The 115,343-nt window shown below is 36.0% G+C and carries 86 protein-coding genes, 1 pseudogene and 3 riboswitches (1 of these 90 running past the window's edge); of the genes and pseudogenes, 81 read left to right on the plus strand and 6 right to left on the minus strand.

What is annotated here, in order from left to right; all coding sequences use genetic code 11:
• Positions 1-108: riboswitch (cyclic di-GMP riboswitch) on the plus strand.
• Positions 109-219: 111 nt separating this feature from the next.
• The 6 genes from OCV48_RS08830 (at position 220) to OCV48_RS08855 (ending at position 10,114) form a co-directional block, all read left to right on the plus strand.
• Positions 220-999, plus strand: a complete 780-nt coding sequence (locus OCV48_RS08830) for a hypothetical protein (RefSeq protein ID WP_147591695.1) — start codon at positions 220-222, stop codon at positions 997-999.
• The gene (locus OCV48_RS08835) at positions 986-1,570 is read left to right on the plus strand and encodes an Mbeg1-like protein (RefSeq protein WP_147591696.1); all 585 of its coding nucleotides are present in this window, start codon (positions 986-988) and stop codon (positions 1,568-1,570) included. Before OCV48_RS08830 ends, OCV48_RS08835 begins: the two co-directional genes overlap by 14 nt.
• A gap of 50 nt (positions 1,571-1,620) precedes the next feature.
• Positions 1,621-1,737: riboswitch (cyclic di-GMP riboswitch) on the plus strand.
• Positions 1,738-1,849: 112 nt separating this feature from the next.
• A complete protein-coding gene (locus tag OCV48_RS08840; protein ID WP_147591697.1) occupies positions 1,850-2,626 on the plus strand; it encodes a hypothetical protein in 777 nt (258 codons plus the stop codon).
• Entirely contained in the window at positions 2,613-6,887 is a 4,275-nt protein-coding gene (locus tag OCV48_RS08845) for a calcium-binding protein (protein ID WP_147591698.1), read from the plus strand. The genes OCV48_RS08840 and OCV48_RS08845 overlap by 14 nt, the downstream gene beginning before the upstream one ends.
• An 18-nt stretch (positions 6,888-6,905) precedes the next feature.
• The gene (locus OCV48_RS08850) at positions 6,906-9,023 is read left to right on the plus strand and encodes a type I secretion system permease/ATPase (RefSeq protein ID WP_262559492.1); all 2,118 of its coding nucleotides are present in this window, start codon (positions 6,906-6,908) and stop codon (positions 9,021-9,023) included.
• A complete protein-coding gene (locus OCV48_RS08855; RefSeq protein WP_147591699.1) occupies positions 9,023-10,114 on the plus strand; it encodes an HlyD family efflux transporter periplasmic adaptor subunit in 1,092 nt (363 codons plus the stop codon). The genes OCV48_RS08850 and OCV48_RS08855 overlap by 1 nt, the downstream gene beginning before the upstream one ends.
• 77 nt (positions 10,115-10,191) lie before the next feature.
• On the opposite strand, the gene OCV48_RS08860 is transcribed toward OCV48_RS08855, so the two are convergent.
• A complete protein-coding gene (locus OCV48_RS08860; RefSeq protein WP_147591700.1) occupies positions 10,192-11,163 on the minus strand; it encodes a beta-ketoacyl-ACP synthase III in 972 nt (323 codons plus the stop codon).
• A 270-nt stretch (positions 11,164-11,433) separates the two neighbouring features.
• Positions 11,434-12,846 carry an alpha-amylase family glycosyl hydrolase gene (locus OCV48_RS08865; protein ID WP_147591701.1) on the minus strand — a complete coding sequence of 471 codons (1,413 nt, stop codon included), beginning with the start codon at positions 12,844-12,846 and terminating at the stop codon, positions 11,434-11,436.
• Between the two features lie 451 nt (positions 12,847-13,297).
• Here OCV48_RS08865 and OCV48_RS08870 point away from each other — a divergent pair, with 451 nt between their 5' ends.
• The 19 genes from OCV48_RS08870 to OCV48_RS13970 all read left to right on the plus strand — a co-directional run bounded on the left by OCV48_RS08870 (position 13,298) and on the right by OCV48_RS13970 (position 37,896).
• Complete coding sequence (locus OCV48_RS08870) at positions 13,298-14,371, plus strand: ABC transporter ATP-binding protein (protein ID WP_021982070.1); 1,074 nt, start codon at positions 13,298-13,300, stop codon at positions 14,369-14,371.
• Between the two features lie 46 nt (positions 14,372-14,417).
• Positions 14,418-15,212: an ABC transporter permease gene (locus OCV48_RS08875; RefSeq protein ID WP_262559590.1), complete on the plus strand. Its 795-nt coding sequence runs from the start codon at positions 14,418-14,420 to the stop codon at positions 15,210-15,212.
• Positions 15,212-17,077 carry an extracellular solute-binding protein gene (locus tag OCV48_RS08880; protein WP_021982072.1) on the plus strand — a complete coding sequence of 622 codons (1,866 nt, stop codon included), beginning with the start codon at positions 15,212-15,214 and terminating at the stop codon, positions 17,075-17,077. Before OCV48_RS08875 ends, OCV48_RS08880 begins: the two co-directional genes overlap by 1 nt.
• Positions 17,077-18,369 carry a bifunctional folylpolyglutamate synthase/dihydrofolate synthase gene (locus OCV48_RS08885; RefSeq protein ID WP_147591704.1) on the plus strand — a complete coding sequence of 431 codons (1,293 nt, stop codon included), beginning with the start codon at positions 17,077-17,079 and terminating at the stop codon, positions 18,367-18,369. The genes OCV48_RS08880 and OCV48_RS08885 overlap by 1 nt, the downstream gene beginning before the upstream one ends.
• Positions 18,370-18,377: 8 nt before the next feature.
• Positions 18,378-18,932: a GTP cyclohydrolase I FolE gene (gene folE, locus OCV48_RS08890; RefSeq protein WP_021982074.1), complete on the plus strand. Its 555-nt coding sequence runs from the start codon at positions 18,378-18,380 to the stop codon at positions 18,930-18,932.
• Between the two features lie 167 nt (positions 18,933-19,099).
• Positions 19,100-19,915 carry a dihydropteroate synthase gene (folP, locus tag OCV48_RS08895; protein ID WP_021982075.1) on the plus strand — a complete coding sequence of 272 codons (816 nt, stop codon included), beginning with the start codon at positions 19,100-19,102 and terminating at the stop codon, positions 19,913-19,915.
• Positions 19,916-20,095: 180 nt separating this feature from the next.
• Complete coding sequence (gene folK / locus OCV48_RS08900; RefSeq protein WP_021982076.1) at positions 20,096-20,896, plus strand: 2-amino-4-hydroxy-6-hydroxymethyldihydropteridine diphosphokinase; 801 nt, start codon at positions 20,096-20,098, stop codon at positions 20,894-20,896.
• A 235-nt stretch (positions 20,897-21,131) separates the two neighbouring features.
• Complete coding sequence (locus OCV48_RS08905; protein ID WP_262559498.1) at positions 21,132-22,253, plus strand: bifunctional chorismate mutase/prephenate dehydratase; 1,122 nt, start codon at positions 21,132-21,134, stop codon at positions 22,251-22,253.
• A 17-nt stretch (positions 22,254-22,270) separates the two neighbouring features.
• Positions 22,271-23,599, plus strand: coding sequence for an ATP-binding protein (locus OCV48_RS08910; protein ID WP_021982078.1), 1,329 nt, complete (start codon positions 22,271-22,273; stop codon positions 23,597-23,599).
• A gap of 196 nt (positions 23,600-23,795) precedes the next feature.
• Positions 23,796-25,319 (plus strand): Ppx/GppA phosphatase family protein, encoded by a 1,524-nt coding sequence (locus OCV48_RS08915; protein WP_021982079.1) that lies wholly within the window; start codon positions 23,796-23,798, stop codon positions 25,317-25,319.
• Between the two features lie 3 nt (positions 25,320-25,322).
• Positions 25,323-27,431 (plus strand): RNA degradosome polyphosphate kinase, encoded by a 2,109-nt coding sequence (locus OCV48_RS08920; RefSeq protein ID WP_147591705.1) that lies wholly within the window; start codon positions 25,323-25,325, stop codon positions 27,429-27,431.
• A gap of 283 nt (positions 27,432-27,714) precedes the next feature.
• The gene (locus tag OCV48_RS08925; protein WP_147591706.1) at positions 27,715-27,969 is read left to right on the plus strand and encodes a DUF4160 domain-containing protein; all 255 of its coding nucleotides are present in this window, start codon (positions 27,715-27,717) and stop codon (positions 27,967-27,969) included.
• A 29-nt stretch (positions 27,970-27,998) separates the two neighbouring features.
• On the plus strand, positions 27,999-28,469 hold the full coding sequence (locus OCV48_RS14070; RefSeq protein WP_147591708.1) for a helix-turn-helix domain-containing protein: 471 nt from the start codon (positions 27,999-28,001) through the stop codon (positions 28,467-28,469).
• Between the two features lie 372 nt (positions 28,470-28,841).
• Complete coding sequence (locus OCV48_RS08940; RefSeq protein WP_147591819.1) at positions 28,842-31,094, plus strand: RelA/SpoT family protein; 2,253 nt, start codon at positions 28,842-28,844, stop codon at positions 31,092-31,094.
• A gap of 153 nt (positions 31,095-31,247) precedes the next feature.
• On the plus strand, positions 31,248-31,874 hold the full coding sequence (locus OCV48_RS08945; protein ID WP_021982083.1) for an MBL fold metallo-hydrolase: 627 nt from the start codon (positions 31,248-31,250) through the stop codon (positions 31,872-31,874).
• The gene (hemZ, locus tag OCV48_RS08950; protein WP_317246817.1) at positions 31,861-33,990 is read left to right on the plus strand and encodes a coproporphyrinogen dehydrogenase HemZ; all 2,130 of its coding nucleotides are present in this window, start codon (positions 31,861-31,863) and stop codon (positions 33,988-33,990) included. The genes OCV48_RS08945 and hemZ overlap by 14 nt, the downstream gene beginning before the upstream one ends.
• A complete protein-coding gene (hisS, locus tag OCV48_RS08960; RefSeq protein WP_147591712.1) occupies positions 33,987-35,246 on the plus strand; it encodes a histidine--tRNA ligase in 1,260 nt (419 codons plus the stop codon). The genes hemZ and hisS overlap by 4 nt, the downstream gene beginning before the upstream one ends.
• Before the next feature lies 1 nt (position 35,247).
• Positions 35,248-37,056, plus strand: coding sequence for an aspartate--tRNA ligase (gene aspS, locus OCV48_RS08965; protein ID WP_147591714.1), 1,809 nt, complete (start codon positions 35,248-35,250; stop codon positions 37,054-37,056).
• A 3-nt stretch (positions 37,057-37,059) separates the two neighbouring features.
• Complete coding sequence (locus tag OCV48_RS13970; protein ID WP_147591716.1) at positions 37,060-37,896, plus strand: DUF1294 domain-containing protein; 837 nt, start codon at positions 37,060-37,062, stop codon at positions 37,894-37,896.
• Here OCV48_RS13970 and OCV48_RS08975 read toward each other — a convergent pair.
• Positions 37,879-38,322, minus strand: coding sequence for a putative ABC transporter permease (locus OCV48_RS08975; protein ID WP_021982088.1), 444 nt, complete (start codon positions 38,320-38,322; stop codon positions 37,879-37,881). The two genes, OCV48_RS13970 and OCV48_RS08975, sit on opposite strands and share 18 nt — an antisense overlap.
• Positions 38,323-39,106: 784 nt before the next feature.
• On the opposite strand from OCV48_RS08975, the gene tgt reads away from it, so the two are divergent.
• The 28 genes and pseudogenes from tgt to OCV48_RS09120 all read left to right on the plus strand — a co-directional run bounded on the left by tgt (position 39,107) and on the right by OCV48_RS09120 (position 77,152).
• Entirely contained in the window at positions 39,107-40,255 is a 1,149-nt protein-coding gene (tgt, locus tag OCV48_RS08980) for a tRNA guanosine(34) transglycosylase Tgt (protein WP_021981729.1), read from the plus strand.
• An 87-nt stretch (positions 40,256-40,342) separates the two neighbouring features.
• Positions 40,343-40,615 (plus strand): preprotein translocase subunit YajC, encoded by a 273-nt coding sequence (gene yajC / locus OCV48_RS08985; RefSeq protein ID WP_449495041.1) that lies wholly within the window; start codon positions 40,343-40,345, stop codon positions 40,613-40,615.
• Between the two features lie 139 nt (positions 40,616-40,754).
• Positions 40,755-40,891: riboswitch (FMN riboswitch) on the plus strand.
• A 235-nt stretch (positions 40,892-41,126) separates the two neighbouring features.
• Positions 41,127-42,203 carry a bifunctional diaminohydroxyphosphoribosylaminopyrimidine deaminase/5-amino-6-(5-phosphoribosylamino)uracil reductase RibD gene (ribD, locus tag OCV48_RS08990; protein ID WP_262559505.1) on the plus strand — a complete coding sequence of 359 codons (1,077 nt, stop codon included), beginning with the start codon at positions 41,127-41,129 and terminating at the stop codon, positions 42,201-42,203.
• A gap of 163 nt (positions 42,204-42,366) precedes the next feature.
• Positions 42,367-43,035 (plus strand): riboflavin synthase, encoded by a 669-nt coding sequence (gene ribE / locus OCV48_RS08995; protein ID WP_147591717.1) that lies wholly within the window; start codon positions 42,367-42,369, stop codon positions 43,033-43,035.
• Between the two features lie 77 nt (positions 43,036-43,112).
• Positions 43,113-44,312 carry a bifunctional 3,4-dihydroxy-2-butanone-4-phosphate synthase/GTP cyclohydrolase II gene (locus OCV48_RS09000; protein WP_021981725.1) on the plus strand — a complete coding sequence of 400 codons (1,200 nt, stop codon included), beginning with the start codon at positions 43,113-43,115 and terminating at the stop codon, positions 44,310-44,312.
• Positions 44,313-44,348: 36 nt separating this feature from the next.
• Entirely contained in the window at positions 44,349-44,816 is a 468-nt protein-coding gene (gene ribH, locus OCV48_RS09005; RefSeq protein WP_021981724.1) for a 6,7-dimethyl-8-ribityllumazine synthase, read from the plus strand.
• A gap of 547 nt (positions 44,817-45,363) precedes the next feature.
• The gene (locus OCV48_RS14075) at positions 45,364-45,828 is read left to right on the plus strand and encodes an SEL1-like repeat protein (protein ID WP_394803262.1); all 465 of its coding nucleotides are present in this window, start codon (positions 45,364-45,366) and stop codon (positions 45,826-45,828) included.
• Positions 45,783-46,061: pseudogene (locus tag OCV48_RS09015) on the plus strand (type IV secretory system conjugative DNA transfer family protein); the annotation flags it as partial. The gene OCV48_RS14075 and the pseudogene OCV48_RS09015, both read left to right, overlap by 46 nt.
• Before the next feature lie 351 nt (positions 46,062-46,412).
• The gene (locus tag OCV48_RS09025; RefSeq protein ID WP_262559510.1) at positions 46,413-46,961 is read left to right on the plus strand and encodes an RNA polymerase sigma factor; all 549 of its coding nucleotides are present in this window, start codon (positions 46,413-46,415) and stop codon (positions 46,959-46,961) included.
• Positions 46,948-47,310, plus strand: a complete 363-nt coding sequence (locus OCV48_RS09030; RefSeq protein ID WP_147591718.1) for an MFS transporter — start codon at positions 46,948-46,950, stop codon at positions 47,308-47,310. The genes OCV48_RS09025 and OCV48_RS09030 overlap by 14 nt, the downstream gene beginning before the upstream one ends.
• On the plus strand, positions 47,297-47,923 hold the full coding sequence (locus tag OCV48_RS09035; protein WP_262559512.1) for a histidine kinase: 627 nt from the start codon (positions 47,297-47,299) through the stop codon (positions 47,921-47,923). Before OCV48_RS09030 ends, OCV48_RS09035 begins: the two co-directional genes overlap by 14 nt.
• Positions 47,920-48,549 carry a PrsW family intramembrane metalloprotease gene (locus tag OCV48_RS09040; RefSeq protein ID WP_262559514.1) on the plus strand — a complete coding sequence of 210 codons (630 nt, stop codon included), beginning with the start codon at positions 47,920-47,922 and terminating at the stop codon, positions 48,547-48,549. Before OCV48_RS09035 ends, OCV48_RS09040 begins: the two co-directional genes overlap by 4 nt.
• Positions 48,550-48,708: 159 nt before the next feature.
• Positions 48,709-49,062: a glycosyltransferase gene (locus tag OCV48_RS09045; protein WP_147591722.1), complete on the plus strand. Its 354-nt coding sequence runs from the start codon at positions 48,709-48,711 to the stop codon at positions 49,060-49,062.
• Positions 49,059-58,598, plus strand: coding sequence for an Ig-like domain-containing protein (locus OCV48_RS09050; protein WP_262559517.1), 9,540 nt, complete (start codon positions 49,059-49,061; stop codon positions 58,596-58,598). The genes OCV48_RS09045 and OCV48_RS09050 overlap by 4 nt, the downstream gene beginning before the upstream one ends.
• Before the next feature lie 636 nt (positions 58,599-59,234).
• The gene (leuB, locus tag OCV48_RS09055; protein WP_147591723.1) at positions 59,235-60,320 is read left to right on the plus strand and encodes a 3-isopropylmalate dehydrogenase; all 1,086 of its coding nucleotides are present in this window, start codon (positions 59,235-59,237) and stop codon (positions 60,318-60,320) included.
• A 170-nt stretch (positions 60,321-60,490) separates the two neighbouring features.
• Positions 60,491-62,161, plus strand: a complete 1,671-nt coding sequence (gene ilvD, locus OCV48_RS09060; RefSeq protein WP_147591725.1) for a dihydroxy-acid dehydratase — start codon at positions 60,491-60,493, stop codon at positions 62,159-62,161.
• Positions 62,162-62,237: 76 nt separating this feature from the next.
• Positions 62,238-63,929, plus strand: coding sequence for a biosynthetic-type acetolactate synthase large subunit (gene ilvB, locus OCV48_RS09065; protein ID WP_021982916.1), 1,692 nt, complete (start codon positions 62,238-62,240; stop codon positions 63,927-63,929).
• Positions 63,930-64,006: 77 nt separating this feature from the next.
• Positions 64,007-65,089, plus strand: a complete 1,083-nt coding sequence (serC, locus tag OCV48_RS09070) for a 3-phosphoserine/phosphohydroxythreonine transaminase (RefSeq protein ID WP_021982915.1) — start codon at positions 64,007-64,009, stop codon at positions 65,087-65,089.
• A gap of 27 nt (positions 65,090-65,116) precedes the next feature.
• Positions 65,117-66,280 (plus strand): phosphoglycerate dehydrogenase, encoded by a 1,164-nt coding sequence (locus OCV48_RS09075; RefSeq protein WP_021982914.1) that lies wholly within the window; start codon positions 65,117-65,119, stop codon positions 66,278-66,280.
• A gap of 103 nt (positions 66,281-66,383) precedes the next feature.
• Positions 66,384-67,619, plus strand: a complete 1,236-nt coding sequence (locus OCV48_RS09080) for a DUF1015 domain-containing protein (RefSeq protein ID WP_147591727.1) — start codon at positions 66,384-66,386, stop codon at positions 67,617-67,619.
• Positions 67,609-68,112, plus strand: a complete 504-nt coding sequence (locus tag OCV48_RS09085) for a Fur family transcriptional regulator (RefSeq protein WP_147591729.1) — start codon at positions 67,609-67,611, stop codon at positions 68,110-68,112. The genes OCV48_RS09080 and OCV48_RS09085 overlap by 11 nt, the downstream gene beginning before the upstream one ends.
• A 276-nt stretch (positions 68,113-68,388) precedes the next feature.
• Complete coding sequence (locus OCV48_RS09090; protein WP_262559521.1) at positions 68,389-69,414, plus strand: metal ABC transporter substrate-binding protein; 1,026 nt, start codon at positions 68,389-68,391, stop codon at positions 69,412-69,414.
• 215 nt (positions 69,415-69,629) lie between these two features.
• A complete protein-coding gene (locus tag OCV48_RS09095) occupies positions 69,630-70,337 on the plus strand; it encodes a metal ABC transporter ATP-binding protein (protein ID WP_021982910.1) in 708 nt (235 codons plus the stop codon).
• The gene (locus OCV48_RS09100; RefSeq protein ID WP_021982909.1) at positions 70,330-71,151 is read left to right on the plus strand and encodes a metal ABC transporter permease; all 822 of its coding nucleotides are present in this window, start codon (positions 70,330-70,332) and stop codon (positions 71,149-71,151) included. Before OCV48_RS09095 ends, OCV48_RS09100 begins: the two co-directional genes overlap by 8 nt.
• A 301-nt stretch (positions 71,152-71,452) precedes the next feature.
• The gene (locus OCV48_RS09105) at positions 71,453-73,009 is read left to right on the plus strand and encodes a transglutaminase-like domain-containing protein (RefSeq protein WP_262559524.1); all 1,557 of its coding nucleotides are present in this window, start codon (positions 71,453-71,455) and stop codon (positions 73,007-73,009) included.
• Between the two features lie 102 nt (positions 73,010-73,111).
• Positions 73,112-74,668: an ABC-F family ATP-binding cassette domain-containing protein gene (locus OCV48_RS09110; protein WP_147591731.1), complete on the plus strand. Its 1,557-nt coding sequence runs from the start codon at positions 73,112-73,114 to the stop codon at positions 74,666-74,668.
• A gap of 24 nt (positions 74,669-74,692) precedes the next feature.
• The gene (locus OCV48_RS09115) at positions 74,693-75,607 is read left to right on the plus strand and encodes a radical SAM protein (protein ID WP_262559526.1); all 915 of its coding nucleotides are present in this window, start codon (positions 74,693-74,695) and stop codon (positions 75,605-75,607) included.
• A gap of 168 nt (positions 75,608-75,775) precedes the next feature.
• Positions 75,776-77,152, plus strand: coding sequence for an aminopeptidase (locus OCV48_RS09120; RefSeq protein WP_021982905.1), 1,377 nt, complete (start codon positions 75,776-75,778; stop codon positions 77,150-77,152).
• Positions 77,153-77,547: 395 nt separating this feature from the next.
• On the opposite strand, the gene OCV48_RS09125 is transcribed toward OCV48_RS09120, so the two are convergent.
• Positions 77,548-78,084, minus strand: coding sequence for a hypothetical protein (locus tag OCV48_RS09125; protein WP_147591732.1), 537 nt, complete (start codon positions 78,082-78,084; stop codon positions 77,548-77,550).
• Positions 78,085-78,343: 259 nt separating this feature from the next.
• On the opposite strand from OCV48_RS09125, the gene lepA reads away from it, so the two are divergent.
• From lepA to OCV48_RS09175, 10 genes are all read left to right on the plus strand, one after another.
• On the plus strand, positions 78,344-80,155 hold the full coding sequence (gene lepA / locus OCV48_RS09130) for a translation elongation factor 4 (RefSeq protein ID WP_147591826.1): 1,812 nt from the start codon (positions 78,344-78,346) through the stop codon (positions 80,153-80,155).
• 67 nt (positions 80,156-80,222) lie between these two features.
• On the plus strand, positions 80,223-81,494 hold the full coding sequence (hemW, locus tag OCV48_RS09135) for a radical SAM family heme chaperone HemW (RefSeq protein WP_147591734.1): 1,272 nt from the start codon (positions 80,223-80,225) through the stop codon (positions 81,492-81,494).
• A 117-nt stretch (positions 81,495-81,611) separates the two neighbouring features.
• Positions 81,612-82,130, plus strand: coding sequence for a DUF6106 family protein (locus OCV48_RS09140; protein WP_147591736.1), 519 nt, complete (start codon positions 81,612-81,614; stop codon positions 82,128-82,130).
• 149 nt (positions 82,131-82,279) lie between these two features.
• Complete coding sequence (locus OCV48_RS09145) at positions 82,280-82,606, plus strand: PadR family transcriptional regulator (protein WP_021982900.1); 327 nt, start codon at positions 82,280-82,282, stop codon at positions 82,604-82,606.
• A 147-nt stretch (positions 82,607-82,753) separates the two neighbouring features.
• Positions 82,754-83,857: a DUF1129 domain-containing protein gene (locus OCV48_RS09150; RefSeq protein ID WP_147591738.1), complete on the plus strand. Its 1,104-nt coding sequence runs from the start codon at positions 82,754-82,756 to the stop codon at positions 83,855-83,857.
• Between the two features lie 210 nt (positions 83,858-84,067).
• A complete protein-coding gene (gene ppdK, locus OCV48_RS09155) occupies positions 84,068-86,704 on the plus strand; it encodes a pyruvate, phosphate dikinase (RefSeq protein ID WP_147591740.1) in 2,637 nt (878 codons plus the stop codon).
• A 207-nt stretch (positions 86,705-86,911) separates the two neighbouring features.
• Positions 86,912-88,282 carry a hypothetical protein gene (locus OCV48_RS09160; RefSeq protein ID WP_147591742.1) on the plus strand — a complete coding sequence of 457 codons (1,371 nt, stop codon included), beginning with the start codon at positions 86,912-86,914 and terminating at the stop codon, positions 88,280-88,282.
• Between the two features lie 543 nt (positions 88,283-88,825).
• Positions 88,826-89,869, plus strand: coding sequence for a methionine ABC transporter ATP-binding protein (locus OCV48_RS09165; protein ID WP_147591744.1), 1,044 nt, complete (start codon positions 88,826-88,828; stop codon positions 89,867-89,869).
• A gap of 1 nt (position 89,870) precedes the next feature.
• Positions 89,871-90,530 carry a methionine ABC transporter permease gene (locus OCV48_RS09170; protein ID WP_021982425.1) on the plus strand — a complete coding sequence of 220 codons (660 nt, stop codon included), beginning with the start codon at positions 89,871-89,873 and terminating at the stop codon, positions 90,528-90,530.
• A 150-nt stretch (positions 90,531-90,680) separates the two neighbouring features.
• Positions 90,681-91,505 (plus strand): MetQ/NlpA family ABC transporter substrate-binding protein, encoded by an 825-nt coding sequence (locus OCV48_RS09175; protein WP_147591745.1) that lies wholly within the window; start codon positions 90,681-90,683, stop codon positions 91,503-91,505.
• Positions 91,506-91,695: 190 nt separating this feature from the next.
• Here OCV48_RS09175 and OCV48_RS09180 read toward each other — a convergent pair whose 3' ends face one another.
• Entirely contained in the window at positions 91,696-92,580 is an 885-nt protein-coding gene (locus tag OCV48_RS09180; RefSeq protein WP_147591746.1) for an alpha/beta hydrolase, read from the minus strand.
• Positions 92,581-92,907: 327 nt separating this feature from the next.
• On the opposite strand from OCV48_RS09180, the gene OCV48_RS09185 reads away from it, so the two are divergent.
• The 8 genes from OCV48_RS09185 to OCV48_RS09220 all read left to right on the plus strand — a co-directional run bounded on the left by OCV48_RS09185 (position 92,908) and on the right by OCV48_RS09220 (position 102,901).
• Positions 92,908-93,141: a hypothetical protein gene (locus OCV48_RS09185; protein ID WP_147591748.1), complete on the plus strand. Its 234-nt coding sequence runs from the start codon at positions 92,908-92,910 to the stop codon at positions 93,139-93,141.
• On the plus strand, positions 93,138-93,338 hold the full coding sequence (locus OCV48_RS09190) for a hypothetical protein (protein ID WP_147591749.1): 201 nt from the start codon (positions 93,138-93,140) through the stop codon (positions 93,336-93,338). Before OCV48_RS09185 ends, OCV48_RS09190 begins: the two co-directional genes overlap by 4 nt.
• Before the next feature lie 417 nt (positions 93,339-93,755).
• A complete protein-coding gene (locus OCV48_RS09195) occupies positions 93,756-95,075 on the plus strand; it encodes a hypothetical protein (RefSeq protein WP_147591751.1) in 1,320 nt (439 codons plus the stop codon).
• Positions 95,075-97,147 (plus strand): M4 family metallopeptidase, encoded by a 2,073-nt coding sequence (locus tag OCV48_RS09200; RefSeq protein WP_147591753.1) that lies wholly within the window; start codon positions 95,075-95,077, stop codon positions 97,145-97,147. The genes OCV48_RS09195 and OCV48_RS09200 overlap by 1 nt, the downstream gene beginning before the upstream one ends.
• 13 nt (positions 97,148-97,160) lie before the next feature.
• Complete coding sequence (locus OCV48_RS09205) at positions 97,161-98,741, plus strand: hypothetical protein (RefSeq protein WP_147591755.1); 1,581 nt, start codon at positions 97,161-97,163, stop codon at positions 98,739-98,741.
• Positions 98,742-98,758: 17 nt separating this feature from the next.
• Positions 98,759-99,805 carry a hypothetical protein gene (locus OCV48_RS09210; RefSeq protein WP_147591756.1) on the plus strand — a complete coding sequence of 349 codons (1,047 nt, stop codon included), beginning with the start codon at positions 98,759-98,761 and terminating at the stop codon, positions 99,803-99,805.
• Positions 99,806-100,150: 345 nt separating this feature from the next.
• Positions 100,151-101,512, plus strand: a complete 1,362-nt coding sequence (locus OCV48_RS09215; protein ID WP_147591758.1) for a DUF438 domain-containing protein — start codon at positions 100,151-100,153, stop codon at positions 101,510-101,512.
• A gap of 276 nt (positions 101,513-101,788) precedes the next feature.
• Positions 101,789-102,901, plus strand: coding sequence for an HNH endonuclease domain-containing protein (locus tag OCV48_RS09220; RefSeq protein ID WP_262559534.1), 1,113 nt, complete (start codon positions 101,789-101,791; stop codon positions 102,899-102,901).
• 248 nt (positions 102,902-103,149) lie between these two features.
• Here OCV48_RS09220 and OCV48_RS09225 read toward each other — a convergent pair whose 3' ends face one another.
• Positions 103,150-103,335 carry a YjfB family protein gene (locus tag OCV48_RS09225; RefSeq protein ID WP_021982414.1) on the minus strand — a complete coding sequence of 62 codons (186 nt, stop codon included), beginning with the start codon at positions 103,333-103,335 and terminating at the stop codon, positions 103,150-103,152.
• A 267-nt stretch (positions 103,336-103,602) separates the two neighbouring features.
• Here OCV48_RS09225 and OCV48_RS09230 point away from each other — a divergent pair, with 267 nt between their 5' ends.
• The 10 genes from OCV48_RS09230 to OCV48_RS09275 all read left to right on the plus strand — a co-directional run.
• On the plus strand, positions 103,603-103,767 hold the full coding sequence (locus OCV48_RS09230; RefSeq protein ID WP_262559537.1) for a hypothetical protein: 165 nt from the start codon (positions 103,603-103,605) through the stop codon (positions 103,765-103,767).
• Between the two features lie 36 nt (positions 103,768-103,803).
• Entirely contained in the window at positions 103,804-104,532 is a 729-nt protein-coding gene (locus OCV48_RS09235; RefSeq protein ID WP_147591760.1) for an ATP-grasp domain-containing protein, read from the plus strand.
• 273 nt (positions 104,533-104,805) lie between these two features.
• The gene (locus tag OCV48_RS09240; RefSeq protein ID WP_147591761.1) at positions 104,806-106,296 is read left to right on the plus strand and encodes an RNA-binding domain-containing protein; all 1,491 of its coding nucleotides are present in this window, start codon (positions 104,806-104,808) and stop codon (positions 106,294-106,296) included.
• A gap of 297 nt (positions 106,297-106,593) precedes the next feature.
• A complete protein-coding gene (locus OCV48_RS09245; protein WP_147591763.1) occupies positions 106,594-106,974 on the plus strand; it encodes a hypothetical protein in 381 nt (126 codons plus the stop codon).
• Entirely contained in the window at positions 106,967-108,364 is a 1,398-nt protein-coding gene (locus OCV48_RS09250) for a Wadjet anti-phage system protein JetA family protein (RefSeq protein WP_147591764.1), read from the plus strand. The genes OCV48_RS09245 and OCV48_RS09250 overlap by 8 nt, the downstream gene beginning before the upstream one ends.
• A 10-nt stretch (positions 108,365-108,374) precedes the next feature.
• Positions 108,375-109,034, plus strand: coding sequence for a DUF4194 domain-containing protein (locus OCV48_RS09255; protein WP_147591766.1), 660 nt, complete (start codon positions 108,375-108,377; stop codon positions 109,032-109,034).
• Positions 109,021-112,275, plus strand: a complete 3,255-nt coding sequence (locus OCV48_RS09260) for an ATP-binding protein (RefSeq protein WP_147591768.1) — start codon at positions 109,021-109,023, stop codon at positions 112,273-112,275. The genes OCV48_RS09255 and OCV48_RS09260 overlap by 14 nt, the downstream gene beginning before the upstream one ends.
• Position 112,276: 1 nt before the next feature.
• The gene (locus OCV48_RS09265; protein WP_147591769.1) at positions 112,277-113,521 is read left to right on the plus strand and encodes a Wadjet anti-phage system protein JetD domain-containing protein; all 1,245 of its coding nucleotides are present in this window, start codon (positions 112,277-112,279) and stop codon (positions 113,519-113,521) included.
• A complete protein-coding gene (locus OCV48_RS09270) occupies positions 113,518-113,934 on the plus strand; it encodes a metallophosphoesterase (RefSeq protein WP_262559542.1) in 417 nt (138 codons plus the stop codon). Before OCV48_RS09265 ends, OCV48_RS09270 begins: the two co-directional genes overlap by 4 nt.
• Before the next feature lie 57 nt (positions 113,935-113,991).
• Positions 113,992-115,343 carry the 5' portion of an ADP-ribosylglycohydrolase family protein gene (locus OCV48_RS09275; protein WP_262559544.1) on the plus strand. 31 nt of this gene lie beyond the right edge of the window, so 1,352 of the gene's 1,383 nt are visible here — the first part of the coding sequence; the start codon lies at positions 113,992-113,994; its stop codon lies beyond the right edge, outside the window.

Below are 115,343 nucleotides of genomic sequence, written 5' to 3' on the forward strand. Positions count from 1 at the left end.
AGGGCAAACATACAGAAATGTATGGACGCAAAGCCAGGAGTCTACGGGTAGTTATTGAGGAAAGAAAGTTGTTAGTATAATAATACCTAAGATAGTTCGGTTGCATAACGTATTCGTTATGCTTTTTTTATTTTAAAATAAAAAGCATAAAAGGTGTAAAGGAGGGCAGAAGATATTAATACAAAAGAAAAGGAAAATAAATATTATAGGAGGAAATGAATGAAAAAGATAAAAAAATGTATGATAGCAATAGTCGTATTTGCAATGGTAATTATAAGTTCTACAAGTTGTGAAAGTAAGCCGATTATGGATGAGGATAAATGTGCAGAAGTGGCATTGGAATATATGAAAAATAAATATCAGAAAGATTTTGAGGTAACATATAGCCAAGAAAAGAAAAGAATTATAGGAAGAGCTGGATATGCAGAAGTAGATGTTAGAGTTAAAGGAAAAGAAAAAGAATATCGAATTATGATGTGTCCAGATGGTTATGATGATTCAGATAAAGATGGATATTATGATTCTTACATAGTAATATCGGATGATTATATGTGTGATATTGTTAATAATAAAATTAAAGTTGAATTGGACAGTAATGTTAAGAATGTAATAGTTAATAAATTTATTAGTGATATATATATAACAGAACGAAACATATCAAAAATAGAAGGATTTTGGGGTTTTTCAAGCGATTTCAGTTTTAATGAGAAAAATAATACTTTGGATGGTTTATTAAAAAATGAAAATGTATATATAACATATAGAATTGAAATTCCTGAAAATGAATTTAGTATGGATTATGAAAAGAATATTACAGAAATATTAAAGCCTAAAATATCAGAAGATATAATATCGATTTCTTTAGTATCATATCCGGAAGAAACTTATTTAAAAAGAGAAAAAATATATAAAGAAAAAGGATATGAAGAAATTGGCGGATTGATTGGAACAGATGAAATCGATTTTTTTATAGAGGAGGAAACAAATGAGTCTAAGTAATGAACAATTATTATATTTATCAGCATTAGCATACTATAATGTTGATACTGTAGATGTGAGTAATAAAAATGTTAAAAATATTATAAATGGTGTAAGGAAAGGTGAAAAAACAACTTGTTTTGATGGAGCAGCAGGATATAGCGATAAAGAACTTGGAATGGATAAAATTATAGCATTTATAGAAAATGATAGTGAATTAATGAAATTACAAATGGTATATCCTAGTGGTATTGATAATACTACATCATCAGTATGTTTTGTAAATACAGAAACGTCAGAAGTTTATGTTGTATATTGCGACAATTATATAGATAGTCCTTATGAGTATAAAGATGAAAATGGAAACATTAATAGTAATTCTACATGGATTAGTAATATGAAAGGGGCAGTTGAGTGTGATACAGTAGAGCAAAAACTTGCAGTAGAGTTTTATAATAATGCTATAAGTGCTGCCAGAAATGTATTAAATAATGTGGATGGAGATATAGATATAACTGTATGTGGACACTCGACAGGTGGAAATCAGGCACAGTATGTGACAATTGCGTATGAAAAGAAGTATTGGAAATGAAAAAAATGTTGAAAAAAGTAAGTTAATAAATTATACTGTAAATGTAAAAGAGAGATAAAGGGCAAACATACAGAAATGTATGGACGCAAAGCCAGGAGTCTACGGGTAGTTATTGAGGAAAGTAAGTTGTTAGTATAATAAATACCTAAGATAGTTCGGTTGCATAACGTATTCGTTATGCTTTTTTTAATTTTAAAATAAAAAGCATAAAAGAAGTAAAGGAGGGCAGAAGATATTAATACAAAAGAAAAGGAAAATAAATATTATAGGAGGAAATGAATGAAAAAGATAAAAAAAAGTATGTTAATAGTGGCGATATTTTCAGTAGTAATTATAAGTGCTACAGGGTGTGATAAAAAAACAGTAATGAATGCAGACAAGTGTGCAGAAGTGGCTCTTGAATATATGGAGAATAAATACCAAAAAGACTTTGAAGTAGTAGATAGTAGGCAAATGAGAAAATATATTGGTTCAGATAATTATGCAAGAGTTATAGTTAAAATTAAAGGTGAAGAAGAAGAGTATTGGATTATATTATATCCAGACGGAGATAAAGATATAGATAATGATGGATATTATGATTCTTACAAAGTAATATCAGATGACTATATGAGTGAATTGGTAAAACAAAATATTTTGAAAAGAGAATTTGATACTTTATCTAATGAAATGGGAGTTAATAGATATATTAGTGATATATCTGTATATGAAATATGTCAAATAAAAGGTTTTTGCGGTTTTGCAAGTAGCTTTTATATTGAAAGTGAAAATAATACTTTAGATGGATTATTAAAAAATGCAAATGTATGTATATCATATAGAATTGAAGTTCCTGAAAATGAATTTAATCAGGATTATGAAAAGTATTTTAAGAAAATATTAAAGTCTAAAATGTCAGATGATAGCATATCTATTTCAATAGTATCCTATCCAGAAGAAACATATTTAGAAAGAGAAAAAATATATAAAGAAAAAGGATATGAAGAAATTGGAGGATTGATTGGAACAGATGAAATAGATTTTTTTATAGAGGAGGAAACAAATGAGTCTAAGTAATGAACAGTTATTATATTTATCAGCATTAACATATTACAATATTGATACTGTAGATGTGAGTAATAAAAACGTTAAAAGTATTATAAATGATATAAAGAAAGTTGAAAAAACAACATGTTTTGATGGGATAGCAGGATATACAGATAAAGAACTTGGAATGGATAAAATTATATCATTTATAGAAAATGATAGTGAGTTAATGAATTTACAACTGATATATCCTGACAAAAAAGATACTACTACATCATCAGTTTGCTTTATTAATAAGGACACATCAGAAGTATACGTAGTTTTTTGTGGAAATTATATTGATAGTCCCTATATAGTAAGAGATGATGATGGGAAACAGATAAATATAAGTGAATGGACAGAAAATGTTAAAGGTTCATGTGTATCAGATACGGAGTCGCCAAAAAGAGAATTAAAATTTTATGAAGATGCTATTAATGCGGCAAGAAAAGAATTGAATAATATTGATGGAGATATAGATATAACTGTATGTGGACATTCAACAGGTGGAAATCAGGCACAGTATGTGACGATTGCGTATGAGAAGAATCAGGGTAAAAATTATTTACAGAATAATGATATTGATAGATGTGTTTCGTTTGATGGACAAGGTTTTTCAAACGAATTTATAAATAAATATAAGGAAGATATTGAAAAAAAATCAGATAAAATAATATGTTATGAACCAACAGTAAGTTTTGTGGGATCCTTATTAAAGAGTCTTCCAGGTATAAAAAAGAAATATATAAACATTGGAAGTCCGAATTCATTTGGAGTTGGCTATCATATGCCAGCAGAATTGTTAGATGAAAATGGTAATTTTAAGGAGGAGGGAGATTCAAGTTTTGTTAGCCGTTTAATAAAATCAATATCATCAAAATCTGTATTTATTGCAAATAATATATTTAATATAAATATGGAAAATGCAAGTGATGGAATTGGGAAGTTTATTGATGAAATGATGGCAGAGGGGAATGATGCAGAGGTCTCATGGAACAAATTAATAAACAATGAAGATGTTAAAGAATATTTGTATGTAGCTAGTGGAGTATTTTATTATGATACATTTTTAAATAACTTAGAATTAAGACAAAATAATGAATTTAATGAACTCGTTAATAAGTATAATGAAGGGATATCAGAAATCAAGGAGTTAATAACGAATGGAAAATATTTGCAAGCGTTGTATGAAATTTGTAATATAGTAGATGGTTCAATTATAATTGAATGCGTATCCAAAGGTATATTTGATAAAGTAAATACAGTATTGGATTTTGGTAAGTCATTTAGTAAAATGGTCATAGACGGATTGTGTAAGTGGACAGAAAATAATAAGTATATTACATTAGATAAGAAATTCAAATGGAAATCTATTAAGCATTTGTTTGGGTGGTTAGATAAAAGTTATAGACAAGCTTCAGCATCAGTACGTTATATATCAGATCCATTAGTAATTGACCTTGATGGAGATGGCTTTGAATTAACTGATGTAGAAAATGGAGTATATTTTGATAATGATAACTACGGGCTTTCAGAGAAGACGCAGTGGGTATCGTCAGACGATGGATTATTAGCAATCGATTTAAATGGTGACGGAATTATAAATGATGGATCAGAATTGTTTGGAAGTTCAACTGTAATGCCGGATGGTTCAATTGCAAGATTAGGTTTTGAAGCATTAGCTCAATACGATGAAAATGGTGATGGGATAATAGATGAAAAAGACAGTGCATATTACAGATTACTTGTATGGCAGGATAATAATAGAAATGGAATATCAGAAGCGAATGAATTAAAGACATTAAAAGAATTAGGAATAGAATCAATTTCACTTAAGACGGAGGAAATTGATGGTGTAAATACTGCATATATTAAGTATTTTGATGGACGAAAAAGGAAGATAGGTGAGTTTTCGTTTGATTCAGAATCATATAATACAATAGAAAAAGAATCAGAGCGTATATCAGAAGATATCGAGAAGATGCCAGATGTAAATGCAATAGGAAATGTAGCATCATTGCATACATTAATGCAGAAAGACACAACAGGCAGATTAGCAGAATATGTAAACTTGTTCGCTAAATCAGATAATGATAATGAAAAAAGTGAGATAATAACTAAAATATTATACTTTATAACTGGAGCAGATAATATATCTGGTGGAAGTCGTGGTGGAAATATTGATGCTAAGAAACTCAGAGTAATAGAGATGTTCATGGGACGTAATTTCATTGGAACAGAAGGAAGTAATCCTGTAAATACAGCAGCAGATATATTGAATGGCTTGTATAACAATATACATGAACTGTATTATAATCTTTTGAATGCAGAGACAAAACTTAAGGATTATATGGAAATGGTATTTATCGAGAATGATGATTATATAAATACAGAAATATTTGATACTTATATGAGTATTTGCATTTCAGAAGGAATAGATGTAAAAGGCATTATAAAAGATATAGGCAGATATATTGCAGTTATGAATGATAATCAGATTAACTTGGTTAATTATATTCAAAAATATATAGAATATCCTGAAATTATAACAGAATTAAAGAATGTAATACCATCAAATCTGATAGTTGGTTCAAATGAATCTGATACTATAAATATAAGTAATAATAGCAATGTTACAGTTATAGCGGGAGTTGGAGATGACATAATAAATGCCAACGATGGAAACGACTTAGTGTATGCAGGCTCAGGAAACGATACCATTTATGGAGGAGATGGAGACGATACCATTTATGGAGGAGCCGGAGATGATATCCTGAATGGAGAAGGCGGAAATGATAAACTCTATGGAGGAGTCGGAAACGACACCCTAAACGGAGGCTATGGAGATGATACATACTACTTTGAACTTGGAGATGGAGAAGATACAATCTATGAAGACGGAGAGTATGTCAATGTAGACAGAATAGTTTTCGGAAAGGGAATAAGTCCTGAAAATATATCTTTGGAAAGAATAGGAAATGACCTTGTAATAAAATATAGCGAAGTAGATAAATTCACAGTAAAGAACGCCTATGGCTACAAGAAATACTGTGGCTACGGTTATTACTTTGTTGAAAAAATAGAATTCAGTGACGGAACAGTATGGAACAAAGATAAACTCATAGAACTTATAAGTATAAAGACAGGAACAGCTGGAAATGATGTTCTTACAGGATATGAAGGAACAGATGTATATAACAGAAATGAGACATTCTATGCGGGAGCCGGAGACGACATAATAAATGCCAACGATGGAAACGACTTAGTGTATGCAGGCTCAGGAAACGATACGGTAAATGGAGGAGATGGAGACGATACCATTTATGGAGGAGCCGGAGATGATATCCTGAATGGAGAAGGCGGAAATGATAAACTCTATGGAGGAGTCGGAAACGACACCCTAAACGGAGGATATGGAGATGATACATACTACTTTGAACTTGGAGATGGAGAAGATACAATCTATGATGACGGAGAGTATGTAAATGGAGACAGAATAGTTTTCGGAAAAGGAATAAATCCATCTGACGTAACGATAGAAAGAGTTGGAAACGATATAATAATCCGTTACAGTGCCGCAGACCGAATAACAATAAAGAATGCCTATGGCTACAAGAGATACTGTGGCTACGGTTATTACTTTGTTGAAAACATAGAATTCAGTGACGGAACAGTATGGAACAAAGATAAACTCATAGAACTTATAAGTATCAAGAATGGAACAGCTGGAAATGATGTTCTTACAGGATATGAAGGAACAGATGTATATAACATAAATGAAACATTCTACGGCGGAGTCGGAAATGATACAATCTACGGTGGAGATGGTAATGATACCTATATCTTTGGCAGAGGTGATGGAATAGACACCATTGTTGATAATTCAGGTAGTAATATATTGTCATTTGAAGAAAATATATCCATAGAAGACCTTATGATGACAAAAAACGGAAATAATCTTGAAGTAAGTATCAGTGATACTACAGATAAAATTATTCTTAATGATTATTTTATAAATTCTTCATATCAGAACTTTAATGCAGAATTTGCAGATGGAAGTTCATTAAGTCAGAACGATTTTAGTTCAATAATAAATGGAACATATGTATATGAATCAGCGCTTAAACAGTCAGAACTACTTGTACAGAGCATGGCATCAACATCAGATGATGGAAATGTTTCAGAGATGGTTAATATAACAACACAGGATAACAATATGACAGATACACAGCTGTTTGTAAGCAATCAATAGAATAATGGGGGTACAAAAGTGGAAAATATAATAAACAGTGGAATGGCTTCATTTCTGACAATGACACATTTGCTCAATGTAAATGTGTCTAAGGAACAGTTGAATCATATTCTCTCCTTAAATGTAGGGGATATGACTGAAATAGAAATGATGACAGCCGCAAGATTGTTAAAGATAAAGGGAAAAATTAAGGAACTGAAATATGAACAGTTAGAAGAATTGAATGTTCCTGTAATATGTAAAGCTAAAGATGATACATATTTTATTGTTGGAAAAACAGATAATAATAAGGTGATGATTCTAAAAGCAAATAAGCCACCAAAATTAATATCTGTAGAAGAGTTCAGAGATATTTTTTCGGGAACAGTTATTCTGCTTAGTAATAAAAGCATTATTGATAAAGAGGCTGTGTTTGGTTTCAAGTGGTTTATTCCGACAATATTAAAATATAAGAAAGAATTTATAGAAGTATTGGTGGCAGTTTTTGTTATTCAGATATTAGGAATTCTGACACCGCTTGTAACACAGGTCATAGTTGATAAAGTTCTGGTACATAGGACTTTGTCAACGCTTTATGTGCTGGTGATAGGTTTATTCTTAGGGTATGTATTTGAAATGATAATAGGTCTGGCAAAAAGTTATGTATTTACACATACAACTAACAGAATTGATGTAATGTTAAGTGACAAATTATTTAAACATCTTTTTGCATTACCACTTAGATATTTTGAATCAAGACGTACGGGTGAAACGGTAGCAAGAGTAAGAGAATTAGATAGTATAAGGTCCTTTCTGACAGGAACACCTCTATCATCGTTGATAGATTTATTCTTCATTATAATTTATATAATAATTCTTTTCTTTTATAGTGTGCCATTAACATTTGTAGTAATTGCATCTATGCCGGTTTTTGCAATATTATCAATTATTGTAACTCCATTATTCAAACAGAGACTTGATGAGAAATTTAACGCAGGCGCAGAAACACAATCATATCTTGTGGAATGTATCACAGGCGTTCAGACAATTAAGTCATTTGCCTTAGAACCTAAAGTTGAAAAGAAATGGGGAAGTCTTCAGGCTGATTATGTTAAAGCAGGATATAAGACTTCAATGGTTGCAGGTACAGCTAATACACTTGGACAGTTTATACAGAAAACATTTGATTTATTAATTCTTTTTATGGGAGCTAAGTATGTAATGGCTGGTAGATTTACGGTAGGTGAATTAGTTGCTTTCAGAATGTTATCAGGCAGAGTAAGTGGTCCTGTATTACGATTTGTCCAATTGTGGCAGGAGTATCAGCAGGCATCAATGTCTGTTAAGAGAATAGGTGATATTTTTAATACATCAACAGAACCAAGAGTTGATATAAATAAGTTGTCGCTTCCATCAATTAAAGGCAGAATTACTTTCGAGAAAGTGAAGTTCAGATATAGAATTGATGCACCGGAAGTAATTAAAAATATAAGTTTTGATATTGAACCGGGACAGATTATAGGAGTAGTGGGAAGGAGCGGTTCAGGTAAAAGTACCATTTCGAAACTTATACAAAGATTATATATTCCGGAAAGTGGAAAGATAATGGTAGATGGCGTTGATATATCTTTAGTCGACCCGGCATGGCTTAGAAGACAAATAGGTGTGGTTCTGCAGGAAAATTTTATGTTTAATGGAAGTATTGCAGAAAATATATCGATACATTGTCCTGGGGTATCTATGGAAAAGATTATTGCTGCTGCGAAAATAGCAGGTGCAAATGATTTTATTATGCATATGCAAAATGGCTATGATACTATGATTGGCGAAAAGGGTGTTGGCTTATCAGGAGGACAGAAACAGCGGATTGCAATTGCAAGAGCTATAATTAGTAATCCTAGAATACTTATATTTGATGAAGCGACTTCGGCACTTGATTATGAATCAGAAAGTATTATTCAGAATAATTTACAGGAAATATGTAAGGGCAGAACTGTATTAATAATTGCACATAGATTGTCAACACTTAAAGATGCTAATAAGATTATGGTAATAGATAATGGCGAACTTGTTGAATTCGATACTAAAGAGAAGTTAATGAGTAACCAGGGACTTTATTATTATCTGTATAATATGCAGAAAGAGGGAAGAGTTTAATGAGAAAAGAAATGCTTAATTATGTGAAGAAATATAGTAGAAAAAGAGATAGAAACCTTAAGTATGATTTTATGCCTGAGCTTCTTGAAATAATTGAGAAACCGGCACATATAGGTGGAAAGGTTATTATCTGGAGCATATTTACATTGCTTGTAGTAACCATTATATGGGCTTCAGTATCTAAAATCGATGTCGTATCTACGACAGGAGGAACAGTTAATCCAAAAGGAAGTGTTATCAATGTTCAGGCTAAGCAGGACGGCGTGGTAAATGAGGTTCTGGTAAGTAATGGTCAGTATGTGCATAAAGGTGATATTTTGGTTAAAATAGATTCCTCATACGATAATATAGATGTTGAAAATCTGTCTGCACAAAAGAAATTGCTAGAAGAAGAAAATAAAATATATCAGATGATATTAGATAATCAGGATATAAGTTCAATTGATATAAATCAATACGATGAAAGTATGAAGAATACAATTAATTATATAGTTACACAGGAAAAGTATATAGCAAAAACGAATGAAGGTTCAATTGTTGATAACAAAGAACAACATAATCTGTCTGTACTTTCTAAAATAGCTGACAATGATGAGAAGATTTCTGAGATTGATAACAGTATTAAAAAGGCAGAGAATATTCTGGATAATAAAATACTTCATTCAGAAACTGATGGATATGTAACGAATATGCAGGAGGGACTTACAGGAAATGTCGTTGGAACAGGAAATGTTCTGATGAATATTATACCTGATAATACACCTATGGAGTTAACCTGTTATGTGAAAAACAGTGATATTGCAGACTTGAAGATTGGTAAAGCGGCAGTTATTAAATTAGAGGCATATCCATATTCGGAATATGGTACATTAACAGGAAAGATAACTTACATATCGGCAGGCGCAGTATCAACAGATGAAGTTAAGAATGTATATGTTGTAAAGCTTAGCATAGAAAATAATAATGATAAGATTAAATTACTCCCGGGAATGACTGCAACCGTAGAATTTGATTTAGGAAAAAGAAGTATTATGAAATACTTTCTTGATCCTATAACCGGAGCTTTAAAAAATACAGCCAGGGAAAAGTAATAAGAATAATCTTATTATAATGTTATAATAATACGATTTAGCGACAGGCGTAAATTACATATTCAAGGACAATCTTATTATAATGTCATAAGAATACCAGCCCATGTAAGTCCACCACCAAAACCAGCTAAAGCAATAAGGTCGCCAGGTTTTACGGTTCCGTTATGTAATACCTCATCTAAGAGGATTGCCACACTTGCAGCTGAAGTATTGCCATATTTATCAAGATTAACAGGGAAAATATCATCGCTAAGATGTAATCTTTTAGCGGCAAACTGAATAATACGTTTATTTGCCTGATGTAGTAATATTTTGTTAAAATCTTTTATTTCTATTCCGGATTTTGTTGATAATGATTCAATAATTTCCGGGATTTTTCTTGTGGCAAATTTGAATACTTCCTGACCATTCATATGGACATAAGGAGAGGTATAATTATTTTGAATAAAAGGGTTAATTAGTGGAGCATTTCCACAGGTTAATACATCGCCTTTACTTCCGTCTGAACCATGTTCTAAACATAGTATGCCACGTTTATCTGAATGGGAAACACCTAATATGGCAGCACCGGCCCCATCACCGAATAATACACAGGTACCTCTGTCAGTCCAGTCAATTATTTTAGAAAGTGTTTCAGCACCTATTATAAGAGCATGCTTAATTAATCCAGAGCAAATGAAAGCATGGGCCGTCTGTAATCCATACATAAATCCGGTGCAGGCAGCATTTATATCATAACACATAGCATTTATGGCACCGGTTGCAGCCTGGACTTTGCATGCTGTACTTGGCATTTTTCCATCAGGAGTTAATGTGGCTACAATAATTAAATCTATATCCTCCGGTGAGATATGGGAGTCTTTAATAGCTTTTATAGCGGCTTTAATTGATAATGTGGCAGTTGTATCACTATTTGAAATTCTTCGTTCTGAGATGCCGGTTCTGTCAGTAATCCATTCATCACTTGTATCGACAATGGTGCTAAAATATTTATTTGTTACAATATTTGCAGGAACAGCAGAACCTGTTCCTAATATATATGATGTCATAAGCTTTCTCCGTTCATAAAATATACGTTATTTAATTATACACCGAAAATAAGGATATCTTGCATAAAAATAAAATAAAAAGTACGATAAGCAGTAGGATAAACAGTAAGATAAGCAGTAAGATAAACAGGCTGAAGTAATTAATACATTTACAAATAACAGGGGCAGAATAATTATAAGACAATAAACAGGATTATAATAAATCAGGCTCGTTACCCGGTCTATATATGATGTTGTTTCATATATAAAATGGATAAAGAGCCTATATTTTTATTCTGAAAGAATAATATAATATTCAAAAGGTTTTAGAGTGTTGAGGTCTTTAGTATTAAGAGTAGTTTTCTCATCATTGATAATTCCTGTTGAATCACCATTTAATAAGATGTTGCCTTTAGAAATCTTCTTATCATATTTAACTGTCTGTTCTTTATTAGAAAGATTAACAACAACTGTAATCTTCTTACCATTTTTAACACGTTCGTAAGATAATATGCTCTTGTTATCGTTCGTAATCATTCTGACTTTACCGCCGGCTAATCCTGTATAAAGAGGTTCATTCTCAGTCTTTATTGTACAGAAATCAGTAAGGAGTTTCTCGTATTTATAATCGCCAAAATCAATATTATCCTTTTCGAAGAACTCAAGGGAAATATCTGAATCTTCTTCATTACCTGAATATATAAGAGGAAGTCCCTCAGCAGTAAATACTACAGTATATAAAGCACCAAGAGATTCTTCGCCGAAACGGTCAGCAAGTGTTCCGTCATAAGTATTTTTATCGTGGTTATCGATGAAATTCATCTTAAAAGCTCCGTAAGGGAGGTCCTTTTTGATGTAGCTTTCTAATTTGTCAGCAGTATTTGGAACTGATGATGCTAACTTGAGTGCATCATATAATTCGAAATTATAGTTACTGTCAAATGCTTTGTTAAGAAGTGAATCACTGTTTGTACCATCTTCTGCAACCATATAGATAGGTTTAACCTTATCTAATTCAGTACGTGCCTGTTCCCAGAAGTCAAGTGGTACACCCTGTGCATAATCGCATCTGAAACCATCAACACCGATATCATCTATCCAGAATTTCATGGCATCAATCATAGCAGTTCTCATATCATTATTTGTATAATCTAATTGTGCTACGTCATTCCAGTCTGTATTAAGAGGTGAAATGATATTACCATTTTCATCTTTAGCATAATATTCAGAGTGTTCAGTAATCCAGGTATGGTCCCAGCCTGTATGATTAGCAACCCAGTCTAAGATAACGTGGAAGCCCATTTCGTGAGCTTTATTTACTAATTCCTTGAATTCATCAAGAGTACCGAATTCATTGTTTACTTCTTTATAATCTCTTATAGAATAATAAGAACCGAGAGTACCTTTTTTATTAAGCTCGGAAATAGGATAGATAGGCATAAACCAGAGTGTATTGACACCCATATTTTTAAGTCTTTCTAAATGACTTGAAAATGCGGCAAATGTACCCTCATTTGTATATTGACGTACATTAACTTCATAGATTATGGCTGTATCTATCCAGTCAGCCTGCGTACGCTCGCCTATTACCACTTCATCTTCTTTAAAAGTTTCTTTCTTAGAAGAATTACCACAGCCTGCTAAGGACAGAACCATAGAAGTGGCTAATGATAATGCAATAAATGATTTAAAAATCTTTCTCATATCTTGTATTGTCTCCAGTCTGCAGGCTATAGATATTTTGTTAAATTAAGTTGTTATAAAAGACAATTTTGTGTTGCCTGCCACACAATTGTCAGGTAACTTTAAGTATACCGAACAGTTGAGAAATGGGCAAGTTATATTCTTGAAAATATGTATATTTTATTTGCAATTATACTCTTGGAAAAATATATATTTTATTTGTGAAAATATATGTTTTTTTATTTGTGTTTTAATCGGAGTTTAATGATAAAATATTATTGACAGTACCAGTTAATAATATTACAATTCAATTTGGCTGACTTAACGAGATTAATAGTCTTATGGATATTTTCAGGTATGTGAATCCGTTATGTAAAAACGCAAGATGGAAAATGAATTTTGAAAATAAATTTTACATCAGTTTATTAATAGAATTTGCTGTGGCATAGATAAACCAGAAAGGAATTTTGAGATGACAAAAAGACTTATAGATTTAGTTGATATTTCAAAATCATACGGTGACAATTTAATTCTTGATGAATTAAATCTGTATATAAGAGAGAATGAATTTCTAACATTATTAGGACCAAGTGGTTGCGGTAAGACTACGACCCTTAGAATCATAGGTGGGTTTGAACAGCCAGATAATGGAAAAGTTGTTTTTGATGGGAAAGATATTACAAAGCTTCCGCCCAATAAGAGACAGTTAAATACAGTATTTCAGAAATATGCCTTATTTACACATATGACAATAGCTGAAAATATAGCATTTGGATTAAAGATAAAGAAGAAAAGCAAACAATATATTGATGACAAGATTAAATATGCTTTAAAGCTTGTTAACCTTGATGGATATGAAAACAGAATGGCAGATTCATTAAGTGGTGGACAACAACAGCGAATTGCAATAGCCAGAGCCATTGTTAACGAGCCTAAGGTTTTGTTACTTGATGAACCATTAGGAGCATTGGATTTGAAACTCCGTCAGGAGATGCAGTATGAACTTATCAGATTAAAGAATGAACTTGGAATTACATTTATATATGTAACACATGACCAGGAAGAAGCACTTACTATGTCTGATACAATCGTGGTTATGAATCAGGGATATATACAGCAGATTGGTACACCGGAAGATATATATAATGAGCCTGAGAACGCATTTGTGGCGGATTTCATTGGTGACAGCAATATTATCTCTGCTACTATGATAGAAGATAAAGTTGTAGAGATACTTGGAACAAAGTTCAAATGTGTGGATACAGGTTTTGGTAATAATAAACCTGTGGATGCAGTTATAAGACCTGAGGACGTGGAATTAGTTGAAAAAGGAAAAGGAATAATAGATGGCAGGGTCACACATCTCATATTTAAGGGAGTTCATTACGAGATGGAGGTTATGGCTAATGGTTATGAATGGTTAGTGCATAGTACAACATTTGAGCCGGTTGGAACGGAAGTAGGTATAACTGTTGATCCATTCAATATTCAGATAATGCATAAGCCTGAATCAGAAGATGAGGAGGCAGTACCAATTGAAGAATAAAGAAAAAAAGGATAGGGCACTTAGCGCCTCATTCAAGAATACATTAATGGCGGGACCTTATATTGTATGGATAATTGCTTTCATAGTAATTCCGTTAGTCTTTGTATTCTATTATGGATTTACTGATGCAAATGGACATTTTACTTTCGATAATGTTGCCGTAATTGCACAGAAAGAATATTATAATGCATTGATTTTATCTATAATCCTTGCAGTTATAAGTACATTGGTATGTCTGTTACTTGCGTATCCGTTAGCACTTATTCTTAGAAATATGCATATGAAGAAGAATAGTTTTATTGTATTTGTATTCATTATGCCGATGTGGATGAATTTTCTGTTGAGAACTTATGCATGGCAGGCAATATTAGATATAAATGGTGTACTTGATCATCTGTTGAATACACTGCATTTACCATATTTTAATATAATTAATACTCCGGCAGCAATAGTATTAGGTATGGTATATGACTTTTTGCCATTTATGGTCTTACCTATATATAATGTATTAGTTAAAATCGATGACAATACGATAAATGCGGCAAGAGATTTAGGAGCAGATTACTTCCAGACACTTAGAAAAGTAATTCTGCCACTCAGCTTTCCGGGAATTGCAAGTGGAATAATTATGGTATTTGTTCCTGCACTTACTACTTTCGTTGTATCAGACATTTTAGGTGGAGGTAAACTATTACTTATCGGTAATCTTGTGGAAAATAAGGTTAAAGCAGATAACATTAATTTAGGTGCGGGACTTTCACTTATACTTATGATATTCATTGTTTTAAATATGTTATTTACGGCAAAATACGATAAGGGTGAAGGAGGAAATGTATTATAATGAAAAATGCAGCAAAGAAAATATACTTAGCACTTATAATTCTGTTTCTATATCTTCCGATTATTGTACTTATTGTGGCATCATTTAATGATTCTAAGATACTTGGAACATGGAAAGGTTTTACTTTTAAATGGTATAAACAGTTTTTTGCAAATGACTCAATAATGAATGCATTAAAGACAACACTTGTATTAGCAGTAATATCAGCATTTATAGCAACGGTGATAGGAGTAGTTGCCTGTCTTGCCATAAACAGAATGAAGAAAGTGCCAAGAGCAATACTTACAAGTATAACAAATATTCCAATGTTAAATGCAGAAATAGTAACAGGTCTTGCATTTATGTTATTATTTATCGGAATTGGTGTATCGCTTAGTTTTTCGACAGTTCTTATAGCGCATATAACGTTTTGTATTCCATATGCAGTATTAAGTATTATGCCTAAGGTTAAGCAGATGGATAACAGTATGTATGAAGCGGCCCTTGACTTAGGAGCATCTAAGACATTAGCATTTTTCAAGGTTACATTACCAGATATAATGCCGGGTGTTTTGTCAGGTTTCTTTATGTCATTTACAATGTCATTAGATGACTTTATAATTACACATTTCACAAGAGGTTCAGGCTTTGATACATTGTCTACAAAGATTTATACCGAAGTAAGAAAAGGTATAAAACCAGAGATGTATGCATTGTCAACGTTATTATTTGTTACAGTATTTGTGTTACTTCTATTGATTAATAAGACACCGGCTAAGAAGAAAGTCGTAACGAAGAGAGCAGAAATTATAAATAAATGTATGCAATATGCGACAATCGTGGTAATTATAGCATTAGTTGCAGTAAGTACAGTATATTCTGTAAAGAATATATTTGCCAAGAACACATACAAAGAAGAAATATATGTATACAACTGGGGCGAATATTTAGATCCAGAAGTAATTGATATGTTTGAAAAAGAGACAGGCATCAAGGTTAATTATGAAGAGTTTGAAACAAATGAAGAGATGTATACAATAATTGCCAAAGGTGCAAGAACATATGATGTTGTATGTCCGTCTGATTATATGATTCAGAAAATGATTGAAAATAATCTGCTTGCAGAAATAGATTATTCAAATGTTCCTAATATTTCTAATATGGGTAAACAGTATATGGAAAGTGCTGAGGGCTTTGATCCGGGTAATAAATACAGTGTTCCATATTGCTGGGGAACAGTTGGAATTATGTATAATACTAAGATGGTAGATGAGAAAGTAGACAGCTGGTCAATATTATTTAATGATAAATATAAGAACAACATTCTTATGCAGAATAGTGTAAGAGATGCATATTGTGTAGCACTTTCAAGTCTCGGCTACAGTATTAATACTTTAGATGAAAATGAGATTAAGGAAGCCACTGATTTATTAATCAAACAAAAGCCTCTTGTACAGGCGTATGTTATAGATCAGGTCAGAGACAAGATGATTAAGAATGCAGCCGCAATCGGAGTTATCTATTCAGGCGAGGCTATCTATATGCAGAGAGAAAATCCAGATTTGGAATATGTTGTTCCAAAAGAGGGCTCTAATGTATGGATAGATGGCTGGGTTATTCCTAAGAACTGTACCAATAAATCAGGAGCAGAAGCATGGATTAATTTCTTGTGCAGACCAGATATTGCACTTATGAATTTTGATTATATAACATATTCAACACCAAATGATGCTGCGAGAAATCTTATAGAAGATGAAGAAATCAGAAATAGTGAGATTGCATTTCCAGATGAATCAATCTTAGAAAGATGCAAGGTATATAATTATCTTGGCACAGACGGTGACAAGTTATATGATAAATACTGGACTAAGGTAGGTGCGGAATAATGAACTATGAAGAATCAAGAAAATATATACAGGACGCTTCCTCAAGGGGAAGTGTCTTAGGTCTTGACAATATTGTTAACCTGATGAATAAGTTGGGTAATGTGCAGGACCGTTTAAAGGTTGTGCATATTGCCGGGACTAATGGCAAGGGTTCAACTTCTGCATATATTACTCAGATATTAATTGAAGCAGGCTATACAGTGGGAAGATACACATCGCCTGCTGTTTTTGATTATATGGAAATGTTTACCATAAATAATATTAATATTTCTGAAGATGAATATGCAGTAAATATGACAATAATAAAGAAAGCAATTGATGAAATGGAAGCAGAACATATGACACTTCCCACACCATTTGAAATCGAGACAGCATTAGCTTATCTGTATTTCTACAGAAATAAATGTGATATAGCAATAATCGAAACTGGAATGGGCGGACGACTGGATGCTACTAATATAGTAAAATCTCCACTTGTAAGTGTTCTTACTTCAATAAGTAAAGACCATTCAAGATTCCTTGGCGAAACACTTGAAGAGATAACATTTAATAAAGCGGGAATAATTAAGAAAAATTGTCCGGTGGTAAGTGCGATTCAGTGTGATGAGGTGGCTAAGGTTATTAAAGAAGAGGCAATTAAGAATAATTCTAAGCTTATTGTATGTAATGAGCTTCAGAATGTAAGATTTAATAATGATAAAACATATGGAAGATATGTTGGAATTAGTAATGAGTTTAATGTAGAGACATCAATGCTTGGTACGTTTCAGATACATAATATCCCTACCGCAATTGAGACTATATTAGCATTAAAATCAGAGGGTTTCTTTATCTATAAAGAGAATATTGAAAATGGAATTAAAAATGCATCTATTAGTGGAAGATGTGAAAGAATAAATGATACACCTGCGATATATATTGATGGCGGACATAATCCGGGAGCAGCATTTAATCTTAAGAATACTCTGGAAATGTATTTTACAAATAAGAAATTAGTATATATAATAGGAGTATTAGCTGATAAAGACTACGATACAGTTCTGTCTGTTACGGGAGGGCTTGCAAATCATATAATAACTGTGACACCACCTGATAATGCAAGGTCATTAGACGGCAGAGAATTATTAAAGACAGCATTAAAGTATAATACTTCGGCAGAATATGCAGATGATTTAGAAAAGGCAGTTAACCGTGGCATTGAATGTGCCGGTGATGACGGAGTATTATTTGTATTTGGTTCATTATCGTATTTAGGCAGAATTAAGGAAATAGTAAGAAGTAAGAAAGGATAAGACTTCCAATGATAGATAAGACAAAGATAGAAGAGGGTGTAAGATTATTGCTTGAGGGAATGGGAGAAGATGTGAACAGAGAGGGATTGCTAGATACACCTAAGAGAGTTGCTAAGATGTACGAAGAGATTTATGGTGGTTTAGAAGAAGATGCAGCCACACATTTATCAAGAACATTTACAAGTACATCAGTTGATATGGTAATAGAGAAAGATATTACATTTTATTCAACCTGTGAGCACCATTTGTTACCATTTTATGGAGTGGTGCATATTGCATATATTCCAGATGGCAAGGTTGTCGGACTCAGTAAATTAGCAAGAACTGTTGAGGTATTTGCAAGACGTCCACAGATTCAGGAACAGATGACAGCCCAGATAGCAGAGGCCATTATGAATTATTTATCACCAAAAGGTGTAATGGTTAAAGTAGAAGCAGAGCATATGTGTATGTCGATGCGAGGTGTCAAAAAGCCGGGAAGTAAGACTGTTACATTGTATGCTTTAGGTGAATTTAAGGATAATAAAGAGGCGAGGCAGGAATTTCTAGATAGTGTTAAGTAGACACCTGCGGAAATGGAGATAGTGCGAAAGAATTGCACTGATGTGCCAATTCTTTCGCACAGCTAAATGTGTTGCAGGCATCACATTTAGCATTTATCGCAGAGCCAAATCTGACATTTGGCTCGCGATTCCTCCGGCACTTTGTGTCTGCGGAAATGGAGAAGATTATGAGAATTGGAAATAAGAATTTTGATGTTGAACATAAGACCTATATAATGGGCATATTGAATTGTACGCCTGATTCGTTTTCGGATGGTGGAAAATATAATGATATAGACAGAGCTATTAAACACGTAGAAGAAATGATACGTGATGGTGCAGATATAATTGATGTCGGTGGTGAATCTACAAGACCGGGTTATACAATTATACCTGATGAAGAAGAAATTGAAAGAGTAGTTCCGGTTATAGAGAAGATAAAGGCTAATTTTGATATTCCTGTTTCAATTGATACATATAAGAGCAAGGTAGCAGATGCAGCAGTAATAGCAGGTGCAGATCTGGTAAATGACATCTGGGGCTGTAAGTATGATAAGAAGATTGCAGATGTTATAGCAAAGAGAGATGTTGCGTGTTGTCTTATGCATAACAGAGATTTAGAGAAGAATCCTTATGGAAATGATGTAATGTATGATGTGTTAACTGATTTACAGGAAAGTATAGATATTGCACTTAAAGCAGGAGTTGCGAAGAACAAGATTATTACTGATCCGGGAATAGGCTTTGGTAAAACATTGCAGGATAATCTTAATGTTATGAATAATGTGGACTGGCTTAAGGAATTAGGATACCCAATATTATTAGGAACTTCTAAGAAGTCGATGATTGGACTTACTTTAGATGTACCAAAAGATGAGCGGCTAGAGGGAACACTTGTTACAACAGTTATGGGCGTTATGAAAGGTTGCGCATTTATAAGAGTTCATGATGTATTAGAGAATAAGAGAGCAGTTGTTATGACAGAAGCAATATTGTCGGCATAACAAGTTGCCACTTTGCAAACAAGTTGCCGGAAAAAGTGCGAAGATAATGCCGATGCACCAATTCTTTCACACAGCTAAATGTGTCGCAGGCGTCACATTTAGCCATATCGCAGAGCAAAATCTGAAATTTTGCTCGCGATTCCTCCGACGTAAACGTCTGCGGAAAAGGAGAAATAAGATATGGATAAAATTGTAATTAAAGATTTAGAAGTATTTGGAAAACATGGTGTATATAAAGAGGAAAATGTTTTAGGACAGAAATTCTTAGTAAGTGCCGAGATTTCATTAAGTACAAGAAAAGCAGGAATTACTGATGCATTAGAATTATCAGTTGATTATGGTAAGGTATGCCAGTTTATTAATGAATTTATGCAGAAAAATACATTTAAACTGATAGAGGCCGCAGCAGAACATCTTGTATTAGGAATATTTGCACATTTTGAATTAATACAGAGTGTTAAAGTTACAATTAAGAAACCATGGGCTCCTATAGGACTTCCACTTGATTATGTGGCAGTAGAAATTGAGAGAAGCTGGCACAGGGCATATGTGGCATTAGGCTCTAATATGGGAGATAAACTTAAATATTTAGAAGATGCTGTAAAAGCCATTGAAAATGATGTTAATTGTAAATTACTTAAGATTTCAGATATTATAGTGACGGAACCATATGGCCCGGTAGAACAGGACGATTTCTTAAATGGCTGTATGATGATTGACACACTTTATACACCGCAGGAATTATTAAGATTTCTACAGAAGTTAGAGAGTGAAGCAAATCGTGTACGAGAAGTACATTGGGGACCTAGAACATTAGATTTAGATATTCTTCTATATGATGATTTGGTTACCTCAGATGATGAACTTACAATTCCACATCCTGAGATGCATAAGAGAGCATTTGTTCTTGAACCATTGAAACAGATTGCACCAAATGCAATTCATCCACTCTTACACCAGAGAATACGCGATATGATATAGTGGTGCAAACAAAAAAACAAGCACCGCTGAAAGCGGTATTTGTTTTTTGGACACCACTATCGAACGAACCTCCTGCGATAGCAGGAGATAAAGCGCGAAGCGCGGGTTCGTGAGATAACTAAAGGTGAAAAAACAAGTAGCAGAAAGCACATTTGTTTTTTTGGCACCACTAAGCTAATAAAAAGGAAAGGATATCACACAGGATTGTGATTAAGGTACAGACGTGAATCTAGATTTGAATGAGATAAGACAGCAGATTGATGAGATAGATTCATCAATTGTAGATATGTTTGAAAAACGTATGGAGTTATGTAAAAACGTAGCTTTATATAAAATAGAAAATGGAAAAAAAGTTTTAGATAAACAAAGAGAAAATGAGAAGATAGCAAAAGTAGTTGAATTGGCTGATAATGATTTTAATAAGCATGGTGTAGAAGAATTATTTACACAGATTATGGCTATAAGCAGAAAATTACAGTATCAGTTATTGAATCAGAATGGAAAAAGTGATGATATCGGCTTTAAAAAAGTTGATAAATTAGACATTCAGAATGCAACAGTAGTATATCAGGGTGTTCCTGGTGCATATAGCTATCAGGCTATGATTAATTATTTTGGAAAAGATGTTAATAACTTTAATGTTAAAACATTTAAAGAAGCAATGGAAAGCATAAGGGACGGTAAAGCTGATTATGCAGTACTTCCTATAGAGAATTCCACAGCAGGAAGTGTAAGCGATGTATATGATTTGCTGGTAGAATTTGATAATTATATAGTTGATTATACAGATGTTATAGTAAGACACGCATTGCTTGGAACTCAAGATGCTACAATTGATGATATTAAGACTGTATATTCACATCCACAGGGATTAATGCAGTGTCATAAGTTCTTAGAAGAACATAAAGAATGGCAGCAGATAGCACAGGCGAATACAGCAGGAAGTGCTAAAAAAGTTGTAGAAGAGAATATTAAGTCACAGGCAGCAATTGCCAGTACAGTTGCAGCAGAGATTTACGGATTAAAGGTACTTGAAGAAAATATCAGTTATAATGATAAGAATACCACAAGATTTATCATTGTAAGCAAGAACAAAATATATACTGAAGATGCTACTAAAGTGTGCGTATGTTTTGAACTCCCACATTCATGTGGTACATTATACAATATGCTTTCACACTTTATATATAATGGTCTGAATCTTACAGGTATAGAATCACGACCTATTGAGGGCAAGAAATGGGAATACAGATTCTTCGTTGAATTTGATGGTAAATTTGATGAAGCGGGAACATTAAACGCATTAAGAGGATTGACTGAAGAAGCTAATTCAGTGAAAATATTAGGAAACTATTAAAACAGAGGTGATATTGCATGAATATGAATTTAAGAATTAATGCAGGAAAGTTGATGATTTACAAGAATTTTAAACATCAGGAGTTATTTGATAACTTTGAATGGCTGATTAATAATGCTGATGATGAGTATTACAATGATGAGGACAAGATAGCCTTATTATATGAGTGTGTGAATGAATTGTTAGAACTGGCTAACTCTTACGGCTTTGAGGGAAATCTGTATCATAATTTTCTGGGCTTTTTACTGGCAAATAATGAGAATGCATTTTCTACATCATGTGAGATAATTGGTGCACCAGAGGGCAGTATTAATGGTATTGCGATACATGATTTTGAGATTTTCAAGCAGTTAATGGATTATGATATGACTGAAATAGATAAGGCTCTTAACGTAGATGCAATTTCGATGATTAGTGATTATAAAAATGGTGGAAGAACAAGTAAGGTATTCAATAAACGTGTAAGAGACAGAATATGTGAACTTACAAGAGAATTAGAGAAGGCAGCAGATGTAGCAGAGTATTATAAATATGTAACAGATTTCTATAAGTCATATGGTGTTGGTAAATTTGGCCTTAATAAGGCATTCAGAATTGTTGGAAATGAAGCAGGAGAAGCACAGATTGTACCGATAACAAGTATTGAACATATTTACCTTGATGACCTGGTAGGATATGAGCTTCAGAAGAAAAAACTTACTGACAATACGGAAGCATTTATTGAGGGCAGAAAGGCTAATAATGCATTATTATTCGGTGATAGTGGAACAGGTAAGTCTTCAAGTATAAAGGCAATACTTAATGAATATTATGATAGAGGACTTAGAATGATAGAAGTGTATAAACATCAGTTCGGGGCATTATCTGAGGTTATAGAAACTATCAAGGACAGAAATTATAAATTCATAATATATATGGATGATTTATCGTTTGAGGATTTTGAAATTGAATATAAATATTTAAAAGCTATTATTGAGGGTGGCTTAGGAAAGAAACCAGATAATGTGCTTATCTATGCAACATCTAACAGACGACATCTGGTTAAAGAGAGTTTTGAGGATAATGAGGGAATGTCAAGTGGATTACATACATCAGATACAGTTCAGGAGAAGCTTTCACTTGTCGCAAGATTCGGAGTATCTATTTACTACTCTGCACCAAGTAAGAAAGAATTTCAGAACATTGTTACAACGCTTGCAGAGAAATATAATATTCATATGGACGAAGAAAAACTTAAATTAGAAGCAAATAAATGGGAATTAAGTCATGGTGGTTTATCAGGAAGAACAGCACAGCAATTTATAAATTATTTACTGGGATTTAACATAGACGAAACTAAAAATTAAGAATATGTATCTATAATTAACTTGTTGCGGAGTAGTTTGTGAGTGTCAAGTCAGGACAAATTACTTTTTGCATCTGACATTATGTCATAGGACTATTTGTTTCTGGACGTGAGCAGATAGTCATTAAGACATAAGTAAGCTTAATATAAGAGCTTGCAATATTTCCTTGAGACAATCGTTCAGAAATGAGGTATTTATGTATAAATTGATAGCAGCTATTGATGTTGGTTCATATGAACTAGAAATGAAGATATATGAGTTATCACCTAAGAAAGGTATAACCATGATTAATCATGTAAGACATATAATTGAAATCGGTAAAGATACCTATATAAATGGTAAGGTCGATTTCAAACATATCGATGAGGTATGCGAAATCCTTTATAATTTTACAAAGATTATGAAAGAATATCAGGTAGATGATTACATAGCATATACTACAAGTTCAATCAGAGAAGCAGATAATCAGGATATTATCTTAGACCGTATAAAAGTAAAGACAGGAATAGAGGTTAAGATTTTAAGTAACTCAGAACAGAGATTTTTAGGATATAAGGCACTTTCAGTACAATCTGAATTCTTCTCGTTTATACAGGAGGGAACAGCGATTGTGGATGTGGGCGCAGGCAGCATACAGATATCATTATTTGATAAAGATTCGCTAGTTACAACCCAGAATATTAAGCTTGGTTCACTTAGAATAAGAGAGTTATTATACAGACTCAGTAATGACAGACAGCATTTTAACAGACTTATAGAAGAGTTAATTAACAATGATATACAGACATTTAAAAAGTTGTTTCTTAAGGACAGAAGTATTAAGAATATTATTGCTGTTGGAGATTATATCGGATATTTTGCAAAGGAAAATGGTAAGCAGCTTAAATTTATGAACAGGGAAGAATTTAAGAACAGATTTGAACTGATGATGAATAAAAATGTTGAGGAAATCTCTAAGGAAATCGGAATTACTGATGAACAGGCATCAATTTTAATGCCTTGTATTCAGGTATACAGTAAGTTAATTAAAGAGACAGATACGAATAACATATGGTTTGCGGGAGTGGACTTATGTGACGGTATTGTTGCAGAATATGCAATTAATACAAAGATGATTAAGATAGAGCATGATTTTGAAAAGGATATAATCAATGCAGCAAAAATCATATCAAAGAGATATAGGGCAAATCAGAATCACATAGCAATTCTTGAGAAAAATGTTGTGACTATATTTGATGCGATGAAGAAGTACCATGGCCTTGGTAAAAGAGAGAGAATATTGTTGCAATTATGTGCGATTCTTCATGATTGTGGTAAATATATCAGTATGAGCCAGCCGGGAGAGGCCTCATATAACATTATAATGTCATCAGAGATTATTGGATTGTCTCATAAGGAACGTCAGATAATTGCAAATGTTGTTAAACATAATACAGAGGATTTCTTTGATGATAATGATGAACAATATGAGGGTGATAAATCAGATTATCTTACAGTAATCAAGTTAGTAGCTATTCTAAGGGTGGCAAATGCAATGGATAGGAGCCATAAGCAGAAATTCAAAGATTCTAAGGCAGTAGTTAAGGATAATACACTCGTGATTACTACATATGCACATGATGATATAACACTTGAAAAGGGCTTATTTAAGAGAAAAGCAGACTTTTTCGAAGAAGTGTATGGCATAAAACCTGTATTAAAGCAGAAAAAGGAGGCGTAGACTATGGCAGTTCAGAATGAATATACGAAACCTGAATATTATAAGAACAGAGAATTAAGCTGGTTACAGTTTAACGAAAGAATTCTCTTAGAAGCAAAAGATAAAACCAACAGATTATTTGAAAGACTTAAATTCTTAAGTATAACAGCATCTAATTTAGATGAGTTCTTTATGGTAAGAGTAGCTTCTCTAAAAGATATGGTAGATGCAAAGTTTACAAAACCTGACCTTGCAGGAATGAAGCCAAAGGAACAGCTAGTAGAAATATTAAAAGAAACTCATGAATTTATGGGAAGACAGTATTCTGCATTTAACCGTTCATTACTGCCGCTCCTTGATAAAGAGGGACTTACAATATTAACAGCACATGAACAGATGAATGAGGTACAGTGTAAATTCGTAGATGATTATTTTGACGAAACGATTTATCCAATTCTTACACCAATGGCAGTAGATTCCGCCAGACCATTTCCTCTTATAAGAAATAAATCATTGAATATTTGTGTTCTGTTAAAGGGTAAAGATGAAGAGAATTATGCAACGGTACAAGTGCCTGCAGTAGTAAGCAGAATTGTGGAACTTCCATCAGATAATGGCAGAACAGTAATTCTGTTAGAGCAGATTATTGAGAGAAATATTGATAAATTATTCAGTAATCATAAGGTAATCTGTGCATATCCATACAGAATTACAAGAAATGCAGATTTATCAATTGATGAAGACGATGCAGCAGATTTATTAGAGGAGATTCAGAAGCAATTAAAGAAACGTCAGAGAGGCGAAGCAATAAGACTTGAGATTGAGGACAAATGCGATAAGAATATCATTAAGTTCTTAAAGAGAGAATTAAATGTCGGTGATGAAAGTATATATAAGATTTCAGGACCGATTGATTTAACTTTTTTAATGAAGCTATATGGTATGGAAGGTTTTGAGTACCTTAAAGATGAGAAATATATTCCTGTACAGTCAGCGATGATTAATGATGACGAGGATATATTTACACAGATAAGCAGAAATGATATCTTATTACATCATCCATATGAATCATTTGATCCGGTAGTAGATTTCGTAAGACAGGCAGCAAATGATGAAAATGTTCTTGCAATTAAACAGACTCTTTACAGAGTAAGTGGCAATTCGCCAATTATAGCATCTTTAGCTAAGGCAGCAGACAATGGTAAACAGGTAACTGTATTAGTAGAGTTAAAAGCCAGATTTGATGAAGAGAATAATATTCAGTGGGCTAAGAAATTAGAAAAATCAGGCTGTCATGTTATATATGGACTTATGGGACTTAAAACCCACAGTAAGATTACCCTAGTAGTAAGAAAGGAAGATGAGGGTATTAAAAGATATGTTCATCTTGGTACAGGTAACTATAATGATGCAACTGCTAAATTGTATACAGATATGGGATTACTTACCTGTAATGAGGCAATTGGTGAAGATGCAACAGCAGTATTCAATATGATTTCTGGTTATAGTGAACCTAAACAGTGGAATAAATTAAGTCTTGCACCATATTGGTTAAGAGATAGATTTTTATATCTGATAAGAAGAGAAGCAATGTATGCAAAAGAAGGCAGAAAGGCATTTATTACAGCTAAGATGAATTCGCTATGTGATAAGGAGATAATTGCTGCTCTATATGAGGCATCAAGTGCAGGTGTTGAGATTAATTTGATTGTTCGAGGTATATGTTGTCTAAAGACAGGGATTCCTGGTATAAGTGAGAATATTCATGTGCGTTCGATTGTCGGAACGTTCCTTGAACACAGCCGTATATTCTATTTTGGCAATGGAGGAAATGAAGAGGTATATATGGCAAGTGCAGACTGGATGCCACGTAATCTTGATAAACGTGTGGAAATATTATTCCCTGTTGAAGATGAAAGATTAAAGACTGAAGTAATTAATATATTAAATATCCAGCTTGCAGATACTCTTAAGGCACATATACTTGTTGGCGACCAATACGAGAAGGTTGACAAAAGAGGTAAGGAACTGTTATCATCTCAGATGTATTTCTGTGAACTTGCGAAAGACAGAAAGAAGAAAAAGAACGAAAGCAAGGAGAGACTTTTTGTGAGTAGGGAGATGAAGGAGTAAACTTTTGAGTAGAACGAAAAAAGCAAAGCATAAAAAAAGGAATAAATATTGAAAAATATTGAAGGTATCATACCAATGGTGTGGTAACTTTTGTGTTGTGAAAAAAAATAAGGTAACAAATACAAAATGTTAAAAATAATATATAAAATGATAATTTAATTCAATGGTTATGGTAGGATAGTAGTTATAATGTGAAAATGATGTAGTTTAAATAAAGAAATATTTTATTTGACAATATAGGATATATCCTATAAAATATAAAAGAGACAAAGGAGGAGTTAATATGCCGGTTATATCAAGATTTCATGGGATTACAATAAAAATGTATTTACGTCAGAAAGAACATAATCCACCGCATATTCATGCCATATATGAAGACTGTGTTGGAATGTTTTCATTAATTGATGGAGAAATGTTTGAAGGTGATATTCCGAGTAAGGGACAACAAATGGTAAAGGAATTTATTAAGCATTACAGAAGTAAATTGCTTGAAATGTGGGAAACACAAGATTTTGAAAAATTGCCACCTGTTGAATAATAAATAGTAAATGGAAAGGATTGATAAGTATGACTAACAGGATTGTATCTGTAAAAACAATGGAAAATATGAATTTAGTAGTATACTTCCAAAATGGTGTAGAAAAAAAGTACAATATAAGAAGGTTATACAATAGTTTTCCTCAATTAAGAGAATTAGAATTAGATAAAAGTTTATTTGAAAAAGTTATTGTTGATGTTGGAGGGTATGGAATATCGTGGAATGATGAATTAGATATAGATGCAGAAGAAATCTGGGAAAATGGCATTGAAACAGGTTCACATAAAGTTAGTATATTATCAAAATTAGGATATGATGTGGCAAGGGCAAGAGAGCTAAAACATATGACACAAAAGGAACTTTCAAAAATAACGGGGATATATCAGTCAGATATTAGTAAAATTGAAAGAGGTATTGCAAATCCATCTGTGGCTACATTAAAGAGAATTGCTGATGGAATGAATATGGAGTTAAAAATCGAATTTATAAATATTAAATGATGATTTAGGTGGTAATAATATTTGTAATGAGATTAGAATAAAACACTAATTGTGCTATATGAACAAGATAAAGCCAACAATTAGTGTTTTTTTCGTGCATGCCTTAATAGTAAAAATATTGCATTTTGAGGTAAAACTTATTATAATATTCTGATATATAGACTTTTGTACTTGTAACAGTATATAGCGAGAATCAAATATTGTAGTCTGATATAAAAAATCTAACAGAACTGAGGCGATACCATGAAGCAGGAAAATATTAGCACTGAACTCAAAGACACAGTAACATTAGAAGATAAAGTAGACGGTAAAACAGGAAAAAGTGACGATAGTAATACAGCTAATAATACAGAAGGTAATACTCAGGGCAGAATGGTCGACGGACATCTTGTTAAAGAGACGTCAGAGTTTGATGACCCTGATGAAATGTTTAACAGTCTTATAAGCGGAATTCATAAATATCATCCATCTACAGATACTACAATGGTTGAGAAGGCTTATAAGATTGCATATAATGCCCATAAGGGACAGAAACGTAAATCAGGAGAGCCTTACATTATTCACCCTGTTGCGGTTGCAATAATTTTAGCAGAATTAGAGTTAGATAAGGAAACTATTGTTGCCGGTCTGTTACATGATGTTGTTGAAGATACTGTTATGACAACAGAAGATATTACAAAAGAGTTCGGAGAAGAAGTTGCACTTTTAGTAGATGGTGTTACGAAATTAACCCAGTTATCATATGAGCATGATAAGGTAGAGCTTCAGGCAGAGAATTTAAGAAAGATGTTTCTTGCTATGGCAAAGGATATAAGAGTAATTCTTATCAAACTTGCCGACAGACTTCATAATATGCGAACAATGCAGTATCAGTCACCTGAGAAACAGATTGAGAAATCGCGAGAGACAATGGAGATATATGCTCCAATTGCACAGCGACTTGGTATTTCTAAGATTAAGATAGAGTTAGATGATTTATCACTTAAATATTTAGAACCTGATATTTATAAAGATTTATCAGAAAAAATTGCAATAAAACAATCAACAAGAGAGAAATTCATAGAAGAAATCGTATCAGAAGTCGGTGAACAGATTTCAAAAGCAGGAATAGAAGCTAAGATAGACGGACGTGTAAAGCATTTATTCAGCATTTACAGGAAAATGGTTAACCAGAATAAAACACTTGACCAGATATATGATTTATTTGCAGTAAGAATTATCGTGGATACGGTAAAGGACTGTTATGCGGCACTTGGTATAATTCATGAGATGTATAAACCGATTCCGGGAAGATTTAAAGATTATATTGCTATGCCTAAACAGAATATGTATCAGTCACTTCATACTACACTTATTGGTCCATCGGGTCTGCCTTTTGAGATACAGATTAGAACATTTGAAATGCACAGAACTGCTGAATATGGTATCGCAGCACATTGGAAATACAAGGAAAATGCAGAGGGTAAGAACCCACAGGAGACTGAAGAGGAGAAACTTAGCTGGTTAAGACAGATTCTTGAATGGCAGAGAGATATGTCAGATAACAGAGAATTTATGAGTCTGCTTAAGAATGATTTAGACTTATTCTCTGAAAATGTATTCTGCTTCACACCATCAGGTGATGTTATGAACCTGCCACGTGGTTCAACACCTATTGATTTCGCATACGCAATCCATAGCGCAGTAGGTAATAAGATGGTTGGTGCAAGAGTAAATGGTAAGATGGTTCCGATAGATTACCAGATACAGAATGGTGACAGAATAGAGATTATTACTTCACAGAATTCAAAAGGACCTAGCAGGGACTGGTTAAATGTTGTTAAGAGCACACAGGCTAAAAATAAGATTAATCAGTGGTTCCGTTCAGAACTTAAAGAGGATAATATAGCAAAAGGCAAGGAAATGCTTGAAAAATACTGCAAGTCCAAATCGATTGTTCTAAGTGATTTATCTAAAGCTGAATTTACTGATAAAGTAATGCGTAAATATGGTTTCAGAGATTGGGACTCAGTACTTGCAGCATTAGGTCATGGAGGCCTTAAGGAAGGACAGGTAATTAATAAACTTGTAGAGGAATATGAGAAGAAGCATAAGAAAGAAGTTACGGATGAAGAGATTCTTGAGGCAGTTTCAGAAGCCAAGGAAAAACCTGTTGTATCTAAATCTAAAGGTGGAATAACAGTTAAAGGCATTCATGATGTTGCAGTAAGATTTTCAAAATGCTGCAGTCCTGTTCCGGGTGATGAAATCGTTGGTTTCATTACGAGAGGAAGAGGTGTATCAATTCATAGAACAGATTGTGTAAATATTCTTAATATGCCTGAGATAGAAAGAAGCAGACTTATAGAAGCAGAATGGCAGAAGTCTGATGATTCATCGGCTGAGAAAGATAAATATATGGCAGAAATTAAGATATATGCTAATAACAGAACCGGTATACTTGCAGATTTATCAAAGATTACAACCGAGCGAAACATTGATGTTACAAGTATGAATGTAAGAACAAATAAACAGGGACTTGCAACGATTTCTATGGCATTTGAGATAGGAAGCGTGGAAGAACTTAAGAAACTTGTTGATAATATGAGAAAAGTTGAAAGCATTATAGATATTGAGAGAAATTAAATAGGAGTTCAACGTGAAAAATCAAATTGATATGACGATTTTTCACACAGCTAAATGTATCGCAGGCGCCACATTTAGCTCTTATCGCAGAGCCAAATCTGACATTTGGCTCGTGATTCCTCCGACGTGAACGTCTGCGGAATGGAGTTTAGTATGAAAAATTTAGAAATTACGAAGATAATAGTCGGACCAGTAAGGACAAACTGTTATCTTGTAAGAAGAGTTGACAGTGATAAAGTTATAATAATTGATCCAGGTGATGAGGCTCAAGTAATTGAAAGAAGGATTCTTACTAAGACATTAAAGCCGATTGCGATACTTCTCACACATGGACATTTCGACCATATAGGTGCAGTAGATACATTAAGAACACGTTTTGGTATTAAGTCGTATATGCTTGAACAGGAGAAAGATGTAATTAGCGGCGAAGCAAATCTTGGCAGGGCATTTGGAATACCAACAACAGGACATGCAGATATACTTGTTAATGAAGGAGATGAAATAACACTTGATGAGATAACATTTAAGGTTATTCATACACCCGGACATACAATAGGAAGCTGCTGCTACTTAGTTGAAGCTGAAAAGGTATTATTTAGTGGTGATACACTATTCTATCATTCACATGGAAGAACTGATTTTCCAACAGGAAGTGAATCGGCAATTATACGTTCAATTACAGAAAAATTATTAGTATTAGACAGTAATATAGTAGTATATCCGGGACATGAAATGGATACTACAATAGGTCAGGAAAAGGCATTATATGATTTTTATTAAATATATAGACAAATTTGATTTCGAATACGATATACAGGGAATAGTAAGGTCATTTTATCCGGGCGAGGAAATGTGTACGGATAAGTCAGAACGATTAAATGATGCAAGACTTATATTAGAATGTGATTTTAATTCTGAAAGTTTGGAAATTAAACTGTTAGAGAAATTAAATGATACACAATTTAAGCCGGTAACAATTGAAAAGTTCAAGGCAGCAACAGACTTAAATGGTAAGTATGACCGTAAAGAGACTAAGAATATTCTTAAGAGAAAACTTTATGATATATTGCATAATTATTCGGGGAAAGAATTATTATGGGGAACATTATCAGGTATTCGTCCTACAAAAATAACTTCGGAATTATTAGAAAATGGAATGTCCGATGAAGAGGCAGTTCATTTTATGAAAGAGAATTATTATCTGTCAGATATTAAGGCAAAAGAAAGTGTGAAAATCTCAAGAAATGAACTAAATATTCTTGATGAGATGGATTATAAGAACGGATATAGTCTATATGTTGGCATACCATTTTGCCCTAGTACATGCTTATATTGTTCATTTACGTCTAATCCGCTTTCAAGATTCAGGAATAAAATTGACAGTTATTTAGATGCAGTCTGCAAGGAAATAGAGTTTTGTAAAAATGCATTTGCACATAAGAAGATTTCTACTATATATGTTGGTGGAGGGACACCTACGACATTAGAACCTTATCAGTTAGAAAAATTATTAGGAAAGATAGAAGAATGTTTCGATGTCCGCAAATTATATGAATTTACGGTTGAAGCGGGCAGACCTGACAGTATTACAAGAGAGAAGCTTGCAGTAATTAAGAAGCATGGAGTTACCAGAATATCTATTAATCCCCAGACCATGAAAGATGAGACACTTAAGATAATAGGAAGACATCATACTGTAGAGCAGTTCATTAATGCCTATAAAATGGCAAGAGAAGAGGGATTTGACAACATTAATATGGATTTTATATTAGGACTTCCTGATGAAAATGCAGACGATATAAGATATAATATGAAAATGGTTGAGGAGCTTAAACCTGACAGCCTTACGATTCACTCGCTTGCACTTAAGAGGGCAGCAAGACTAAATATTTTCAAGGACAAATATAAGGATTATGCATTTGAAAATAGTGAAGAAATTATGGAAATCACTAAAGAAACAGCCAAGAGACTTGATTTAGAACCATATTATCTGTATAGACAGAAGAATATGACAGGTAACCTTGAAAATGTTGGATATGCAAGAAAGTCAAGAGAGGGTATATATAATATCCTGATTATGGAAGAGAAACAGACAATCCTTGCAGTAGGTGCAGGTGCTTCTACGAAAATGGTATTTCCTGACGGAAAGCGTATTGAGAGAATTGAAAATGTCAAAGATGTTGATTTATATATAGAGAAAATTGATGAAATGATTGAAAGAAAGAACAGATTTATTCAGGAAAATGAATGTTTCAAAAATGCTTCTGTTGAAGAAGATGATGATATCAATAAAGAAGATGATAATGATATCCAAAATGCTGCTGATGAAATTATAGACTTTAATATAAATTCTATACCAGAAGCATTGATGCATGGAATATGTGTAAGCAATCTTGCCTATGATATTGGCAAAGAATTAGGGTTAGATGATAAATATTGTAATATGCTTGCGATGGCAGGTATGGTACACGATATAGGAAAAGTTAAGGTATACGCATATTTATATGGTGGAGATGATACCTTGAATGTAGAAAAATTAAAATATATAAGGATGCATTCTAAATTAGGATATGATATACTGTCTGAAAAAGGTTTTTCTAATGATGTATTAGATGCGGTATTATATCACCATGAGAATTATGATGGCAGCGGCTATCCGGAGAATTTAGCAGGTGAAAATATTCCGTTGTCAGCAAGGATACTAAGAGTCAGTGATGTATTTGCGGCATTAATATCTAACAGAACATACAGAAAAGCATTTGATTTCAATACGGCAATTGAACTTATGATTGATGAAGTCAAGAATTTTGACATGAAGATATTTCTTGCATTTATGCGAGTAATTCATAATGTTGATATAAATAAAATCACGAGAAAGGAAGATAGAGAAGAATGATTACACAGGCACCAAGAGGTACACAGGATTGGTACGGAGAGAGTATGCATGAGCGTACCGTAATTGAAAAAATATGTAGAGATGTAGCTAAAAGATATAATATTAAAGAGATAATTACACCTGTATTTGAACATACAGTATTATTCCAGAGAGGCGTTGGAGAGACAACTGACGTAGTACAGAAAGAAATGTATACATTTGTTGATAAAGGCGACAGAAGCATAACTCTTAAACCAGAAGGGACAGCAGGTGCAATAAGAGCATATCTTGAACATAATATGTATGCTGAACCTGCACCAACTAAGTTATTCTATGTAACACCTGCATTCAGATATGAGAAGCCACAGAGTGGACGTCTTAGACAGCATCACCAGTTTGGTGTAGAAATAGTAGGCTCGAAGAGTCCTATGGTAGAAGTTGAACTTATATCACTCGTATCGACAATTATAAGAGAATTAGGATTGAAAGATGCAAAATTACACATTAACAGTATCGGTTGTGCTAATTGCAGAAAGACATATAATGAAGCATTACTTGCATATTTAAAACAGCATGAGGATTGCCTGTGTGAAACATGTAGAGAGAGAATGGTCAAGAATCCTTTAAGAGTAATTGACTGTAAAGTAGAAACATGTAAGAAGATTGTTGCCGATGCACCAAGAACAATTGATTATCTTGATGATGAATGTAAGGCACATTTTGAAGAATTACAGTCTATACTTACAGCACTTAATATTCCATATGAAATCGATACAGGAATAGTAAGAGGACTTGATTATTATACTAAGACAGTATTTGAGTTCGTTAATTCAGAAGGCTTTACATTATGTGGCGGCGGAAGATATGACGGACTTGTTCATGAAATAGATGAGAAACAGGATATACCATCGGCAGGCTTTGGCATGGGTATCGAGAGAATCAGATATTTTCTTGATAAAGAGGGTGTTACGCTTGAACCTGAAGAACCAGTTGCATTATATGTAGGTATTCTTGGTAAAGAAGCTAAGGCTAAGGCATATAGTATTGTTAATAATCTTAGAAACAGTGGAATTGTTGTAGAAACAGATTATATGGACAGAAGTGTTAAAGCACAGATGAAATATGCTAATAAGATAGGTGCTAAATACACAGTCATTATCGGCGAAAATGAGATAAATGAAAACAGTGCTAATGTTAAATGTATGGAAGATGGAGAACAGACAAATATTTCGCTTGACGAAATTGCAAATTTCATAAAAAGAAAGGAAGAAAAATAAAATGGCTGAGTCAATGAAAGGACTTAAAAGAAGTCACAGATGTACAGAATTATCTGAAAAAAATATAGGCGAAACAGTTACAGTAATGGGCTGGGCTGCTAAGAGAAGAAATCTAGGAAGTCTTATATTCGTAGATTTAAGAGACCGTTCAGGTATTTTGCAAATTGTATTTGATGAAAATGATGTTAAGGCTGAGGGCTTTGCTAAGGCAGAGACAATAAGAAGCGAATATGTAATAGCAGTAGAGGGAAGAGTTGAGAAACGTGGTGGTGCAGTTAATGAGAATCTTGCAACAGGTAAGATTGAAATAAGAGCAACATCATTAAGAATACTCTCAGAATCACTTACACCACCATTTCCAATTGAAGATGGTCTGACTGTTAAAGATGAATTAAGATTAAAATACAGATATCTTGATTTAAGAAGACCTCATATACAGAAAAATCTTATCTTAAGAAGTAAGGTTACAACATTAGTACGTTCATTTATGGCAGAAGAAGGCTTCTTAGAGATAGAGACACCTATACTTACTAAGAGTACACCTGAGGGAGCAAGAGATTATCTTGTGCCTAGCCGTATTCACCCTGGTAATTTCTATGCATTACCACAGTCACCACAGTTATTTAAACAGTTATTAATGTGCTCAGGCTATGACAGATATTTACAGATTGCTAAATGTTTCAGAGATGAAGATTTAAGAGCGGACAGACAGCCTGAATTCACACAGATAGATATGGAATTATCATTTGTAGATATTGATGATGTTATAGATGTAAATGAAAGACTTTTAGCAAAATTATGGAAAGAAATCTTAGGTGTAGAGATTAAGATACCATTTAAGAGAATGACATGGCAGGAAGCAATGGACAGATTCGGTTCAGACAAGCCTGATACGAGATTTGGTTTTGAACTTAAAGATATCTCAGATGTTGTTAAAGACTGTGGATTTTCAGTATTTACAAGTGCATTGGAAAATGGCGGTTCTGTTCGTGGTATCAATGCTAATGGTCAGGGATCAATGCCAAGAAAGAAGATAGATGCATTAGTTGAATTTGCAAAAGGTTATGGTGCAAAAGGTCTTGCTTATCTTGCAATCAATGAAGATGGAACATATAAGTCATCATTTGCTAAATTTATGACAGAGGAAGAATTAGCCGCCATCGTTGATAGAATGGAGGGTAAACCTGGAGATTTACTCTTATTTGCAGCAGATAAGAATAAGATAGTTTATGCCGTACTTGGTGCATTAAGATGTGAAATTGCTGATAAATTAGGTTTGCTTGATAAAGACACATATAACTTCTTATGGATTACAGAATTCCCATTATTTGAGTATTCTGATGAAGAAGAAAGATATGTTGCAATGCATCACCCATTCACAATGCCAATGGAAGAGGACATTGATTTAGTAGAAACAGATCCGGGTAAAGCAAGAGCTAAAGCATATGATATCGTACTTAATGGTACAGAGCTGGGTGGTGGTAGTGTAAGAATACATCAGGATGATATTCAGGAAATGATGTTCAGAGCATTAGGGTTCACTACAGAAGAAGCATATGAGAAATTCGGTTTCCTCTTAAATGCATTCAAATATGGTGTTCCACCACACGCAGGTCTTGCATTTGGTCTTGACAGACTTATAATGCATATGGCTAAGGAAGATAATATTCGTGACGTAATCGCATTTCCAAAGGTTAAAGATGCATCTTGTCTCTTAACTGATGCACCTAATGTAGTTGACCAGAAGCAGTTAGACGAATTATATATTGCAAGCACATATAAGGAAGATAAAGATAAAGAAGCTGAATAAGAAATGAAGAAATTTATATTAATATATCTGATAGTGATTAATATCATTGCATTTGCAATGATGGGAATTGACAAAAGTAAAGCTATTAAGAGAAGATGGCGTATTCCGGAAAAATCGTTATTTCTTTCAGCTATATTAGGTGGAAGCATCGGAGCAATTGCAGGAATGCAGTTATTCAGACATAAGACAAAGCACACTAAATTCGTCATAGGTATGCCTGCGATATTAATATTACAGATTGTGATAATTGTGGCTGTATCTACGACAGGTTGTGGAAAGAGCAGCAATAATAATGGCAGTTCTGTGGATAAAACAGTATATGAGATTAGTGGTGATGGCTCATTTATGCCGACAGGTTTCAGTCTGGCTGGTGAAAGTTTTGAATTACCATGTACACTTGATGATTTTGCGAAGATTAATTATGTGGTAAATGCGGACTTAGGTGTATTTGATATATCAGATTTACAACCCGAAGAGGACGAGAGAATGATTCAGCTTATTGAGAATTATGATACTATAAATGTCTATCTTAAGAATGACAGTGATACGGTTAAAAGTATACAGGAATGTCAGGTATATGGACTAAGAATTGCAGATAATGTGTCAGACAATACGAAAACAGATGATAAATCAGGGAATTCCGGCTACAGAGATTTTAAACTTTCTAACGGAATAGGATTAGGCATACCATTTGAGGCAGTAATAGAGTTCTATAAAGACAGGGAATGTGAAGTTGACAATGGAGAATTTCCAGAGTTATCTTATACTGAAAATGGAATGACTATTACTTATGATGGATTAGACGGCGTAGTTAAGGGAATTTCAATCATTCCGTCTTAGATGCCAGCCTAACAATAATAATTTTTCATATAACAGACCTACAGTAAACCATGCAGGGGCATAATCCAGACGGATTATGCCTTTTATATTATATTTGGCTTTGCTATAATCCCAAGGACAAATATTATGCTTTTTAAGATTTAATCCACTTACATATTCAACTACAAAGATTAATCCTGTATATATACAGCCACGAAAAAAGAAATTAAGATTCTTAATTAATTTACTGATAGGTTTAATTAAAAAAGCCATACCATAAATTGGAAACATAATAAGTGACGTATTACAAGATAATTTTTTATCGTTATTTAGAAAGTTAATCATACCTGTCCATACTACCTCTAAACACCAGCCGGTAATTCCGCATTTAATAAAATCACTTTCATTTTCATATACTTTATTTAGAATTTTGGTATTATTCTTCATACTAATCTCCATTCCGCAGACGTACTTGCCGGAGAAATCCGCTCATATATTTTTAAGAACAAAATATTTACTATGGTAAAAGTATGGATTATTTTAGAAAGTTTATACCTTATATTTGTATACATTTGATATTTAAAACTCAAACTTAGCACATATATAATAGAATCAAATCATCTGTATTAAGCGAATTTGCATATATAAATATCGAAACTTTTGTAAGAATTGCTAATTTGTAGATATCTTTTTCGGCTCTTTTGATTATTTGAGTTCATTCAATGCCATACACTTAAACCGATTTGTCCGTCTATGCCACACACTTGATTTATGACGTATCGTGTGCAAGTTATATGCCGTCAGATGCAAATGGTCGGTGCAGTAAATCACCGTTCAAGCGAAGCGCGTTTGATTAGCTGCACCGTAATAGACTTTGCAGATGACGGCATTTACTTGCACTAGATAAAGGAATTATGAAAGCGTGTGTCATAGACGGACATCTCGGCTTAAGTGTATGTCTGTTGAATGTACACAAAATTTGAGCCGAAAAAAGATATCTTACAAATTTACACAATTCTTACAAGGTATTTCGATATTTATATCTGTCAAATTTACTTTAACAGATGGATAATGCTACATATATATGTGCTAAGTTTGAGTTTGAAATCTAAAAAACCTATAAAATCTAAAGTGGCAACTTGCAATAGATTAAGAAATAAGATATACTATCAACTGTGTGTTCAGAAAATGAACAAAGTATAATGTGCTATGAAAATAGAACGGAGAAATTATGAGTAAGAATTACAAATTAATAAATATGGATGGAAAGGCTAAACGTGGAGAGTTTACTACCGTTCATGGCGTGATACAGACACCTGTATTTATGAATGTAGGAACAGCGGCAGCTATTAAAGGCGCTGTATCTACAATGGATTTACAACAGATAAAGACTCAGGTAGAATTGTCTAATACATATCATCTTCATGTGAGACCGGGAGATGATGTGGTTAAGAAGATGGGTGGCCTGCATAAATTTATGGTATGGGATAAACCTATTCTTACTGATTCGGGTGGTTTTCAGGTATTCTCACTTGCAGGTTTAAGAAAGATTAAGGAAGAGGGTGTATATTTTAACTCTCATGTAGATGGCCGTAAGATTTTTATGGGACCTGAACAGAGTATGCAGATACAGTCTAATTTAGCTTCTACAATTGCTATGGCATTTGATGAATGTGCACCAAGTACCGCTGATGAGAAATATATAAGAAATTCAGTAGAGAGAACTACAAGATGGCTTAAGCGTTGCAAAGAAGAGATGAAAAGACTTAACAGCCTTGATGATACCATTAATAAACATCAAATGCTATTCGGAATAAATCAGGGTGGTGTCTTTGAAAATATTCGAAAAGAACATGCAGATATTATTTCAGAACTTGATTTGGACGGATATGCAGTAGGTGGTCTCGCAGTAGGTGAAACGCATGAAGAGATGTATAGAATATTAGATGAAGTAGTACCACATCTTCCTACAGATAAGCCAACATATCTGATGGGTGTGGGCACTCCGGCTAATATATTAGAGGCAGTTGACAGAGGTATTGACTTCTTTGATTGTGTATACCCAAGCAGAAACGGAAGACATGGACATGTATATACTAACAGAGGTAAGATTAATCTGTTTAATGCTAAATATGAATTAGACTCAAAACCTATTGAAGAGGGCTGCGATTGTCCGGCCTGCAGAACTTATAGCAGAGCATATATAAGACATTTACTTAAAGCTAAGGAAATGCTTGGAATGAGATTATGCGTACTTCATAATCTGTATTTCTATAATACAATGATGGAAGAGATAAGAGATGCTATCGAGAATAACCGATATAAAGAATATAAGAAGCAGAAATTAGAGGGCTTTTTAGAAAATGATAATAACAAATAGAAATTATTTTAGGAGGAATTATTTATGAACACAGCATTAGCAATGTTAGCAGCAGAGAAAACAGCTTCGGCAGGACAGGGAATCGTTATGATTCTTGGATATGTAATCGTATTTGGTGCATTTATCTATTTCTTAATGATAAGACCACAGAAGAAACAGCAGGCACAGATGAATACATTATTATCATCATTAGAGATTGGTGACAGTGTATTAACAACAAGTGGTTTCTATGGTGTTGTAATAGATATTAATGATGATGTGGTTATCGTAGAATTCGGTAATAACAAGAACTGCAGAATACCAATGCAGAAAGCTGCAATCGTTGATGTAGAAAAAGCAGCAGATGGTATTGAAAAATAAAAACAAATGTATTATAATCCTAGATGGTTGATAAATGACTTATTGCAGTTGTTATTTATAGCAGGCATTTAGAAACTACAGAAAATATAATAGATTTATATTTATGTAGAAATATTTATATTAAAATTTATATGAGATATGAAGTCTTCAGGGCATGGTGAGATTCCATACCGGCGGTAAAGCCCGCGAGCTGATACATTTACGTAGAAGCATGATTCGGTGAGACAATTGTTAATTCCGAAGCCGACAGTAAAGTCTGGATGAGAGAAGAACTTAATATATGCAGGTAATGTGATACTAAGTACCCCTGATGACTAGGCAGTTTATAGCTATTAGTTGTCAGGGGTTTTGCTTTGTGCACACATTTTTCTATAAGGAAATGTCATGTAAAGTGATGTAATGACGTACAGTCATATAAAAGTAGTGCAGAAAAAGTGGCACAGAAAAGGCAGTGTATAATATCGCAATCGATATTTACAGATATGTATTTAAACGGATAAGGAGGATTGCAATGGACGAGAAATATATGAGAAGAGCGATAGAGCTTGCTAAGTCTGCAATGGGACATACTTCACCTAATCCGATGGTAGGCTGTGTGGTTGTTAAAGATGGAAGAATAATCAGCGAGGCTTGTCATGAAAGATATGGAGAATTTCATGCTGAAAGAAATGCATTGTTAAGATGCAAGGAAGATACTAAAGGTGCTGAATTATATGTTACATTAGAGCCATGCTGCCATTATGGTAAGACACCACCATGCACAGAGATAATTATTGAAAAAGGAATCAGTAAAGTATATGTGGGCAGTATGGACAGCAATCCGTTAGTATCAGGTCATGGTGTGGAAATACTAAGACAACATGGAATTGAAGTCGAATGTGGTATCTTAGAAGATGAATGTATTAAGATGAATGAAATATTTTTCCATTACATCAGTACAAAGACACCATTTGTAGCAGCTAAATATGCAATGACATTAGATGGTAAGATTGCAGCATACACAGGTAATTCTAAATGGGTTACATCTGAGCAGTCAAGACTTCATGTTCAACAGCTTAGAAAAAAATATTCAGGAATTATGGTTGGGATAAATACGGTTTTAGCCGATAATCCAATGCTGAATTGCAGAATAGAGGAGGGAGTTAATCCTGTAAGGATAATTCTTGATTCGAATTTAAGAATACCTGAAGATTGTAATATCGTTAATACCGCTAATGATATCAAAACAATTATAGCATACTGTAAATGTGAAGAAGCTAAGCTCGAAAGATTAAGTGAAAAAGGCATCACATTTATTAAGACTAAGGGTGAAAGAGTTGATTTGAAAGAATTAATGATTAAACTTGGTGAAATGAAGATAGACAGTGTGCTTATTGAGGGCGGTGCAAGTGTAAATGCTGCCGCATTCGAAAGTGGTATTGTAAATAAAGTGTATGCATATATTGCACCAAAGATTATTATGGGAGAAAATGCAAAATCTCCGATTGGTGGCAAGGGAATTGCACTTATGAAAGATGCAATTAATCTAGAAGATATAACGGTAACAAATATAGAAAACGATATTCTTATAGAGGGATATGTAAGATAGAATATCTTCGGAAAGGATAGTGCGAAAAATCGAATTGATATGTCGATTTTTCACACAGTTAATTAGTATCACAGGTGATACTAATTAGCGTTTATCGCAGAGCCAAATCTGAAATTTGGCCCGCGTTTCCTGCGATATAGAATATCTTCGGAAAGGAGAAGAGATGTTTACAGGTCTTGTAGAAGAAATCGGTACTGTTAACCGTATCAATATGGGAAATAATTCAGGAACTATTGATATAAAGACAGGAAAAATTCTTAATAATACAAAAATCGGTGACAGTATTGCTGTTAACGGAGTGTGTCTTACGGTAACAAAGTTAAAAGGAGACACATTTGAAGCAGATGTTATGGCTGAAACCTTCAGGAGAAGTTCACTTGGTAAACTTAAGGCGAAATCACACGTTAATCTTGAAAGAGCCATGGCTGCTGATGGAAGATTTGGGGGACATATTGTATCAGGACATATTGATGGGACAGGAACCGTATCAGAGATAAAGCCTGAAGAAAATGCAATATGGTATACCATATCGGCTGATAAGAAGATTTTAAGATATATAGTCGAAAAAGGTTCAATTGCCATTGACGGAATAAGCCTTACTGTGGCATATGTTGATGATAAATGCTTCAAAGTATCTATAATTCCACATACGAAAAGTGAAACAATTCTTCAATATAAATCAGCTGGAGATATAGTTAATCTCGAATGTGATATCATTGGTAAATATGTTGAAAGGCTTATGACATTTAAAGAAGATAGTGAAAGCGGCAATCAAGACAGCAGTAAAGGTAGTAATGTAACATTAGAACTGCTTGCAAGATGCGGCTTTTAGGCATATTAATTTATAGAAAGGAATAACCACTGTTAGTATAGATATAAAATACTAATCAGATTATTAAGGTGAAAATAATGAAAGAAATAGGAACAATACCTCAGGCGTTAGAAGATTTAAAGAATGGTAAAGTTATATTAGTTATCGATGATCCTGACAGAGAAAATGAGGGAGATTTGATATGTGCAGCAGAATTTGCAACACAGGAAAATGTTAATTTTATGGCATCTGATGCAAAAGGACTTATCTGTATGCCAATGAGCAAAGAATGGTGCCAGAAACTCGATTTACAGCAGATGGTAAGTGTAAATACTGACAATCATTCTACTGCCTTTACGGTTTCAATAGACCATGTAGATACAACAACAGGTATTTCAGCATATGAACGTTCATATACAGCAATGAAAACAGTAGAAGATGGTGCTAAGCCTGAAGATTTCAGACGTCCTGGTCATATGTTTCCACTTGAAGCAAGAGAGGGTGGCGTATTAAAAAGAGCAGGACATACAGAGGCTACTGTAGATCTTGTGACATTAGCAGGGCTTAAACCGGTTGGTTTATGCTGTGAAATAATGCGTGAAGACGGAACAATGATGAGAACAACAGAATTGTTACAATTTGCTGATGAACATAATCTCACAGTTATTACAATTGCAGATTTGATTAAATACAGATTAGAAATGGGTGGACTTGTTAAGAAAGAGGCAAAAGCAAAACTACCAACTAAATATGGTGAATTTGTTATACATGGATATGAAGAAGTATTGACAGGACATCACCACGTTGCACTTACAATGGGTGATATATCAAACGGAGAGCCTGTATTATGCCGCGTTCATTCAGAGTGTCTTACAGGTGATGTATTCGGTTCAGCAAGATGTGATTGTGGCGAACAGTTAGAAGAAGCTATGAAAATGATTGCTAAAGAGGGAAGAGGAATTTTAGTCTATTTAAGACAGGAGGGAAGAGGAATCGGTCTTATTAATAAGTTAAAAGCCTATGAACTTCAGGAAAAGGGATATGATACTGTTGAAGCAAATGTTAAATTAGGCTTTGCACCTGATTTGAGAGATTATGGAATCGGAGCAGAGATACTATATGATTTGGGTGCAAAACATCTTAGATTACTTACCAATAACCCAACTAAGATATCAGGTTTGTCAGGATATGGAATTACAATTGATGAACGTGTTCCAATTGAAATTAAAGCCGGTAAATATGATTTATTCTATCTGAAAACAAAACAAGAGAAAATGCATCATATGACAAACTATTAATAAAATTATATTAGATTAGAAAGAAGGAAAAAGATTATGAAGATTTTAGAAGGAAATGTAGTAGGCACAGGCGCAAGAATAGGAATGGTTGCAGCAAGATTTAATGAATTTATTGTATCAAAACTTGTATCAGGTGCAGAAGATGCTCTTGTTCGTCATGGTGTAGATAGTGATAGTATTACACTTGCATGGGTTCCAGGAGCATATGAGATTCCTGTTATAGCTAAGAAAATGGCAGAAAGCGGAAGATATGATGCTATTATCTGTTTAGGAGCAGTTATCAAAGGTTCTACAAGTCATTATGATTTAGTATGTAACGAAGTCAGCAAAGGAATTGCCGCAGTCAGCTTAGAAACAGGTGTACCTGTATTATTTGGAGTTATTACAACAGATAATATTGAGCAGGCAATTGAGAGAGCAGGAACAAAGGCAGGTAACAAGGGTTATGATGTTGCCTGCTCTGCAATAGAAATGATTAACCTTATTAAAGGTGGATTAAAATAAGAGAAACAAAATATACTAAATAACAGAATGGATATGATAAATGGTCCAATCTGGAATAAAATTATACAATATGCACTTTTAATAGCGGCAACTTCCTAATCCTTAGTGAAACAGAGTTATAGTAAATAACATTTATTGACTTTGATGATGTTATAAATATTGATTCTGAAAACGTCACATTTGTAAATGGTAAATAAAAATTTTAATTGTGTGAAACCAGTAGACAAAAAATCTACTGGTTTCATCATGTTCAAAATTATCTAAGATAATGGATTTTTTTAAATTATAGGATTTTCTGCTCCATAGAAGTCCATTGAAATTGAGTATTTGCATCATACCATCGATTGCTTATCATTAACTCTGTATCGTTATCGAGGCGGACTTTCTGGAAGTTGTAACCCTTATTCATAAAATACTGACCCAGTTTCATCCTCATGATATGTTCCGCATTTGCCGTATGGAATGCGTTGTCTGACTTTGACGGTGTACTTCGGCAGTAGTACAAAAATGGATATTCAGCATTTTGTAGGAAGTCAGTTACTTTCTGGTGGAAAGGCTGATATTTGTAACCAGTAACAGCACAAGTATCCGCAGCTTTAAGATAGCCGCGGATAACGGCAACGATTACGCCGAATGCCGTCTCGGTAAAATCTATCTTTACGGCAAAGATGTTCCGAGAGATAGCGATAAGGCGATGTACTATCTTCATCTTGCCGCCGATCATGACAATCAATATGCCGCACAGCTCATCCACAGCATTAAGGTAAACGGCAATTGGACGGCGGCACTTGCCTCTCTTCGCCTGCTCGGACACATGGCTCGTATCATCCAAAACCACTTGGAGGACGAGCGCAAAAGCAGAGGAAACAGCATCGACCGCAAGCTGCGCCGGCAGACAGACTTGGTCGCACTCCTGCAAAGTCAGGGCGAACACTTAAAACGCTCCGGCAAGGAATATGAGTGGTGTTCTGTGCGCCAGAGAAGCGGCACATCGTGTCGGTATTCAATGTAATTCAAGAGCTACTCGCTCCGTCCAAAAAGAAAGGCAAGAATCAGTTTCAGCAGCTGATGGAGTTACTGCCGAACGAGCATAAGGCAAAATGGTTTGCGGGTGCGGCACTGAACACCACCGAACAGAGTATGGCAAGTGTTATGAGTACGGCACTGTCAAGGCTCAACGCTTTCCACGACACCGAGTTAGAGCAACTCCTGTGCTTCGACACTGAAATCGATGCTGAAACCTTCGTGCTAAGTCGTCCGTGTCGACTTGCTTTTATTCGGATATTCGTATATAATGTATTGCATTGAGTATTATCCATGCGGAGGTGCGGTATGAACGGGATCAAGGGCTATATCTCCATTCGGGGGGGTGCCCTACCGTTGTGGCGTGTCGGAGCGGCGGGTCAATCAGTATTGCGTCGAGGGGCGGATCTCTGGCGAGTCCCAGTTCGGGCGTTCATGGGCGATTCCGGAAAATGCGGAAAAGCCGTCCGACCTGTGCTTTTAGGAACAGCACCGCGATCCCGGCAGGACAAGCACCTGACGGATCCCTTCAGCATTGGAATTGGAAGCATCCGCAAAAAGGAGGTGAGTGCGATGGCCTGCGATGAAACCCTATACCGCCAATATCTTAGCGGCGACGACGCTGGGCTGGAAGCCCTGATGAAAAAATACGGCGCCCCCCTGACCCTGTATATCGACGGCTATCTGCACGACGTTCACGAGTCAGAAGAGCTGATGCTGGACGTTTTCGCCTATCTGTTCACGAAAAAGCCCCGAATCCGGGAAGGCGGCCTCAAGGCGTATCTGTATAAGGCGGCGCGGCACATGGCGTTGCGCCATAAGAGCAGGAGGAAGCCCCTGTTCAGCCTCGATGCACTGACCGACGAGCCGGAGGGACGGCTGCTGGTGGAGGAGGTTATACGGACGGAGGAGCGAAACCGCACCCTGCACTTCTGCATGAGCGAAATGAACCCGGACTATCGGGAAGTCCTCTATCTCACCTATTTTGAGGATATGAGCTACGCACAGGTGGCGGAGGTCACGGGAAAAACGGTAAAACAGATCACCAACATGGTGTATCGCGGAAAGAAAAGCCTGCGAAGGCTACTGGAACGGGAGGGAATCACAAATGCGGAGTCATGAAGAGCGCGTCGCGGAGACAAAGCGGCGCATTGAAAAAATTGAGCGGGAAAAACGGCTGCGGCGCAATACGGTCACCATGGCTTCTACCGTGGTGGCGTGCCTTGCGCTACTCATCGGCGCGTCCTTCGCCATGCCCGGCATTGCCGCAAGCATCCAGGCAGGCGACTATGCGGGCTTTGGAACGGCGGCCAGTATGTACGGCGTTGGCGCGGCTTTGGGATACATTGTTATCGGGTTGCTGGCCTTTCTTCTCGGTGTGTGCGTGACCGTTCTGTGCTTCCGGCTGCGGCAGATGAGCCGTGAGGACGGGCAGGACAAGGAAAGCGAGGATGCACATGGAGCTGATTGAGAACCTGTTGCAACTGCTGGTCACGTTCGTCGGCGCGCTGCTTTCCGGCATATCCTACCGGACAAGCCGCAGGCAGGCGTTTTTTCTGCTACTGTGCTTTTATGGCTGCTTTGCCCTCGGTGCGCTCTACTGGACGCTGTACCTGCTGCTGTTCGATACCACGCCGCAGGTCTTTTATGTGTCGGAGTTCGGCTGGGTAGCCAGCGTAATTTTTCTGCACATTTTACAGGCCACGCTCTCCGACACGGAGGAACGCGCCTTCCGCTGCCGCAGGGCATGGCTTGCACCTATGTTCGGCGTGCCGCTGCTGGCGTTCTACTGTGTTTTCGGGGACATTCTCTCCAACCTTATCTGGTGCGGCATGATGATATGGCTCTCCTTCTGCGCCATTCGAGGGCTTGCCTATGCGAAAACGCAGATGGGCGCGTCGCGGAATATGCGGTGGTTTCACATCGGCGTGCTGTGCTTTGTGTTCGCTGAGTATCTGCTTTGGACGGCGGGCTGCTTCTGGCCAGATACCTCACCGGCGAGCCCAACCTTCTGGTGCGATATGCTGCTGACGCTTGCGATTCTGGGGTTGCTGCCCGCCACGAGAAAGGCGGTGGAAGCATGACCTATATCGAAAATATCTTCCTCTGCATGGTATCTCCCCTGTTGGTGGCCGCATTGTGCATGGGCAGGCGGCAGCTCCGCTTCTTCCTGTTTAGCATTGCCGGGATGGGTGTGTGTCTGCTTTCAGCCTATATCAACACCTTCCTTGCGGCGGTGTGTCAGGCGGACGCCCTTGCCGCCACGGCGGAGATCGCACCGGTGGTGGAGGAAATGATGAAGCTGCTGCCGCTGGTGTTCTATCTTCTGGTGTTCGAGCCGGAGGGGGATAAAATCAAAAGTGCAGCAATAACAGTATCCCTCGCCTTTGCCACCTTTGAAAATGTGTGCTATCTCATCCAGAACGGCGCTGACCGATTCTCCTTCATCTTCTTCCGTGGCTTTGGCACGGGAGCCATGCACGTCCTCTGCGGTCTGATTGTGGGCGGAGGGCTTGCCTACACATGGCGGCGGACGTGGCTGAAGGTCGCGGGCACCTGCGGACTGTTGGGCGCGGCCATTACCCTCCACGCCATCTATAATCTGCTGATCGCTTACGGCGGCACGACGCAGTACATCGCCTACGCCCTGCCGGTGCTGCTGGTGGTGGCGGGAAGGCTATCCGTTTTCCGATTATCACGGAAGCAATAACTGAATATCCATTCCTTGAGAGTTGCTTTTTGGCGACTCTCAATTTTTTTTGAAAAATTTTGCGTTTTGGGTGAGAGTTTTTTCGATTTTTTGTACCTATATAAGTGAAGGGGTTTTTAAGCCGTATTTCAAAGAATCCAGAGAGGAGGTTCAAACGATATGTACGATACTGCAAGACGGGTCGCACTCGTCAAGCAGCGGGTGCGGGAAAACACCCGCCGAAGGCAGCGGTGCGATGCAATAAGCCTCTCCGCAGCGTGTATGCTGTTGTGCGCAGCACTGACGCAGGCGGTGGACGCATTTGCAGTGCAGGGACAGACCGCCGCATGGGGCAGCTTCGGCACGATGCTGCTGCGGGAGGACGCAGGCGGCTATGTGCTGGTGGGCGTCGTCTCCTTTGCTGCGGCGACAGCGATCACTGCACTGTGCTTTCGGCTCAGAAATAGAGAAAACCATAGAAAAGGCGGAGCGGATAAGTCCGCCCGACACGAAAAGGAGGAGAAAAACCAATGAAAAAACGAATACTCAGTATCCTGTTACTGTGCTGCATGTTGCTGAACATGCTGCCAACAGCGGCGTTTGCATCGGTGAGCGATTCGCTGGACAACACACCTGAGGAAAATCAGGCGATTTTGGAGCAGCTCTCCGCCTTGACCGGCGGTAGCAACGACCAAGTGCTTTCCATGCTGAACGCTTTGGGGCTACTGGATGAAGCCGGCAATTTAAAGGTGGATCAAACCATCACGCTGGACGGCCAGGTGTTGACACTGGCGGCTGTCATGGAGCTGCTGGAAAATCCCGCCACGGATCTCACTCGTATAGCCGACGTGGATGGGACTCCGGTGGCACTGGGCGATTTGAAGACCATGATCCAAATCGAACAGGAGCTGCAGTGGATCAAGGACACCTATTTCTCCGGCAGGGAGTTTACCGGGGAAGCTCTGGAGAATCTCAATAGCCTGATGGAGCAGCTGGAGCTGCAGGGCATCAGTTTGCGGTATTCCGCCTCTGCCACAGCGCCTGAGGGCGTTGAGACGGTGGATATGAGCGGCATGATGAGACAAACGCTGGGGAGAGAAGCATACAACAACAAATGGGACTCCGGGACTTTTGCTGTATACAGCGGAAAACCGGTCGGCTTTTCCTACCGCATTAAAAAAGGCCAGCTCAGCAAGTATATCACCGATGTGAAGGTCTCGATATACGGGACGAGTGGGGTCAAGCAAAGCGACGGGTCCTACAAGCTGACCTATCAGTATGACAGCCCGAATTCCATTTTAAGTGGGTGTAAAATCACTGTCGAGGTTACAACCGAAGGAAGTAACCCAGGCTGGCTCAAGGATTCTTATTCCTATGGCGACCTGCTGGGGATGATCGAATTTTACGATGCGGAAAATCTGGTGTTCTATGACGGCGCCGGTTATGCCGACCACTGCCAGCTCAAGCTAATAAAGACGGTTGACGCCCCCGCAATAAAAACATCAATGACCGCGCCGAACTATGAAAAAACACTCAAAAATACAGACACATTATATGCGGATATGTATATTCCTTTGCTGGCAGATGGATACAATGCCGGCGACGGTGCCAACAATCAGGACTTCGTTGCGCTAAGCGATACCATCGGAATTCTGGAGGGTGCCCGCAATTCGGTGCTTCCCGGCGGCTCCTCCCCATTTTATCAGCCATACCAAATCGACGCCAGCATCAGGTTTGAGTGGAATGGCAAAGCAGATGCCTATACCGGCAATGCGCCGTATGGCTGGTATAAAAACCGACCCTATGCCCCGTTCTATCTGACGGAGTACAAGCTCAATGGAACATCTCTGGAGCTCAGCAGCGAAAGAATGAGTGCGCTGAACTGTACGATTCAAAAGGACAGTACGGTCAGCATCTCCCTGCAGTCTACCACGCAAAACAGAGGGGATCAGCGGTACTATCTGCCCTTCGAGCTGTATCTGAGGAATGTAAATGGCGACCAACAAAATACCTCCGCCACCACCAAGACCAGCAACGCCACCACCAGGCTGTTGGACACGGACGCTCCCACCATTCAAAGCGTCACGGCCCCGGCAGGAATCTATGCCAGAGGACAGCATGTGCCCATCACAGTTACCTTTAACGAGTTCGTGGATCTTAGGAACGCCCGCGTGACCATCAATGGCAAAGAGTATACCGCCGCTGAGCTTTCCATGAACGACTACGGTGTCACGGCAATGCTCTGGTACCCGGTGCAGGATATGGATGCCACCACGGTCACCGTCAATGGTATGACAGGTGTGAAAGATGTTTTCGGCCATCCGCTGGATACCACACAATATCCAAGCGAGCCGATTACTGGCGTTACGCTGAAGAGCGTCTTGATGCGCAATGCTCCAACTGCACTGACCGCCGTCTACGACAACGGCAAGGCATCGTTCACGATGAACGCCAACATGGAGCAGGCCTACAAGACCGTATACAGCAATTATCACACCCGGGAAGGAACAGAGCCGAAGGAAGCTCCTTTCCGCCTCGAGCTGAGGTACGACTCCGCGACTGAACCAATCCATCTGCAGGTCTATCTGGACACAGAGAAGGAAGCCTTCACCATTAGCGACTATGCAATCGCACTCGCGGTTTACACCCGCACCTATACGGTGATGCTGCAGGCCAACGAGGGCACGAAAGACGCTCCTAACTGGGTGAATGTTCTTCCACTGACCCGGCAGTTCAAGGTGCCAAAGAAAGTTTCCGTGAGCACGGTGAACGTCGTCCCAGAAGAGAATGACGTCGACTATACGATTTCCCTCGCCGAAGCCGCCCGCCCTACGCTTAGGGCAGAGGTTTTGGGGGCAGGCGATGTGCCGGCAAGCTACACCACCGGTAAATGGAGCAGCAGTGACCCGCGCATTGCCACCATCGACGAGGATACCGGCGTTGTTACCACCACAGGAACCGAGGTGGGAACCGTCACCTTTACCTTTACGGCGGACAACGGGACTGAGGACACTGCCGATGATGTGACGGGCCAGTCAAAGTCCTATACCGTGACGGCAGGCAATTCCCTGGCACTGGTGATTCCCGGCGGCTCGTCCATCGTGACACGGGTAAATCAGCCCGCCACCGTGCTGTGGAGCTCCAACGTCGCGCTGATGGCACCGAACAAAGAATTCAATTACAAGATTGACCTGTATGAGGGCAACTACGCGAATGAGGCGGCGCTGAGAGGCCGCGATCCCGTTGCGACTTATACCGCCGGCAAGGATAAAAACAGCGTGCGGATCCCGGAGAATGTGCTCTCTAAGCTCTCCAACGGCAATACCCCTGCCTACACGGTATTGGTATCCATGCCGCACCCCAACGCAAAGGGTGAGAACGTCCGCCTGTCGGCACTTGCCTGGATCATCGTGCAGGCACCACCTGCCACGGCCAAGCTGACACCGCCACAGAGCATTTACCTCAAGGATACCGACGGCGCCGTCAATATCAACTGGTCGGTGGAAAACGCCACTGATGGGGCCTCTCAACAGTCCACGCTGACCATTACCCGGGTCACAGAGGACAACAACACCCAAGTGGTGGCCCGTGAGCGCCTGTCCGATACCTCCGGAAGATTCTCCCTGTCATTACAGAGTGTGAAAGCCGGCAATCTAAAGGACACTTATCAAGTGGTTTTGAGCGTGGAGAACCCTGGTGAGGAATCTCCAAGCACCGACTCCTTCCCACTGTATGTCTACGATGCCGACGCACTGAAGGTGCAGGACGACAAAGGAAACACGATTTCTAAGATGACCATGGACAATACCTCCAAGGTCAGCGACAGCCTGCCCACCGATACAGCTGAAATTTTGCAGCTGCGCCAGGAGTTGGGGCTGATCGAGTACATAGGCATCAACTATGACGAGTACGGATGGAACTCCTTTAAAGATGGAATCCGGTGGCTCTCCAGCAACAACAATGCCATTTCCGTCAACTACAAGCAGGGAGGACTGTATGAGGACATCAGAAACTTCTCCTTTGATTCCTACCTTCCCGAAACCAAAATGGCGCTGTCCGGCTTGGCCAACGGCACCGCAACCGTCACGGCTACCCATGCCGCCACGGGCATGAGTGCCACCGTACAGGTGACAGCGAAAACACTGAAAAATAAGTTCTATCTCTTCCAGCTGACGCCTGCAGCAGAAACTACTCTGCAATACACCGACGGCAAAGGTGTGTCCAAAACGGTCACGACCAACAGTGAAGGCGTGCTGGCACTTTACGAACCCAACGGAATCGCAAGTGAGGTGTCTCTACGGTCCGGCTCCGGCGCGGATATTTATCTGGGCACCATCTATAAAGAAAATCTGCGTTCCGGCGAGCGGGATGCCACAAAACTGCAGCTTTATCCTTTGAATACCTTCAGCCTTCGGCGAGTCGCCCGGGCATCTGTGACGCTCATCACGCCGGGCGGCGATCCGCTGGCGAACAAGACGGTGACCGTTCGCGGCGGTGTTTATAAAAACGGAGGCTACTGCGAGACAGCTCAGCTGGGCTCCAGGGCAGGAGCACTTGTCAGCGGCATCACCGGCGACACCTATACCACGGATGCGGCGGGAAATATAACTGTCTATCTGGATTCCACCCAGTTCTGGTCGGCCGAAAAGGGCGAGAGTAACACCACGGCGCTTTCCGCTCTGGATCAGCTGGAGTACATTCTGGAGATCAGCGCAATTGACGGCGACAAGTACTATCCGCTGTTGCTGACCGTCAACGGCAAGCTGGGCGTGGACGATGTAATGCGTACCGCAGAGGGCGTTGTCTCTCTGGAACGCGTGCCGAAGGGGGAGAAAAACAAACCCTTCATTGTGGCGCAAAGCGTTGATTACGGTCTTGCAAACGGCCAGAAAGTGGATGTCCGCAACTCGATTGGGAAGATTGGCCCTAACAGCAGCTTTAAAACAGCAATCCTGCACACCACTATGTTCCTCTGGGGCGAGGATATTGCCAATGCGAAGAATTACAGTCTCAAGTTGGCAGACGAATACGGCGTTCTTCCTGCCGCCCAGAGCAGCAGTACCACGCAGTATCCCTTCTCATCCATCCCCGTAGTGGAAAACGATCTGACCCTCACCGAGGCCACCATGACCACCTCCGGATGGATCGCCGACGGCAAGGATGTGGGTATGAAAACGCAGCTGAGCCTGAACGGCAGCCTGCTGCAAGAGAAAATAATGCCCTTCCGGGTCGTTGATCTGACCCGAGTGCCAAAGGTGACAGAGGATGACCGCGTTACCGGTATTCTGGCGACGATGAAGGACTCCAGTGGAGTGAATGATGTTGACTTTGGCGGAGTGGGCGATAGTAACATTCTCAAGGTGCTGACCGGGCGGCTGGATGATCTGAGCGGTCCGGTGGACACATCCGTGTTCAAAATGATTATCACCCCTAGCGAAGATCCATCCGTGTTCCGTGCCATGATTTGGGCCGGGTACAATACACTGGAGATGGAGGACATGGACTATTCCGAGGACGGCGTGGCCTTGGGTGCGAATGTGCTAACGCAGAACCTGGAAGTGGGCGTGCCCGGGACCGGGGATCTGAGTCAGATGGCCAAGGGCACCTATAATCCAAATGGAGAGTACAAAGCCAACTCCATGGCCGGCAAGGTCACCAACACGGATCTCAACTTGCAGTTGGAGGGCTTTTACGAAGCGGAAATCCGCTATAACGCCGAAAAAAAGGAGTGGGAGGTTTTCACCGTAGGTGGCGGCTTTACCGCCGGCATTGGCGTGGGCTTCACCTTCAGCGTGAACGCCATGGCTGGACCCGTGCCGTTGACAGCAACCTTTGAGCTGGGTGGTGCCATTCAGCTGGATTTCCGTACCGCAGTGCGCTACGGCCAGCAGGGCGAGGGTACAGAGCTTGCCTGGAGCGATCCCACAGCCACGGCAGTGAATGACTTTTTGACCACGCTGCGTATCAACGCCTATGTCCACGCGTTTGGCGGCATTGGCTTTGACTATTCGGTCGTGGCACTGAAGATCGGCCTATTCGGCAATTTGGATGTGGACAGTCAGAATAAGTTCCTTTCCCGCACCTATCTTGCCGACGAGACAAAGCGCCAGATCAACGGTCAGGCCCTGGGAATCAAAAGCGAAGTGGGAATCAAATTTGTGGCAACCTTCCTGTTTATCTCCTACGAGGCGGTGATCGCCTCCGGAACCCTTGAAGGTACCAAGACTTTTAATGACTGGAAAACAATCGACAACTATTGGAATAACGCCACCAGTGGGCTGAGCCTTGCCTCGCTACGGATGGCAGCGGCTCAGAGCGGAATGCAGGTAGCTTCTGGCAGTGCAACGCTCCAAAGCCGGGACTATCTGGAGCAATATGCCCGTACTTGGGGCCAACCCCAGCAGCGGATGATGCTGTTCTCTCTGAACTCAACCAGTGGGCTGGAAAACATCCAGACCAATGCTAACCCTACATCCTATCCACAGATCAGCGATGACGGGAAGGTATTGGCCTACATCAACGACGGCAACAGCAGCAGTATTTACGATAGCCGGGCGCATTTCTCCACCCTCAATGGCGGCGTCTATACTCTCTCTAGTGAAATTGACGCTCCAGCAGAGTTCCCAGGCTACGGCGACACGAGCATTTCTTTGTCTGGCACTGGCAGCTTCGCGGCGGCGGCTTGGGTTCGCATGGGCACTAACCTTCCGGGTAAAAATGCCGGTGATCCCGTGACATTGGAAGAGCAAAACCTGCTGATGAACAGCACGGAGATCGTAGTGTCCGTCTATGACGGCACAACCTGGACTTCCACCCGCCTAACCAACGACGGCACGCCAGATCTGGCCCCAGTCACGGCAGTGGGCGGCGACGGCAAGGCCATCGTGTTCTGGCGCAGCGTCTACACCCCAGATCCCGGTACGCAGGGCAGCAACTTGCTGAACTTCACGACCAGAGATTGTATCATGTACTGTTGCTATGACAGGAATAATGGCACCTGGAGCGAGTCCAAAATGCTTTATAATGGTGCTACTGGCAGCGTGAAGGCGTTGCAGGCGGCCATGCTGCCCGACGGAACAGCTATGGCGGTTTACTCGCTGGACCGCAGCGGAACCGGAGATACCTCCGCCTACGAGATTGCCTATTGTACCGTGGCTGCTGACGGAACTCCTGGTACAGCCATGCTGGCGACCTGTGACAGCAATCTTGACGAAAACCCCCAGGTCGTTGCAGCCAACTTCGGCAGCGGGGATGACCGATTTGTCATCGGTTGGCACAGTATCCGAGACGGCAGCAGCGATATTCAGCTGTTGGCTGTGGACGGAAGCGGCACCATGTCCAACAGTTTCCCAGGCTCTTTGTCTGCCCTGACCAGCAGCGGCAACGCCGTCGTGGGCGGAGACTTCCGCTTCGCTTCCCTCAGCGGGGATCATCGCAGCCTCAATGATCTTACCATTGTCTGGAATGAGACTGTCAATGACGTCAACGGCGCGGTAAATCACGGCATTTTGAAGGCGGCCAAGCTGCGCTATGCTACAAATACCTACACTCTCTCCGCACCGTTGGAACTGGCAGAACTGCCGGATCGCACGCTGGCTGACCACTTTGATGCCTATGTCAGCGACAGCAATCAGGTGCAGGCTGTCATTCAGGCTACCTTCTATGACGATGAAAATCCGCAGGTAATCGGCGGCGTGACCGTTCCGGGTGAGAAAACGAACCTCTATACCGTTACCTCTGATTTTGTCACCGATGCGGTGGCAGTGGAACAGATCGGTGTGGATTATGCAACGCTGGCGTTGAACAGCCTGACACCTATTCGCTTTACCATCCGCAACACCGGGCTGAACGATGTGACAAACCTAAAGGTCAGCATTGGCAGCGGGGAAACCGCCACCCTTACGGAAACACTGCTGCCAAATGAAAGCACCACCCTTACCGTCTGGCACCATGTGGGGAACCTCGTGACCAACCCGAGCTATACCATCACCGCCGCCAGCGGCATCAACGAAAAAGGCACAGTGTATCTGGATTATCCCGACATTGGGATCTCGCAAATGGAAGTGATTGCGGAGAGCGCCGGCAAGCGTACGGTGCGCATGACCCTCTATAATTCCTCTGCCGCCACTCTGGCTGGCAAAAAGGGTCGCGAGGTGAAGCTTGCGTTCTATGCGGATGATCTGCATACCAAACATGCAGAGGTAGCCTGCACCACAAACGGCGTATCGGTTCGCGATAATGAAATCACCATTTCCGAAGACAGCGCCCTCGCCCGCATCGATCAGGGAACCTTTACACTGGACCTGACCTATGATCTGGGCAAGTATATGAACTCTATTGGCAAAACAGAGATCCCAAATGTGGGTACCTATCTGTACGCCGAGGCGTGGGCGGAAGGTCAGATCGGTGGAACGGGAAGCAATCAGCGCCTGCCGGAGTATGACGGCAGTGACAGCGAGGCCAGCGTCCATATGACTGGCGCACTGGCCCGCACCGGAGAGCGGATGACGATGGATGTGACACAGGGAAACGACGGCAACGGTCACAGCACCGCAGCCATTACCCTGCGCAACAACTCCCTGCAGTCTCAGACTAGCGCAATGCTGGTGGCCACACTGCTGGATGCTGACGGGACCGTTCTGGAAACGAAAAAGACCAGTATTGGCGGTGCCATCTACGGGGAAACCTTCCAGACGGAAACCGTCACCTTCTCCCGGCTTGGCACCCGCGTAGTGGTGCGAGCCGCAGTGCCTGGTAATGACCTTCTGACCTTTGAAGGTCTGGCAGTGGGACTCGGCGATTTTACCGCCAACGGAACGAACTATACCTATACGCTGCAAAATGATAGCGGAGCAACATCTACGCTAGTCACAGCGATGTCTGGAAACGGCGAGCCCGTGAGCATCAACGGACAGGCTATGTCCACCGGCGGCAGCGCAAACGTTGCTATCCCCGACAGCGGCACAACCGACATTGTCGTGGGAATCGGTGCTAAAACCTACACACTGACGATTCTGCGCAATAGCGGCGATGAGCATACTCACAGCTACGGCAGCGAGTGGAAGAACGATGCAGACAACCATTGGTATGAGTGCTCCTGCGGCGATAAGAAAGATGTTGCAGCACACACCGCAAGCGACTGGATTATTGATACACCGGCAACGGCTACCACAAGCGGCTCAAAGCATAAGGAATGCACCGTCTGCGGTTATACGATGACAACCGAAACGATTCCGGCAACCGGCGGCGATGAGCATACTCACAGCTACGGCAGCGAGTGGAAGAACGATGCAGACAACCACTGGTATGAGTGCTCCTGCGGCGATAAGAAAGATGTTGCAGCACACACCGCAAGCGACTGGATTATTGATACACCGGCAACGACTACCACAAGCGGCTCAAAGCATAAGGAATGCACCGTCTGCGGTTATACGATGACAACCGAAACGATTCCGGCAACCGGCGATGAGCATACTCATAGCTACGGCAGCGAGTGGAAGAACGATGCAGACAACCACTGGCATGAGTGCTCCTGCGGCGATAAGAAAGATGTTGCAGCACACACCGCAAGCGACTGGATTATTGATACACCGGCAACGACTACCACAAGCGGCTTAAAGCATAAGGAATGCACCGTCTGCGGTTATACGATGACAACCGAAACGATTCCGGCAACCGGCGGCAGTGAACATACTCACAGCTACGGCAGCGAGTGGAAGAACGATGCTACGAACCACTGGCATGAGTGCTCCTGTGGCGATAAGACCGATAAGGCGGTGCACGACTTCAAGTGGATTGTTGACAAGGAAGCGACCGCAACGCAAAAGGGCTCTAAGCATGAGGAGTGCAAGGTTTGTGGCTACAAGAAGGCAGCAGTTGAGATTCCGGCTACCGGCTTCACAACAAAACCGATCGATTCTACGCAAACCAACCCGAGCACTGGCGCAGAAAGCACGAAAACCGGTGACAACAGCAATATGATCCTCTGGATCGCACTGCTGTTTATCAGCGGCGGTGTTCTGAAAGGTGTAAAGGTATTTGATAAAAGGAAAAGACATTACGTCAAATAATCAAGTATAAGTAACAATTAACGATCCATCACGGAAACATCACAAATACGGCACAGAGGGCATAAAAACCGCTGTGCCGTATTTCTTTCCTTAAGACTGTTTTTGAAAAATAAGCAATTTCTCGGGCATAACCCAAGATTTTTTTGCCGGATTCCATGTATACTGTGTATATCACACTTATGCATTTTTCATTTTTACCACGGCAATCGGATACACGGATATCAACAGATACCAAATACAGCGAGGTAATTATGAAAACAAGAGAATACTAAAGAAAAAAAGGGTGTCCTGAAAAAAGGGTGTCCATTAGGAAAGTGTACAAAATGATATTTCCTAGATATGTTATCCGGTAATTGTTTCCATCCTTTAAAACCAAATTCAGATATCAATTTTTTTTAATTAGTCATTGAAAAATATATTAAAATATTATAAAATATTACCTAATATTCTTCTTATGTATATGAAGATATGCAATCAGGTAGTGGATATCGACAAAAATTGCATAGCAAAACTGCTAGATGTCGCCACAGGGCGACATTTTTAGTGTATTTAAAAACAGATGTTAAATATATTAAAAAGTATTTGCATTAACTAAGATAAGAAGATAATTACAGTACATAGAAAAGAGGGATTTTCATGAATTTCAACATAGCAGTTATGTCCGGTGATGGGATTGGTCCGGAAATTGTTGAAGAAGCAAAAAAGGTACTTGAAACAGTTGGTAAGAAGTACGGTCACACATTTAATTTTACGGATGTATTAATTGGGGGAATATCCATTGATACATATGGTGAACCACTAACAGACGAAGCTATAGAGACAGCTAAGAACAGCGATGCTGTACTATTAGGAGCCGTCGGTGGTGTCGTGGGTAAAGATAAATGGTACGAGCTTGCACCAAACTTAAGACCTGAGGCAGGACTACTAAAGATTAGAAAGTCATTGTCATTATATGCTAACTTAAGACCTGCATATCTGTATGAAGAACTTAATGAAGCTTGTCCTCTTAAAGAAGATATAGCAAAAGCAGGCTTTGATATGGTAGTTGTACGTGAACTTACCGGAGGACTTTACTTTGGAGAGAGATGTACAAAAGAGGTTGATGGTAAATTAACAGCAATTGATACACTCACATATACAGAAGACGAGATAAGAAGAATTGCAATAACAGGTTTTGATATTGCAATGAAGAGACGTAAGAACGTAATAAGTGTCGATAAGGCAAATGTTTTAGACTCATCAAGATTATGGCAGAAAGTAGTGGCAGAAGTCGCTAAAGATTATCCGGAAGTTAAAGTTACGAATATGCTTGTAGATAACTGTGCAATGCAGTTAGTAAAAGATCCAAAACAGTTTGATGTAATACTTACAGAGAATATGTTTGGTGATATTTTATCAGATGAAGCAAGTATGATTACAGGTTCAATCGGTATGCTTCCATCAGCAAGCCTTGGATATAACAAGATGGGATTATATGAGCCAAGTCATGGTGCAGCACCTGACATTGCAGGTAAAGATATTGCTAATCCGATAGCAACTATTCTTTCAGCAGCTATGATGTTAAGATATTCATTTGACCTTGATAAAGAAGCTGATGCAGTAGAAAGTGCAGTTAAACAGGTACTTAAAGATGGTATCAGAACAGTTGATATTATGTCAGAGGGCAACACTCAGGTAGGCTGCAAAGCTATGGGTGATGCAATTTGTGAGAGAATAAAATAAGATAGTTAGATATCAGAATGGAGATTAGTGTGAAAAATACAGATTGATATCTGATTTTTCACACATCTATTTGTGTCGCGGGCACCACAAATAGCATCTATCGCAGAGCCAAATCTGACATTTGGCTCGCGATTCCTCCGGCACAATGTGCCTGCGGAATGGAGATTAGTATGGATAGAAGAAGTGATAATGTAACAAAAGGAATGCAGCAGGCTCCTCACCGTTCATTGTTTAATGCATTAGGTATGACAAAGGAAGAATTAGACAGACCATTAGTTGGTATCGTAAGTTCATATAATGAGATAGTTCCAGGTCATATGAATATAGATAAGATTGCAAATGCAGTTAAAATGGGCGTTGCAATGGCTGGTGGTACACCAATTATGTTCCCGGCAATTGCAGTATGTGACGGTATCGCAATGGGACATACAGGAATGAAATATTCACTTGTAACAAGAGATTTAATTGCAGATTCAACAGAATGTATGGCAATGGCACATCAGTTTGATGCACTTGTTATGATTCCTAACTGCGATAAGAACGTTCCGGGATTATTAATGGCAGCAGCCAGACTTAATATTCCTACAGTATTTGTAAGTGGTGGTCCGATGCTTGCAGGTCGAGTTAAAGGATGCAAGACATCATTATCAAGTATGTTCGAGGCAGTAGGTTCTTATGCAGCAGGAACAATGACACTTGAAGATGTAGAAGAATTTGAAGCAAAAGCATGTCCTACATGTGGTTCATGTTCGGGAATGTATACAGCTAATAGTATGAACTGTCTTACAGAGGCACTTGGTATGGCGTTACAGGGTAATGGTACAATACCTGCTGTATACTCAGAGAGACTTAAGCTTGCTAAACATGCAGGTATGAAAGTTATGGAACTTCTTGAGAAGAATATCAGACCGAGAGATATTATGACAGAAGCAGCATTCAGAAATGCTTTAACAGTAGATATGGCACTTGGATGCAGTACAAACAGTATGCTTCATTTACCAGCTATTGCACACGAAGCAGGCGTTGAATTAAATCTTGATATTGCTAATGAAATCAGTTCAAGAACACCTAACCTCTGCCACCTTGCACCAGCAGGTCATACATACATCGAAGAACTCAATGAGGCAGGCGGTGTATATGCTGTAATGAACGAGCTTAATAAGAAAGGCTTATTGAATACAGACCTTATGACAGTTACAGGTAAAACAGTCGGTGAAAATATTAAGAATGTTGTTAACAAAGATACAAATGTTATAAGACCAATAGATAATCCATACAGTGAAGTAGGTGGAATTGCTGTACTTAGAGGTAATCTTGCACCAGACAGCTGTGTAGTTAAACGTTCAGCAGTTGTACCTGAGATGCTTAAGCATGAAGGACCAGCAAGAGTATTTGATTGTGAAGAAGATGCAATCGCAGCTATCAAAGGTGGTAAAATCGTTGAAGGTGACGTTGTGGTTATCAGATACGAGGGACCAAAAGGCGGTCCTGGAATGAGAGAGATGCTCAACCCTACATCTGCAATCGCAGGTATGGGACTTGGTTCAAGTGTAGCACTTATTACTGATGGACGTTTCTCAGGAGCATCCAGAGGAGCATCAATCGGTCATGTATCCCCAGAGGCAGCAGTAGGAGGCCCAATCGCCTTAGTTGAAGAGGGAGATATCATTAAGATTGATATTAATGCAAATAAGATTACACTTGATGTATCAGATGAAGTATTAGCTGATAGAAAAGCAAAATGGCAGCCAAGAGAGCCAAAGGTAACAACAGGATATCTTGCAAGATATGCATCACTTGTAACTTCAGCAAATACAGGTGCAATTTTAAAAACTAACTAATCAGAAATATTAAACAATAGAATTCTATATAATATAGATTAAATAATGTTATAAAGATACAGAAAGGAAAGTAAAAATGCAGTTAACAGGTTCAGAAATAATTATTGAATGTTTAAAAGAACAGGGCGTTGATACAGTATTCGGATACCCTGGTGGAACAATCTTAAATGTATATGATGAATTATATAAACATTCCGACGAAATAACTCACTATTTAACTTCGCATGAGCAGGGAGCTGCCCATGCAGCAGACGGATATGCACGTTCAACAGGTAAAGTTGGTGTATGTATGGCAACATCAGGTCCGGGTGCAACTAACCTTGTAACAGGTATTGCAACAGCTTATATGGATTCAGTACCAATGGTTATAATCACAGCAAATGTTGCAAAGGCAGCACTTGGTAAGGATTCATTCCAGGAGGTTGACATTGTAGGTGTTACAATGCCAATTACAAAACATAATTATATGGTACGTGAGGTAGAAAATCTTGCAGACACAATTAGAAAAGCGTTCTATGTAGCTAAATCAGGTCGTCCGGGTCCTGTTCTTGTAGATATTACTAAGGATGCTACAGCTAATAAGACAGAATATACTTATAAAGAACCAATGAAGATAGAGCGTTCTACAGAGAATATTACAGAAGAAGATATTGAAAAAGCAGTTAAATTAATAGAAAAATCTAAGAAACCATATATTTTTGTTGGTGGTGGTGCTGTTATATCAGATGCTTCTGATGAATTAAAGGAATTTGTTGAAAAGGTAAATGCTCCTGTATGTGATTCGCTTATGGGCAAAGGCGCATTTGACGGAACTAATCCTTTATATACAGGAATGTTAGGTATGCATGGAACAAAGACATCTAACTTTGGAGTTACGGAATGTGATTTACTTATTGCAATAGGTGCAAGATTCAGCGACAGAGTAACAGGTAATGCTAAGAAATTTGCTAAAAATGCAAAAGTTCTTCATATTGACATTGATCCTGCTGAGATTAATAAGAATATCCCTACAACAGCAAGTGTTATAGGTGATGTTAAAGAAGTTCTTACAAGATTGAATGCAAGATTAACAAAACATGACAGAACAGAATGGATTAATCACATAAATGAATTAAAAGCTACATATCCTTTAACATATAATAAAAATGAGTTAAATGGACCATTTATTATGGAAAAGATTTATGAAGTGACAAATGGTGATGCTATTATCACAACAGAAGTTGGCCAGCATCAGATGTGGGCTGCACAGTATTATAAGTACAGTAAACCAAGAACATTTGTATCATCAGGTGGTGCAGGAACAATGGGATATGGTTTAGGAGCCAGCCTGGGTGCTAAGCTTGGTAATAAAGATAAAGTCGTTATTAATATAGCAGGTGACGGATGCTTCAGAATGAATATGAATGAGATTGCAACAGCAACAAGATATAATATTCCAATCATTGAAGTAATTGTTAATAACCATGTATTAGGTATGGTTAGACAGTGGCAGACATTGTTCTATGGAAAGAGATATTCTAATACAACTCTTAATGATTCAGTAGATTTTGTCAAATTAGCTGAAGCTATGGGCGCTAAAGCATACAAGGTTACAAAACCAGAAGAATTAGAGCCTGTATTAAAGGAAGCTATTTCACTTAATATCCCTGTTGTAATTGATTGTCAGATAGGCAGTGATGATAAGGTATTCCCTATGGTTGCACCGAATGCACCAATCAGTGAAGCATTCTCGGCAGAGGATTTAGCAGCTAAAGGTCTTGACTGTTAATATTAAGAGATGTAGAATGAGTTAATATAAGACATTAACACTTTAATGTGATGTAATATAAAAGGAGGACACGAAAAGTGAGCAGAGTTTACAATTTTTCAGCCGGTCCGGCTGTATTACCTGAAGAGGTTTTAAAAGAAGCAGCAGCAGAAATGTTAGATTATAATGGTACAGGAATGTCAGTTATGGAGATGAGTCATCGTTCTAAGGCTTATCAGGAGATAATAGATGCAGCAGAGCAGGATTTACGTGATTTAATGAACATTCCTGATAACTATAAAGTATTATTCTTACAGGGTGGTGCATCGACACAGTTCGCAATGATTCCAATGAATCTTATGAAGAATGGAGTAGCTGATTACATAGTAACAGGTCAGTGGGCTAAAAAAGCATATCAGGAAGCACAGAAATTCGGTAAAGCTAATAAAATAGCTTCATCAGAGGATAAGACATTCTCATATATTCCTGATTGTTCAGATCTTCCAATCAGTGAAGATGCTGATTATGTATACATTTGTGAAAATAATACAATTTATGGTACGAAATATAAGACACTTCCTAATACAAAAGGTAAGACACTTGTAGCTGATGTTTCATCATGCTTCTTATCAGAGCCTGTAGATGTAACTAAATATGGTGTAATCTATGGTGGTGTTCAGAAGAATATCGGACCTGCTGGTGTTGTAATTGTAATCATTCGTGAAGATTTAATTCCAGAAGAACCACTTGAAGGTGTTCCAACAATGTTACAGTACAAGATACACGCAGACAATGGTTCTATGTACAATACACCTCCAGCATATGGTATCTATATTTGCGGTAAAGTATTCAAATGGTTAAAGAAGATGGGCGGACTTGAAGAGATGCAGAAACGTAATATCGAGAAAGCTAAAATACTTTATGATTTCTTAGATGAGAGTGAATTATTCAAAGGAACTGTTGTTAAAGAGGACCGTTCATTAATGAATGTACCATTTGTAACAGGTGATGCAGATTTAGATGCTAAGTTCGTTAAAGAAGCTAAAGAAGCAGGTTTTGAGAATCTTAAAGGACACAGAACAGTTGGTGGTATGAGAGCAAGTATCTACAATGCAATGCCAATTGAAGGTGTTAAGAAATTAGTTGAATTTATGAGAAAATTTGAAGCAGAGAATAAATAGAATATTGCCTGCGGAATGGAGATTGATATGACAAAGATTAATTGTTTAAATCCTATTGCAAAAGTAGGTCTTGATTTATTTACAGATAATTATAATACAGTTGATAATTTCGAAGAAGCTGATGCTGTATTAGTAAGAAGTGCAGCAATGCATGATATGGAGATGCCAGCTTCATTAAAAGCAATTGCAAGAGCAGGAGCAGGTGTTAACAATATTCCTCTTGAAAAATGTGCAGAAAAAGGTATTGTAGTATTCAATACACCAGGTGCAAATGCAAATGGCGTTAAAGAGCTGGTTATAGCTGGTATGTTATTAGCAGCAAGAGATATCACTGGTGGTATCGAATGGGCTAAATCAGCAAAAGACGATGCTAATATAGCTAAGGCAGCAGAGAAAGAGAAGAAAAAATTTGCTGGTACAGAGATATATGGTAAAAAGCTTGGTGTAATCGGTCTTGGTGCAATTGGTGTTAAAGTTGCCAATGCAGCAGTTTCATTAGGAATGGAAGTATATGGTTATGATCCATATATTTCAGTTGCAGGCGCATGGAACTTATCAAGAAGTGTAAAACACATTGCGACAACAGAAGAGATATTCAAAGAGTGTGATTACATAACAATTCATGTACCATTGTTAGATAGCACAAAGGGAATGATTAACAAAGAAGCTTTCGATATGATGAAAGACGGTGTTGTAATTCTTAACTATGCAAGAGATGTACTTGTTGATGAAGAAGCTATGGCAGATGCATTAAAATCAGGTAAAGTAAAGAGATATATGACAGATTTCCCTAATCCATTATCAGTTAATATGGAGGGTGCAATTGTAACACCTCATATTGGTGCTTCAACAGAAGAATCAGAAGATAATTGTGCGATTATGGCAGTAAATGAGATTATGGACTTCATCGAGAATGGTAATATCAAGAATTCAGTAAATTACCCTAACTGTGATATGGGAGTATGTGATAAAGCAGCCCGTGTAACAATTTGTCATAAGAATATACCTAATATGTTGGGTCAGTTTACTTCTGCATTTGCAAATGAGAACATTAATATTTCTGATATGACAAATAAGAGCAGAGGTGATTATTCATATACAATGTTAGACCTTGATACAACAGCTTCTGATAGCGTAGTAAAAGCTATAGAGGCAATCGAGGGTGTAATTAAAGTCAGAGTAATAAAATAATGAGTTTTAATCAGATAGATATTATCTGATTAAATTTAAACGAAAAGTGTCGTTAGATAAATCTGGCGGCACTTTCGTATTATAAGAATGGAGAAAATAGAAGATGGCAACAATAAAAGCATTTGAATGTATAAAACCTACAAAGGAATTAGCTAAAGAAGTAGCAGCATTACCATATGACGTATATAATCGTGAAGAGGCACGCGAGGCTGTAAAAGGTAAGAAGTACTCATTTCTAAGAATTGACAGGGCAGAAACACAGTTTGATTCATCTGTAGATACATATGATGACAGAGTATATGCTAAAGCAAAAGAGTTATTAGATGATATGATTAACGAAGGTGTATATGTTAAAGAAAATAAGAAATGCTATTATATCTATGAACTTACAATGGACGGAAGAATACAGACAGGTATAGTTGCATGTGCAAGCATTGATGATTACCTTAATAATGTTATCAAGAAACATGAGAATACAAGAGCAGAAAAGGAAATAGACAGAATAAGACACGTTGATACATGTAATGCACAGACAGGACCTATTTTCCTGGCATACAGAGAGAATAAGAAGATTTCAGAAGTAATTAATGAAGTTAAAAAAACAGAACCAATATTTGCATTCGTGGCTGATGATGGAATTAAGCACGTAGGTTATATAATAGATAAAGACGAAGACATTAAAACCATTGAAAATGAATTTTCAAATATTAACAATATTTACATTGCTGATGGTCATCACAGGGCAGCTTCAGCCGTCAAGGTCGGAATCAAGAGAAGAGAAGAACATCCGGATTATGATGGAACAGAAGAATTTAATTACTTTTTATCAGTATTATTCCAGGAGCAGGAATTAATGATTATGCCATATAATCGTGTTGTTAAAGATTTAAACGGATTAACATCTGATGAATTCATAGAAGAAGTTAAGAAGTCATTTGACATTGAGAAAGTCGGCACAGAGCCATATAATCCTCAGAAAAAGGGTGAAGTAGGAATGTATCTTGACAATGTATGGTACAAGCTAAGTGCAAAGAATGAAATATTAAGTGATGATGCAGTAGAGGGACTTGATGTATCATTACTTCAGAACAATGTCTTAAATCCTATACTTGGAATTGCAGATCCAAGAATAGATAAACGTATTGATTTCATAGGTGGAATAAGAGGACTTGCAGAATTAGAAAGAAGATGTGCGCTTGATATGAAAGTTGCGTTTGCAATGTATCCTACATCTATTCAGGAATTATTCAATGTTGCTGATGCAGGTAAATTAATGCCGCCTAAGTCTACATGGTTTGAGCCAAAATTAAGGAGTGGATTATTTATTCATGAAATATAATACGAAGCAAAGGGAACTTATCTTAAAATATCTGTGTGAAAAAGAGGGTGAACACGTAAAGGCAGAGGATATTTTAGAATATCTAAAGAATAATGATACACCGGTTGGTAAATCTACGGTCTATCGATATTTAGAGAATTTGGTTGAGCAGAATCTTGTCAGAAAATATACGATAGAAGAGGGGAAGGGTGCATGTTACCAGTTTACTGGTAATGATAGCACACACCATTGCAAAGAACATTATCATCTGAAATGTAGTGATTGTGGCGAACTGTTTCATGTGTCGTGTGAATTTATGGACGAAATAAATGAGCATATTTTAAATGAACATAATTTTGTGATAGACAAAAGTAAGACAGTATTCTATGGAACCTGCGAAAAATGCCGTAAGAAAAAAGAGTGTAATAACGAAGAAAATAACAAACAGCGAGATGAAAAGTCAAATGAGAAATGTTGCAGTAAATCTAATGCTAAATATGAAAATGAAACTTAGTTTCAAATTCACATTGACAAAATAAAAAATAAGGTATATTATAATCGGGTACAAATTGAAACTTAGTTTCAATTTGTACCCGTATTTTTACTTACCATGAAATTTCGTTGAAATTGTCCTGGTAAGTAAAAAACGCTCCGCGAGGAGCGCACTGCGGAGGAGCAGAAAATGTTGCTATAGCAACCCGCCGCAGGCGGAGAATGTCGCAGGCGACATTATTTATTCTTATTAAGAGAGTCACAGCTATTTGCATCGGAGCGAAAGCAAATAGCAATTATGGCAGATGAGAAATCACTCAGAAATGAGAAATCACTCAGAAATGAGGAAAGTATGAAGAAGGTTTTAGATAAATTAATTATATTTACACTGATTTGCATAATGGTTGTTCCACTTTCAGCGTGTGGCAGGAAGAGTATAGATGATGACAGGTTACTAATTGTGACTACATTATTTCCACAATATGACTTTACAAGACAGATAGCGGGTGATAAGGCTGATGTGAAATTGCTTTTATCACCGGGTATGGAAGCACATAGTTATGATCCGACACCATCAGATATTGCAAGTATAAATGAAAGTGATTTATTCATTTATACAGGTGATAATATGGAGACCTGGGCGGCAAAACTGATAAAAGGGCTTGAGAAAGATGTCAATGTTCTAGATGTCTCAAAAGGTGTTGATATTATTAAGACAGAAGATGAAGAGGGACATCATCATGATGAAGATGAAGAAGAACATGGACATGAGGGGCATAATCATATATATGATCCCCATATCTGGACAAGTATTTCTAATGCGAAGATTATGGTATCAAATATAGTTGATGAGTTGGTACAGATTGATGCAGAAAATGCTGACTATTATAGAAAAAATGCTGATAAATATTTAGAGCAGCTAACAGAATTAGATAATGAATTTAAAGAAGTTGTTAGAAATTCGGATGTTAAAACAATATATTTTGCAGACAAATTTGCAATGTATTATTTCGTACATGATTATGGACTTAACTATGTATCGGCATATGATTCCTGCTCTTCAGAGACAGAACCAAGTGCTAAGCTTGTAGCAAAAATGATTGATGAAGTCAAGGAAAACAATGCACCAGCTATATTCTATGCGGAATTATCTAATCATAAGGCAGCAGATACGATAAGTGAGGAAACCAACACTAAGGAATATCTGTTACATTCGTGCCATAACATTTCGAAAGATGAGTACAAAAAAGGTGTGACATATATAAGTCTTATGAAGCAGAATCTTGAAAATCTGAAAAAAGGTTTGAATTATAATGGGAATTAATGTTAGAAAATAAAAAACGTAAGAAAATGTGAGAAATGTCACACATAGCAGTGCAGAATGGAGATTAGTGTGAAAAATAATGCTGATGCGATTATTTTTCACACAGCTAATTGTTTCGGGGCGAAAACAATTAGCATATATGTCAGATGAGAAATCGCTTTAGCGAATTTCTCATCGCCTCCTCACGACAAAGTCGCTCGGAAATGAGGATTAGTATGAAAAAACTACAATTAAAATGTGAAAATTTAACAATTGCATATGACAGGGTAAATGTATTTGAGAATATGAGTTTTGAAGTAAATGAGGGTGATTACCTGAGTATAGTAGGTGAGAATGGTTCTGGTAAAAGCTCGCTTATAAAAGGAATATTAGGACTTGTTCCAATCAGAAAGGGTGAAGTGATATTTGAGGGTGGTGTAACTAAGAAAAATATCGGATATCTGCCCCAGCATACAGCAGCACAAAGTGATTTTCCAGCATCGGTATATGAAGTGATTCTTTCAGGCTGCCTGGCCAATGCAGGATTTCGCCCATTTTATACATCGAATGATAAGAAACGTGTTAAAAAGATTATGGAGAAATTAGGTATAACTGATTTAGCACAGAAAACATTTGGTAATCTGTCAGGTGGACAGAAGCAGAGAGTTCTTCTTGCAAGGGCATTACTTGCAACTGATAAGATATTATTCTTAGATGAACCTATTACAGGGTTAGATCCACTGGTGACATCAGAATTTTATGAAGTAATATCGAAACTTAACAAAGAAGATAATCTTACCATAATTATGATTTCACACGACCTGGAAAATGCAATGAAGTATTCGAATAAAATATTGCATATGAAAGAGAAAGGTTATTTCTTTGGAACTAAAGAAGAATATATAGAAAATATGGAAGGGAAAGATTTTTTGAATTATGATTGATGAAATTATTAAAATGTTTTCTTATGCATTTATGCAGAAAGCAATTATAGTTGGTGGAATAATTGCTTTATGTGCATCTTTATTAGGCGTAATACTTGTACTTAAAAGATATTCGATGATAGGAGATGGACTGTCGCACGTTGGTTTTGGAGCATTGTCAATCGCTGTAGCATTAGATACAGCACCACTTACGGTTGCAATGCCTATCGTTGTAATTGCAGCATTCTTCCTGTTAAGACTAAGTAATAACAGTAAGATTAAAGGTGATTCTGCAATTGCACTCATATCGAGCAGTTCAATAGCAATAGGTGTTATTGTAAATGCAGCTTCGAACGGATCAAATATGGACCTGAATAGTTATATGTTTGGTAGTGTATTATCGATGAGTGGAAGTGATGTCTATATAAGTGTTATACTTGCCATTGTGGTTTTAAGTATATTTGCACTATTTTACCATAAGATATTTGCTATTACTTTTGATGAAAATTTTGCAAAAGCAACAGGCATAAAGACGGGCTTCTACAACACATTACTTGCCATACTTACAGCAGTTACAATTGTAGTAGGAATGAGAATAATGGGTACAATGCTTATTTCAAGCCTTATTATATTCCCAGCACTTACTTCAATGAGAATGTTTAGAAATTTTAAAGCTGTAATAATAAGTTCCGGTATAATATCAGTTATCTGCTTTGTGGTGGGTGTTATTATTTCATATATGTATTCATTTCCAACGGGGGCATGCATTGTAGTTACTAATCTGTGCGTATTTATTGTATTTTCTATATTGGGCAGAATATTTGCAAAGTCCTGAAGTAATTAAGATATAAAAGTGAACATACAATACACATATATTGTGCATGGTTGGTGCGATGCACCGGTTTGACACCCCAATCCTGAATCATAACAATTTTCTTTAAAATTATTAAAATTACTAAAAAGAACAAAATTTCTTGAATAGTTATGAAAAATATAATACAATATAGAATATTGTGAAAAATTATATGATTAAGTTATTTTTCACATAACTATTTGCTTTGGGCGAAGGCAGATAGATATAATGACGATAAGATAATAGTCATTTAATGACAAAACGCTCAGAAATGAGGATTATAATGAAAGATATAGAAAAAATTAATAATAATATGGAAAATGATGAATTAGAAGATGATGATTTAGAAATTGAGTTTGTAGATAATGATTTTGTAGAACAGGATATAGAAGATACTCATAATAAGTCAGATGGAAAGATTGAATTTGAGAAAGTTACAGATGATGAAGATGATTATGAAAATGATGATTATAACGAGGTGGCAGAGGACGAGGATTATCTAGATGATGACGAGGATGACGATGAATTCGACGAAAATGATATAGAATATAATCCAGATGCAGATTATAATGGCGAATATATTAAACAGAAACTTACCAAGAGCCAGATTATAAACAGGGTTATAGCAGGTATGGGAATTGCTATTGCAGCATTCACAATATTCTATAGTGCAGTTGCATATGGGATGTTAAATAAAGATGATACTCAGGCAACAGAGCCAGAGACAGAGACAACACCAGCAGCTCAGGAAGAAACTAAAGAGCCTGGTGAAAATGAATTCTTCGTAAGTACAAATTCTGATGAAAATATTTCAGATAATATTAAGGATTTAATTAATGATGTTAAGTTAGATGAGACTAAGACAGGTCATTCGAAAGTAGATGATAATGTTAATAATATACTTAAGATGACAACAAAATCAGATATGAATACATATGAAAATGTTAGAAATATTTACGATTATATGATGTATTTCTATGATATTAAGTCTAATTCATTCGTAGATGAGGATACAGTTTACGATTTCTGTTCAAATTATGAATTCACATCATCATTTGATATGGAACTTATGTATCGTGCTAATAAGTTATTTGAGACTAAATCAGGTGATTCAAAGGATTATGCCTGTGGCTTCACAGTTTTACTTAGAAGATTAGGCTTTGAAGCATATTATATAGATGGTGAGAGAAAGACAGAGACATCGTATGAGAATCGTGGTTATACACTTGTGGTAATCAATGGTAAACAGTATATATTTGATGTGGCAGCGGAAGATGAATTATCTGCCGGAGCAAAAGTTGAATATAAAGTATTTTGTAAGACTTTAGATGAACTTAAGGATAGTTATTCTGATGATGGAATTAAAGAAAGCATGGAGAAATTTGAAAACTTTAAGACATTAGGTGCATTTTCATTTAATGCTAAAATATCAACAAGTTCCGGAGATTCAGATAGTGGAAGTGTATCTTATAGTGGAAGCGATAATTCTACATCAGTAGGTGATATGACGATAGATATTTCGGATACAGTATATTTCAAAGGAAGTGTATCAGGAAGTAAATCAAATATATGGAAGCTTATTGCAAAAGTCTACGATGAGAATATGAATTATGTTACAGAAGAAACATTATACAGCGAAAAAAATAATGAGGTATCAGATGAAGTTTCATACAGACCTGCAAGAGGCGGCTATGTAAAACTTTCATATATTGTTACTGATAATAACGGAAGAACATGTTCGATATCAATTATGCTTAAGGTTAATGGGGACGATGAACCTGAGACTACTAAAAACGAGCCAACGACTGAACACATCGCAAGTTCCGGAGAAATAGAATAAATATAATAAATGGTACAGTTAATGACCAGTGCGTTAGGGTGAAAACCAAAATGAACTGGTCATTTTTAAAATTAGGCGAATATCGGGAAAGGAAATAATAAAATGATATTAAATGTGACAAACTTAAGTCATGGTTTTGGTGACAGAGCAATCTTTAATAATGTATCTTTCAGATTATTGAAAGGTGAGCATATAGGATTAGTAGGTGCAAATGGTGAGGGAAAATCTACATTTATGAACATTGTAACAGGTAAATTAATGCCAGATGAGGGTAAAGTCGAATGGAATAAAAATGTAAGAGTAGGATATTTAGACCAGCATGCAGTCCTAGAACCTGGAATGACCATAGGAAGTGTATTAAAATCTGCATTTTCATATTTGTTTGAGATGGAAGAACAGATGAATGAAATCTGTGATAAACTCGGTGAAGCATCAGAAGATGAAATGGAAGCAATGATGGAAGAGTTAGGAACTATCCAGGATATGCTTACTAATCATGATTTCTATACAATTGATGCAAAGGTCGAAGAGGTAGCAAGAGCATTAGGACTTCTGGATCTTTCATTAGATCATGATGTTATGGACTTAAGTGGTGGACAGAGAACAAAAGTATTATTAGGTAAATTATTACTTGAAAAACCAGACATACTATTATTAGATGAACCAACTAACTATCTTGATGCAAACCATATAGAATGGCTTAAGAGGTATTTACAGGAATATGAGAATGCATTTATCCTTATTTCTCATGATATTCCATTTTTGAATAGTGTGGTAAATATTATCTATCATATGGACAATCAGGAACTTAACAGATATGTTGGTGACTATGATAAATTTATGGAAGTATATGAGATGAAGCAGGCTCAGTTAGAAGCAGCATATAAGAGACAACAGCAGGAGATTGATGACCTTAAAGACTTTGTAGCGAGAAATAAGGCAAGAGTCTCGACTAGAAATATGGCAATGTCAAGACAGAAGAAGTTAGATAAGATGGACGTTATAGAACTTAAGAAAGACAAGCCAAAACCTGAATTTGAATTTAAGAATGCCAGAGCTACAGGCAAAGTAATCTTTGAAACAACAGATTTAGTAATCGGATATGACAAAAATGCACCACTTTCAAAGCCGATTAATCTAAGAATGGAAAGAGGAGAAAAGATTGCGATTATCGGAACTAACGGAATCGGAAAGACAACATTTCTAAAGAGTGTTTTAAATATTATAGAACCACTTGCAGGAAAGGTTGCATTAGGAGATTATCTTGAAATAGGCTACTTTGAACAGGAGATTAAACCGGGCAACAACAGTTGTATAGAGGAAATATGGGAAGAATTTCCGTCGTATAGCCAGTATGAAGTTCGTTCAGCCCTTGCTAAATGCGGACTTACCACAAAACATATTGAAAGCCTTGTAAGAGTGTTAAGTGGTGGTGAACAGGCAAAAGTAAGATTATGTAAATTAATAAATCGTGAAACTAATATTTTGTTATTAGACGAGCCTACTAACCATTTAGACGTTGATGCAAAAGAAGAATTAAAAAGAGCATTAAAAGAGTACAAAGGTGCAATACTTTTAGTATGCCATGAACCTGATTTCTACGATGGACTTGTAGATAAGGTATGGAACTTAGAAGAATTTTCATTGTTAGCATTATAAAATGATAAGGTATGATATGGATAAATGGTGAATAATAATACAAACGGGTGTATGTTATGCCCAAGAAAATGCAATGTTAATAGAGAAGATATTTTAGGATATTGTGGTGTTGGTAATGAAATTAAAATAGCAAGAGCAGCACTTCATTATATGGAGGAACCTTGTATAAGTGGTAAAAATGGCAGCGGGACAATATTTTTTACTGGCTGTAATCTAAGATGTATATTCTGTCAGAATTATAAGATTTCACATAACAATTTTGGCAAAGTAATAAGTAATGAAAGATTAAGTGAAATAATCTTAGGATTGCAGGATAAAGGTGCTAATAATATTAATCTTGTGACAGGTACAATGTATGTTAATGAAATCATTAAGGCTCTTGACAGGGTTAAGCATAAATTAAACATTCCTGTTGTATACAATTGCGGTGGCTATGAAAATGCAGACACTATTGAGAAACTTAGTGGATATGTAGATATTTACCTACAGGATATAAAGTATTATAATAATGAATTAGCAGTTAAATATTCTAAGGCACCGGATTATTTCAAATATGCCTCAGTCTCGACCAAAGAAATGATTAAACAGGTCGGCAATCCATTATTCTATGATAAAGAGAATGAACCTGGTAAAATGCTTAAAAGCGGTGTAATAATAAGACATCTGGTGCTTCCTGGAGCAAGAAAAGATTCAATGGAGATTCTTAGATGGATAAGTGAGAATCTTGATAAAGGAAGCTATCTTATAAGTGTTATGAGCCAGTATACACCGGCATATAAGAGTAAAGATTTTAAAGAAATTAACAGAATGGTCACAACTTTTGAGTATGATAGCGTTATAAATGAAGCATTGAGACTTGGAATTGATAACGGATATATGCAAAACCGCGACAGTTCAGGAAAAGAATATACACCTGATTTTGATTTAGAGGGTGTATAATGTGCAAAATTGAATTGATATGCCAATTTTGCACATAGCTATTTATGATATCAGTATCACAAATAGCATTTATTGCAGAGCTGAATTTAATATTTGACTCACGGTTTCGCAGATGAGATAGTATATGGAATGCTATGTAAGTAAAAAATAGAAAGGAAATGTTGCATTATGGAAAGAGAAAATTGTTGGAACAGTTATTCTGAAAATGAATTAGAAGAATTAGAAAAGTTAAATGATGATTACAGAGCCTTTTTAGACAAAGGTAAGACAGAACGAGAATGTGTTAAGGAAACTATTCGTCAGGCTAAAGAAGCAGGCTATAAAGACTTACAAAATATTATTAAGAATGGCAAGAAGCTTAAAGCAGGTGACAGAGTATATTGTTCATATATGGACAAATCAATAGTACTTTTTAATATTGGTAAAGAACCTATTGAAGAGGGAATGAATATTTTAGGCGCACATATCGATTCACCTCGTCTTGATATCAAGCAGAATCCTTTATATGAAGAGACAGAAATTGCATATTTAGATACACATTATTATGGTGGAATTAAGAAATATCAGTGGGTTACAATTCCTCTTGCAATCCATGGCGTAGTTGTTAAGACTAATGGTAATAAGATAGATATTGTAATCGGTGAAGATGAGAAAGACCCTGTTTTATTTATCTCAGATTTATTAATACATTTAGCGCAGACACAGCTTGAGAAAAAAGGCGCTAAAGTAATAGAGGGCGAGGACTTAAATATTATTATCGGTAACAAGCCACTTAAGGGAGAAGAAAAAGATGCCGTTAAGAAGAATATTCTTAAACTAATTAAAGAAAAATACGATTTTGAAGAAGAAGATTTTATGTCAGCAGAATTAGAAATCGTCCCTGCAGGCAAGGCCAGAAATGCAGGTATAGACTCAAGTATGATTCTTGCCTATGGTCAGGACGACAGGGTGTGTGCATATACTTCACTTGCTGCAATGCTTGAGAAGAAAAAGGTTAATAAAACAGCATGCCTTTTACTTGTAGATAAAGAAGAAATAGGTAGTGTAGGTGCAACTGGTATGCAGTCGAAATTCTTCGAAAATACTTTGGCAGAAGTCCTAGACAGAATGGGAGAATATTCTGAACTTACATTAAGACGTGTACTTGCTAATTCAAAAATGCTTTCTTCGGATGTAAGTGCAGCTTATGACCCAACATATGCATCAGTATTCGAAAAGAAAAATGCAGCATATTTCTCAAAAGGACTCGTTATTAATAAATTTACTGGAAGCAGAGGTAAATCAGGCTCTAATGATGCCAATGCAGAATATCTTGGAGTAGTAAGAAAAATATTTGAGAAACATAAAGTTGCTTATCAGACAGCCGAATTAGGAAAAGTAGACCAGGGCGGCGGCGGAACTATCGCATATATAATGGCTCTATATGGTATGAATGTTATAGATAGTGGTGTTGCTGTATTAAATATGCATGCACCACATGAGGCAGTCAGCAAGGCTGATGTATATGAAGCTAAAAAAGGATATGTGGCATTCATCTCTGAGTAGATAATAGAGTTAATAAAAAAGTGTCCGTCTATGATACAAACTCTCATATTCCTTAATCTAGCCTAAGTAAATGCCGTCATCTGCAAAGTCTATTACAGTGCGATAAATCAAACGCGCTTCGCTTGAACGGAAATTTACCGCACTGAACTTTTGCATCTGACGGCATAAACTTAGGCACGATACGTCATAAATCGAGAGTGTATCATAGACGGACACATTTTATAAAGGACTGATATCTAGAGGAAACAAAACAAAAAGCTGTGATATGTAGTAATAGAGATATTACCATATTTACAGCTTTTGCATTAAGATTATGATGTTAAAATCGAGTGTTATCCTGCTACAAATATATATTTACAGCTAATATAAAATGTTTTTTGACTCTATATTATTAATTAACTGATTTCGTTGAGTTTACGTTCACATATTTTATCTAAGATATAATTAATATCACTCAATTTATAAATGTTATTCTCTAAGCAATATCTTATTATTAAATCTGTTTCAGAGGAATTAGTAAGTGCATATCCTACAGTTTTAAGAAGTTGCCTGCTTTCAGCAAGATTCAGGTCAAGACCGAAACATATTGCTATTGCCTCCCATTTCTCAACAGGACAGGCTGAAGAGGATATTTTATTAAAAATACTGTTTTCTAAACCATATTCAGCACATATGGTTGCTGGACTTACGTTATTCTCTTTAAGATATAATTCTACAATATCCTGAAAGTTATCAGGATTACCATGTGATTCATACCATTCTTTACAAGCATCTCTGTCAGGGTCAGACTTCAAAGATAGGGTATTGAAAGCATATTTAGCACTTCCACGTTCTCTTACATAATGTACCTGTATAAAAGTTCTGGCTTCATCACAATATGTATCTAGTTTTTTATTGATTCCTTTATTGCCGAATTTAGAAAATATAGACAAAACTATCACCACTTTCTGTAATCTTTATGATTTAACTATGATATATGATACCACATTTTGAGAAAATATAAAAGAAGATAATAAAGTTGATTAATTATTAAAAAATTAGTATAATATGATACAAATGTCAAAAATAAGAAGGTTTACGGATAATGAATAGTTTGGTATCATGTGTTTTTGATGTCAAATCATAATTAGATTATTTTGTAAAGAGATATTTAGAAAAGGAGTGCCGGTTAAGGCAGTTGTGAATACAGATATGTCATTAATTAAGCAGGAAAATATTAGAAATTTTTGTATAATAGCTCATATTGACCATGGTAAATCTACACTTGCAGACAGAATTATTGAGAAAACAGGTCTGCTTACAAGCAGGGAAATGCAGGCACAGGTGTTAGATAATATGGATTTAGAGCGCGAACGTGGAATCACCATAAAGTCCCAGGCGGTAAGAACTGTATACAAGGCAAAAGATGGTGAAGAATATATTTTCAATCTCATTGATACACCGGGACATGTTGACTTTAACTATGAGGTTTCAAGAAGCCTTGCAGCTTGTGACGGAGCAATTTTGGTAGTTGATGCAGCACAGGGTGTAGAAGCACAGACACTTGCCAATGTCTATATGGCACTTGACCATGACTTAGATGTAATGCCTGTAATTAATAAAATAGATTTACCAAGTGCAGAACCACAGAGGGTAATTGACGAAATAGAAGATGTAATCGGTATTGAAGCACAGGATGCACCGCTTATTTCAGCAAAGAACGGATTAAATATAGAAGAGGTCTTAGAACAGATTGTTAATAAGATTCCAGCACCTAAGGGAGACAGTAATGCACCTTTAAAAGCATTGATATTTGACAGCATTTATGATTCTTATAAGGGGGTAATAGTATTCTTCAGAGTAATGGAAGGTACAGTTAAAGTCGGCACACAGGTAAAAATGATGGCAACAGGAGCAACAGCAAGTGTTGTAGAAGTTGGATACTTCGGAGCAGGGCAGTATATTCCGTGTGACGAATTATCAGCAGGAATGGTTGGATATCTCACAGCAAGTATTAAAAATGTTAAGGATACAACAGTGGGTGATACAATTACTGATGCAGATAATCCTTGTGATGAGGCATTACCAGGATATAAGAAAGTTAATTCTATGGTCTACTGTGGTCTCTATCCTGCTGATGGAGCAAAATATCCTGACCTTAGAGATGCACTTGAAAAGTTACAGTTAAATGATGCTTCACTTAATTTTGAACCGGAGACATCGATAGCACTTGGCTTTGGTTTCAGATGTGGTTTCTTAGGATTATTACATCTTGAGATAATTCAGGAAAGATTAGAAAGAGAATATAATCTTGACCTTGTTACGACAGCACCGGGAGTTGTGTATAAAGTATATAAAACAAATGGAGAAGTAATAGAACTTACTAATCCATCAAATCTTCCTGATGCATCAGAGATAGATTATATGGAAGAACCTGTGGTTAAAGCAGAGATAATGGTTACAACAGAATTTATTGGACCAATTATGGAACTATGCCAGGAGAGACGTGGCAATTATCTTGGAATGGAATATATCGAGGAAACAAGGGCATTACTTAAATATGAATTGCCATTAAATGAAATTATATATGATTTCTTTGATGCATTAAAATCAAGGTCAAGAGGTTACGCTTCATTTGACTATGAGATGAAAGGCTACGAGCGTTCAGAACTTGTTAAATTAGATATTCTTATTAACAAAGAGGAAGTCGATGCATTATCATTTATCGTACATGCGGGAACAGCATATGAGCGTGGAAGAAAAATGTGCGAAAAACTTAAAGAAGAGATACCAAGACAATTATTTGAGATACCTATTCAGGCTGCTATCGGAAGCAAGGTTATTGCGAGAGAAACAGTTAAAGCTATGAGAAAAGACGTTCTGGCTAAATGCTATGGTGGTGATATTTCAAGAAAGAAGAAGCTTCTTGAAAAACAGAAAGAGGGAAAGAAACGAATGAGACAGGTTGGAAATGTCGAGATACCACAGAAAGCATTTATGAGTGTACTTAAGTTAGACGAGTAAATAAGTGTTATGTATTAAATAATTGAATAAAATAATGTTATTGTTTATATAGAAAGAGGCAAAACAAATGTCGGCAGGAATATATATCCATATTCCGTTTTGCAAACAGAAGTGTCTCTATTGCGACTTTGTATCAGCGAAAGGTTGCGATAGAGATATGGAATTATATGAAGAAGCACTGCTTAAAGAAATTGAATCAACAGAGATAGATGAACCTGTTGATTCTGTTTTTTTTGGCGGAGGAACACCATCTGTTTATAAAGTGGAATATATAGAAGAAATTTTAAAAATTGTTTTCAGAAAATATAATATTGATAAGGATATAGCAGAAATAACTATTGAGGTTAATCCGGGAACAGTTGACTATGATAAGCTCAAAAGATACAGGGCAGCAGGAATTAACAGAATAAGTATAGGGCTACAGTCCGCTGATAATGAAGAATTAAAGCTGCTTGGAAGAATTCACACATATGAGAAATTCGTAGAAACTTATACAGAAGCAAGAAGAGCAGGTTTTAACAACATTAACATAGATTTAATGTCTGCAATTCCTTATCAGACAGTTAATTCATTTATGGAGACACTTAAGAAAGTCGTTAAACTTAATCCGGAGCACATCTCAGCATATAGTCTTATAATCGAAGAAGGTACGCCTTTTTATAATAAATATGGTGAAAACGGTGAGTTTAGCGATGCCATTCCAAGTGAAGAAACAGACAGGAAAATGTATCATATGACGAAAACGTTTCTAAAAGAAAATGGATATGAGAGATATGAGATTTCTAATTATTCGAAAAAAGGTTATGAATGTAAACATAATATTAAATATTGGAGCAGGGATAATTATTATGGCTTTGGTGTGGCAGCAGCTTCTCTTGTGAATAATTTAAGATATTCGAATATATCTGACAGGGATAAATATATAGATATTCTTTTAAGAAGAAAATTGGATAGAACTGATATAGAGAGGATAAATAATACAAATATAGATGAAATTCGTGATGAAATCTCAGAGGTTAATAAAGATGAACAGATAGAAGAATTTATGTTTCTGGGATTACGCAAAATGGAGGGAATCAGCTTAAAAGAATTCGAAAGAGTATCTGGAAAGACATTAAGAGAAGAATATGGCGAAATACCTGACAGGCTGATATCCGAGGGATTATGTGAAGTGGTTAGAATAGATGGAGATAAAGATGTAGAAGACATTCTGAAATATGTGGATAAAAATATAAGTAAAGAGATGTGTGGTGGAATAAAAGATAACGAAGAATACTTCAGGTTAACAGAGAGAGGGATTGATATAAGTAACAGTGTATTTGTGGAATTTATGAAATAGAATTAATTATGCTAAGCCTTAAAATACTAAGTCTTAAAATAATATAAAGTGCTTGTTATTTTTCTATCAGTTAAGTATAATTAAATTTAGTCGTAAAAAAGAAACGGAGGATTAAAAATGGGAGAAGTATACCATGAATATATGATAAAAAGAAAGCATACATTGATTGGAATGATGGTAAGAGTTCTGTTTATATTATTATGTGCGCTTTCAGTAGTATTATCAGCAGTTTTCGGACCGGTCGCATTTATCGTTGGTGTGGCTTTGGCATATGCTACAAGATATGTATTTCATATGACAGATATTGAATTCGAGTACCAGTATTTAAGTGGTGAATGTCAAGTTGATAAAATATGTGGTAAGATGAAGAGAAAAGGCTGTGGCAAGATTGAGATGGATAAAGTCGAGATAATCGCGCCGGAAGATTCAAAATTACTTGAGCCATATGAGAAACAGGTATATAAGCTTAGAGATTTCTCATCATTAGAGAAAAATGCCGACAGATATGTAGTATTTCAGAGAAACGATTCGACATTAATCAAAGTTATATTTGAACCAAATGAAGATATCATAAGAGAAATGAAGATGGCAGCACCAAGAAAAGTTAATATAAAAGGTGAAGAAAGACCATATTAGATATAGCGTTCTTAATGATAGTTAAAGCTATATACAAGTTGATATCAGTGAAAAAAATTAATAGCACAACTACTTGACAATACAAAGTAGCTGTGCTAAATTTATATCATACTACTTGATAATACAAAGTAGAAAGGCGATAGAACAATATGGAAGATACACAATTAATGAAAGGTATATTAGAAGGCTGTGTGCTGGCAGTTATTTCTAGCGGTGAAACATATGGCTACGAAATTTTACAGTCACTTAGCACATATGGATTTCAGAATTTAGGTGAGGGAACAATGTATCCCGTCCTTACCCGTTTAGAGAAGAAGGAATATATCTCCTGTAGGAGAGCAAAATCTCCATTAGGACCAATAAGAAAATACTACTCAATTACAGAGGAGGGAGAAGAGTATTTAAGAAATTTTAAAGAAAATTATGAAAGAATAACAAAATGTGCAAATGAAATATTAAATGTGAATGGAGAATAGTGCAAAGGAATTGTGCTGATGCACCAATTCTTTTATACGGCTATTTGTTTCGGAGCGAAAGCAAATAGCCTTTATGGCGATGAGAAATCACCTGTGAGAATTTATCATTGCCACTTTGCAACAAGTCGCTCAGAAATGAGGAATAGTATGAAACAATCATATATATTATTAGAAGATAAATTAAACAAAGAATATAAAGAAGTATTTGAAAGAATTGACATATATGGAAATACACATTTTATTGATAGTGATGTCCAAAGTGGAAAAATGATGGAATTACTTGATAGTATGTTAGAAGCACAGAATGATGGACAGAGCGTATCAGTAATCGTAGGAAATGACATAGATAAATTCTGCAAGGAATTCTATAGTGATTATACTGTCGAAAACCGTATAAGGGAAGTACCAGAAAGGCTGTTTAAATTAGCAGCGTTTCTTCTGATTGTAGAATTGATAGATTTTATCATAGGACTTACAGATGGAGAGGGAATATTAAGAAATACTGATTTGAGTCCGTATTTCATAGGAATTGCAGGAGGTATTATTGTTGATACCATAGTATTTCTTTTAATCAGACCCCTTATCGATAGATTTAAGAAGATAAAACCATTTTTCTGGAATCTGTGTATGGCTTTAATGGTCATTATTATGGTAATGTTTTTAATATTTATACCGACAGATGATAAATTTACAATGAATATAAAAAGTATTGTACCGATAGCTGTTACAACCGCATACATACTAATTTATCTGATATTCAGAATTATCATTAATTATAGAAAATATGGTACATTTAAGATTAGAACAAAGAAAAAGGAAAAAGCAGAAATAAGCTTCAGGGATGCAATAAATGAGGGGATGAACTTAGAAAATGAATTGCCAAGGGAATGGCTTAAGGGTTATAAGAAAAAGTATGATAAGGCTGTAAAGAAAGGAAAAACTCCTGTAAACGAGGCTCAGTATCTGGAGAATATTTCGAAGAAATGTGATGTAATACGAGTAACTAAACAAAATACATGTATCTTTGTTGGAATGACCGTAATTTTAATTTCAGGAATGTGGATAGCAGGACAATTTGAGTCTGTTTCAGATGGACTTATATACTCAGGACTTATGTGTGTGATTGAGGGAGGATTACTCAGATTTTTTAATAAATCAGCCAAAGAAACAGATAGAATATATAAAAATATGATTATAGAAATGCAGGAAAAAAATATTACGTTAGAAGAGTATGTTGAAAGTTTGAAATAGAGAATTTAAAATTTCAAAGATGATAGTCTAAATAATAATTATATGATTTGAAGTTTGTAAAAATGAATTGACTTAATGGAAACAACTTGCTATAATTGTGTTTAGTGGGAAAAGTGCGACTATTTTTAGCACTTTCCCAAGGTCGTATTATTGAAAGCATTTATTGCTTTTTAGTAATAAACGAAGTAAATTTTTAGGAGGAATTGACAAATGGCAAACAAATGGGTATACACCTTCAAAGAAGGTAACATGACCATGCGTAACTTACTTGGTGGTAAGGGCGCTAACCTTGCAGAAATGACAGAAATCGGGCTTCCAGTACCTCAGGGCTTCACAATCACAACAGAAGCTTGTACACAGTACTATGAAGATGGTAGAAAAATCAATGACGAAATCATGGCACAGACTATGGACGGAGTTAAGTGGATGGAAGAAGTAAACGGAAAGAAATTCGGTGATCTTCAGAACCCACTTCTTGTATCAGTTCGTTCTGGTGCAAGAGCATCTATGCCAGGTATGATGGATACAATTCTTAACCTTGGTCTTAATGACGAAGTAGTAGAAGCTATGATCAAAGGTAATGATGATCCAGCATTTGCTCGTTTCGTATATGATTCATACAGAAGATTTATTCAGATGTTCTCAGACGTTGTTATGGAAGTTGGTAAGAAATACTTCGAACAGCTTATTGATGAGATGAAGGAAAAGAAAGGTGTTAAATACGACGTAGATCTTACAGCAGATGATCTTAAAGAATTAGCACAGCAGTTCAAAGCTGAATACAAGAAACAGTTAGGTGAAGATTTCCCTTCAGATCCAGTAGAACAGTTAAAATTAGCTATCGAAGCTGTATTTAAATCATGGGATAATCCACGTGCTAACGTATACAGAAGAGATAATGATATTCCTTATTCTTGGGGTACAGCAGTTAACGTAATGCCTATGGTATTCGGTAACTTAAATAATGAATCTGGTACAGGTGTTGCATTTACTCGTGATCCTGCTACAGGTGAGAACAAACTTATGGGTGAGTTCCTTATCAATGCACAGGGTGAAGACGTAGTTGCAGGTGTTCGTACACCAATGCCTATCGCTCAGATGGAACAGGAATTCCCAGAAGCATATGCTGACTTCATCAAAGTATGTGATATCCTTGAGAATCACTACCATGATATGCAGGATATGGAATTCACAGTTGAAAATAAGAAATTATATATGTTACAGTGTAGAAATGGTAAGAGAACAGCTCCAGCTGCATTAAAGATTGCTTGTGACCTTGTTGATGAAGGACATAAGACAGAAGAAGAAGCTGTATTAATGATTGATCCACGTAACTTAGATACATTATTACATCCACAGTTTGATGTTGCTGCACTTAAGGCTGCTACACCACTTGGAAAAGGTCTTGGTGCTTCACCAGGTGCTGCTTGTGGTAAAGTTGTATTTACAGCTGCTGATGCAGAAGAATGGGCTGCAAGAGGAGAAAAAGTAGTTCTTGTTCGTCTTGAAACATCTCCAGAAGATATCACAGGTATGAAAGCTGCTCAGGGTATCTTAACAGTTCGTGGTGGTATGACATCACATGCTGCTGTTGTTGCTCGTGGTATGGGTACATGCTGTGTATCTGGTTGTGGCGACATCAATATGGATGAAGAAAATAAGAAATTCACATTAGCTGGTCAGACATTTACAGAAGGATCAGAAATCTCTATCGATGGTACAACAGGTAACATTTATGCAGGTATTATCCCAACTAAAGATGCTGAAATCGCAGGTGAGTTCGGACGTGTTATGGCTTGGGCAGATAAGTACAGAACACTTAAAGTTAGAACTAATGCAGATACACCAGCAGATGCTAAGAAAGCTCGTGAACTTGGTGCAGAAGGTATCGGTCTTTGCCGTACAGAGCATATGTTCTTCGAAGAAGACAGAATTGCAGCATTCAGAGAAATGATTTGTTCAGATACAGTAGAAGAAAGAGAAGCAGCTCTTGATAAGATTCTTCCATATCAGCAGGGAGATTTCAAGGCTCTCTATGAAGCACTTGAAGGTAACCCAGTTACAATCAGATTCCTTGATCCACCTCTTCATGAATTCGTTCCAACAGAAGAAGGAGATATCAAGAAACTTGCAGATGCTCAGGGTAAATCAGTAGAAGACATCAAAGCTATTATCGCTTCACTTCATGAATTTAACCCAATGATGGGTCACAGAGGATGCCGTCTTGCAGTAACATATCCTGAAATTGCTAAGATGCAGACAAAAGCTGTTATCCGTGCAGCTATCGAAGTTAAACAGGCACATCCAGATTGGAATGTTAAACCTGAAATTATGATTCCACTTGTTTGTGAAGTTAAGGAATTAAAATATGTTAAGAAAGTTGTTGTTGAGACAGCAGATGCTGAGATTAAAGCAGCAGGTGTTACTCTTGAATACGAAGTAGGTACAATGATCGAAATTCCTAGAGCAGCTCTTACAGCTGATGAAATCGCTAAGGAAGCTGACTTCTTCTGCTTCGGTACAAACGATTTAACACAGATGACATTTGGATTCTCAAGAGATGATGCTGGTAAGTTCTTAGATGCTTATTATGATAAAAAGATTTTTGAAAATGATCCATTTGCTAAACTTGACCAGACAGGTGTTGGTAAGTTAATGGAAACAGCTATCAAACTTGGTAAACCAGTTAATCCAAAACTTCACGTTGGTATCTGTGGAGAACATGGTGGAGATCCTTCATCAGTTGAATTCTGCCATAAGATTGGTCTTGATTATGTATCTTGCTCACCATTCCGTGTACCAATTGCAAGATTAGCAGCAGCACAGGCAGCTATCACAAATAAATAATCAATTCCTAATTAGAAGTTAATATTTAATTAGATTATTAAACTCCAGATTATGTTCAATAAGAATGTGGTCTGGAGTTTTTTGTGAGTATAATATTCCATAAGGGAAACATTAACTATTCTATTATCTGTATAATAACACTTTATTTTTATGAAATATGGTTTATAATTTTAATATAAATGTTATGAAATGGAGACTTATATACAAATGTATAATGAAAATGATAAAACTGATTTAACAGGTACAGAAAGTGAAACCACAGAAAATAATGATAATTCATCTGGTACTTATGGTGGTTCATTTAAAGACTATACCTATTCTACATATGATTATAGCAGCTTCTATGATGAGAATTATAGTAACTCCTACGATAAGGCAAATAATACAACAGATAATTCAGAAAACCAGACTTCTTATAATTCTACTGTAGATGAATTAGATGACAATAAAGTTTCAGAGACGTTGTCAGATGATTCAGATTCTATTGATTCATTTAAAATTTTCGATAATTTAAACTCAGTTGACTCTTTTGAGACTCTTGATTGTACAAATTCTGTTAATACATTTAATAGCACATCAAATAACCTGAATAATTCTACAAATAACTCTCAGCAGACAGTTCCACCAGATGAGGATGCAACTATTTATCTTGATGATTTTTGGAATGAAGCAGTGAATTATAATAATTCTCTTAGCAATTCACAAAAAAGACAAAATAAGTATAAGAGATTAAATATTCCGGGAGTGACCATTATATCTATAGGTATTCTGTCGATGGTACTTATAGCTATAGGTGCGATATGTGGTGGGAATGTGGAATATATTCTTACTGGTGTCGGTCCGGTAATGTTTGTTCTAGCACTTATGTCTGCTATTATATTGGATACTTTCACAAAATACAAAATGTCTATTTTCATAATTAACCCTGATTTTCTACAGAATGAGATTCCGTCACAAAATATTGACCTATACCTTAATCTCACAGGGAAAAAAAGTTTTAAAACCCAGCGGTCGTATTGTTTAACTGCTCCATCAGTTAATGAAAGGCCTAAAGTATTATGTGTAAAATATGCTTTGCTTACGGTTTTAACTGTTTTTGCTATTGGAAATATAATTTCATATATTAAATATGGTCCTCAATGGTCTGATATTCTTGCATTAGATGCTGTTTTATTATTTCCGTGTATCGGAATATGTATGTTTTACATTGTTATTGAACAGCAACTACAACAGAAATCGGGTTATTATGATGAAACTGTTGATGCCGTATGTGTTGAGGTTGATTCACGTATTAGCAGAAAACGTGTCGGCAGTGGACATTCTACCAGAGTATATAGACCTATTTTATATACCAGATGTAAAAATGGACATAAATATATTTTAATGAATAACGTGTATACTAATACACATATTCCGTATATAGGAGAGGTTTATAAGCTTAAAGTTAATAGCAGGAATCCATTATGTTATGTGCAGTTAGAATCAACTTTCAGGAATGCATTTTTTTGGTTTTCAATTTTATGGATAGCTCTTAGCGGTTTAGGTTATATATTTGTACTTTTTAATGCAACATTCTAAAATTAGTATATATTTATTTCAATAGGTACTTAGATTAAAAGCCTGTATTGTCTTTAATTGACATACAGGCTTTTAATTTGTTAGGAATCTTTTTCAAAGGTTCTGTTATTTAAATCTGAAATCGTTATTAGCAAGTGAGATAGAAAGTTATGAAATAAAGAGCGAATACAACAGCAGTAAATACCAGGCTGCAAATAATGCGTACATACTTGCAAACAAAAAATATTTAGAATTATAGATATAATAAATATTTTAACGTCTATATAGACAATGACATATTACAGAACCGACACTATCGAGACAATTTATGCAGTTTGAGGAAGAGATAGCAGGCGATTACACAGCGTTATAGTTTTAAACTATAACAAACCATAGGAAATACATATTATACAAATCAGAAAATATAGTTGACAATTAGTGCTGTTCAATGTAAAATCACTAAGCATAAGATATCATATAAAACATATAGGAATAGTAATAATAAACATTCCCATAGATTTATAATGATGAAATATGAAAAATGAATGAAATGGAGGTAAAGAAATGTCTGAGATTTTAATAGAGAATTTATATAAAACCTTTAAGACAAAAGGCGGGGAAGTACATGCTTTAAATGATGTAAGTCTTTCTATAGAAGCAGGAGAAATCTTTGGAATAATCGGAATGTCCGGTGCAGGAAAAAGTACACTTGTCCGATGTATGAATTATTTGGAACGTCCAACTAAAGGAACAGTTAAAGTCCAGGGACAGGAATTATCTTCTTTATCAGGCCGACAGCTTAGAAAGAAAAGAGAAAACATTGGAATGATTTTCCAACATTTTAATCTTTTAATGCAGAAAACAGTAATTGACAACATTTGTTTTCCTTTATATATACAAGGCACTTCTAAGAAAGCAGCGAAAAAAAGAGCAGAAGAACTTCTTGATATAGTAGGACTTTCAGAAAAGGCTAAAGCATATCCGGCACAGCTTTCAGGAGGACAGAAGCAGAGAGTTGCAATTGCAAGAGCATTAGCGACTAATCCGAAGATACTTCTTTGTGATGAGGCAACAAGTGCATTAGACCCACAGACAACATCTTCTATATTAGAATTGCTTAAGAAGATTAATAAAGAATTTGGAATAACAATAATAATCATTACGCATCAGATGTCAGTTGTCAGAGAGATATGTACTAAATTGGCAATTATGAAACAGGGAGTAATCGTAGAGCAGGGCGATACGGTTGAAATATTCAATCATCCTAAGTCCGATGTTGCTAAAGAACTTCTGAGCACAGACAGTGATTGCTTATCAGATAAAGAAAGTTATGATGTGGTAGACAGCATACAGAATGGAACAAGAGTAAGAATTGTTTATTCGGAAAATTCGGCATTTGAGCCTGTAATTGCAAATATGATTCTTAAATTCAATGAACCAGTCAATATTCTAAAAGCATCAACTAAAAATGTTGGTGGTGTGGCAAAAGGTGAAATGATTCTTGAATTTCAGAAGAATTTCACAAGACTTTCAGAGATACAGGAATATCTGAAAGAACGAAATATAGAATTAGAAGTCATTGACGAAAAGTGGAAGGAGGGTGCTTAAGATGTTTACTCCGGAAGTTATAGAAATGATAAAACAAGGAATTTATGAAACACTTTATATGACATTAGTTTCTACATTCTTTGGATATCTGATTGGTTTACCAATGGGCGTGTTACTATGTGTAACAGGCAAGGATGGATTAAAACCGAATGCAGTAATATACAAAGTATTAGATATAATTGCTAACATCGTAAGAAGTATTCCGTTCTTAATTCTGTTAATATTACTGATACCATTTACAAGACTTTTATTAGGACAAAGTTATGGTTCAACAGCTACAATAGTTCCGCTTGTAGCCGCAGCTATTCCGTTTATAGCCAGAATGGTTGAATCTTCATTAAAAGAAGTAGATGCAGGTGTTATAGAAGCAGCAAGATCTATGGGTGCTTCAACATTCAGAATTATAGTAAAAGTGCTTTTAGTAGAAGCAAGAACATCTATTATTACAGGCGCAACGATAGCAATCGGTACAATACTTGGATACTCAGCTATGGCAGGAACTGTGGGTGGTGGCGGACTTGGAGATATCGCAGTAAGATATGGTTATTACAGATATCAGACAGACATTATGATTGTTACAGTAGTATTACTTGTAGTATTAGTTCAGATATTCCAGTCAATCGGAATGTTAATAGCAAATCGCCTTGATAAACGTAAATAATTAGATGATAAATACAAAGCAGAACTTTAATAAAATAAAGTCAGACATAACCTAGAAATATAATTTATTACAATTAGCAGTTTAATAGTTTATAAGACTTATTTGATAAGTCTTTATATAAAATAAATAGAGAAAGAAGAGGACAAGAATATGAGAAAGACATTTAAGAAAATTTTAGCAGTAACATTAACAGGTGTAATATTAGCAAGCTCATTAACAGGCTGCGGAAAATCTAAGAAAGATGATAAAACAATTAAAATCGCAGCATCAGCAACACCACATGCTGAAATATTAGAGAAAGCTAAACCATTATTAGAGAAGAAGGGATACAAATTAGAGATTAAAGTATTCGATGATTATGTTCAACCAAACCAGGTTGTAGAGAGTGGGGAATTTGATGCAAATTACTTCCAGCACATTCCATATTTAGAATCATTTAATAAAGAAAAAGGTACACACCTTGTAAATGCAGGCGGAATACATTATGAGCCATTTGGAATCTATCCGGGTAAGAAGAAATCTTTAGATGATATAGCAAAAGGTGATTCAATCGCAGTTCCTAATGATACGACAAATGAAGCAAGAGCATTACAGTTATTACAGGATAACGGAATTATCAAGTTAAAAGATGGTGTAGGCCTTGAAGCGACAGTTAATGATATTGTTGATAACCCATATGATGTTAAAATTGTAGAGCTTGAAGCTGCACAGGTAGCAAGAGTTGTTGATGAAACAGCATTTGTTGTGTTGAATGGTAACTATGCACTTCAGGCAGGCTTTTCAGTAGGAAAAGATTCAATTGCAAGTGAAAAAGCAGATTCAGAAGCAGCACAGACATATGTAAATATAATAGCAGTTAAAGAAGGCAATGAAAATAAAGATTCTATCAAAGCATTAGTTGAAGTATTAAAATCAGATGAAATCAAAGAATACATCAATGAAACATACGATGGAGCAGTAGTTCCATTTGAATAAAAATAGAGATTACAAACATAAATATTAAAAAACAGGGTATCAAAAGGTGTGTAGCACCTCGCACACATAAAAATATCCGGAGACAGATCTGCCTCTGGATATTTTTATGTGTGGTAGTTCTTAGAGTGAATTTTGACACCATAATCATAGATGTACATCTTATTGTGCGTTGTTTTGAAGTTGAATTTTATCAGTATTTTCTTAGAAAATTCACCATTTTTTCAATAGTCGCTGTACTCTCATCTAAGAAAGGATAGAAAACGCTAAAGGCATGTGTTAGTTTTGAATCCTCAGAAAAATTCAATAACTTATGTGGAACATTATATTTAGTAAGGACTTTTTCGTAATCTAATGTATAGTGTGAAAGATTGTCATTAGTACTTGTTACCAGAAAACAAGGTGGCAATGAAGTTACTATATCCTTGTGTTCTGGATTAACATATTTGGCAAAATTTCCTTTTTTATAATTCTTACCAAAGACATATTTAGGTAAGAACAAGCCTATCTGGTCAAAACGTGTTGTATAAAACATACCACTTATAAGACCAAGAGCATTGATTTTAAGATGAGATGGTTCTACATTTGCCGCATTAGCAACGTTCTCGCAATTATCAACAGCAGTATGATATGTAAGCAGACATGCACCACCACTGTCGCCGACAGCATAAATATGTTCAGTATCGCCATTGTATAGTGCTATGTTATCGGATATGAAATTCATTGCCATAGTGATATCTGATAATTGTTCATAAATCATACAATCGGGGACAAGACGATATTCAACACTAAATACCAGGAAACCCATTGAACTAAGTCTTGCACAGAAGAATCTGTTAAATTCCTTATTTCCCATAATAAGTCCTCCACCATGGATATTAACAATTACAGGGAGAATGGCATTTTCCATATCTTTTGGACGAAATATATCTAATCTATGTTCTTTGAGCCCATCATTTGAATAAGAAATGTCTTTATATTCAAGTATGTTGTCCGGAAAGTTAAATTCTAAGTCTCTTTTATCAGCCTGCTTTTCGAATTTCTCACGTTGTTTATAGAAAATACTTTTAATACTCATAATTACCTCATTTCTTTTGTATGTTATTTTAATTCGGCTTTTTTGATTATTTGAGTTCATTCAATGCTTATATATAAAAAGCTCTGAATTATAGAATAAGAATACCATTTATAATAAAAACATACAAGAACTTAAAAATAATTATGTATGTAAAAATTCATTAAAGAGAGTGATGACGACTATTTCAAATTCTTTACAACAGAGCTTGAGGATACATATAGGGATTAATACTATATAGAAGATGATAAATTTTGTACAAATCTGCCTTTGAAATGTATTGTTAAATAGTGATACAATTAACATAGTATCTATTTACAGTTGAAAGATATGATTTATGAGGAAAATTTATATATTGAAGATGATAACGGCGAATTTGATGCGATTTTCGAAATAGATGAAGAGGGTGTATATCTATGCGATGAGTTAAGTAGTGTAGATATACGAATAGAATATGATGATGAGGGACACGTAGAAGAAATATATAGCAAACAGTATTTAGAGGGCAGATATGGTGCGGACCCATATCTTAAGAGAATAGTAAATTGGGAGATTAAAGAGTGAGTTTAAAGCCGAAGAAGAAAAGTGATATTAAGAATTTTGAATATTCGAAGGTTAGAGAGGACTTGTTCGATATGTTAATGGAATTAGGCTCACTAGAGTATGCCAAAAGACGTGCAAAAGAATATATGATGAATATGTATCAGCGAAAATATATGCACCGTCTGCTATGGTTTCAGCTACGGGAATGTTTGAGTTAGTAGAAGAATTAGAGAAATATTTAGAGAAATAAATTTATTAGAATATATTATTGGAGTATGCAAGAAGAGAATTTCAACTCAGATTTTAAGACATATAGAAGAGCTTAAAGTTTTTCTATATGTCTTTTTTAGATAAAAAATTCCATTGCAATTTATATACAAAAACGCTCTGAGAGAATATGCACGTATTTGTATACAAAATGTCATATAGAGCTACACAAAAGTGGCGTAGCGTATGTCTTACAATATTCTTTCTCAAAGTTGTGTAAAATATCTCAAAAATCGCGAAAAAAATAAAAAAGAGACATTTGTAACATTAAAATTATCAGGAAAATAAAATATAATATCTCAAAACAGTTCACAAAATTACATAATATGAACTTATCGGAACGTTAAAAGTGAAGATTGGAGATGCCTATGAATAATGCTAGTTACAAGTTAAGAAAAAAAATTATAAGTGTATTGATAGTTAATATTGCAGTAGTGATGTTAATGTCAGGATGTGGAGAAAATAAGAGTAATAAAGGAGCAGGTAATAGGGGTAAAAACAGGGTTAGCAATCTGACAAAAGATTCAAATAAAGATAATAAATCTTCAGATACAGATATAGATTCGAATGACAACGACACAGATAATAGTGATAAAGATACAGGTAACAGTGGTACGAATAAAAAAGGTACTGATAATATGGATTCTAAAACAGATACCGAGCCTGTTAATATTGAGCAGGAATTATTGAAACAACGTGGAATCGATTTTGATAAGTCAGATTATCCTACATTTACAGGGGGAGAGGGAATCGTTGATACCAATTCTGTTTTTGGAAGTTCAGCATTCTATAAGTATACAAATTCTAATTACAATATGATTTCAGATGGCAAGATTTATGAAGTGAATCTAGAGGCGAAGCTGTCAAATGGGCAAAATTGCAGATTAGTAGGAACACTTCCGGAAGATGGCGAAATTATAAGCAGTAAATTAGAATATGATGGTCAGGGTTTAGAAGTGGAGTATAGGAATCATCATAATTATAAATTAACCTCGACTTCAGCAGCAGGTCCATTTACGACAAAACAGATAGATACAGCCCAATATCCTATGTTTGCAAAAGTATATAGGTATCAGTCAGATGGCAAAACACTTGAAGATTGTACAGAAGCCTATATGAACCTGGATAAATATTATCATGATACAACTCCTTATATTGTATTTATGAATGGAAAGATTAGTATGGTGGAACCAAAAAAAAATTTTTATGATGAAAATAGTGCAGGGAGAATATATTTTGATGGAGAATGGAGAGAATTTATCGGATATGACATAGATACGTCAGCTATGGGAAATGAGACACCGATAAGATTATTTAACAGTAATATTGTCATGACGAATTGTGCGTTTTATGAAATTATATATGCCAGAAAACCTGTATTAACACCTGATAAAGATACATATAAGAATCAGGATGGTTCGTATGCACAGTATCTTCCTTGTTATGGAAGTATGCATCATATGAAATTAAGAAAGATAGAACTTCTAAGTAATTATTATGAGGATGTGAGAAATATATGTTCTGCGAGCGTAATCACGAAAGATTATAAAATACTTCCTATAGAAGAAATTATGGGAGACAGATATAGTTATGATGCATTTTTCTATGACTGGTCTATAGATGAAGCGGGTAATTATGAAAATCAAGATAATAATGTTAGTAATTATGGCAATGGAGGTGTTAATTAATGAAGAAGAGAGTTCTAGCTATAGTAATGTCTGTAATGCTTATATTGCTAGCAGGATGTGAAGATAAAGAATATCCCAAACATACATTGAGTACAGAAGAGACTAAGCATACAGTAGATAAGCAATATAATGATACTGTACAGCTTACCGAGACAGATATTCAGAAAATGAATGATAATAAGGCAGTATTTGTATATAGTGACGAGAATTATGTTACTACGTTAGTTGGCAAATACTATGATGAGAAAATAAATGACTACGAAGATGCAGTTGAATCATTAAACGGAGTGGCTTCATTAATTGGATTGTCAGCGGGTTCTGAATTCTTCTGCGTATTTGGTGAGCAGGATAGTAAAGGATATACATATTATACATTTCAACAGAAATACGGTGGACTTACATTACAATATGCAACCTTAAAAGTTATTGTTGACCCGGAGGGATATGCGGCGGGATTGTCGTGTTCATTTACACCGGATGTGGGTATTGCAGAAGAAAAGACATTTATAAGTGCAGCGCAGGCGGAAAGTATAGTTAAGAAGCAATATCCTGATATAGATTTTAAATATTATACAGACTATACGCAGAAGTCAGCAGTTACATTTAACACCAGAACAGTTGAATGTATGGTTGTATATACATCTAATCCTGAACAATCAGTTTCATTTGACATGCCATATATTGAACATTTTGTAACATATGCAGGCGAATATCTGACATCGGTTCCAACTTCCTCGATAGGTTCGGCAATAGATGATGCATACAAGACAGAGGATTATTTTAAGAATCTTCAGGCTGGTACCTATACAGGAAAGGTTAAGTTATATGATGGAAGTTCCTTAGAAATCACAGTACCTACAGCATATAATTCGCAGGACGGTAAATATTATCTGGCGGATATTGACAGAAAAATTATGGTATCGGATTATGCTGCATTTAATTATGACAATGGCAGATTAGATTTCATAACATCAGATGATAACAACGGTTGGGATGATAATTATCTGATAACATATTATAACTACATTCGTGCTTATGATTATTATGCTGATATGAATATTAGGTCAATAGATGGTTTTGAAACCCCTATACTTATTACTGTAAATATGTGTAATGAGAAAGGCGAGGCTGAGAATAATGCGTGCTTTTATGGTGTGAATAATGGCTGGGCGTGTTTTGGAAGTAGTCAGGCAAACAGATATGGAGAGGCACTTGACGTAGTAGGTCATGAGTATACCCATGGAGTAACCAGAAGTTCTATGCAGGGAACTAAATATGCAAATGAGACGGGTGCAATTAACGAAGCATACAGTGATATTATGGGAAATATAATGGAAATGCGAGCAAATGCAACAACTGACGGTTCTTGGAAATTAGCCGAGAACAGTGGAGAAACACTACGTTCTATGAGTAATCCTAATCTGTATAAACAGCCTGCATATGTGGGTGATGAGTATTATGGTGCAAATGTAATTACACCACATCAATATAATGATAACGGAAGTGTGCATCAGAACAATTCATTATTATCGCATATTGCATACCGGTTATATAAAGATGGAATGAGTCTTTCAGATGAGAGTAAATTATGGTACACATCGATAGAATTAATTACACCGCTTTCAGATTATGATGATGTCTATGCGTGCTTATTATTTAGTGCCAAGATAAATGGTTTAGATAAGTATTCTGATAAAATTACTGAATTATTTGAGGCAGCAGGTCTGTTAGGTGACAGAAACAGTAATGCATATGATACAAAGAAATCAGGTTGTGGCAGACTCGAAATTAAAGTATCAGATGAACTTGCACAGGGTTGTGATTTCGTTGGAGTATATTCGGTTGCAAGTGATGGAAGTCTTACATATGAAAGTTCAGTATGTCCTGATGTAAATGGAAGAATTTCCGTATTAATTCCTGCTGGGCGATATGCATTTATATATGGACATGTGACAGAGGAGGGCGTACAGAATTACGGATATCAGAGGTCAGGCTGGGCTTCGGGAACAGATTATCTGGTTGCTGTTGAAATAGAAAATGGTAAAACAACAAATTTAGATGATGTAAGTTAGGAGGTGAAGGCATTTGAAAAAGCATAAAAAACTAATATGGATATTAATAATAATCTTCATAATTGTAGCAATAGCTACAGGTGTTACGATATTTTGCTTAGTGACATTTAATGAGAGAGATTTCGTGATTAACAGCAAGAATACCAGTAATGAGGATATAAATATTTCTGATGATACTAAAGTATATGGGAATGCTGATGATAATTATTCATTTGTATATAATGCAGAGGCTGAGTTAGTCGAAGATAATTCGAACATTTACCTGTACACAGTTGAAGAGGGCGAACCACCATATATTATGATTTATTATTCCAAGGGCAAGATAAAGCCTGAGAAATATTTTAGGGATTATAAGAAAATGGTGAAAAAGTCATATAAGAAAGCTTCATTTAAGAAGATTTCACAGGTACATATTGGAGATAAGACACTTTATATGTTAAGAGCCGAGATAAAAAGTGAGGGTTCAACATATGTAATCGACAGATATATAGAGATATATAAGAATTGCAGTGTTCAATACACGATTAAGAGTAACCATACAGGAAGTGAGGACGAAGTCTTAGCTGGCATCATAAAGAGCTTCTGTTTTGACAGCAAAGCATATTCTAACCGAAATAATAGTGGTAATAATGATAGCAATAATACATCAGATACCCTAGAATATAAAGATTTCAGTTCCATTTCTAATGATAAAATAGGTATCTCAATGTCTGTCCCTGCGGATTTGCAAATGCAGGAGATACCAATAGGTCTATACGGCCAGAGCGACAATATTATTCTGTTTGCTTCATATCAGAACAGCGATGCTACGGGGGCTGCCATATATGATGCAGATGATTTTGTAAACAGGATAGCAGAAGTAGATGGACTGCTGCAAAGCCAATTAGGTGTAGACAAAGTCACAATAAATAATGGTTCAGAAGAACAACTTGGCAATTATCTGGCTTATGGATTTCCTATACAGATTGAAACTGATGGATTTAAGGGAAGTGGAAAGCTATATCTGATAAATGGTTCAAAGAATAGTTCAAATGCAGGCTGTTATATTTTATATTATGCAGTTTCTAATGAAGATAAATATACAAAGGCAGCCGAGCAGTGCATAAGCAGTTTCAGTATAGACAGTGAGCCACAGGATATGCCGTCATATCAGAAATATTCAGATACAACTAATAAGATATCATTCTTATATAGAACAGGAATCACAGATAAAAAACCTGAGGATATGGGTGGCATTATTCGATTGGAATTGTCAGATGATTCATTTATTATGGTGGAAATAACTAATACCAGTACTGAGAGCGTTAATTCAGCCGATGATTATATGCAGCAGTTCGTAAAACTTCTGAAAGAAGACAATTCTGATATCAAGTATACAGTCAGCGAGATATCCAGGGCTGACAGTGGCAGGTATGATTTTAAAACAGTCGATATCTCATATAATTATGAAGGCAAGGACAGAGTTCTTTCATTAAGTTGTGCAGATGGTTCTAACGGAGTTATATATAGAATCTATTATTCTGGAATAACTGATGAAGCAGAGAAACTTAAAACATTATATAGTGATATTCTATGGTCGTTTAGAGCTGGCTAAGAAGAATGGAGGTCAATATGAGGAAAACAGGAAAGAAGTTAGCATTAATACTTACAATGGCAATAACATTAACATTATTTACATCATGCGGTGGTAAGAAAAGTGATGTCGGAGGATTAGGAGACGATAATAAGGTAAATAATATATTTAATCAGGGTAAAAATAAAGATACGGATAATAATTCAAATGGTGGTTATGACAATAATGATGATAGCAATGATGATAATAATGATAAAGATAGTGATGATAGTGGTCAGAATGACAAATCAAATGATAAGAAGAGTAATAAAAAGGGCAGCAGTAAGAATAATAAAAGCACATTACAACTTGAGACTTATAAAGGAGATGGCTTTTCAATATTAGTACCAAAGGGCTGGAATATAATGACAGGTGGAGATGGTGTATATTTCTGGTATAACATTTACAATCCACAGGACGAGAGTATGATGGTATTCCAATATGGTAAATTAGAGCCTTTTCTCAAATCATATGAGGCAAAAGCATCATGGCAGAAGTGGGCACCAATAACAGGGACAGGAGACGAGACATTTGCTCATGCGCCGGTATGTCTTGAAAAAACTGCAAAAGGAATATTAGATTGCTGGAGTGAATGTATTGAATTTCAACAGTATATAGGTCAGAATCCTACATTTATAAGTCTTAATAATTTTTCCATAAAGAGTTGTGATGCATATCAGGGAAAATTAGCTTCGTTAGGGCTTCCTGAAAGTATAGCGATTGCATCATGCAGTACAGCTACAGGAAAAAAAGCAGTAATTACACTTTCAACAGCGATATTTGATCCGGGATATATGGACTTTTTTATGGAAGGAATAGACACTTATTATACATCAGCTTATAACACAACAGGAATTTTACTTCCTGAAAATTGCGATGAGGCCTATGCAAAAGCATTAGCACAGTGTGCGGCCAGTCTTGAATTCGACGAGGAATTTGTCGCAAGAGCAAATAGACAGAGCGATGCAGTTTTATCAGATGTGCAGCAGCGCTTAGCAGAGAATGAGGCATTAATGGATGAATTTATGAGAAAATGGGGATATTAAGGGGAGAATCATAGTTGTGTGAAAATTATGGTGTAATTAAAGGGAAGAATCGTAGTTGTGTGAAAAATAGGGTGTAATTAAAGACAGTCAGGCGCAATCGTCTGGCTGTTTTTGATATTTATTACCAGGAAAATTTCGTTGAAATTGCCCTGGTAAGTAAAAAACGCTCTGCGAGGATCGCACTGCGGAGGAGCAGAAAATGTTGCTATAGCAACCCGCCGCAGGCGGAGCATGTCGCAAGCGACATTTTTTATTCTTAAAAAATGTTGGATATGCAACAGAGAGTTATCATAATCTGGGTATAATAAATGTATAAGACATTTATTGAAAAGGAGATTAACTACTATGAATGGAAATAAAGAAACTAATACTAATGTAAGAAATAATACAAAAACTAATATAAAAAATATTATAGAAAATAATACAGAAAACCGTACAGAACTATTAAAAAAATATCTTAAAAGATTAGGAGAGGGTGAGAGTTTAGAAAGTGTCAGAAGTGATTTTGTGGAGAAATTCAGTGAAGTTGATGCATCTGAGATTATGAAAGCAGAACAGGAGTTATTAAGCGAGGGAACACCACTTACTGAAGTACAGAAACTTTGTGATATACATGCAGCATTATTTCATGGTGCAACAATTGAAGAAAAGATAGCCAATGCCGAAAAAGCTGTCAGAGAATCAGTTGAAGCAGAAGAAAATCAGAGAGAAAAACAGATAAAAAAACAAGAAAAAATGCAGGAAGAACAAGAGAAAGCTGAGTCAAAAACGGTTATGTTTGGAAGTGTGGATTATTCTGACAAACATACAAAAGCATTAAGACTTGAGAGAATTATCGGTCATCCGCTTTATACATTTACAAAGGAAAATGAAGCACTGACTGAGTTGCTCAATAAATATAATGAAACAAAAGATATAAATGCACTTGCAGTAATTCGAGATGTATCAATACATTATGCTAAAAAAGGTGATTTGATTTATCCACAGTTAAATGTAAGACATGGGATATCTGGTCCGTCTGATGTAATGTGGACGGTTGATGATGAAATCAGAGATGAATTTGCAAGCCTTATGAAAGAAGATAATCATAATGAAAAATGGAATCAGCGATTAGAGGCGGTATTAAAACGTATAGAAGATATGATTTATAAGGAGCAGAATATTCTTTTTCCTAATTGTGCTGTAAACTTCACAGAAGATGAATGGATTGGAATATATAACGATTCTAAGGACTATGCAGTATGTTTTGGTGTGGAAAATGAAATATGGGATAAAGCAGAGAATAAATCAACCAAAGCAGCTAATAAAAGTGAATATTCTAAAGAAGAAATAGTTATGCCGGGAGGTCATATGACAATTGAACAGCTTACGGCATTACTTAACACAATTCCACTTGAAATCAGCTTTATTGATGACAATAATATTAACAGATTTTTTAATGAGGGACCAAAAGTATTTAAACGTCCGGGCATGGCAATTGACAGGGAAGTGTTCTCATGCCATCCACCTAAAATCGAGCCAATGGTACGTGCAATTATTGAAGATTTTAGAAATAACAAAAGAGACAGTGTTCAGGTGTGGACGGAAAAAGGCGGTCGTTCAATGTTAGTCACTTATATGGCAGTAAGAGATAAAGAGGAAAATTATATTGGAACGGTTGAACTTGTGCAGGATATGGAATTTGCAAAAGAGCATTTTAAAAAGTAGTATTTTAGCAAAATGATTAGGGGTGAGACAATAGAATTTCAAATCAGAACAGGAATTAAAAAAGTAATATTTAAGGAGTAATCATGGCGTCAAAATCTTCATTGAATTAAACGTATATTGTATGTGGCTATTCAATGACAGGTTTTGGCACCTTATTAATTAAACATTGAAAAAAAGGGGATAAAATGATATTATGAATTTAATAGTATGATGCTTGAATGGAAGCTGGATGGATAAAAATGGTGAATAATTATAATTAAAAGAAGGCGAAAAATTATGCAATTACCATATTCTGAAGAACTGAATATAGAATATCTGGGACGTTTGTTTGATAATACCACTGAGTGCTACAAGTTCTTTTGGTTTAAGGCAATTGTCACAAAAGTAACTGCGGGAAAATATGAACTCACATATGAGGAGTTAGTAGACGAGATGATAGCAGATGCGTATTTTATGGTAACGGAATATCATCTTAATCTTGGACCTAAAGATGCACTAGAGGGCATAGTGAATTTAATTAGGATAAAGAATCCTGCTCTTAAATCATGCGAGAAGCAGTCAGTTATTATAGATTTCCTTAAAAATACACAGGATAAAGAGATTATTAGCAAAAAACGTGCATTGACATATAATGTTCCATATCGTTTGCAATCGCCATTTATGGAAAATGTGAAAGGCAAAGAATGGAATGTTGGTGAAAGCAGACTTATTGCCAAAATTAATCAGGAGAATCGTTTGATTTATTATTTTGAAGCATTGAATGGTCTTAGCACAAAGATAATTGTTCAAAGTGACTGGGCGCAGTATATCATAAAAAATCAGGAGATTATTAAAGGCTGGCTTGAATATAAAATGATTATGTATATTCAGAAACGTAATCCAAGTGTGCCGGGAATTGCAGATAAGTTGTATCCACCGTATGAACGTAACCTTGAAAGAGTGAAGAAGTATTGGAGGTTGATATTATCATTAGAGCCTGTCCACGAAATATATGGTGACAATATTTTAACGGAAAATGACTTATCGATTGACCATTTTGTTCCATGGTCTTACGTGGCACATGATGAAATGTGGAATCTAAACCCGACTACGAAAAGTATAAACAGTTCTAAGAGCAACAATTTACCAGACTGGAATACATATTTTGAGAAGCTTGTCAGACAGGAATATCAGTCCTACCAAATGCTATGGAAATATGATGCGGTTCATAAAGAGTTTGATAAATGTGCGAAAGAACATATCAATAATGATGACATTCGCTATCGAATTTATCGAAAAGGTCTTGAATTTACTGAATTTGCGGGAGAATTAGAATCAATCATTTTACCGGTATATCAATCTGCAAAGAATTGCGGTTTTACTAACTGGAAATATCAGAATGTAAGGTAATACGGAGTGGTAAAATATGAAGGAAAACCTTGTAACATAAATGATTATGATACAGAGCTACAAGACGGAAAATTGATAGTGGGGATTAGTCATCAACACGTTTTGTACTATAACGCATAATACAATTAGCATCTGTCAAAGTCATCTTAAAAATGACCTTGATAGATGCTAATATTTTTGTTAACAGTATAAAAACAATATAAATTTAGATGCTTCTAAGAATAATTCCGAGAGAAACTATCTGATTGTTAGATACGAATATCAATATTTTGTCCAACCATTGGATTAACTGATTTCTCTAACATTTCAATCATAGCTGCACCCGTCTCATCAGTAGCTTCTAAAGATTTACTTAACAGTGCCATTCCGATATCTGTGTTAACATTTGCACTAGACAAGGTAATTGAAGCAAGTGATAATCCTTGAATATCCATATAGCTACCTCCTTTTGATAAACGTGTTTATTTATATAAATTATAACGTAAGGTGGCTGGGGATGTCAATAAGAAGTGGAGAAAAATGTGGAAGACCAAAATGTGAAAGAATGTGGAGAATTGCGAAAAAATGATGTAGAAGATGTGAAATAAATAACAAGATATTCTGTTAGATATAATAAAAAAATTATAGCGTAAATATAATTTTAAGTTACTTGAATTTATGGAATAGACTATGCTAAAATAGATATAAGTTGATATTATGTCATGAATTCTAAAACTATATTAAAGAATATGTATAATGAATTAATGTCTGGTAAGAATGCTTATTTTATTAATGAATGGACGTTAATCAAATGTGGAAGAAAAAAGATGAGAGAGTATGTTGATGAATTACCGGCAGTTGATAGGATTATGCCACCTGGAAATTAGAAATTTAGTTTTAAAGAGTTACTATAGGAGAAAATTATGAAAGTATATTTACAAGTTAATAATAAAGGATTACCTTTGGATTATGATCATTTTAATGCTGCATATGGATTTAGAGAAATGGGATTTGAAATAGTTGAGTTTGAAACATATGATACATTAAAAAAGTCAGAGATAAATGATGTTATAGTTGGTTATTCAGGACCAATTGAAACTAGATTATATGATTTTGGAGTGAGAATTCCGGATATTGATTATCCTGAATCTATTTCTGGTTATCTTGGAAGAAAAATATGGAAATCAACTATTAATACAATTAATAATAATCCTGATTTATGGAATGTATTTGTGAAGCCTGTCAGAAGAAAATCATTTAAGGGACGTGTTGTAAGAGGTGTTAAGGATTTAATTGGTTGTGGAGCTACAAACGGGGATCAGGAAGTGTATGTGAGTGAAATATTAAATTTTGTTTCTGAATATAGAGTATTTGTGAGATATGGAGAAATTGCAGATATAAGACATTATGCAGGAGATTGGTCAGTGTTTCCGGATGCAAATACAATAGCAAGTTGCGTGGAAGATTATAAAGAAGGAATTAACACATATGCAATTGATTTTGGAGTTACAGATAAGGGAACAACAAATCTTATAGAAGTTAATGTATCAGGGGCTATAGGGTCATATGGACTTGATCCGATTATGTATGCAAAATTTATGTCAGCCAGATGGGCAGAATTAACCGGAACGGAGGATGAATGTAAATTTTGAGGATTAATTTAGTCAAAATATATACAAATGACCAAATTTAAAATATTGTTGACTAAATTGATATAGTTTCAATATATAATCTTGATAAGAATTATAAAAAGGGCTATAGTACATATTATAATGGTAAACTATTGATAAAAAATGTACTTGTAAGTATACTATGTTTACAAGAAATTTTGAGAAAAATGTTTTAGGAGATTGTTTGAGTGACGTAATAGCAAGTACATTGAGTGAAATATTGAATAAATCATAAGTAGGAGGTTTTCCTTATAGATGAAACAGGAAATATTAAATAAATTAAATCTTGGCGAAAATCATGAGCGAGAATGTAAGTTGGCAACTGGTGGAATTCCTGAGAGCATATGGGAGACATATTCTTCTTTTGCTAATACCAATGGAGGAATAATTCTGCTGGGAATTAGGGAATATAGGGATTCTTTTTCGATTGAGGGATTGACAGACAAGCAGATTATTAAATATCAGAAGGATTTCTGGAGTACATTAAACGATAAAAATAAAGTATCTAAAAATATTCTATTGAATCATCATGTACAGGTTATTGAGATAGAGGGTAAAAAAATACTTAGAATAGATATTCCGGCAGCAGACAGGCATGATAAACCGGTTTATATTGGAACTAATCCAATGAAAGGTACTTATAAGAGAGATTATGAAGGCGACTTTCTATGTACAGAAGAGGCAGTCCGGGCAATGTTTGCAGATCAAAGAGATGTATCTGGAGATGTGGAGGTGTTGGAAGAATATGGGTTGGATGTGCTTAATCATGATACGGTAAAAGGTTACAGAATTGTTTTTGAACAACTTCACAGTGGACATCCGTGGAATGCACTTGAAAATGATGAGTTCCTTATGAAACTAAGAGCGGTGGCAAAGAATAAGAATGGTACATTATCTCCAACGATAGCCGGACTATTATTTTTTGGAGAAGCTTATCATATTACTGAGGTTTTTCAAAATTATTTTCTGGATTATCGTGAGGAATGTGATGATAAATCAGTACGCTGGTTGTTTAGAATACATTCTAACGAAGGCGACTGGAGTGGTAATATATATGATTTCTTCACCAAAGTGCGTACAAGAATGGATGATGAAGTAGCAGTTCCATTTGCGAATAGAAGGGATGGATATCGCATAGACAGAGTTGATGTTCATGATGCCTTGGAAGAGGCACTAGCGAATGCGTTGGCACATGCAAATTATTATGGCAGACGAGGAATCCTTGTTATTAAAAATGGCAAGGAACTTAGTATTTCAAATCCTGGTACTATTAGAGTGACAAAAGAGGAATTTTATGCAGGTGGCAATAGTGACCCACGAAATCCTAATATTTTAAAGATGTTTGGTTTTGTAAATGTTGGTGAGCGTGCAGGAAGTGGTGTTGATAAGATTATGACAGCATGGGCAGAACAAAACTGGAAGAAACCAGAATTTGATTTCTCAGAGCGTAGTGACAGAGTAACATTAAAGCTCGAAGTTGGACAAGTGATATACATTCCAGGTGCTACTGATATAAGAAACACAAAGGAGGATGACGAATACAAGGTAGTAAAAGAAATGTCAAAAGAAAATAAGATACTTGTTTATATCGAACGGAATGGAAGTATTTCAACACAGAAGGTAATGGAAATCTGTAATTATAATTCCAGAACTGGAGCAAGAAACATTTTATATAAGATGATAAAGGATGGCTTAATAGAAAAAGTTGGTGAAAATAAAAAAACGCTTTATAGAATAAAAGAATAAGTAACTGGTCACTTTTTGTGGAAGACTGACCTGTAAGTGGTCGCTTTTATATTATAATGACCGGTAAATGACCTGTAAGTGGTCGCTTTTATATTATAATGACCAGTAAGTGGTCAATTTTATATTTGACTGATCAATTCTGATTTACGACATAAAGAATGTTTGTAGCGTAAATATAATTTCAAGTTACTTGAATCTATGGAACAGTCTATGCTAAATAGGTATACGTTGATAATATGTTGTGAAAGACTGAAAATATAATGTACCATCAAAAGAAAGGAATAGTAGGAGTAATTTATGCGTGGACCAACAGAATATCAAATGTATCTGTCTCGTTTGGAAAAATATTACCAAGATAATAAAATAGCTATGCCGAAATGGATAGATATAGCAAGTGATTATTATGGAAAGTTATATTATTTAAAACATTCGCTATCAATGATGTGTTCGAATTCTGCAATTCCGAGAAAAACAATGGAATATTTGGCGAATATAGATAGAGAATATGATTCTTTAGAGTATCTGCCGGAAGAATTGTATGAATGTGTCATGAATTCTAAAATTATATTAAAGAATATGTATAATGAATTAATGTCTGATAAGAATACTTATTTTATTAATGAATGGACGTTAACCAAATGTGGAAGAAAAAAGATGAGAGAAATTGCATATGAATAATGTTTTTGATATGGTTCCAGGTGGATTTTTTAATCCATTATCCAGTGGAAGTAATAATGTTGCAAATGCAGCCTGTCTAATAGAAATATATGATCAATATGACAAGGAAGTTTCCTATCGTATAAGCAGGAAAGTACTTAGAGACAATTTAGCAATATATATATTGGAAAATCATTTGAAATCCGATGATGAAACAGAAAATGATGATTCTAAACCTATAGATATTGCTAACAATTTTATTCGAAAATTTATTAGTCCTGATGTTGGATGGCTTATTGAGGAAACAGATGATTCTACGTATGAGAAATACATTGTAATGACGGAAGCAGGGATTGCACTTGCCGAGTTTCTTAAAAATATTGAGAAACCGGAGAAAGTGGAATACTCTACATATATATACAGTATTTTTAATACATTACAGAGAAAAGAACAATGGATAGATGATCCATATGTCAATGCAATAAAACCGGTTTTTCAAAATGCAAAAGCATTATCAAAATCACTTAAAAGATTATCGACGTTTATCCGCAAGAAAATTGAAGAAATGCTAAAGGAAGTGTCATTAGAGACTCTTACAGAAAATTTGCTAGCATATTGTAATGGCGATTTTATAAAAGAATATGCAAGACTTACTAAACAGCAAAATATTCATATATATAGAAATCAAATTAAACATATGCTTGACCAAATGACAAGTAATCAGGAAGAATTTGAAACGATTGTGCTTGGCTGTGCAATTGAAGAATCATTAGAGGAATCCGAGGCGGAGAATTATGTGTATGAAATGCTTGCTGCGACTAGAAGATTTCTATCAGAAGATTACGACAGGATTATGGCTGATATAAAGCACAAGATAAATATGCATATGCACATTGCGGTGGGACGTATAAGATTTATAAGAAACAATGGAAAAGATAGCCGTGGTAGTGTAGAGCAATTTATAAAGATACTTAGAGATGCTATGTCAGAAATTGAAATGAAAGATGAGCTTTCAGAAGAAATGAGAAATTTATTCAGATTAGATCGAAATGAGTATATAGATTTAGCATCTGTACGCTATCCGAGAAAAAATAAATCAATTAGAAAAGTAACAACAAGTGAAGTGGAAATTTTATCAGAGGAAGACATTCTTGCAGCAAAGATGCAGCAGAAGCAAGAAGCATATAATCCATATTCTAAAGATAAAATGAAACAATATATGCAGGAATTAATTGCACATAAACAAGAGTTACATGCAGATGAAATACCTATGGGTAACAAAGATGAATTATTAGCGGCAATTTCGGCAGTAACATATGGAGAAGAGAATGGATATGATATATCTGTTGAAGATGGATATATAGAGAGTAATGGACTATTAATTAGACGATTCAATGTAAAGAAAAAATAGGAGAATAACAATGGTATTTGATTCATGGGATATGTTTTCATCATCGGAAAAGGAACTTTTTCAGAGGAGTTGCAGAAGACTTTTAAAAACAACTTTTATTGTGAGAGAGCGTGATGAAGATAGTAAAAAAATATATTTTTTTATTTCAAAAAATGAAGATGCATTTAGTGATTATCTTTCGTTAATGGGATTTGATATTGTGGTAGACAAAGATAATGGTGTGGTAATGTTGGTTAATGATGGTAATACTAGTGAAAGTGGAAAAATACAGGCGAACAGATTCCCACTTAAGAAAAACGAAAGTATAGTATTATGTTGTCTTTGGATTCTATATTTAGACCATGTAAGATTAGGAAGTCTTAAGAAACAGATTATTATATCTGTATTTGATTTGCGTAACGAACTTGAAAAATTCGGATTAAAGGAAGAGTTTGATGGAAAAACTACAATGGTAGATATTTTAAAATTATTCTCAAAATTTAGCATTTTGGATATATCAGGAAAGATTGGAGAACCGGATTGTAAGATTATAATATATCCATCAATACAATTTGCACTGGATATTGAGAGATTTAAAGAATTTGTAGCTGGGGCCGTTGAAAAGATGAAGAATAAAGGCGATGATGATATTGACGAAGATGAGGAGGTAGAGGAATTTGAAAGCGAATAGAAAGACAGCGACTGGGTTACTTCTTGTACATTGGTCGAGATTTTCACACATTAATATAAAACTTGAGGGTTCATCACTTATTACGGGAGTTAATGGAACCGGAAAATCTACAATTCTTGATGCAATCACTTATCTTCTTACCGGAAATACCCAATTTAATATAGCAGCTAAAGATAGAGACAGGAACATAGCAGCTTATGTAAGAGGTGATACAAAAAGTGATGGTAAAGCAAGATATTTGAGAGATGGGGATGTAGTAAGTTATATTGCTATGGAATTTTTCTCACCTGAAGAGAATGATTATTTTGTTACATTAGTCTGCATTGAAATGGTAAGTGAACAATTACGTCCGGCTAGCTGGCATATTGCAAGGAATGCCAGATTAGCAGATATAAATTTTTATAAAGTTGATGGAAATAAGTTAAGTGTAACACCAAAGAATCTCTTGCAGGTAAAAGGAAAAAGAATCAGTTCTAAAGATTTTTTGGGAAGAGATAAGGGAACAGAGCAGGTAATAAGAGCACTTGGACTTAGATGTTCAGTGAGTAAATATCGTTCAAAACTTGTTAAGATGATGGCATTTGATCCACAGAAAAATATAGATAAATTTATTCAGGAATGTGTATTAGAACCAGGTGAGATGACATCTTTAGCATCATTACGTGAGCAGCGTGCAAATTATGATGCAATACAGGAAGCATATAACTCTATGTGTTTAAGTAAGAATAAATTAGAAGAAATAGAGAAACAAACCCGTATATATGAACAGAAATGTGATGACTATAATAAAAGAAAATTAATATTCTTATATCAGGAATGGAAGAGGTCTGAAGAAGATATAGGAAGAATTATTGATAAATCTGATATTGAGAATGCTGCATTAAAAACACTTGAACAACAATCAGAAATAATAAAAGATGAGTTAAGTGCGGCAAGAGAAAGACTTGATAAGGCGGAGCATAGTGATACATTTCAGGGAATTGATGAGATTATTAAGGATAGAGAACGACAGTTGGATAATATAAATAATAAAATTAAAGTTGTTGAGAAGAATTATGAACAGCTTATTAAATTATCTGAAAAAATTTCTGCTGCCTTGTCAGTATTGAATAAATATGATGTTGATAAAGAGAAATTTAATGTCCTGATTAATCTTGTAGATGAAGAAATTGCATCCAATAACAAGAGAGAATCATTTATTCAATTTGCCAAGGTTGTGAGTGAAACAATAGAGAATATCAGAAATGATGAGTTTAGGCTCAAAGAACAAAGAAATTTATTAAACGAAGAGCTTTCGGAACTCGAAAAACAGAAGAGACAATTAGAAAGCAATCAATTTGTATATGAAAAAGTATTTTTAGATGCCAGGGAACTTATTCAGAGAGAATTCAAAAAGCAGGGAATATCAACTGATGTACGTTTCTTTGTTGAATTGATTAGTGATATCAAGGAATCAAAATGGAGAAAAGCAATTGAAACTTTTCTGGGAAATAAGAGATTTAATATTATTGTTGATGGTAAGTATTGCGGAAAGGCATTAGAAATAGTAAATGCAAATCCTGCACTTAAGAGCAAAGTGGTTATTACAGATAAATTACCGGATAGTGAAATAAAGAAAGATTCAGCAGCATCTTTGTTAGAAATAAGTAATGTATATGCACGTAGATATGCTAATTATCTTCTGAATGGAATCCATCTGTGTGACTCAATTGAAGAGTTGCATGATTATCCTTTGGGTGGAATAATGACAAATGGAATGCTTAGTAAAAGCTATGCTGTTAGTAAGATGGATATGAGTAGAACCAAACTTTTTATAGGACAGGATGCTATTAAGCAACAATTAGAAGAGACAAAGAAAGAGATTGAGAATAAGAGAAAAAATGTTGAATTATTATCAGAAAATATTCAGGAAAAGAATCAACAGAAGGATAAACTTAGCTTTGAATGGAAAGTAGATAATTATAATTTTGATGCTCCAGATGAATTAAACAAAATGAAAGAGGAGCAGATAAATATAACTGCAGAAATTGAAAAATACAAGAAAGACCCATCATTTATGGCCGTTTTAGAGGAAAGGGAAAAGGCCAGGAAAGAAGTGGAAAGGATTGAAAAAGATAAAGAAAAATTACAGAAAGAAATTGGTGGCTCAGAAGAAAAAATAAGAAATTACGAAAGTAATATTGAAGAGAGAAAAATTAGTTCTAAAAATATGCATCAGATTTTCGAAGAAGAAGCAAAACAATTAGAAACTTATAGGATATCAGCAATTGAAGAGTATGAAGAACTAAGACAAAAACAACATAGTGTAACTGTAATTACCAAGAAAACGGTGGATAGTTGGGAAAAACAAAAGAATGATGCAGCAGAAGAACTAGAAAAGCTGCATTTTGATTATTGCAGAATTAGTGGCAGTGATAGTTTATTCAAAGGAGTGTCTTACATCAATTATTACCGAGATGAATATAGAAAACTTGCAAATGTTAAAATTGAAGAGGCTCAGATTAAACTGGAAGAACAAAGTAAAAGGCTTCAAAGTGCATTTGTGGGTGACTTCGTAGCAGAGTTAGACGAGGCAATCAGAGAAGCAAAAAGCGAAATTGACCAGATTAACATCGAACTTAGAAAACTTCCGTTTGGTGCAGATACTTATAAGTTTATGATGGAAGAACGTCCTGAAAGAAAATTGTTTTTTGATATCTGTAAACGATTACATAATTATCTTGATAATGCAGAATTTTATCTTAATTCAATTAAAGATGATGAGGCTGCTGAAAGAGAATTAAAGGATTTTCTTGATATAGTTCTTGCAGAAGAAGATGAAAGTGAATATACAGATTATCGAAAGTATTTTACATATGACATGAAGATTACAAGTAAACAAGGTGACGAAATTGTAACAGCCAATTATTCAAATAAGCAGGGCTCAGCAAGTAATGGAGAAAAACAAACACCATACTTTATTATTCTTGCTGCCAGTCTTATGCAATGTTATGACAGAAAAAGGTGTTGTGCAAGACTTGCATTTATCGATGAGGCATTCTCAGCATTGTCAAAAGAAAGAATTGAGCAGATGGTAAAGTATCTTGAAAAAAATGATTTTCAGGTACTATATGCTGCACCACCTGAAAAGATTAACAGTATAGGCAGATATATTCAATCTACAATCGGTTTAATTCCGAAAGGAAGATACACCTATGCGATTGAGGGCCTGGTAGAAGCATCTGAGATAGAAGGTGAATAAAATGACACTTTCAGATTATCAAAATAAAATATTAGAGAAATTACTTGATAAATATGAACGAAGTAAACAGAATTATGATTCTACAGAAAAACTACGTGCTATAATGATTAAACCAACGGATATCTATAAAGATTATGATTCAGATTATTCAGATATTGATGAGCAAAGTGAATTCGAAACAGATATATCAGAACTTGTAAACGAAGAATATATAACAATCAGAAGAAAAGAAAAAATAATTTCAAGGATTGTTCTAAATGTTGATTCACTAGATAAAATATATACTCTAATGAAAAGAGAGCCAAGAAAGTTAGCAATTCAGAATGAGATAAATCTATATAAAGAATGGATTGGAAAGAATGAGTTGATTAGTTGTTATTGCACACATCAGATAGAATTGCTTAAAAACAGTAAAACGGCAAAATATAAAATAAAAGTCGCAGAGAATCTACTAAGACTATTAGAATTTGTACTTTCTAACAGACAAATGATTTTAGAAAGAGAACTTTCAATTGCTGTATTTGGAGATACAAAAATATTTGAGAAAGAATATAGAAATAAATTATTATACGTTTTAAAAACATATGGTAATTATAATGACTTAATTTCAGAAATTGAGGAAGAAAAGGGTAATGAAAAAGAAGAAAGGGAAGAAATAGAGCATAGTATTCTGGAAGAATTAAATATATATTCAAATCCAAAGTATGTATATTTTAAAGGCTGTGCAGAGATTACATTTGAGGATGGCAATAGTTATAAATTGTCATCAGATATTCCGATTGCATTACCGATGGATAAATTGAATACGATTAAATCTTTTATGATAAGTGATTCAGCAATAATGACTGTAGAAAACCTGGCAAGTTATAATCGAATATATGAAAAAGATTATTTTGTTATATATTTAGCAGGATATCATAACATAGCCAAACAGTCTCTGATAAAACTTATTGCATCTCAAAATGATGTAAAAGAGTGGTATCATTTTGGTGATATCGATCCGGATGGATTTCTCATATTAGAGAATTTGAAAAAGAAAACGGGTATAAATTTTAAACCTGTATATATGAGTATTAATGAGTTGAAAAAATATGAAAAGTATACAAAAAAACTTGAGGATAATGATACGACTAAAGCACAGGGACTTATCAATAAAGGATTATATGTAGATATAATGGAATATATGTTGAAAAATAATGTGAAACTAGAACAGGAAATTGTAAGTTGGATGAATGGGGTTGGATGACAAAATGTATAGAGTGGCGATGGTGTGATGATTATGAAAATGTAATGGAACAAGCGGATAAATTACATAAAGAAATATATGAAGGAGATTGTAGTATGAATACATATGTGATGTCTGATATCCATGGATGTTATGATGAATTTCAGCAGATGCTTGAAAAGATTCATTTTAGCGACAGAGATTTGCTGATTTGTGCTGGAGATTATATTGACCGGGGTGCAAAGAATTATGAAATGATGAGTTGGATCAGCAATGCACCTAAGAACGTGATTTTTGTAAGAGGAAATCACGATGAAGAGTTCCTGACAAACATTCACATAATGAAATATGTATGTGATGAGGCAGAACTGGATGAGAATAGTATTGAAGATTCCATAACTCTGTATAAAGCAGTTCAAAAATTCGCCGAGTAGAATAATAATATATTTTTTGATTATTATGGAACAATCGGGAAGCTTATTAATGAGGAATTGGTTTCATTTGCATTACTTTGTGACTGGGCGAAAATAGTTGAAAGAATGCCGTACTTCTATAAAATAGATATAAATAAGAGAACTTGTATCGTTGTTCATGCAGGATATATTGAAAGCCTTGACCATGTTGATACAGAGGAATCTTACGAAAGTATCGAGGATTTTTATTTACATGCCAGAGATGATGCATATATGTGTGGTGGAATTGAGCATGGAATGATTATTGCCGGACATACACCAACAATAAAGTACGAGGAATTTCCTTATAACAATGGCAGTGTTTATCGAATGTATGATGAAAGCCTGGATTGCATTTTCTATGATATAGATTGCGGATGTGTGATGGGAAGTGTACAGGAAAATGCAAAGTTGGCATGTATTAGACTGGAAGATGAGAAAATCTATTATGTAGGGACATCTGACTATGTCAAAAGTAAAAAACTATATCTTGACGGGATGATGGGGCTGGTAACAGGCGATGCTCTTGGAGTTCCGGTGGAGTTTACAAGCAGGGAGAAAATGCAGGAACACCCTGTCGTAGATATGACAGGCTATGGAACGTATCCGGTTCCGCCAGGCTCATGGTCTGATGACAGCAGTATGGCATTGGCATCCCTATCTGCATTGCATAGCGATGGGATTAATTTGAAAAAGATTATGGATAACTTTGTGGATTGGGAAGAAAATGGCAAATTCACACCGGCAGGAGAGATGTTTGATGAAGGGGTTACGTGTAGTTTCGCAATTTATAATTATAAGCAATTTGAAAATGTGGCTACATGTGGTCAGGATAGAGAAAACAGCAATGGAAATGGTTCTCTGATGAGGATACTTCCGGTGTGTATTTATCTGAAGTATTTGCAGGATGAATGTGGATTAAAGGACGAAACATGTTTAGAAATTGTACATAAGATGTCGGCATTAACACATGCACATTTAAGAAGCAAAATGTCATGTGGCATCTATTTTTACTGTGTAAGGGAACTTGCAAAGAGAAATAAGCCATTAGAGGAATTATTACAAAATGCAGTGGATTTATCTTTTTCATTTTATGAGCAGAATAATGACAGCAAGAAAGAGTTAGAGCATTTTAGCAGAATAAGAAATATGGAAGAATTAAGTAAAATTCCGATAGAACAGATAAACAGCGGAGGCTATGTGATAGAGTCCATCGAAGCAGTACTATGGTGTCTGCTCAATACATCAGATTTCAAAGATTGCGTGTTGAAAGCAGTAAACTTGGGGGATGATACCGATACGACAGCGGCAATTGCAGGAGGATTGGCTGGAATATATTACGGATATAAGAATATACCGGAACACTGGTTAGAAACAATTATTCGCAGGGA

It is taken from the genome of Bovifimicola ammoniilytica (assembly GCF_025567085.1).
Classification (GTDB): domain Bacteria; phylum Bacillota; class Clostridia; order Lachnospirales; family Lachnospiraceae; genus Bovifimicola; species Bovifimicola ammoniilytica.

Excerpts from the sequence above, each read along its gene's own strand:
- OCV48_RS09140 (WP_147591736.1), top strand. The coding sequence starts at position 81,612 with ATGGGAGAAGTATACCATGAATATATGATAAAAAGAAAGCATACATTG.
- ppdK (WP_147591740.1), top strand. The coding sequence starts at position 84,068 with ATGGCAAACAAATGGGTATACACCTTCAAAGAAGGTAACATGACCATG.
- OCV48_RS09245 (WP_147591763.1), top strand. The coding sequence starts at position 106,594 with ATGCGTGGACCAACAGAATATCAAATGTATCTGTCTCGTTTGGAAAAA.
- OCV48_RS09150 (WP_147591738.1), top strand. The coding sequence starts at position 82,754 with ATGAAACAATCATATATATTATTAGAAGATAAATTAAACAAAGAATAT.
- OCV48_RS13970 (WP_147591716.1), top strand. The coding sequence starts at position 37,060 with ATGAAGAAATTTATATTAATATATCTGATAGTGATTAATATCATTGCA.
- OCV48_RS14070 (WP_147591708.1), top strand. The coding sequence starts at position 27,999 with ATGACTAACAGGATTGTATCTGTAAAAACAATGGAAAATATGAATTTA.
- OCV48_RS09035 (WP_262559512.1), top strand. The coding sequence starts at position 47,297 with ATGGAGCTGATTGAGAACCTGTTGCAACTGCTGGTCACGTTCGTCGGC.
- OCV48_RS09220 (WP_262559534.1), top strand. The coding sequence starts at position 101,789 with ATGCAATTACCATATTCTGAAGAACTGAATATAGAATATCTGGGACGT.
- OCV48_RS08945 (WP_021982083.1), top strand. The coding sequence starts at position 31,248 with ATGAAAAATTTAGAAATTACGAAGATAATAGTCGGACCAGTAAGGACA.
- OCV48_RS08840 (WP_147591697.1), top strand. The coding sequence starts at position 1,850 with ATGAAAAAGATAAAAAAAAGTATGTTAATAGTGGCGATATTTTCAGTA.
- OCV48_RS08920 (WP_147591705.1), top strand. The coding sequence starts at position 25,323 with ATGGCAGTTCAGAATGAATATACGAAACCTGAATATTATAAGAACAGA.
- OCV48_RS08855 (WP_147591699.1), top strand. The coding sequence starts at position 9,023 with ATGAGAAAAGAAATGCTTAATTATGTGAAGAAATATAGTAGAAAAAGA.
- OCV48_RS09240 (WP_147591761.1), top strand. The coding sequence starts at position 104,806 with ATGAAACAGGAAATATTAAATAAATTAAATCTTGGCGAAAATCATGAG.
- folE (WP_021982074.1), top strand. The coding sequence starts at position 18,378 with ATGATAGATAAGACAAAGATAGAAGAGGGTGTAAGATTATTGCTTGAG.
- OCV48_RS08885 (WP_147591704.1), top strand. The coding sequence starts at position 17,077 with ATGAACTATGAAGAATCAAGAAAATATATACAGGACGCTTCCTCAAGG.
- OCV48_RS09110 (WP_147591731.1), top strand. The coding sequence starts at position 73,112 with ATGATATTAAATGTGACAAACTTAAGTCATGGTTTTGGTGACAGAGCA.
- ilvB (WP_021982916.1), top strand. The coding sequence starts at position 62,238 with ATGCAGTTAACAGGTTCAGAAATAATTATTGAATGTTTAAAAGAACAG.
- OCV48_RS09270 (WP_262559542.1), top strand. The coding sequence starts at position 113,518 with ATGACAAAATGTATAGAGTGGCGATGGTGTGATGATTATGAAAATGTA.
- OCV48_RS08835 (WP_147591696.1), top strand. The coding sequence starts at position 986 with ATGAGTCTAAGTAATGAACAATTATTATATTTATCAGCATTAGCATAC.
- OCV48_RS09075 (WP_021982914.1), top strand. The coding sequence starts at position 65,117 with ATGACAAAGATTAATTGTTTAAATCCTATTGCAAAAGTAGGTCTTGAT.
- OCV48_RS08845 (WP_147591698.1), top strand. The coding sequence starts at position 2,613 with ATGAGTCTAAGTAATGAACAGTTATTATATTTATCAGCATTAACATAT.
- OCV48_RS09170 (WP_021982425.1), top strand. The coding sequence starts at position 89,871 with ATGTTTACTCCGGAAGTTATAGAAATGATAAAACAAGGAATTTATGAA.
- hemW (WP_147591734.1), top strand. The coding sequence starts at position 80,223 with ATGTCGGCAGGAATATATATCCATATTCCGTTTTGCAAACAGAAGTGT.
- ribD (WP_262559505.1), top strand. The coding sequence starts at position 41,127 with ATGGACGAGAAATATATGAGAAGAGCGATAGAGCTTGCTAAGTCTGCA.
- leuB (WP_147591723.1), top strand. The coding sequence starts at position 59,235 with ATGAATTTCAACATAGCAGTTATGTCCGGTGATGGGATTGGTCCGGAA.
- OCV48_RS09195 (WP_147591751.1), top strand. The coding sequence starts at position 93,756 with ATGAATAATGCTAGTTACAAGTTAAGAAAAAAAATTATAAGTGTATTG.
- OCV48_RS09090 (WP_262559521.1), top strand. The coding sequence starts at position 68,389 with ATGGCAGATGAGAAATCACTCAGAAATGAGAAATCACTCAGAAATGAG.
- lepA (WP_147591826.1), top strand. The coding sequence starts at position 78,344 with ATGTCATTAATTAAGCAGGAAAATATTAGAAATTTTTGTATAATAGCT.
- OCV48_RS08880 (WP_021982072.1), top strand. The coding sequence starts at position 15,212 with ATGAAAAATGCAGCAAAGAAAATATACTTAGCACTTATAATTCTGTTT.
- OCV48_RS09045 (WP_147591722.1), top strand. The coding sequence starts at position 48,709 with ATGTACGATACTGCAAGACGGGTCGCACTCGTCAAGCAGCGGGTGCGG.
- OCV48_RS09215 (WP_147591758.1), top strand. The coding sequence starts at position 100,151 with ATGAATGGAAATAAAGAAACTAATACTAATGTAAGAAATAATACAAAA.
- OCV48_RS09095 (WP_021982910.1), top strand. The coding sequence starts at position 69,630 with ATGAAAAAACTACAATTAAAATGTGAAAATTTAACAATTGCATATGAC.
- OCV48_RS09025 (WP_262559510.1), top strand. The coding sequence starts at position 46,413 with ATGGCCTGCGATGAAACCCTATACCGCCAATATCTTAGCGGCGACGAC.
- ilvD (WP_147591725.1), top strand. The coding sequence starts at position 60,491 with ATGGATAGAAGAAGTGATAATGTAACAAAAGGAATGCAGCAGGCTCCT.
- OCV48_RS09175 (WP_147591745.1), top strand. The coding sequence starts at position 90,681 with ATGAGAAAGACATTTAAGAAAATTTTAGCAGTAACATTAACAGGTGTA.
- folP (WP_021982075.1), top strand. The coding sequence starts at position 19,100 with ATGAGAATTGGAAATAAGAATTTTGATGTTGAACATAAGACCTATATA.
- OCV48_RS09160 (WP_147591742.1), top strand. The coding sequence starts at position 86,912 with ATGTATAATGAAAATGATAAAACTGATTTAACAGGTACAGAAAGTGAA.
- yajC (WP_449495041.1), top strand. The coding sequence starts at position 40,343 with ATGATTCTTGGATATGTAATCGTATTTGGTGCATTTATCTATTTCTTA.
- OCV48_RS08860 (WP_147591700.1), bottom strand. The coding sequence starts at position 11,163 with ATGACATCATATATATTAGGAACAGGTTCTGCTGTTCCTGCAAATATT.
- hisS (WP_147591712.1), top strand. The coding sequence starts at position 33,987 with ATGATTACACAGGCACCAAGAGGTACACAGGATTGGTACGGAGAGAGT.
- OCV48_RS09030 (WP_147591718.1), top strand. The coding sequence starts at position 46,948 with ATGCGGAGTCATGAAGAGCGCGTCGCGGAGACAAAGCGGCGCATTGAA.
- OCV48_RS09200 (WP_147591753.1), top strand. The coding sequence starts at position 95,075 with ATGAAGAAGAGAGTTCTAGCTATAGTAATGTCTGTAATGCTTATATTG.
- OCV48_RS08925 (WP_147591706.1), top strand. The coding sequence starts at position 27,715 with ATGCCGGTTATATCAAGATTTCATGGGATTACAATAAAAATGTATTTA.
- OCV48_RS09210 (WP_147591756.1), top strand. The coding sequence starts at position 98,759 with ATGAGGAAAACAGGAAAGAAGTTAGCATTAATACTTACAATGGCAATA.
- hemZ (WP_317246817.1), top strand. The coding sequence starts at position 31,861 with ATGATTTTTATTAAATATATAGACAAATTTGATTTCGAATACGATATA.
- OCV48_RS08910 (WP_021982078.1), top strand. The coding sequence starts at position 22,271 with ATGAATATGAATTTAAGAATTAATGCAGGAAAGTTGATGATTTACAAG.
- OCV48_RS09165 (WP_147591744.1), top strand. The coding sequence starts at position 88,826 with ATGTCTGAGATTTTAATAGAGAATTTATATAAAACCTTTAAGACAAAA.
- OCV48_RS09180 (WP_147591746.1), bottom strand. The coding sequence starts at position 92,580 with ATGAGTATTAAAAGTATTTTCTATAAACAACGTGAGAAATTCGAAAAG.
- OCV48_RS08915 (WP_021982079.1), top strand. The coding sequence starts at position 23,796 with ATGTATAAATTGATAGCAGCTATTGATGTTGGTTCATATGAACTAGAA.
- OCV48_RS08940 (WP_147591819.1), top strand. The coding sequence starts at position 28,842 with ATGGTCGACGGACATCTTGTTAAAGAGACGTCAGAGTTTGATGACCCT.
- OCV48_RS08975 (WP_021982088.1), bottom strand. The coding sequence starts at position 38,322 with ATGAAGAATAATACCAAAATTCTAAATAAAGTATATGAAAATGAAAGT.
- OCV48_RS08875 (WP_262559590.1), top strand. The coding sequence starts at position 14,418 with ATGGCGGGACCTTATATTGTATGGATAATTGCTTTCATAGTAATTCCG.
- OCV48_RS08830 (WP_147591695.1), top strand. The coding sequence starts at position 220 with ATGAAAAAGATAAAAAAATGTATGATAGCAATAGTCGTATTTGCAATG.
- OCV48_RS08865 (WP_147591701.1), bottom strand. The coding sequence starts at position 12,846 with ATGAGAAAGATTTTTAAATCATTTATTGCATTATCATTAGCCACTTCT.
- OCV48_RS09115 (WP_262559526.1), top strand. The coding sequence starts at position 74,693 with ATGGTGAATAATAATACAAACGGGTGTATGTTATGCCCAAGAAAATGC.
- OCV48_RS09120 (WP_021982905.1), top strand. The coding sequence starts at position 75,776 with ATGGAAAGAGAAAATTGTTGGAACAGTTATTCTGAAAATGAATTAGAA.
- OCV48_RS09145 (WP_021982900.1), top strand. The coding sequence starts at position 82,280 with ATGGAAGATACACAATTAATGAAAGGTATATTAGAAGGCTGTGTGCTG.
- OCV48_RS09085 (WP_147591729.1), top strand. The coding sequence starts at position 67,609 with ATGAAATATAATACGAAGCAAAGGGAACTTATCTTAAAATATCTGTGT.
- OCV48_RS09000 (WP_021981725.1), top strand. The coding sequence starts at position 43,113 with ATGAAAGAAATAGGAACAATACCTCAGGCGTTAGAAGATTTAAAGAAT.
- tgt (WP_021981729.1), top strand. The coding sequence starts at position 39,107 with ATGAGTAAGAATTACAAATTAATAAATATGGATGGAAAGGCTAAACGT.
- ribE (WP_147591717.1), top strand. The coding sequence starts at position 42,367 with ATGTTTACAGGTCTTGTAGAAGAAATCGGTACTGTTAACCGTATCAAT.
- OCV48_RS09255 (WP_147591766.1), top strand. The coding sequence starts at position 108,375 with ATGGTATTTGATTCATGGGATATGTTTTCATCATCGGAAAAGGAACTT.
- aspS (WP_147591714.1), top strand. The coding sequence starts at position 35,248 with ATGGCTGAGTCAATGAAAGGACTTAAAAGAAGTCACAGATGTACAGAA.
- folK (WP_021982076.1), top strand. The coding sequence starts at position 20,096 with ATGGATAAAATTGTAATTAAAGATTTAGAAGTATTTGGAAAACATGGT.
- OCV48_RS09105 (WP_262559524.1), top strand. The coding sequence starts at position 71,453 with ATGAAAGATATAGAAAAAATTAATAATAATATGGAAAATGATGAATTA.
- OCV48_RS09230 (WP_262559537.1), top strand. The coding sequence starts at position 103,603 with ATGAATTCTAAAACTATATTAAAGAATATGTATAATGAATTAATGTCT.
- OCV48_RS09100 (WP_021982909.1), top strand. The coding sequence starts at position 70,330 with ATGATTGATGAAATTATTAAAATGTTTTCTTATGCATTTATGCAGAAA.
- OCV48_RS09225 (WP_021982414.1), bottom strand. The coding sequence starts at position 103,335 with ATGGATATTCAAGGATTATCACTTGCTTCAATTACCTTGTCTAGTGCA.
- OCV48_RS09250 (WP_147591764.1), top strand. The coding sequence starts at position 106,967 with ATGAATAATGTTTTTGATATGGTTCCAGGTGGATTTTTTAATCCATTA.
- OCV48_RS09235 (WP_147591760.1), top strand. The coding sequence starts at position 103,804 with ATGAAAGTATATTTACAAGTTAATAATAAAGGATTACCTTTGGATTAT.
- OCV48_RS09050 (WP_262559517.1), top strand. The coding sequence starts at position 49,059 with ATGAAAAAACGAATACTCAGTATCCTGTTACTGTGCTGCATGTTGCTG.
- OCV48_RS09265 (WP_147591769.1), top strand. The coding sequence starts at position 112,277 with ATGACACTTTCAGATTATCAAAATAAAATATTAGAGAAATTACTTGAT.
- OCV48_RS09080 (WP_147591727.1), top strand. The coding sequence starts at position 66,384 with ATGGCAACAATAAAAGCATTTGAATGTATAAAACCTACAAAGGAATTA.
- ribH (WP_021981724.1), top strand. The coding sequence starts at position 44,349 with ATGAAGATTTTAGAAGGAAATGTAGTAGGCACAGGCGCAAGAATAGGA.
- OCV48_RS09185 (WP_147591748.1), top strand. The coding sequence starts at position 92,908 with ATGATTTATGAGGAAAATTTATATATTGAAGATGATAACGGCGAATTT.
- OCV48_RS09040 (WP_262559514.1), top strand. The coding sequence starts at position 47,920 with ATGACCTATATCGAAAATATCTTCCTCTGCATGGTATCTCCCCTGTTG.
- OCV48_RS08870 (WP_021982070.1), top strand. The coding sequence starts at position 13,298 with ATGACAAAAAGACTTATAGATTTAGTTGATATTTCAAAATCATACGGT.